Annotated in this window: 89 protein-coding genes, 1 tRNA gene and 1 riboswitch; of the genes, 56 read left to right on the top strand and 34 right to left on the bottom strand. The window is 72.4% G+C overall.

The window, feature by feature from the left end:
• Nucleotides 1-159 precede the first annotated feature (159 nt).
• Complete coding sequence (locus ACIBEC_RS26820; protein ID WP_360498167.1) at nucleotides 160-873, bottom strand: DUF5324 family protein; 714 nt, start codon at nucleotides 871-873, stop codon at nucleotides 160-162.
• 227 nt (nucleotides 874-1,100) lie between these two features.
• Here ACIBEC_RS26820 and ACIBEC_RS26815 point away from each other — a divergent pair, with 227 nt between their 5' ends.
• Nucleotides 1,101-1,994, top strand: a complete 894-nt coding sequence (locus tag ACIBEC_RS26815; RefSeq protein ID WP_360498165.1) for a rhomboid family intramembrane serine protease — start codon at nucleotides 1,101-1,103, stop codon at nucleotides 1,992-1,994.
• A 335-nt stretch (nucleotides 1,995-2,329) separates the two neighbouring features.
• On the opposite strand, the gene crgA is transcribed toward ACIBEC_RS26815, so the two are convergent.
• On the bottom strand, nucleotides 2,330-2,578 hold the full coding sequence (gene crgA / locus ACIBEC_RS26810) for a cell division protein CrgA (protein WP_360498163.1): 249 nt from the start codon (nucleotides 2,576-2,578) through the stop codon (nucleotides 2,330-2,332).
• A 173-nt stretch (nucleotides 2,579-2,751) separates the two neighbouring features.
• On the opposite strand from crgA, the gene ACIBEC_RS26805 reads away from it, so the two are divergent.
• The 5 genes from ACIBEC_RS26805 (at nucleotide 2,752) to ACIBEC_RS26785 (ending at nucleotide 6,472) form a co-directional block, all read left to right on the top strand.
• Nucleotides 2,752-3,507 (top strand): DUF881 domain-containing protein, encoded by a 756-nt coding sequence (locus ACIBEC_RS26805; RefSeq protein WP_360498189.1) that lies wholly within the window; start codon nucleotides 2,752-2,754, stop codon nucleotides 3,505-3,507.
• Between the two features lie 68 nt (nucleotides 3,508-3,575).
• Nucleotides 3,576-3,755: a hypothetical protein gene (locus ACIBEC_RS26800; protein ID WP_360498161.1), complete on the top strand. Its 180-nt coding sequence runs from the start codon at nucleotides 3,576-3,578 to the stop codon at nucleotides 3,753-3,755.
• A gap of 68 nt (nucleotides 3,756-3,823) precedes the next feature.
• Entirely contained in the window at nucleotides 3,824-4,486 is a 663-nt protein-coding gene (locus tag ACIBEC_RS26795; protein ID WP_360498159.1) for an aminodeoxychorismate/anthranilate synthase component II, read from the top strand.
• A gap of 5 nt (nucleotides 4,487-4,491) precedes the next feature.
• Nucleotides 4,492-5,598: a class E sortase gene (locus tag ACIBEC_RS26790; RefSeq protein ID WP_396289017.1), complete on the top strand. Its 1,107-nt coding sequence runs from the start codon at nucleotides 4,492-4,494 to the stop codon at nucleotides 5,596-5,598.
• Between the two features lie 37 nt (nucleotides 5,599-5,635).
• On the top strand, nucleotides 5,636-6,472 hold the full coding sequence (locus tag ACIBEC_RS26785) for a class E sortase (RefSeq protein WP_360498157.1): 837 nt from the start codon (nucleotides 5,636-5,638) through the stop codon (nucleotides 6,470-6,472).
• A 157-nt stretch (nucleotides 6,473-6,629) separates the two neighbouring features.
• Here ACIBEC_RS26785 and pknB read toward each other — a convergent pair whose 3' ends face one another.
• The 6 genes from pknB to ACIBEC_RS26755 form a co-directional block, all read right to left on the bottom strand.
• Nucleotides 6,630-8,732 (bottom strand): Stk1 family PASTA domain-containing Ser/Thr kinase, encoded by a 2,103-nt coding sequence (gene pknB, locus ACIBEC_RS26780; protein ID WP_360498155.1) that lies wholly within the window; start codon nucleotides 8,730-8,732, stop codon nucleotides 6,630-6,632.
• A 260-nt stretch (nucleotides 8,733-8,992) separates the two neighbouring features.
• Nucleotides 8,993-10,450 (bottom strand): penicillin-binding protein 2, encoded by a 1,458-nt coding sequence (locus ACIBEC_RS26775; RefSeq protein ID WP_360498153.1) that lies wholly within the window; start codon nucleotides 10,448-10,450, stop codon nucleotides 8,993-8,995.
• Nucleotides 10,447-11,823, bottom strand: coding sequence for an FtsW/RodA/SpoVE family cell cycle protein (locus tag ACIBEC_RS26770; RefSeq protein ID WP_360498185.1), 1,377 nt, complete (start codon nucleotides 11,821-11,823; stop codon nucleotides 10,447-10,449). Before ACIBEC_RS26770 ends, ACIBEC_RS26775 begins: the two co-directional genes overlap by 4 nt.
• 160 nt (nucleotides 11,824-11,983) lie before the next feature.
• Nucleotides 11,984-13,630 carry a protein phosphatase 2C domain-containing protein gene (locus ACIBEC_RS26765; protein ID WP_360498151.1) on the bottom strand — a complete coding sequence of 549 codons (1,647 nt, stop codon included), beginning with the start codon at nucleotides 13,628-13,630 and terminating at the stop codon, nucleotides 11,984-11,986.
• Nucleotides 13,631-13,683: 53 nt separating this feature from the next.
• Nucleotides 13,684-14,241, bottom strand: a complete 558-nt coding sequence (locus ACIBEC_RS26760; RefSeq protein ID WP_360498149.1) for an FHA domain-containing protein — start codon at nucleotides 14,239-14,241, stop codon at nucleotides 13,684-13,686.
• Nucleotides 14,242-14,287: 46 nt separating this feature from the next.
• Nucleotides 14,288-15,148: a DUF3662 and FHA domain-containing protein gene (locus ACIBEC_RS26755; protein WP_360498147.1), complete on the bottom strand. Its 861-nt coding sequence runs from the start codon at nucleotides 15,146-15,148 to the stop codon at nucleotides 14,288-14,290.
• Nucleotides 15,149-15,567: 419 nt separating this feature from the next.
• Between ACIBEC_RS26755 and ACIBEC_RS26750 the strand changes: the two genes are divergently transcribed.
• Nucleotides 15,568-15,651, top strand: a tRNA-Leu gene (locus ACIBEC_RS26750).
• A gap of 80 nt (nucleotides 15,652-15,731) precedes the next feature.
• Here ACIBEC_RS26750 and ACIBEC_RS26745 read toward each other — a convergent pair.
• Nucleotides 15,732-16,877, bottom strand: coding sequence for a histidine kinase (locus ACIBEC_RS26745; protein ID WP_360498145.1), 1,146 nt, complete (start codon nucleotides 16,875-16,877; stop codon nucleotides 15,732-15,734).
• Entirely contained in the window at nucleotides 16,874-17,524 is a 651-nt protein-coding gene (locus ACIBEC_RS26740) for a response regulator transcription factor (RefSeq protein WP_360498183.1), read from the bottom strand. The genes ACIBEC_RS26745 and ACIBEC_RS26740 overlap by 4 nt, the downstream gene beginning before the upstream one ends.
• 403 nt (nucleotides 17,525-17,927) lie before the next feature.
• Here ACIBEC_RS26740 and ACIBEC_RS26735 point away from each other — a divergent pair, with 403 nt between their 5' ends.
• Together ACIBEC_RS26735 and ACIBEC_RS26730 are read left to right on the top strand one after the other, a co-directional pair.
• Complete coding sequence (locus ACIBEC_RS26735) at nucleotides 17,928-19,697, top strand: phosphatidylglycerol lysyltransferase domain-containing protein (RefSeq protein WP_360498181.1); 1,770 nt, start codon at nucleotides 17,928-17,930, stop codon at nucleotides 19,695-19,697.
• A gap of 256 nt (nucleotides 19,698-19,953) precedes the next feature.
• Complete coding sequence (locus ACIBEC_RS26730; protein WP_360498143.1) at nucleotides 19,954-20,667, top strand: hypothetical protein; 714 nt, start codon at nucleotides 19,954-19,956, stop codon at nucleotides 20,665-20,667.
• Between the two features lie 257 nt (nucleotides 20,668-20,924).
• Here the strand turns inward: ACIBEC_RS26730 and ACIBEC_RS26725 are convergent, their stop codons facing one another.
• Entirely contained in the window at nucleotides 20,925-23,702 is a 2,778-nt protein-coding gene (locus ACIBEC_RS26725) for a SpoIIE family protein phosphatase (protein ID WP_360498141.1), read from the bottom strand.
• A 278-nt stretch (nucleotides 23,703-23,980) separates the two neighbouring features.
• On the opposite strand from ACIBEC_RS26725, the gene ACIBEC_RS26720 reads away from it, so the two are divergent.
• From ACIBEC_RS26720 to ACIBEC_RS26700, 5 genes are all read left to right on the top strand, one after another.
• Entirely contained in the window at nucleotides 23,981-25,243 is a 1,263-nt protein-coding gene (locus tag ACIBEC_RS26720) for a rhodanese-like domain-containing protein (RefSeq protein WP_360498139.1), read from the top strand.
• A 127-nt stretch (nucleotides 25,244-25,370) separates the two neighbouring features.
• Entirely contained in the window at nucleotides 25,371-26,033 is a 663-nt protein-coding gene (locus ACIBEC_RS26715) for a DUF5819 family protein (protein WP_360498137.1), read from the top strand.
• Nucleotides 26,030-27,337 carry an HTTM domain-containing protein gene (locus tag ACIBEC_RS26710; RefSeq protein ID WP_360498135.1) on the top strand — a complete coding sequence of 436 codons (1,308 nt, stop codon included), beginning with the start codon at nucleotides 26,030-26,032 and terminating at the stop codon, nucleotides 27,335-27,337. The genes ACIBEC_RS26715 and ACIBEC_RS26710 overlap by 4 nt, the downstream gene beginning before the upstream one ends.
• A 9-nt stretch (nucleotides 27,338-27,346) precedes the next feature.
• A complete protein-coding gene (locus ACIBEC_RS26705) occupies nucleotides 27,347-29,461 on the top strand; it encodes an FUSC family protein (RefSeq protein WP_360498133.1) in 2,115 nt (704 codons plus the stop codon).
• Nucleotides 29,462-29,496: 35 nt separating this feature from the next.
• Complete coding sequence (locus ACIBEC_RS26700; protein WP_360498131.1) at nucleotides 29,497-30,249, top strand: RNA methyltransferase; 753 nt, start codon at nucleotides 29,497-29,499, stop codon at nucleotides 30,247-30,249.
• 76 nt (nucleotides 30,250-30,325) lie between these two features.
• On the opposite strand, the gene ACIBEC_RS26695 is transcribed toward ACIBEC_RS26700, so the two are convergent.
• The 5 genes from ACIBEC_RS26695 to ACIBEC_RS26675 all read right to left on the bottom strand — a co-directional run bounded on the left by ACIBEC_RS26695 (nucleotide 30,326) and on the right by ACIBEC_RS26675 (nucleotide 36,795).
• Entirely contained in the window at nucleotides 30,326-31,381 is a 1,056-nt protein-coding gene (locus ACIBEC_RS26695) for a peptidoglycan-binding protein (RefSeq protein WP_360498130.1), read from the bottom strand.
• Nucleotides 31,382-31,604: 223 nt separating this feature from the next.
• Entirely contained in the window at nucleotides 31,605-32,516 is a 912-nt protein-coding gene (locus ACIBEC_RS26690; protein ID WP_360498128.1) for a pyridoxamine 5'-phosphate oxidase family protein, read from the bottom strand.
• Between the two features lie 48 nt (nucleotides 32,517-32,564).
• Nucleotides 32,565-33,035 carry a VOC family protein gene (locus tag ACIBEC_RS26685; RefSeq protein WP_360498126.1) on the bottom strand — a complete coding sequence of 157 codons (471 nt, stop codon included), beginning with the start codon at nucleotides 33,033-33,035 and terminating at the stop codon, nucleotides 32,565-32,567.
• Nucleotides 33,036-33,244: 209 nt separating this feature from the next.
• A complete protein-coding gene (locus ACIBEC_RS26680; protein ID WP_360498124.1) occupies nucleotides 33,245-34,297 on the bottom strand; it encodes an XRE family transcriptional regulator in 1,053 nt (350 codons plus the stop codon).
• Nucleotides 34,298-34,635: 338 nt separating this feature from the next.
• A complete protein-coding gene (locus ACIBEC_RS26675; protein WP_360498122.1) occupies nucleotides 34,636-36,795 on the bottom strand; it encodes a protease pro-enzyme activation domain-containing protein in 2,160 nt (719 codons plus the stop codon).
• A gap of 256 nt (nucleotides 36,796-37,051) precedes the next feature.
• Between ACIBEC_RS26675 and ACIBEC_RS26670 the strand changes: the two genes are divergently transcribed.
• Nucleotides 37,052-37,618: a CGNR zinc finger domain-containing protein gene (locus ACIBEC_RS26670; protein WP_360498120.1), complete on the top strand. Its 567-nt coding sequence runs from the start codon at nucleotides 37,052-37,054 to the stop codon at nucleotides 37,616-37,618.
• Nucleotides 37,619-37,734: 116 nt separating this feature from the next.
• On the opposite strand, the gene ACIBEC_RS26665 is transcribed toward ACIBEC_RS26670, so the two are convergent.
• From ACIBEC_RS26665 to ACIBEC_RS26655, 3 genes are all read right to left on the bottom strand, one after another.
• Nucleotides 37,735-39,225, bottom strand: coding sequence for an FAD-dependent monooxygenase (locus ACIBEC_RS26665; protein WP_360498118.1), 1,491 nt, complete (start codon nucleotides 39,223-39,225; stop codon nucleotides 37,735-37,737).
• Nucleotides 39,226-39,372: 147 nt separating this feature from the next.
• Entirely contained in the window at nucleotides 39,373-41,073 is a 1,701-nt protein-coding gene (gene paaN, locus ACIBEC_RS26660) for a phenylacetic acid degradation protein PaaN (RefSeq protein ID WP_360498116.1), read from the bottom strand.
• Nucleotides 41,074-41,241: 168 nt separating this feature from the next.
• Nucleotides 41,242-42,504: a hypothetical protein gene (locus ACIBEC_RS26655; protein ID WP_360498114.1), complete on the bottom strand. Its 1,263-nt coding sequence runs from the start codon at nucleotides 42,502-42,504 to the stop codon at nucleotides 41,242-41,244.
• Nucleotides 42,505-42,673: 169 nt separating this feature from the next.
• Here ACIBEC_RS26655 and ACIBEC_RS26650 point away from each other — a divergent pair, with 169 nt between their 5' ends.
• Nucleotides 42,674-43,258 (top strand): TetR/AcrR family transcriptional regulator, encoded by a 585-nt coding sequence (locus tag ACIBEC_RS26650; RefSeq protein ID WP_360498112.1) that lies wholly within the window; start codon nucleotides 42,674-42,676, stop codon nucleotides 43,256-43,258.
• Between the two features lie 295 nt (nucleotides 43,259-43,553).
• On the opposite strand, the gene ACIBEC_RS26645 is transcribed toward ACIBEC_RS26650, so the two are convergent.
• Entirely contained in the window at nucleotides 43,554-44,024 is a 471-nt protein-coding gene (locus ACIBEC_RS26645; RefSeq protein WP_360498110.1) for an Lrp/AsnC family transcriptional regulator, read from the bottom strand.
• A 148-nt stretch (nucleotides 44,025-44,172) separates the two neighbouring features.
• On the opposite strand from ACIBEC_RS26645, the gene pdhA reads away from it, so the two are divergent.
• The 4 genes from pdhA to ACIBEC_RS26625 all read left to right on the top strand — a co-directional run bounded on the left by pdhA (nucleotide 44,173) and on the right by ACIBEC_RS26625 (nucleotide 49,542).
• On the top strand, nucleotides 44,173-45,312 hold the full coding sequence (gene pdhA / locus ACIBEC_RS26640) for a pyruvate dehydrogenase (acetyl-transferring) E1 component subunit alpha (protein ID WP_360498108.1): 1,140 nt from the start codon (nucleotides 44,173-44,175) through the stop codon (nucleotides 45,310-45,312).
• Nucleotides 45,312-46,307, top strand: a complete 996-nt coding sequence (locus ACIBEC_RS26635; protein WP_360498106.1) for an alpha-ketoacid dehydrogenase subunit beta — start codon at nucleotides 45,312-45,314, stop codon at nucleotides 46,305-46,307. Before pdhA ends, ACIBEC_RS26635 begins: the two co-directional genes overlap by 1 nt.
• 5 nt (nucleotides 46,308-46,312) lie before the next feature.
• Complete coding sequence (locus tag ACIBEC_RS26630) at nucleotides 46,313-47,638, top strand: dihydrolipoamide acetyltransferase family protein (RefSeq protein ID WP_360498179.1); 1,326 nt, start codon at nucleotides 46,313-46,315, stop codon at nucleotides 47,636-47,638.
• Between the two features lie 233 nt (nucleotides 47,639-47,871).
• Nucleotides 47,872-49,542, top strand: a complete 1,671-nt coding sequence (locus ACIBEC_RS26625) for a globin domain-containing protein (protein ID WP_360498104.1) — start codon at nucleotides 47,872-47,874, stop codon at nucleotides 49,540-49,542.
• A 12-nt stretch (nucleotides 49,543-49,554) separates the two neighbouring features.
• Here the strand turns inward: ACIBEC_RS26625 and ACIBEC_RS26620 are convergent, their stop codons facing one another.
• On the bottom strand, nucleotides 49,555-50,097 hold the full coding sequence (locus tag ACIBEC_RS26620; RefSeq protein ID WP_360498102.1) for an NUDIX domain-containing protein: 543 nt from the start codon (nucleotides 50,095-50,097) through the stop codon (nucleotides 49,555-49,557).
• Nucleotides 50,098-50,272: 175 nt separating this feature from the next.
• Between ACIBEC_RS26620 and ACIBEC_RS26615 the strand changes: the two genes are divergently transcribed.
• Entirely contained in the window at nucleotides 50,273-50,698 is a 426-nt protein-coding gene (locus ACIBEC_RS26615) for an SsgA family sporulation/cell division regulator (RefSeq protein WP_360498100.1), read from the top strand.
• Between the two features lie 111 nt (nucleotides 50,699-50,809).
• Here the strand turns inward: ACIBEC_RS26615 and ACIBEC_RS26610 are convergent, their stop codons facing one another.
• Nucleotides 50,810-51,190, bottom strand: coding sequence for a phage holin family protein (locus ACIBEC_RS26610; protein WP_360498098.1), 381 nt, complete (start codon nucleotides 51,188-51,190; stop codon nucleotides 50,810-50,812).
• 108 nt (nucleotides 51,191-51,298) lie between these two features.
• Between ACIBEC_RS26610 and ACIBEC_RS26605 the strand changes: the two genes are divergently transcribed.
• The 4 genes from ACIBEC_RS26605 (at nucleotide 51,299) to thiC (ending at nucleotide 54,982) form a co-directional block, all read left to right on the top strand.
• On the top strand, nucleotides 51,299-51,616 hold the full coding sequence (locus ACIBEC_RS26605; protein ID WP_360498096.1) for a cupin domain-containing protein: 318 nt from the start codon (nucleotides 51,299-51,301) through the stop codon (nucleotides 51,614-51,616).
• A 97-nt stretch (nucleotides 51,617-51,713) separates the two neighbouring features.
• Nucleotides 51,714-52,382, top strand: a complete 669-nt coding sequence (tenA, locus tag ACIBEC_RS26600) for a thiaminase II (RefSeq protein ID WP_360498094.1) — start codon at nucleotides 51,714-51,716, stop codon at nucleotides 52,380-52,382.
• A gap of 265 nt (nucleotides 52,383-52,647) precedes the next feature.
• Nucleotides 52,648-52,848: a DUF5326 family protein gene (locus ACIBEC_RS26595; RefSeq protein ID WP_360498092.1), complete on the top strand. Its 201-nt coding sequence runs from the start codon at nucleotides 52,648-52,650 to the stop codon at nucleotides 52,846-52,848.
• A gap of 189 nt (nucleotides 52,849-53,037) precedes the next feature.
• Nucleotides 53,038-53,173, top strand: a riboswitch (TPP riboswitch).
• Nucleotides 53,168-54,982 carry a phosphomethylpyrimidine synthase ThiC gene (thiC, locus tag ACIBEC_RS26590; protein WP_360498090.1) on the top strand — a complete coding sequence of 605 codons (1,815 nt, stop codon included), beginning with the start codon at nucleotides 53,168-53,170 and terminating at the stop codon, nucleotides 54,980-54,982. Its footprint overlaps the riboswitch before it by 6 nt.
• Before the next feature lie 74 nt (nucleotides 54,983-55,056).
• Here thiC and ACIBEC_RS26585 read toward each other — a convergent pair whose 3' ends face one another.
• A complete protein-coding gene (locus ACIBEC_RS26585; protein ID WP_360498088.1) occupies nucleotides 55,057-55,221 on the bottom strand; it encodes a hypothetical protein in 165 nt (54 codons plus the stop codon).
• A 35-nt stretch (nucleotides 55,222-55,256) separates the two neighbouring features.
• Between ACIBEC_RS26585 and ACIBEC_RS26580 the strand changes: the two genes are divergently transcribed.
• Both ACIBEC_RS26580 and ACIBEC_RS26575 read left to right on the top strand, forming a co-directional pair.
• Nucleotides 55,257-55,703 carry a DUF5994 family protein gene (locus ACIBEC_RS26580; protein ID WP_360498086.1) on the top strand — a complete coding sequence of 149 codons (447 nt, stop codon included), beginning with the start codon at nucleotides 55,257-55,259 and terminating at the stop codon, nucleotides 55,701-55,703.
• Nucleotides 55,704-55,885: 182 nt separating this feature from the next.
• Nucleotides 55,886-56,683: a hypothetical protein gene (locus ACIBEC_RS26575; RefSeq protein ID WP_360498084.1), complete on the top strand. Its 798-nt coding sequence runs from the start codon at nucleotides 55,886-55,888 to the stop codon at nucleotides 56,681-56,683.
• Nucleotides 56,684-56,901: 218 nt separating this feature from the next.
• Here ACIBEC_RS26575 and ACIBEC_RS26570 read toward each other — a convergent pair whose 3' ends face one another.
• Both ACIBEC_RS26570 and ACIBEC_RS26565 read right to left on the bottom strand, forming a co-directional pair.
• Nucleotides 56,902-57,276 carry a VOC family protein gene (locus ACIBEC_RS26570; RefSeq protein WP_360498082.1) on the bottom strand — a complete coding sequence of 125 codons (375 nt, stop codon included), beginning with the start codon at nucleotides 57,274-57,276 and terminating at the stop codon, nucleotides 56,902-56,904.
• A gap of 41 nt (nucleotides 57,277-57,317) precedes the next feature.
• A complete protein-coding gene (locus tag ACIBEC_RS26565) occupies nucleotides 57,318-57,911 on the bottom strand; it encodes a dihydrofolate reductase family protein (protein ID WP_360498080.1) in 594 nt (197 codons plus the stop codon).
• Nucleotides 57,912-58,003: 92 nt separating this feature from the next.
• Here ACIBEC_RS26565 and ACIBEC_RS26560 point away from each other — a divergent pair, with 92 nt between their 5' ends.
• Complete coding sequence (locus ACIBEC_RS26560) at nucleotides 58,004-58,957, top strand: LysR family transcriptional regulator (protein WP_360498078.1); 954 nt, start codon at nucleotides 58,004-58,006, stop codon at nucleotides 58,955-58,957.
• A gap of 40 nt (nucleotides 58,958-58,997) precedes the next feature.
• Here the strand turns inward: ACIBEC_RS26560 and ACIBEC_RS26555 are convergent, their stop codons facing one another.
• The 4 genes from ACIBEC_RS26555 to ACIBEC_RS26540 form a co-directional block, all read right to left on the bottom strand.
• Complete coding sequence (locus ACIBEC_RS26555; RefSeq protein ID WP_360498076.1) at nucleotides 58,998-59,834, bottom strand: helix-turn-helix transcriptional regulator; 837 nt, start codon at nucleotides 59,832-59,834, stop codon at nucleotides 58,998-59,000.
• Between the two features lie 244 nt (nucleotides 59,835-60,078).
• Nucleotides 60,079-60,981, bottom strand: coding sequence for a hypothetical protein (locus ACIBEC_RS26550; RefSeq protein WP_360498075.1), 903 nt, complete (start codon nucleotides 60,979-60,981; stop codon nucleotides 60,079-60,081).
• Between the two features lie 228 nt (nucleotides 60,982-61,209).
• Nucleotides 61,210-62,346 (bottom strand): metallophosphoesterase, encoded by a 1,137-nt coding sequence (locus ACIBEC_RS26545; protein ID WP_396289028.1) that lies wholly within the window; start codon nucleotides 62,344-62,346, stop codon nucleotides 61,210-61,212.
• Between the two features lie 542 nt (nucleotides 62,347-62,888).
• Complete coding sequence (locus tag ACIBEC_RS26540) at nucleotides 62,889-64,046, bottom strand: LacI family DNA-binding transcriptional regulator (RefSeq protein ID WP_360498072.1); 1,158 nt, start codon at nucleotides 64,044-64,046, stop codon at nucleotides 62,889-62,891.
• 346 nt (nucleotides 64,047-64,392) lie between these two features.
• Here ACIBEC_RS26540 and hisC point away from each other — a divergent pair, with 346 nt between their 5' ends.
• The 5 genes from hisC (at nucleotide 64,393) to ACIBEC_RS26515 (ending at nucleotide 69,884) form a co-directional block, all read left to right on the top strand.
• Nucleotides 64,393-65,472: a histidinol-phosphate transaminase gene (gene hisC / locus ACIBEC_RS26535; RefSeq protein WP_360498070.1), complete on the top strand. Its 1,080-nt coding sequence runs from the start codon at nucleotides 64,393-64,395 to the stop codon at nucleotides 65,470-65,472.
• A gap of 300 nt (nucleotides 65,473-65,772) precedes the next feature.
• Nucleotides 65,773-67,164: a biotin/lipoyl-binding protein gene (locus ACIBEC_RS26530; protein WP_360498069.1), complete on the top strand. Its 1,392-nt coding sequence runs from the start codon at nucleotides 65,773-65,775 to the stop codon at nucleotides 67,162-67,164.
• A gap of 2 nt (nucleotides 67,165-67,166) precedes the next feature.
• Nucleotides 67,167-67,970 (top strand): ABC transporter ATP-binding protein, encoded by an 804-nt coding sequence (locus tag ACIBEC_RS26525; protein ID WP_360498067.1) that lies wholly within the window; start codon nucleotides 67,167-67,169, stop codon nucleotides 67,968-67,970.
• Nucleotides 67,967-69,181 carry an ABC transporter permease gene (locus ACIBEC_RS26520; protein WP_360498065.1) on the top strand — a complete coding sequence of 405 codons (1,215 nt, stop codon included), beginning with the start codon at nucleotides 67,967-67,969 and terminating at the stop codon, nucleotides 69,179-69,181. Before ACIBEC_RS26525 ends, ACIBEC_RS26520 begins: the two co-directional genes overlap by 4 nt.
• A 10-nt stretch (nucleotides 69,182-69,191) precedes the next feature.
• Nucleotides 69,192-69,884 (top strand): hypothetical protein, encoded by a 693-nt coding sequence (locus tag ACIBEC_RS26515; protein WP_360498063.1) that lies wholly within the window; start codon nucleotides 69,192-69,194, stop codon nucleotides 69,882-69,884.
• Nucleotides 69,885-70,065: 181 nt separating this feature from the next.
• On the opposite strand, the gene ACIBEC_RS26510 is transcribed toward ACIBEC_RS26515, so the two are convergent.
• Nucleotides 70,066-70,317: a hypothetical protein gene (locus ACIBEC_RS26510; RefSeq protein WP_360498061.1), complete on the bottom strand. Its 252-nt coding sequence runs from the start codon at nucleotides 70,315-70,317 to the stop codon at nucleotides 70,066-70,068.
• Nucleotides 70,314-70,676 (bottom strand): ATP-binding protein, encoded by a 363-nt coding sequence (locus tag ACIBEC_RS26505; protein ID WP_360498059.1) that lies wholly within the window; start codon nucleotides 70,674-70,676, stop codon nucleotides 70,314-70,316. Before ACIBEC_RS26505 ends, ACIBEC_RS26510 begins: the two co-directional genes overlap by 4 nt.
• A gap of 231 nt (nucleotides 70,677-70,907) precedes the next feature.
• Here ACIBEC_RS26505 and ACIBEC_RS26500 point away from each other — a divergent pair, with 231 nt between their 5' ends.
• From ACIBEC_RS26500 to ACIBEC_RS26490, 3 genes are all read left to right on the top strand, one after another.
• Nucleotides 70,908-71,774 (top strand): helix-turn-helix transcriptional regulator, encoded by an 867-nt coding sequence (locus tag ACIBEC_RS26500; RefSeq protein ID WP_360498058.1) that lies wholly within the window; start codon nucleotides 70,908-70,910, stop codon nucleotides 71,772-71,774.
• Nucleotides 71,767-71,967 (top strand): DUF397 domain-containing protein, encoded by a 201-nt coding sequence (locus ACIBEC_RS26495; RefSeq protein ID WP_360498056.1) that lies wholly within the window; start codon nucleotides 71,767-71,769, stop codon nucleotides 71,965-71,967. Before ACIBEC_RS26500 ends, ACIBEC_RS26495 begins: the two co-directional genes overlap by 8 nt.
• 138 nt (nucleotides 71,968-72,105) lie before the next feature.
• Nucleotides 72,106-72,633 carry a hypothetical protein gene (locus ACIBEC_RS26490; RefSeq protein WP_360498054.1) on the top strand — a complete coding sequence of 176 codons (528 nt, stop codon included), beginning with the start codon at nucleotides 72,106-72,108 and terminating at the stop codon, nucleotides 72,631-72,633.
• A 73-nt stretch (nucleotides 72,634-72,706) separates the two neighbouring features.
• Here the strand turns inward: ACIBEC_RS26490 and ACIBEC_RS26485 are convergent, their stop codons facing one another.
• Together ACIBEC_RS26485 and ACIBEC_RS26480 are read right to left on the bottom strand one after the other, a co-directional pair.
• Nucleotides 72,707-73,273 carry a DUF6529 family protein gene (locus ACIBEC_RS26485; RefSeq protein ID WP_360498052.1) on the bottom strand — a complete coding sequence of 189 codons (567 nt, stop codon included), beginning with the start codon at nucleotides 73,271-73,273 and terminating at the stop codon, nucleotides 72,707-72,709.
• Nucleotides 73,274-73,277: 4 nt separating this feature from the next.
• Nucleotides 73,278-73,847: a hypothetical protein gene (locus ACIBEC_RS26480; protein ID WP_360498050.1), complete on the bottom strand. Its 570-nt coding sequence runs from the start codon at nucleotides 73,845-73,847 to the stop codon at nucleotides 73,278-73,280.
• A 245-nt stretch (nucleotides 73,848-74,092) separates the two neighbouring features.
• Here ACIBEC_RS26480 and ACIBEC_RS26475 point away from each other — a divergent pair, with 245 nt between their 5' ends.
• The 7 genes from ACIBEC_RS26475 to ACIBEC_RS26445 all read left to right on the top strand — a co-directional run bounded on the left by ACIBEC_RS26475 (nucleotide 74,093) and on the right by ACIBEC_RS26445 (nucleotide 79,467).
• Entirely contained in the window at nucleotides 74,093-74,497 is a 405-nt protein-coding gene (locus tag ACIBEC_RS26475; RefSeq protein WP_360498048.1) for a hypothetical protein, read from the top strand.
• A 145-nt stretch (nucleotides 74,498-74,642) separates the two neighbouring features.
• Nucleotides 74,643-75,002, top strand: a complete 360-nt coding sequence (locus tag ACIBEC_RS26470; RefSeq protein ID WP_360498046.1) for a YciI family protein — start codon at nucleotides 74,643-74,645, stop codon at nucleotides 75,000-75,002.
• A gap of 66 nt (nucleotides 75,003-75,068) precedes the next feature.
• A complete protein-coding gene (locus ACIBEC_RS26465) occupies nucleotides 75,069-75,647 on the top strand; it encodes a GNAT family N-acetyltransferase (RefSeq protein ID WP_360498044.1) in 579 nt (192 codons plus the stop codon).
• 176 nt (nucleotides 75,648-75,823) lie between these two features.
• Nucleotides 75,824-77,131, top strand: a complete 1,308-nt coding sequence (gene aspS, locus ACIBEC_RS26460) for an aspartate--tRNA(Asn) ligase (protein WP_360498042.1) — start codon at nucleotides 75,824-75,826, stop codon at nucleotides 77,129-77,131.
• Nucleotides 77,132-77,319: 188 nt separating this feature from the next.
• Nucleotides 77,320-77,748, top strand: a complete 429-nt coding sequence (locus tag ACIBEC_RS26455; RefSeq protein ID WP_360498040.1) for a hypothetical protein — start codon at nucleotides 77,320-77,322, stop codon at nucleotides 77,746-77,748.
• A gap of 4 nt (nucleotides 77,749-77,752) precedes the next feature.
• Nucleotides 77,753-78,181: a hypothetical protein gene (locus ACIBEC_RS26450; RefSeq protein WP_396288993.1), complete on the top strand. Its 429-nt coding sequence runs from the start codon at nucleotides 77,753-77,755 to the stop codon at nucleotides 78,179-78,181.
• A gap of 47 nt (nucleotides 78,182-78,228) precedes the next feature.
• Nucleotides 78,229-79,467, top strand: coding sequence for a S1 family peptidase (locus ACIBEC_RS26445; protein WP_360498037.1), 1,239 nt, complete (start codon nucleotides 78,229-78,231; stop codon nucleotides 79,465-79,467).
• Nucleotides 79,468-79,558: 91 nt separating this feature from the next.
• On the opposite strand, the gene ACIBEC_RS26440 is transcribed toward ACIBEC_RS26445, so the two are convergent.
• Entirely contained in the window at nucleotides 79,559-80,611 is a 1,053-nt protein-coding gene (locus ACIBEC_RS26440) for a nuclear transport factor 2 family protein (RefSeq protein WP_360498035.1), read from the bottom strand.
• A 192-nt stretch (nucleotides 80,612-80,803) separates the two neighbouring features.
• Between ACIBEC_RS26440 and sigJ the strand changes: the two genes are divergently transcribed.
• The 13 genes from sigJ to ACIBEC_RS26375 all read left to right on the top strand — a co-directional run bounded on the left by sigJ (nucleotide 80,804) and on the right by ACIBEC_RS26375 (nucleotide 98,531).
• The gene (gene sigJ / locus ACIBEC_RS26435) at nucleotides 80,804-81,763 is read left to right on the top strand and encodes an RNA polymerase sigma factor SigJ (RefSeq protein WP_360498033.1); all 960 of its coding nucleotides are present in this window, start codon (nucleotides 80,804-80,806) and stop codon (nucleotides 81,761-81,763) included.
• 218 nt (nucleotides 81,764-81,981) lie between these two features.
• On the top strand, nucleotides 81,982-82,770 hold the full coding sequence (locus ACIBEC_RS26430; RefSeq protein WP_396288990.1) for a response regulator transcription factor: 789 nt from the start codon (nucleotides 81,982-81,984) through the stop codon (nucleotides 82,768-82,770).
• Between the two features lie 16 nt (nucleotides 82,771-82,786).
• Nucleotides 82,787-84,298, top strand: coding sequence for a HAMP domain-containing sensor histidine kinase (locus tag ACIBEC_RS26425; protein ID WP_360498031.1), 1,512 nt, complete (start codon nucleotides 82,787-82,789; stop codon nucleotides 84,296-84,298).
• Between the two features lie 187 nt (nucleotides 84,299-84,485).
• The gene (locus ACIBEC_RS26420; protein ID WP_360498029.1) at nucleotides 84,486-85,445 is read left to right on the top strand and encodes an LAETG motif-containing sortase-dependent surface protein; all 960 of its coding nucleotides are present in this window, start codon (nucleotides 84,486-84,488) and stop codon (nucleotides 85,443-85,445) included.
• Between the two features lie 238 nt (nucleotides 85,446-85,683).
• Complete coding sequence (locus ACIBEC_RS26415; protein ID WP_360498027.1) at nucleotides 85,684-86,295, top strand: Uma2 family endonuclease; 612 nt, start codon at nucleotides 85,684-85,686, stop codon at nucleotides 86,293-86,295.
• A complete protein-coding gene (locus ACIBEC_RS26410) occupies nucleotides 86,288-87,658 on the top strand; it encodes an EF-hand domain-containing protein (protein WP_360498025.1) in 1,371 nt (456 codons plus the stop codon). The genes ACIBEC_RS26415 and ACIBEC_RS26410 overlap by 8 nt, the downstream gene beginning before the upstream one ends.
• A gap of 375 nt (nucleotides 87,659-88,033) precedes the next feature.
• Nucleotides 88,034-89,578, top strand: a complete 1,545-nt coding sequence (locus tag ACIBEC_RS26405; RefSeq protein WP_360498023.1) for a cytochrome ubiquinol oxidase subunit I — start codon at nucleotides 88,034-88,036, stop codon at nucleotides 89,576-89,578.
• A gap of 43 nt (nucleotides 89,579-89,621) precedes the next feature.
• Nucleotides 89,622-90,656: a cytochrome d ubiquinol oxidase subunit II gene (gene cydB, locus ACIBEC_RS26400; protein WP_360498021.1), complete on the top strand. Its 1,035-nt coding sequence runs from the start codon at nucleotides 89,622-89,624 to the stop codon at nucleotides 90,654-90,656.
• Nucleotides 90,657-90,660: 4 nt separating this feature from the next.
• Complete coding sequence (cydD, locus tag ACIBEC_RS26395) at nucleotides 90,661-94,164, top strand: thiol reductant ABC exporter subunit CydD (protein ID WP_360498019.1); 3,504 nt, start codon at nucleotides 90,661-90,663, stop codon at nucleotides 94,162-94,164.
• 134 nt (nucleotides 94,165-94,298) lie between these two features.
• Nucleotides 94,299-96,107 carry a GAF domain-containing protein gene (locus tag ACIBEC_RS26390; RefSeq protein WP_396288986.1) on the top strand — a complete coding sequence of 603 codons (1,809 nt, stop codon included), beginning with the start codon at nucleotides 94,299-94,301 and terminating at the stop codon, nucleotides 96,105-96,107.
• 168 nt (nucleotides 96,108-96,275) lie between these two features.
• Nucleotides 96,276-96,689: a hypothetical protein gene (locus tag ACIBEC_RS26385; protein WP_360498017.1), complete on the top strand. Its 414-nt coding sequence runs from the start codon at nucleotides 96,276-96,278 to the stop codon at nucleotides 96,687-96,689.
• Nucleotides 96,679-97,083, top strand: coding sequence for a hypothetical protein (locus ACIBEC_RS26380; protein ID WP_360498015.1), 405 nt, complete (start codon nucleotides 96,679-96,681; stop codon nucleotides 97,081-97,083). Before ACIBEC_RS26385 ends, ACIBEC_RS26380 begins: the two co-directional genes overlap by 11 nt.
• A gap of 413 nt (nucleotides 97,084-97,496) precedes the next feature.
• Entirely contained in the window at nucleotides 97,497-98,531 is a 1,035-nt protein-coding gene (locus ACIBEC_RS26375) for a substrate-binding domain-containing protein (RefSeq protein ID WP_360498013.1), read from the top strand.
• The last annotated feature ends 128 nt before the right edge of the window (nucleotides 98,532-98,659 follow it).

The raw sequence follows: 98,659 nt of genomic DNA, 5'->3' as shown, positions 1-98,659 counted from the left end.
ATACCCCTCATGGCTCACCGCGCGGCTGTCAAATCTATTTTTAATGTTTTCGTCGCCAAATAACAACCACTTACAAACCCAGTCGCCGATCGGCCGCTGACCAGGATCCTGGTCAGCGGCCGATCGGCGTTTCCGGGCCTCGCCGCGTCTTCCGCACGGTCAGTCCGTCGTGGGGCCCTCGTCGTCGACGGGTTTGCCGGGCTCGACGGCTTCGGCCTCGGGACCGGAGCCGTTCACCGGGGCGGTGGCGGCGTGCGCGCCGGCCGGCCGGGACTCCTGCGCCGCCGGGGGCTCGACCAGCCACTCCGGGTTGCTGTGCCGGCGCCACCACTGCCAGGCCACCAGGCCGCTGCCGATCGCCACAAGGCCGGCCACGGCGAGGCCGGTGGCCCAGCCGTTGCACCGTTCCTTCCGGGCGTTCCGGGCGGCCAGCTCGCTGATCTCGGCCGAGCTGACGTGGCCGTGCAGGGCGGTCAGCGCGGCGGCTCCCCGGGTCTGGGCCTCCTGGGCGACCGGGACGACCGCGGCGCGGGCGTCGTCGACCGCCTGGGCCACCCTGGGGACGACCGTGGTGCGCGCCTGGTCCGCGGCCCGGGCGGCGGAGATGCGGGCCGCCAGGGCGGCCTCCTGGGCCCGGTGGAGGGCCTTCAGGGCTTGCTGCTGGGCCTCCGGCGGCAGGCTGGCGAAGGCATGGCCGAACTGTGGGGCGAGGTGCTTGTCGTACTGGACGCGGAGATTGTGGCCGGCCTGGGTGGCCATCGGTCCGAGGGCGTCCAGGGCGGGGCCGAGGCGTTGCTTGGCGCCCTCCGCGACCTGTGCGGCGGTGTCCCGGGTCCTGGCGGCCGTCTCACGGGCTGAGTCCGAAAAGCTCACGAGTCTCTCCTCCTGGGTGGCGTCCTTTATGCACATATCCACCTGAATGCTGATCATGCATCCTGATTTGTCCGATGGCACGTCGGGTGGGCCGTACGCGGTCTCCCGGGAGCTGTGGCTCGGTGGGGCGTTCGGGTGGGGCGGGATGCGGCGGAGCGGGCCGTGGGGCGGGGGTGCGGCAGTAGGCTGACTTTTTTGGAGGTCGTGAACCGGAAGGGGACCCGCTGATGCGCCCGGACGAGCCGCGGTCGTCGGCCGATCGGTCCCCGGAGGCCGGGTTGCCCGGCTGCCACCGGCACCCCCAGGTGCCCACCGGGGTCTCCTGCACCCGCTGCGAGCGGCCGATCTGCCCGCAGTGCATGGTGACCGCCGCGGTGGGCTTCCAGTGCCCCGAGTGCGTCGGCACGGGGCACGCCGGGACCCGGCGGGCGACCACCCGGTTCGGCGGGGCGCCGACCGTCGACGGCGGGCTGGTCACCAGGCTGCTGATCGGGACCAACGTGGTGGTCTGGCTGCTGGCCGCCTACGTGCTCACGCCACGGCTGGGCCAGACCTGGTCGCTGTTCAGCGCCGGACGGGACGTCCTCGGCGGTCCGGCCGGCCTCGCCGACGGCCCGGACCAGTGGTACCGGCTGCTGACCGCCACCTTCCTGCACCTGGAGTGGTGGCACATCGGGCTGAACATGCTGGTGCTGCTCCGGCTCGGTCCGCCGCTCGAGGAGGCGCTCGGCCGGCTCCGCTTCCTGGCCCTCTACCTGCTCTCCGGTCTGGGCGGCAGCACCTTCGGCTTCCTGGTGGCCGGCGACTTGATGAACTCGGTGGGGGCGTCCGGGGCGATCTTCGGGCTGATCGGCGCCACGATCGTGATGCAGCTGCGGAACAAGGGCCCGCTGGCCATGGTGATGGCTTTCCTGGTCTTCAACCTGGTCGTCACCTTCTCGCGTCCCGGCATCGACTGGCGGGCGCACCTGGGCGGCCTGGCGGTGGGCGCGCTGACCGCGGCCGGCCTGATGTACGCCCCGCGCGAGCGCCGCGGCCTGGTCCAGGGGCTGACGGTGGCGGGGGCGCTGGCCCTGGAGGCGGGGATGCTGCTGATCGGGATGTCGCTCTACGGCGCCTGAGGACTCGGGCGTTTGTCCACAGCGGGTGCGGGGTTGTGCACAGGCTGTGCGTCGCCCCGGGTGTGGACGGCTGTTCTACGCGTGTCCTGCTGTGCGATTTCCCCGGTTCCCGGGATGGTGCGCACGGCTGTGGGCGGTTCCCCCGGGAAAGTTATCCACAGGCTGGGGAGACTTTTCCCCAGTGTGGATAACCATGTGGATAAGCCTGACAGTCCGATGGTGGGGATAACCGACCGGATGCCCGACCGCGTCCGGGCACGCCTGACCGCCGCCCCGGGACGAGCGATCCGGAGCGGCGGGAATCGGCCCTTCCGGGCCTCAGGACGAGCGGGTCGTCACTTCCACTGGGTGGAGACGCCGAACCCCGCGGCGATGAAGCCGAAGCCGACCAGGATGTTCCAGTTCCGCCAGCTCTCGACCGGGTAGGTGCCGCTGGTCACGTAATAGGTGACGATCCACACCAGGCCGATCAGGAACAGTGCCAGCATCAGCGGCGCGACCCAACCGCGGCCCGAGCTGATCTTCACCGCGGCCGCGGTCGGCGGGGTGTAGTCGGACTTCTTGCGGAGTCGAGACTTCGGCACGAGGGGTTCTCCTGTCGATGCGCTGGAAGACCGCGCAGGGGTGCAGCGGGTGAGTCGGTCGGCGGTCGGCCGTGGGAACGCACTGAGGGACGCTCCGCACGTGCCACCGGCGTCCGTTAGCGTAGTGGCTCGGCGGGTCCTGAGGAGATAAGGGTACGGTGACTAATTTGTCGATTCCCCCTGAGCCGGTCCGTACCCGCCGCTCCGATATCCGAATTGTCGGACGTGCCCTGACCTGCGCGGTCTTCGCGCTCGCCGGACTGCTCTTCTACATCAGCGCGCAGACCGCCCGCGGCACCGACCTGCGGACCGACAACTCGCTGCTGAGCCTCGGCGACGTGATCCGCCAGCGCAGCGCGCAGAACCAGCAGGCGCAGTCCCAGCTCGCCGACCTCCAGGCCCGTGCCCAGGACCTCACCGAGCAGCAGGGCCACAGCCCCGCCGACGCGGCGCAGCTGGACGGCCTGCGGCTCGGCGCCGCCCTGGAGCCGCTGCAGGGCGGCGGACTGAGCGTCACCCTCAACGACGCCCCGCCGAACGCCACCGCGCGCATCCCCGGCGTCCCCGAGCCCGGCGTCAACGACCTGGTCATCCACCAGCAGGACATCCAGGCCGTGGTCAACGCGCTGTGGCGGGGCGGCGCGGAGGGCGTGCAGGTGATGGACCAGCGGCTGATCTCCACCAGCGCCGTCCGCTGCGTCGGCAACACCCTGCTGCTGCAGGGCCGGGTCTACTCCCCGCCGTACGTGGTCAAGGCGGTGGGCAAGACCGAGGCGCTGCGCTCGGCCGTCGACGCGGACCCGACGATCCGCAACTACCTGAAGTACGTCCAGGCGTACGGGCTGGGCTGGAAGCTCCAGGAGAGCGGCGACCTGACGCTGCCGGGCTACTCCGGCACCACCGAGCTGCGGTCGGCGGGCGGGCAGTAGCGGACCGGCCTCGCGGCCGTGGAAGCCGGGTCTACTCTTGACCCAGCCTGCTACGACGAGGGAGCACCATGTACGGCTTCATCTGGCGTCACCTCCCGGGGAACACCCTGATCAAGGCCGTCCTTTCGGTGCTCCTCATCCTGGGGATCGTCTACCTGCTCTTCACCTACGTCTTCCCGTGGGCGGAACCGTTGCTCCCCTTCGGTGACGTCACAGTGGACGGCGGCGACGGCGCCGCGGCCGGCTGAACCGGCGGCCCCGGCACCTCCATCCAGCACCGCCATCCGGCACCGCATCCCACGGAGACCACGCGCGCATGACCACCCAGTCGAACCCGCCCCGCATCCTGGTGGTGGACAACTACGACAGCTTCGTCTTCAACCTGGTCCAGTACCTGTACCAGCTCGGTGCCACCTGCGAGGTGGTGCGCAATGACGAGGTGACCGTCGAGCACGCCGTCCGCCGTGCCGGGGCCGAGGGCTTCGACGGGGTGCTGCTCTCCCCCGGGCCCGGCGCGCCGGAGGAGGCCGGGGTCTGCATCGAGATGGTGCACCACTGCGCGCGGATCGGGCTGCCGGTGTTCGGCGTCTGCCTGGGCCTGCAGTCGCTCGCGGTCGCGTACGGTGCGGTGGTCGGCCGGGCGCCTGAGCTGCTGCACGGCAAGACCTCGCTGGTCGAGCACGAGGACGGCGGGGTGTTCGAGGGCCTGCCCTCGCCGCTGACCGCGACCCGCTACCACTCGCTCGCGGTCGAACCGTCCACCGTTCCGGCGGAGTTGGTGGTCACCGCGCGGACCGAGAGCGGTGTGATCATGGGCCTGAGGCACCGTGAACTGCCGGTCGAGGGCGTGCAGTTCCACCCGGAGTCGGTGCTCACCGAGGGCGGGCACCGGATGCTCGCCAACTGGCTCGCCGAGTGCGGCTTCCCGCAGGCCGTGGACCGGTCGGCCGGGCTCGCCCCGGTGATCGGCCGGGGCTGAGCGGCGTGACCACGCTGCGTCCGGAGGGGCGTTACCAGCCGGAGGCGGACCCGTACGGCGGCGCGCGGCAGTTCGACGGCGCCCAGCCGTATGCGGGCCCGCAGTACGGCGACGGCACCGGCACCGCCCCGTACCAGCAGGCGTTCCCGGCCCAGACCGCGCCCGAGGACGCCTGGGGCGTCTACGAGCAGGCCGAGGAGCCCCTCGCGGGCGGGCCCGAGTACCCCTGGCTGCCCGACCAGACCCTCCAGCTGCGACTGCCCGCCGGGGTCGGCGCGTCGGCCGCCGAGCCGGCCCCGCCCACCGGCGGCCGGGCCGAGCGTCGACGGGCCGCCCAGGGCCGTCCGGCGATCCGGTCGGGCAACGGGCGGCGCCGGGCGGGCGGCCGGGCCGCCGGACGGGTGCGCCCCAAGGAGTCCGCGGTCGTCGTGGCCGCCCGAGCCGTCGGCGAGCTGTGCATAACGCTCGGCGTGGTGATGCTGCTCTTCGTCGCCTACCAGCTCTGGTGGACCAACGTGCAGGCCGACGCGGCCGCCAGCGGGGCCCGCAACCAGCTGGAGCAGCAGTTCGACGCGGCCCAGGCACCCGCGCAGCCGGGGCAGCCGGCTCCGGACCCGAACAAGCCCGAGGTGTTCGAGCCCGGCAAGGGCTTCGCCATCATCTACCTGCCCAAGCTGGGGCTGAAGTTCCCGATCGCCGAGGGCACCTCCAAGTCGGCGGTGCTCGACAAGGGCCTGGTCGGCCACTACCCCGGCACCGGGATGCCCGGCGACCAGGCGGGCAACTTCGCGCTGGCCGCCCACCGCAACACCCACGGCGAGCCGTTCCGGTACATCAACCAGCTCTCCAAGGGCGACAAGGTCGTGGTGGAGACCGCCGCCGGGTACTACACCTACGAGATCACCGGGGGCATCCCGGAGACCTCCCCCAGCAACGTGAGCGTGATCAAGCCGGTGCCGAACGGCGCCGGGTACGCCGGCCCCGGCCGCTACATCACGCTGACCACCTGCACCCCGGAGTTCACCTCCAAGTTCCGTCTCATCGTCTTTGGGAAGATGATCGAGGAACGGCCGCGCAGCCAAGGCAAGCCGGCGGCGATCACGGGTGGGTAGCCGCCCGGACGCCCGGCCCGGAGGGGGAGCACCGCACATGCAGGACGACGAGGCCGCGCAGTCGGCCGAACCGGGGCAGGACGCCTTCCCCCCGCCCGGGCAGCAGCCCGGGCAGCGGGCCGGGCAGCGGGCCGGGCGGGGGAGGCGCCGGGCGCTGGCCGCGCTCGGGGTGTTCGGCGAGCTGCTGATCACCCTGGGCCTGGTGCTCGGCCTGTTCGTGGCCTACTCGCTGTGGTGGACCAACGTGCAGGCCGACCGCTCGGCGTCGGAGGCCGCCGACCGGCTGCGCGGCGCTTGGGCCGCGGGCCCGACCGCCGCCCCCTCGGCCGCGCCCGGGACCACCCCCGCCCCCGGTGCCCCGCCCGGGCCGGCGCAGTTCGCGGCCGGGGACGACGTGGGCTTCCTCCACGTCCCGGCGATGGGCAGGGACTTCCAGGTGTTGATCCGGATGGGCACCTCCACCGAGGTCCTGGACGAGGGCGTGGCGGGCGTCTACGAGCAGCCGTACAAGGCCGCGCTGCCCTGGGACCAGGCGGGCAACTTCGCGCTGGCCGCCCACCGGGACGGCCACGGCGCCAAGTTCCACGACCTGGACGCCGTCCACAAGGGCGACGCGGTCGTCGTCGAGACCAAGGACAAGTGGTACGTCTACAAGGTCGACAGCACCCTGCCGGAGACGTCCAAGTTCGACACCGGCATCGTGGCGCCCGTCCCGGCCCGCTCCGGGTACGCCGCCCCCGGCCGCTACATCACCCTGACCACCTGCACGCCGGTCTACACCTCGCGCTACCGGATGGCGGTCTGGGGGAGCCTGGTGCGGGTGGACGACATGGACGCCAAGCGCACTCCGCCGCCGGAGCTGCGCCACTCCTGAGGCCTCGTGAGGTCTGGTGGGGCCTCGTGGGGCCTCATGGGGGTCGAGAACGCCCGAGGGCCCGCCGCATCCGCTGCGGCGGGCCCTCGGGCGTCGCTGTCCGGTCCTACCGGGCTCCGGGCCCCCGGTTCAGTTGAACCAGGGGAATATCGGAGGCCTAGTGGTCCCCTTTGGCGGGAGGGGTGGTGGGGTCGCCCCCTTTCGGGGGATCGGCCGGCTTGGTGAGCAGCTGCACCTGGGTGTTCGGGTCCAGCGGGGTGCCGGCCCCCGGGGTGCTCATCTGGACGATGGCGTTCGGGTCCTGCGGGCCGATCACGCTGTAGCCGAGGCCGGCCTTCGACAGCGCCGCGATGGCGTCCGACAGCTTGAGGTTCTGCACCGGCGGGACCTGGGCCTTGTCCGGGGCCTTGTAGATCGTCAGCGCGATCTTCGTGTTGGCCGCGGCCTTGGAGTTGGCCTGGACGGACTGCGCGGCGACGGTGTTGATCTTGGACGGGTCGGGCGCCGCCGCCGTCTTCGAGGAGTCGACCTGGAAGCCGAGGCCCGTCAGCGTGCTCTCCGCGGCCTCCTTCTGGGCGCCGACCACGTTCGGGACGTTGATCTTGGTCTTGCCCTGCGAGACCGTCAGCTTGATCGGGGCGGTCGGGTCCGCGGTCTGGTTGGCCGCCGGGTCCTGGCCGGTGACGGTGTCCTGCGGGGCGGTGTCGTCGTCCTTGTACTCGGGGGTGCCGACGTTGGTGAAGCCGGCCGCGGCCAGGGCCTGCAGCGCCTGGTCCTTGGGCTTGCCGACCACGTTCGGGACCTGCGCCTTGGCCGGGCCGGTGGAGACCTGCACCGTGATGGTCGCGGTCTCGGCGATCTGGCTGCCGGCCTGCGGGTTCTGGGTGCAGACCTGGTCCTTCTTGACGGCGGCGTCAGGACAGGCGATCTTCTCGCCCTCGGTCACCACGAGCTTGGCGCCGGCCGCCGCGGCGGCGGTCTTGGCCTCGGCCAGGCTCCTGCCGACCAGGTTCGGGGCGGTGACCTTCGCGGCGTCCTTGCCCTTGTCGTTGCCGAACATCGCCTGGGCCACGAAGAAGGTGCCGACCAGGACCAGTACGGCGGCCACCGCCAGCACGATCCAGGAGGTGTTGCTCTTCTTCGGCCGGTCATCGCCGCGTCGGCCGCCGCCCTGGCCGTAGCCGTCGTCGCCGCCCGCGCCGCCGCCGTGGGTCTGGCCGTAGCCGTCGTCCTGGTAGCCGCCCTGCCCGTAGCCGGGCTGCCCGCCGGCCTGCGGCAGGACGGTGGTCGGGCCGCCGCCGGGCTGCTGCGGCAGCATGTTGGTCTGGCCGTACGGGTCGTGCTGCTGCGGGTAGCCGTTCTGGTCGTAGCCGTAGCCGGCGCCCATGCCGTACGCGGCCTGCTGGGCGGCCGCCACCGGCAGGCCGTCGAGGAAGCGCTCGATGTCGTCGCGCATCTCGTCGGCGCTCTGGTAGCGGTAGTCGCGGTCCTTGGCGAGCGCCTTCAGCACGATCGCGTCGATCTCGGGGCGCACCTCGGGGTCGAAGACCGACGGCGGCTGCGGCTCCTCCCGGACGTGCTGGTAGGCCACCGCGACCGGCGAGTCGCCGACGAACGGCGGCCGGACGGTCAGCAGCTCGTAGAGCAGGCAGCCGGTGGAGTAGAGGTCGGAGCGGGCGTCGACCTGCTCGCCCTTGGCCTGCTCGGGGGAGAGGTACTGGGCGGTGCCGATGACGGCAGAGGTCTGCGTCATGGTCATCCCGGCGTCGCCCATCGCGCGGGCGATGCCGAAGTCCATCACCTTGACGTTGCCCTGCCGGGTCAGCATCACGTTGGCGGGCTTGATGTCGCGGTGCACGATGCCGGCCCGGTGCGAGTACTCCAGGGCCTGGAGGATGCCGATGGTCATCTCCAGCGCCCGCTCGGGCAGCAGCCGGCGGCCGGAGTGCAGCAGCTCGCGCAGCGTGGACCCCTCGACGTACTCCATCACGATGTACGGGATGGAGATGCCGTCGATGTAGTCCTCGCCCGTGTCGTACACGGCGACGATCGCGGGGTGGTTCAAGGACGCCGCCGACTGTGCCTCGCGGCGGAAGCGGGCCTGGAACGACGGATCCCGGGCCATGTCGGCCCGGAGCGTCTTCACTGCGACGGAACGGCCGAGCCGGGTGTCATGGGCGAGGTAAACCTCGGCCATGCCGCCGCGTCCGAGGACGCCGCCGAGCTCGTACCTGCCGCCTAGGCGACGAGGCTCTTCCATAGTTCCGACCCTCTCCCTCACCCGCCGGTGAGGTTGTGACGTAGGTGTCCCCGCACGCTCTGGGTGACGCCGCGCGGTCCGCTACCGGTTCTCCGGCCGGGCCGTTCGGTGCCTCGCGGGCGGCAACGGGCACACCCGCTGCTGGCGGATACGCTACCGGTCGCACCCCATCGGACCGGAGTCAGCCGTCGGCCGATATCAGACCGGTATCCGGACGGGGGTGCCGATCGTGACATTCCCCTCACCCGCGACCCGGCTCGCTACTTGCCGAGTGCGGCCTGCATCACCGCCTTGGCGATCGGGGCCGCGAGCCGCCCGCCGCTGATGCCGTCGCGGTTCTGGGAGCCGTCCTCGACGACCACCGCGACCGCGACCGACCGGCCGTCCGAGGCCTTGGCCCACGAGGTGAACCAGGCGAAGGGCAGTCCGGCGTTGTCCTCGCCGTGCTGCGCGGTGCCGGTCTTGCCGCCGACCTGCAGACCGGGGATCTTGGCGTTGGTGCCGGTGCCGCTCTCGACCACCGAGACCATCAGGTCCTGCATCTTCTGCGCGGTGGCCGGGCTCATCGCCTGGGAGAACTGCTTCTCGGTGTGCTTGGAGATGGTGGTCAGCGAGGCCGAGCGCTCCTGGTCGACCAGGTACGGCTGCATCAGGCTGCCGTTGTTGGCGATCGCGGCGGAGACCATGGCCATCTGCAGCGGGGTGGCGCGGGTGTCGTGCTGCCCGATCGAGTCCTGGGCGGTGCCGTCCAGGCTGGCGCTGTCCGGGAAGATGCTCTTCTCCGAGCGGACCGGGGTGTCGACGGTGCTGTTGAAGCCGAACTTCTCGGCCTGCGCCCGCATCTTCTCCTTGCCCAGGTCGGCGCCCATCTTGGCGAAGACCGTGTTGCAGGACTGGTCCATCCCGGACTTGACGGTGGCGTTCTCGCAGCGCTCGTTGGGGCTCTCGTTCTTCAGCTGCGTGGTGGTGTTGGGCAGCGTGTACGGCTCCGGGGTCGACGTGGTGTCGTCGACGTTCTGGTAGAGGCCGTTCTCGAACGCCGCGGTCGCGGTGACCAGCTTGAAGGTCGAGCCGGGCGGATAGGTCTCCTTCAGCGCCCGGTTGAGCATCGGCTTGTTCGGGTCCGCGTTGAGGTCCGTCCAGGCCTTGGAGTCGGCCGAGTCGCTGCCGGAGAAGGTCCCCGGGTCGTAGGACGGGGTGGAGACCAGCGCCAGGATCGCGCCGGTCTTCGGGTCGATCGCGACCGCCGCGCCCTTCTTGTTGCCCAGGCCGTCGTAGGCGGCCTTCTGGACCTTGGCGTCGATGGTGGTGAGGACATCGCCGCCGCGCTTCTGCTCACCGGTCAGCATGTCCAGGGTGTTGCGGAAGAACAGCCGGTCGTCGGTCCCGGAAAGGATGCCCTCCTCCAGGTTCTCCAGCTGGCTGGAGCCGAAGACCTGGGAGGAGTAGCCGGTCACCGGGGCGTACATCGGGGCGTCGACCCAGGAGCGCTTGTACTTGTAGCGCAGGCCGTTGACGAAGTCGGACTTCGTGACCGGCTGGCCGCTGACGATGATGTTGCCGCGCGGGTGGGCGTAGCGGTCGTACACCTGGCGCTTGTTGTTCTTGTCGTTCGCCCAGGACTCGGCCTGGACGCCCTGGACCCAGTTGGTGCGCACCATCAGGGCCAGGATCAGCACAAGGCAGAAGATCGAGACCCGGCGGATCGGCTTGTTCATCGGGCGGGTCCTCCCTGGCCCTCGGTGGCCGGGGCCGGTTCGGCCCCGGGTCGGCGGGCGCTGTCGCTGATCTTCAGCAGGATCGCGACCAGCGCCCAGTTGGCGACCACGGACGAACCGCCCTGAGCGAGGAACGGCATGGTCATACCGGTGAGCGGGATCAGCCCGGTGACACCGCCGGCCACCACGAACACCTGGATCGCCATCGCCGAGGCGAGGCCGACGGCGAACAGCTTGCCGAAGGGGTCGCGGGCGGCGATCGCGGTGCGCAGGCCGCGCTGGACCAGCAGGGCGTACAGCAGGAAGATCGCCATCAGGCCGGTGAGCCCGAGCTCCTCGCCGAAGGAACCCAGGATGAAGTCGCTCTTGGCGGCGAAGGCGATCAGCCAGGAGCGGCCCTGGCCCAGGCCCGAGCCGGTGACCCCGCCGGAGCCGAGCGCCATCAGCGACTGGCCGATCTGCTCGGTGGCGCCCTTCGGCGGGTGCGGGCCGAAGGCGGCCATCGGGTCGAGCCAGGCGTTGATGCGGACCTTCACGTGGTCGGCGGTCGAGGCGACCGCCACCGCGCCGCCGACCGACATCAGCAGGCCGAACAGGATCCAGCTGGTCCGCTCGGTGGCGACGTAGAGCATCACCACGAACAGGCCGAAGAACAGGAAGGACGTGCCCAGGTCGTTCTCGAAGATCAGGATCAGCAGGCTGAGCAGCCAGATCACGACGATCGGGCCGAGGTCGCGGCCGCGCGGCAGGTACAGGCCCATGAAGCGGCGGCTGGCCAGCGCCAGGGCGTCCCGCTTGACCATCAGGTAGCCGGCGAAGAACACCGTCAGGATGATCTTGGCGAACTCGCCGGGCTGGATGGAGAAGCTGCCCATCCGGATCCAGATCTTGGCGCCGAAGTCCTCGTCCCGGGACGGGAAGAAGGCCGGCGCGGCGAGCAGGACCAGGGCCACCACCATCGAGATGTAGGTGTAGCGCTGGAGCACCCGGTGGTCCTTCAGCAGGACCATCACCGCGATGAAGCCGGCGATCCCGAGGCCCGACCACATCAGCTGGTTCTCGGCCGCCGGATAGTTGCCCCTGAGCAGCTTCCCGGCCTTGTCCAGCCGCCAGATCATCACCACCCCGAGGCCGTTCAGCAGGGTGGCGATCGGCAGCATCAGCGGGTCCGCGTACGGCGCGAAGCGGCGCACCAGCAGGTGCGCGACCAGCGCCAGGGCGCCCATGCCGAGCCCGTAGCCGAGCATGCCCGCGGGCAGCTTGGAGTCCATCGCCAGGCCGACGTTGGCGTACGCGAGGACCGGCAGCAGTACCGCGAAGAGCAGCAGGGCCAGCTCGGTGTTGCGCCGGTTCGGCGCCTCCTGCGGGGAGATGGTGGTGTTGCCCCGTCGACGGGGGACGGCCCGCTCGGCCGACGCCCGGCGCCGACCGGACCGCTCGCTGTCTTCGCTCAGGTTGTAGCTGCTCACGTGGTGACCGCTCCCTGACGGCCGGCAAGCCCGCTCGGGGCGGTCCTATGTCGGATCACGGACGTCACTGCTTCGGGCAAGAGTTGGCCCGGCTGAGTTCGTCTTCGGTCAGCGGGTTCTGGTCGCCCTGCGCGCCGGCCGCCGGAGGAGTGGCGTTCGGTGCGGGCGCGGTCGCGCCCGGCGTGGGCGTGCTCGGGGGGGTCGTGCCCGGGGCCGTCGGGGTCGGCGTGGTCGAGGGCGCGGCGGTCGGGGCCGCCGCGGCCGGGCCGCGGTTCTTCTCGCCCGGGGTCGGCGTGGTCGCCAGGAACGCGGCATGGGTGGCCTGCGTCGCCTGGGTGCCCTGCGCCGGTGCCGCCGCCTTGGCGGCCCGCTGGCAGAGCTGGACCCAGCCGTCGAGCTCCTGGACGGTCGTCTGCGCGTCGTTCAGGCTGCTGACCGAGATGGTCTTGTTCACGTGGGCGCGCTGGTCCTGCGGCAGCCACTTGAGCTGGATGCCGCTGTACGAGTCGTGCACCGAGGACAGGCTCAGGCCGGCCAGGCTCTGGTTGATGCCCTGGTAGACCGCGACGTGGTCGCCGTCCTCGCCGATGTAGTACTGGTCCTGGGTCCACTGGTAGCCGAAGTAGCCGGCGCCGCCGAGCAGGCCGAGCGTGACCAGGGCGGCCACCGAGGCGGTCAGGCCCTTGCGCTTGCGCTTCGGGGGCTTCTCCTCGTCGAAGTCCTCGGTGCCGTACACCGAGGGCTCGGCGGAGCCGTACGCGCCCTGGTAGCCCTCGGCGGGGCCGAAGCCGGCCGACGGGTCGTGGCCGGCCTCGTAGCCCTCGGCCGGGCCGAAGGCGCCCTGCGGGCCGCGGCCGAGGCCCGCCGCGCGGCCGGCCGGGGTGTCCGCGATCGAGCGGTCGGCGGCGGCCGAGGACGGCGGGGCGTCGGCGACCGCGCCGACCACCACCGGGACGTCGTTGAACTGGCCGCTCATGGTGTCCGTGGCGCCGACGTCGATGACGTCCGCCACGATGCAGGTGATGTTGTCCGGACCGCCGCCGCGCAGCGCGAGCTGGATCAGCTCCTGCACGGTCTGCTCGGGCGAGTAGAAGCTGCCGAGGGTGTCCTGGAGGGTCTGGTGGCTGACCGGGCCGGAGAGGCCGTCGGAGCAGATCAGGTAGCGGTCGCCGGCCCGGACCTCGCGGATCGACAGGTCGGGCTCGACCTGGCCGCGGCCGTCCAGCGCCCGCATCAGCAGCGAGCGCTGCGGGTGGGTCTCGGCCTCCTCGGGCGTGATCCGGCCCTCGTCGACCAGGCGCTGCACCCAGGTGTGGTCCTGGGTGATCTGCACCAGCGAACCGTCGCGCAGCAGGTAGGCGCGGGAGTCGCCGACGTGCACCATGCCCATCCGCTGGCCCGTCCAGAGCATGGCGGTCAGCGTGCAGCCCATGCCCTCGAGCTGCGGGTCCTCCTCGACCATCTGCCGAAGCCGGTCGTTGGCGCCCTGGACGGCGTCGCCCAGCAGGGTCAGCAGGTCGGCGCCCGGCACGTCCTCGTCCAGCCGGACGATCGAGCCGAGCACCTCGGAGGAAGCGACCTCACCGGCCGCGGCGCCGCCCATGCCGTCGGCCACGGCCAGCAGCCGCGGCCCGGCGTAGCCGGAGTCCTCGTTCCCCTCCCGGATCAGTCCCTTGTGGGAGCCGGCGGCGAAGCGCAGCACCAGGGTCATGCGACCTGTGCCCCCCTCTGGGTCATGGACGGGATGCTGTCCCTCATGCGCTACTACTTCCGCAGTTCGATGACGGTCCTGCCGATACGGATCGGCGTGCCCGGCTGGAGCGGGGTGGGCGCGGTCAGGCGCTGCCGGTCCAGATAGGTGCCGTTGGTGGAGCCTAGATCCTCGACCGTCCACTGCCCAGTCTGATCCGGATAGATCCTGGCATGCCGGGAGGACGCGAAGTCGTCGTCCAGCACGATGGTGGAGTCGTGTGCGCGGCCGAGCGTGATGGTCTGGCCCTGCAGCGCCACGGTGGTGCCGGCCAGCGAGCCCTGCACCACGACGAGCTGGCTCGGGGCGCCGCGACGGCGTCCGCCGCCGGGCTGGGCCACGGTCGCCGCCGACGCGGCAGCGGCGGCAGCGGCCGGCGCAGGCGTGGGGCGACCCGCGGCCTGGGCGGGTGCACCGCCGCCTGCCGTGGCGGACGCGCCGCGACGGGAGGAGCGCGGGTTCACCTTGGTGCCGAAGAGGTCGCTGCGGATCACCTGGATAGCGACGATGACGAACAGCCACAGAACGGCCAGGAATCCCAGCCGCATGACCGTGAGGGTCAGTTCTGACATGACCGTCCCGCCAGTCGGTGAGCGAGGCGCGCGAACAATTCGGACACTACCCTTCGACCTGCCGGTAGACGATGGTGGTGGAGCCCACGACGATTCGCGAGCCGTCGCGGAGCGTAGCGCGCTGGGTGTGCTGTCCGTCCACCACGATGCCGTTGGTGGACCCCAGGTCGACCACCATCGAAGGGCTGCCGGGCCGGATCTCGGCGTGCTTGCGGGAGACCCCGGGGTCGTCGACCCGCACGTCGGCCTCGGTGGAGCGGCCGAGCACGCAGGCCGAGCCGGTGATCTGGTGGCGGGCGCCGTTCACCTCGACCCAGCGGCGGACCGAGGTGCCGCCGTGGCCGGCGCCGGGGAGGTTGCGGACGTTGCCGCCGGCGGGCGCGGGCGGGCCCGGGGGCATCGCGGGGGGCGTGGCCGGCGGCGGGGGCGCGCTGTACTGGCCGGCGCCGGGCTGCTGCCACGGTGCGCCGGGGGCCGGGGCGGCCGGCGGGCGGTCGTAGCCGGGCTGCGGCGGGGAGTACTGCTGGGGCTCCTCGGCGGCGAGGGTCCGACTGCGCACCCGGTACAGGCCGGTGTCGAGGTCGTCGGCCTTCTCCAGGTTCACCTGGAGCGGGCCGAGGAAGGTGTACCGCTGGGCCTCCGCGTACTCGCGGACCATGCCGGCCAGCTCGGTGCCGAGCTGCCCGGAGTAGGGGCTGAGGCGCTCGTGGTCGTGCGGGCTCAGCTCGACGATGAAGTCGTTCGGCACGACGGTGCGATCGCGGTTCCAGATGCTCGCGTTGTTGTCGCACTCGCGCTGCAGCGCACCGGCGATCTCCACGGGCTGGACCTCGGACTTGAACACCTTGGCGAAGGTGCCGTTGACGAGACCCTCAAGTCGCTGCTCGAACTTCTTCAGCACTCCCATGGGGCACCCCCTTCCAGGGTTCGTTCGCCTGCCTGCCGACCGGATCCCGCCCGCGAACCGGCCGTGCCTACTTGCGGTACTTCCGTACTGATCGTATCCACGCCGGGCCCTTCCGTACGGTTCCCGGACCGTGTGGTGCCCGGGGGTGGGCTCGGACACACAGGGTGACGCATTCCGGGTACGGCACGCCAGGTGTGCCCGTCGGAGCGGCCGCCCCTCCCTCGCGCACGCGTTCGGCGTACGTCCGTTCGGATGCGGTCGGTCTCGTCGGTGAACCGATTCGGAGCAGCCCCGCAGGTCGTGCTAATGTTTTCCACGTCGGAAGGGCCGCCCGGAAGGGAGGCCGGTCCAAGGAAGCGCGAAGGCCTCATGGTACCGAGCGGTTCGGAAGATCGGTCGGCAACGAGGACAACACCCATGCGCGGGTGGCGGAATAGGCAGACGCGCTGGATTCAGGTTCCAGTGCCCGAAAGGGCGTGGGGGTTCAACTCCCCCCTCGCGCACAGCGAAGCCCCGCAGATCTACGGATCTGCGGGGCTTTTTTGTCGTCCCACCGGTCCTTGTCGGAGCGGGGCACGGTGGCTCAGGAACGGGTGGCGGGCAGCTCGGCGCGGACCTCGAAACCGCCGTCCCGGGTGGGGCCGGCGGTGAGGGTACCGCCCAGCAGCTGGGCGCGCTCGCGCAGACCGACCAGGCCGTGGCCGCCGCCCGGGAGGGGCTCGGCCGGGTGGACCGGCGGGGCGTCGTTGCGCACCTCGACCCGCAGCAGGCTGCCCTTCGCCCGGACCTTCACGTGCACCCGCGCCTCCGGGGCGTACTTGGTGATGTTGGTCAGCGCCTCCTGCACGGTGCGGTAGGCGGCCCGCTGCACCGCCTCCGGCCACGAGCCGCCGGGGTTCAGCTCGGCGACGGCGGCCAGGCCGCTCTCCTCGATCAGCCGGGGCAGGTCGGCCAGCCGGGGCTGCGGGGCGAGCGGGGCGTCCGGCAGCCGGCCGCTCGTGCCGCGCAGCACCCCGACCATCTGGCGCAGCTCGTCCAGGGTCCGAACGGACAGTTCGCGGATGGTGCGGGCGGTGGTCACGGCGGCCGGGTCGGTGGAGCTGACCTGGAGCGCGCCGGCCTGGATGCTGATCAGGCTGACCTGGTGCGAAACCACGTCGTGCATCTCCCGGGCGAGCCGGCCGCGCTCGGTGATCAGCACCCGCTCGGCCAGCAGCCGGCTCTCCCGCTCCTGGCCGCGGGTCAGCTCGTCCAGGCGGGCGGCCAGCTCCCGCCGGGTGCGGGAGAGCAGGCCGGTGGCGGTCGGGCCGGCGGCCAGCATCACGGCCTGGATGGCGTCGAGGGCGGTGGCCCGGCTCAGGTTGAAGATGTTGTCGGGCAGCGGCCAGTGGAAGAACTCGACCAGGGTGAAGAGGACACCGCAGGGGATCACGAACCGCGGGCGGGGACGTTCGGCGGCCACCGTGTAGACGGCGGTGATCGGGGCCAGCCAGATCTCGTCCACCCAGCTGCCGGGCATGGTGAGCAGCAGCACCACGACCGGGAAGCGGCGGCGCCAGAACAGCGCGACGGCGGCCAGCGTGGAGAGGGTCACCTGCCACCAGGTGGCGTCCCGGGCGACCAGGGCGGCGTCCAGCAGGGAGTACAGGACGGGCAGCAGCAGCATCAGCCAGGGGGCGGTGCACCAGGCCGGCAGCCGTCCGGACGGCAGCTGGTCGGCGGTCGTCATGCTCCGTCGCCGGGCTTGGGCCGGACCAGGCCGGCCCGGTGGGCGAGGACCGCGGCCTGCACCCGGTTGGCGGCGCCGAGTTTGCCGAGGATCGCGCTGATGTGGTCCTTGACGGTGCCGGTGCCGAGGAAGAGGCGGTCGGCGATCTCGGCGTTGGACAGGCCCTCGCCGAGCAGCGCGAGCACGTCGAGCTCCCGGCTGGTGAGGGTGCGGGCCAGTGAGGTGGCCTCGGCGTCCGGGCCGCCGCCGTCCACGTAGCCTCCGATCACGGTGCGGGTGACGGTGGGGGAGAGGATGTTGCCGCCGGCCGCGAGCACCCGGACGGCGTGCACCAGCTGCTCGGGGGCGGTGTCCTTGAGCAGGAAGCCCACGGCGCCGGCCCGCAGCGCGGTGCCGATGTACTCGTCGGTGTCGAAGGTGGTGAGCATCGCCACAGCGGGCGGGTCGGGCAGGGCGCGCAGCCGGCGCAGCACCGAGATGCCGTCCAGGTCGGGCATCCGGATGTCGAGCAGCACCACGTGCGGGCGCAGGCGCTGGACGTGCTCCTCGGCCTGGCCGCCGGAGCAGTCGCCGACCACCTCCAGGTCGGGGGCGGAACCGACGATCAGACCGAGGCCGGAGCGGACCAGGATCTCGTCGTCGACGATCAGCACGCGGGTGGTGGTGATTGGTGCCTCCTCGGTTCGGGCGGCCGGGTGGGGGCGGTCCGCGTGGGTCGTTTCCGAGGGTAGGGGTAGCCGGGGCGGGGCGCCGAACGCCCGGGGGGTGGTGACCCCCGCCGTTCGGCGGGGGTGGGAATCCGCTACCCGGTTCACGTAATTCTCAGGCTTGGTGGGGAACCATGGAGTTGGCTGAGCCTTTCCGGCCCACTCCCTCACCTGGGCGGACGGTCGGACGGGTGTCGCCGGTCAGTCCGTCGGGCCCGTGCGGGCGCCCGCCGCCGGGCCGTACGCGGATGCGCCCCACCATCTGATCGTTTGGAATTGAGCTGTGTCGTCCACTGTGAAGTCGGAGCCGTCCGCCACGTCACCCGGGCCCCGGCCCGTCGGCGTGCTCGACCGCTGGCGCCCGCGGGCCGCCGTGGCCTCGGTCTGGTACCTGCGGCTGATCGCCCTGCTGAACGTCGCGACAGTGCTGCTGGTGCCCTTCCGCAACCAGGTCAGCGAGCACAACGAGGGTGAGTACTTCACCCCGTACCTGATGACCTCGGGCCTGGCCAGCGCGGTGCTGTCGATCTTCCTCGCCGTCGCGATGCGGCGGCGCAAGCGGGCCGCGTGGATCTTCAACGCGGCGCTCGGCGGCCTGTTCGCACTGCTCTACCTGGCGCTCATGGTGCTGCCGGACGAGCGGTTCCACGAGCACCCGCTCAACTACTTCTCCACCATCCTGACCTGCCTGTTCGTGCTGGCGCTGCTGATCGGGCGCAAGGAGTTCACGTCCAAGGGCGACAGCTCCAACCCGAAGACCGCGGCGGCCACCTTCGTCGGCGGGCTGGTGTTCGGCGGCGGGGTCGGCGCGCTGCTGGTCTGGCTGACCAACGAGCTGACCGGCGCGGGCTTCTGGGACCTCTTCCGGTACTCGGTCGGCCGGATGATCACCATCACCCCGTCCGAGCACCTGCGCTCGGTCATCGCCGCGCCGACCTGGGTGAACGCCGCGATCAACGCGATGGGCGGGGCGCTCTTCCTGCTGGTGCTGTACGTGGCCTTCCGCAGCCCGCGGGGCACCGAGCTGCTCAACCCGGAGGACGAGGCGAAGCTGCGCGGACTCCTGGAGAAGCAGGGCGAGCGGGACTCGCTCGGCTACTTCGCGCTGCGCCGGGACAAGGCGGTGATCTTCTCCCCCAGCGGCAAGGCGGCGGTCACCTACCGGGTGATCGGCGGCGTCTCGCTCGCCTCGGGCGACCCGATCGGCGACCCGGAGGCCTGGCCGGGCGCGATCGACGCCTGGCTGTCCGAAGCCCGCGAGCACGCCTGGGCGCCGGCCGTGATGGGCGCCTCCGAGGAGGCCGGAGTGATCTACGCCCGGCACGGGCTGGACGCGCTGGAGCTGGGCGACGAGGCGATCGTCGAGCTGGACGAGTTCTCGCTGGACGGCCGCGCGATGCGGGTGGTCCGGCAGGCGTACAACCGGGTCAAGCGGGCCGGGTACACGGTGCGGATCCGCCGCCACGAGGACATCTCGGAGACCGAGATGGCCGAGCTGGTGGCCAAGGCCGACGAGTGGCGCGACGGGGCGACCGAGCGCGGCTTCTCGATGGCGCTCGGCCGGCTCGGCGACCCCGGCGACGGCCGCTGCGTGATGCTGGAGTGCAGTGACGGCGAGGGCGAGCTGAAGGCGCTGCTGAGCTTCGTCCCGTGGGGCCCGGACGGGCTCTCGCTGGACCTGATGCGCCGGGCCCGCGACACCGAGAACGGCCTGATGGAGTTCATGGTGATCGAGCTGCTGCAGCGCGCCGAGGAGGTCGGGCTGAAGCGGGTGTCGTTGAACTTCGCGATGTTCCGGTCCGTTTTCGAGCGCGGTTCGCGCCTGGGCGCCGGACCGGTGTTGCGGCTGTGGCGCTCCACCCTGGGTTTCTTCTCGCGCTGGTGGCAGATCGAGTCGCTGTACCGGGCGAATGCCAAGTACCGGCCGATCTGGGAGCCGCGTTACCTGCTGTTCGAGAAGAGCAGCGAGATTCCGCGGATCGGCATCGCGAGCGCGCGCGCCGAGGGTTTCATCGTCGCGCCGAGCCTGCCCGCCCTGTTCCGACGCCGGCACGCCGGGGCACCCGTGGTGGCGCCCCGAGTCCCGGTGGCGGCCCGGGACGGGAAGGGGTAGCCCTCCGTCGGGGGGCGGAGGGGGCCGGTAGCCGGATGGGGGTCCGGAGGGGGGATCGCTCTCCCCCCTGAGGATGACCCTTATCCCCATCCCTGCCGATGTGCCCATTGTTAACAGGCTTCTAATGTTGGAGTAGTAGAAGGTTCGGGGATTCGGAGAAACGGTTGTGATTCACAGGACCCACGCGGGGGGCGTGCGAAAGGGGCCGCTGGCGCTAGCCAGAACGGCCGCTGTCGCCGAGTGGGGAACGTTGTTCGTGACGGTTCGGAACACGGTGGCGCGAAAGAAGTTCGCCGCTGTTCCGCTGGCCACGCTGGCGACGTTTCTGATCCTGCTGTTCAGCATCGTCCAGCACCTGCCGGGCGGTGAGCACTTCGTCAGCCACATCGGGGTGGTGCGGGCGGCGTTGCCGCTGGAGGTCTCGCTGCTGCGGACCCCGCTGTCGCTGTACGTTCCGGCGCTGGACCTGCCGGTCTGGGGGGCGCTGGCCCAGGTGTTCGTGGTCTTCGCGATCGCCGAGATCGTGCTCGGCCGGCGGATGACCCTGGTGGTCGCCTACGCCTGCACCCTGGCGGGCACGTTGTTCGCCCGGGTCGGCGTGGCGGTCGGGCCGGGCCACCTGTTCGGCTTCCCGAAGTGGGTCGCCTACGTGCGGGACACCGGGCCGTCGGCCGCGGTGGTGGCGCTGGCGATCTGCATCGCCTTCCGGTGCCGGGCCTGGTTCACGGCCGGCCTGGTGGTGGCCGTGATGGTCGGCGAGGCGGTCATACTGCCGAACCTGGCGGGCCTGGAGCACGTGGTCGCGGTGATCACCGCGCTGCTGATCGCCGTCGCGGTCGAGGTCTTCGGGGACTTCTGGCCTCGGGTACTGGCCGGGGTCGGCGCCGCCACCTCGGTGGCCGCGGCCGCCTCGCGGGAGGTCGCCGTGGAAGCCCGGCGGCGCCGGTCGGCCGGGGCCGTTATTCCCTGATTCGCCCGCTCGCCTCCGGGGCGCCCAGTTACTCGCCCGCTCGCCTCCGGGGCGCCCAGTTACTCGCCCGCTCGCCTCCGGGGCGCTCTGACCCGGTGCCGACGGTCGGCGCTCCAAGGCCCTCGTTCCTCGGGCCTCCTCGCTTCTCCCTTTCGGCACCGGCGCGCCCCTTCGGTTCGGGGCGGGGACTCGCCCGCTCGCCTCAAGGGTGTCTGGGGACGGGGACTCGCCCGCTCGCCTCAAGGGTGGGGAGGCCGTCAGGCGTGTGGGAGGGCCAGTTCGAACCAGACCACCTTGCCCACCGCCTTGCGGGCGGTGCCCCAGCGTTCGGCGAGCTTGGTGACCAGGGTGAGGCCGCGGCCGGTCTCGCCGAGCTGTTCGGCCGGCTCCAGCGAGGGCAGGTTGTGGTTGTCGTCGCTGACCTCGACCAGCAGCTTGTCCACCCGGATCAGCTGGAGCTGGACCCGGTCCCGGGCGACCCGGACGGCGTTCGTCACCAGCTCGCTGACCAGCAGCTCGGTGGTGTCGCTGAGGGCCTCCAAGTGCCAGGCGGCCAGCTGCTCGCGGACCAGTGACCGGGCCCGGCGCACCTCACGGTGGTCCACCGTGAGGTCCCAGGTGGCGACCTCGGACGGGGCGACCCCGTCGAAGCGGGCCACCAGCAGGGCGACGTCGTCCTTGCGGTCGTCGGTGTGCAGTCGGCGCAGCACCTCGTCGCAGGCCTGCTCGGGGCTCTGCTGCGGGTCGATCAGGTTGCCGCAGAGCGCGGCGAGGCCCGCCCCTATGTCCCCGCCCCGGACCTCGACCAGGCCGTCGGTGCACAGCACCAGCATCGAGCCGTCCGAGACGTCGATGGTCTTGGCGACGAACGGCACCCCGCCGACGCCGATCGGCGCGCCCGCCGGGATCTCCAACAGTTCGCCGGTGCCGTCCGGGTGCACCAGGACGGGCGGGACGTGGCCGGCGCTGGCCAGCTCGCAGGTCCGGTTGATCGGGTCGTAGACCGCGTACAGGCAGGTCGCGAGGTGGTCGTCGCCGAGCTTGTGGGCCAGGTTGTCCAGGTGGCGCAGCAGCTGGCCGGGCGGCAGGTCCAGGGCGGCGAGGGTCTGCATGGCGGTGCGGAAGCGGCCCATCGCGGCGGCCGAGTGGATGCCGTGGCCCATCACGTCGCCGACCACCAGGGCGACCCGGCTGCCGGGCAGCTGGATCGCGTCGAACCAGTCCCCGCCGACCTCGGCCTTGGGGTCGCCCGGCAGGTAGCGGTGGGCGATCTGCACGCCGGGGATCTGAGGCGGGCGGGTCGGGATCATCGAGCGCTGCAGGGTGGTGGCGACCCTCGCCTCGGCGCGGTGCAGCCGGGCGTTGTCCAGCGACAGTGCGGCGCGGACGGCCAGTTCCTTGAGGGTCGCGGCGTCGCTCTCGTCGAAGGGGGCGCGGTCGGGCAGCCGGAGCAGCTTGAGGATGCCCAGCACGGTGCCCCGGGCGGAGAGCGGGACGACCAGCATCGAACGGCCGGAGACCACCGGGGCCAGCCGGGCGCCGCCGAGCGCGATCGCGTAGTCGACCGCGACGTCCGCGCTGATCACCGGGACCAGCACCGGCTGGTTCAGCTGCAGGGCCATCCCGGGCGGGGTGCGGCGGGGCATGCTGACCAGCGAGCCCTCGGTGAGCACGTGGTCCCAGGCGCCGCCGGTCTCGTTGTAGACCAGGGCGACCCGGCGCAGCATGGTGGCGTCGTCCGGGCGGCCGACCGGCAGCTCGGAGTCCGAGATCAGCCCGTCGACCAGGTCCACGCAGGCGAAGTCGGCGACCCGGGGGACCAGCACGTGGCACAGCTCGTGGGCGGTGAAGCCGAGGTCCAGGGTGGTGCCGACCTTGCCGCCGACCTCGTTCAGCAGGGCCAGCTGCTCGCCGGCCTGCCCGTTGGTGAGGAAGGGGCTGAGCCGGCCGGGCGGCGGGACCTCGGGGCTCGCGGGGGCGGGGACCGGGACGGGCACGGCGGCGGGCGGGGCCTGGTCGGCGCGGAGCGGCGGGTGGCCCTTGGCGGACGACTCGACGGCGGCTCGGTCGATGGCGGCTCCTCCTCCGGTGGGTGGGGGTACCTCCCGGCCGGAGGCTGGGGGAGGGACGGACGGGCCGCCGCCCGCCGGGGCGCCGCTGACGGCGGCGACGGGCTGGGGGACGGGGAGCTCGGTGGCCTCGCGCTGCGCTGCCTCGCGCTGGACGGGCAGCGGGGCGGGCGAACGGCGGCCGGGCGCGGTCTGCTCGGGCTGCGGCGGCGGGCCGACCCGGGAGACGCGCTGCTGCGGCGTCGGGTAGCGGCGGCCGAGACCGGCGGCCGCGTGCGCCGTCCCGGTCTGCGCGTCGGCGGGCAGCACCGGCAGCACGGTGACCGCGTCCAGCCGCAGGGCGGGCAGTCCACCGAGTCCGATCGCGGTCGCCATCGCCGTGCGGTGGCCGGCGGGCAGCAGCCGGGCCAGCGGCTCGGGCACCCGGTCGCCGGGTGGGGTGAGCGCTGCGGTCAGCCCGTGGAAGCCGCCCCGGGCGGCGGGCGTGGCGGCGAACGGCAGTAGCCGCTCGCCGAGCGCGAGCCGGGGGCCGGTGGTGCGCAGCGGGCGGGCGTCGGCGGCCAGCGCGAGCAGCCCGCCGGACGGGCCGGGCAGCGGGTAGGCCCACCAGAGCACGTCGCGCTGGTGCTCCTCGCGGTCGGTGACGGTCAGCCGGCCGGCCCAGGGACGGCCGGCGGCGGTCAGCTCGGCGAGGGTGTCGAACGCGTCGCAGGCGCGGCGGACGGAGCACCGGCCGAGCGCCCGGGACTCCACAGCGGGCAGCAGTCCGGAGGCGGGGCGGTCGTGGGCGACCTCGGCGCGGTGTCCGAACAGCTCCTCGGCGGCCCGGCCCCACTGCGCGATCCGGCCGGACCGGTCGACCAGCACGAGGGCGAGCCGGACCAGGGCGGCCACGCCCGTCGGGTGGTCGCCCGGTTCGGTCCCGTCGGCCGCCGGACGCGGTGTGGAGTTGGACTCGGCCACCATGGATTCGCTCTGCTCCCGCCTGGCCGCCACGCCTGGAGGCGGCCGTCTCTCCGGAGGAAGGCTCGCTGTGCGGATAACAGCGAAGCACGGACCGGGCCGGGCTTGATACCGAAACGGGGAGATTCATCAGTATCGGTTGCGTGTCGTGCGGCGCGCGCCGGTCCGTACCTCCGGTTCACCCGGACGGGGCTTTCGCGCGCGGCGGTAGGGTGGCAGGCCGGACCGCCCGTGCGGCGGACCCGCAGGACGCAGCCGGCCGGACGAGACAGAGGCGAGAAGTGAGCGCGCAGAGCCCCGCCCGCTGGACGGACCCGGAGCAGCAGGAGCTGGAGGAGCGGGTCGCCGCCGCCGAGCTCGCCTGGCTCAGCATGGACGTGGACGTCCAGACGCTGCGGGTCGAGATCGACAACTTCGCCCTGATCCACCACCAGCTGCTCGGCCCGCTCTACGCCCGGCTGGACGAGCTGGACGCGCTGGTCGCCGAGGCCATCGCGGCCCGCACCGGACTGCCCGAGGACCGGCGCCGGGCCGCCGAGGCACGGCAGCAGGTCGAGGAACTGCCGGACCTGGACGCGCTGTTCGACTCCGTGCAGGAGCAGCGGGAGCAGTCCGGCCAGGGGGAGGAGGCGGCCCCGCCGCCGCCCGCCGCGCCGAGCCGGGTGCGGCCCGGCAAGGACGCCCAGCGGATCTACCGCGAGCTGGTCCGCCGCGCCCACCCCGACCTCACCACCGACCCGGCCGAGCAGCAGCGCCGGGCCGCCTTCCTGGCCCGGGTCAACGAGGCCTACGCGTTCGGGGACGCCGCCGCGCTGGAGGGCCTGGCCGCCGAGTGGTCCACCGCGCCGGAGGCCGCGCCCGCCCTCGACTCCGCCGACCGGTCGGACTGGCTGCGCCGCCGGCTGGACTGGCTGACCGCCAAGATCGCCGAGACCGCCACCGAGCAGGTCCGGCTGGAGCAGACCCCGATGGGCGAGCTGCTCGCCCTCGCCCCGCAGGACCCGGACCGGCTGCTCGAGCAGCTCGCCGAGGAACTGCTGGCCAAGGCCGCCGACCGGCAGGCCGAGCTGGAGCGGCTGCTCGGCGGCCACGGCCCGGCGGCGGAGGACCACGGCCCGGTGGAGAGCCACGGCCCGGCGCCGGTGGGCGACAATGGCACGGACCCGACCGTCCCCCAGCCTTCGGCCGGGAGGTACCCCCCTCAGGAGAGCCACACGATGTTCGCGCAGATCCCCACCGCCGAAGCCGCCGCCGTGCCCGCCGACGCCGTCCTGCTGGACGTCCGCGAGCAGGACGAGTGGGACGCCGGCCACGTGGACGGCGCACTGCACATCCCGCTGGGCCAGGTGATCGGCCGGCTCGACGAGCTGCCCGACGGGAAGCTGTACGTGCTCTGCCGGGTCGGCGGCCGCTCCGCGCAGGTCGTCCAGTACCTGGTGCAGCAGGGCCGTGACGCGGTGAACGTGGACGGCGGGATGTACGCCTGGGAGGGCGCCGGCCGTCCGATGGTGAGCAGCACCGGCCAGGACGCCTTCGTCCTCTGAGGCGCCGGAGCTTCCGAGGAGGCCTCACCTCCCGTCCTCCTGGGCCGGTCGCCCGGTAGGGCAGGATGGGCGCGCGAGTGCGCCGGTACCGGACCGGGCGCCGCCCGCCGACCGGGCTGGGGAGGCCATGACGGAGACGACGGACCGGCCGGCCCGGGGGCGGGCCTGGTCGAGGCCCGCGCAGCTCGTCCTCGGCCTCGCCGGGGTGGCACTGATCGGCGGCACCGGGCTGTTCCTCGCCGCGGTGTTCCTGCACGTCGCGCCCGCCAACTCGCTGTCCCGGCAGTACCGGAACGCGGTCGACGGCGTGGTGTACCCGGAGTTCGAGCAGAACTGGAAGCTCTTCGCGCCCAACCCCCTGCAGCAGAACGTCAGCCTGGACGCCCAGGTACGGACCGTCGCGGCCGGCGGGACGACCACCACCCGCGACTGGACCGGGCTGACCGCGCGGGACATCGCCGCGATACGGGGCAACCCGGCGCCCAGCCACGTCGACCAGAACCTGCTGCGCCGGGCCTGGGACTTCTACGACAGCTCGCACAACCCGCAGGACGAGGCGCCGACCAACGCGCGCGGCAAGCTCGCCGAGCAGTACCTGAAGCGGATCGCGCTGCAGCGGATCGGCCGGGAGGCGGACGGCGAGCGGATCCTGGAGATCCGGTTCCGGGTGACCACCGCCACCGTCCCGCCGCCGGCCTGGAACGGTGAGGCCGCGCCGCCGGCGCCCAAGGTACGGGAGCTGCCGTGGTGGCCGGTGGCGGACGAGGACTACCGGGGGCTGCTCGGATGAACGAGGTGTCGGCGCGGGATCCCCGGCCGGACGCGGCGGCGCCGTCGGAGCGGGAGGCGCCGTCGGACGGAGTCGTACCGGCCGACGGTATCCCCCGACAGGCCGGTGCCGGGCAGCCGCACGCGCCGGCGCCGCGCGGGCCGGGGGCGGCCGAGCTGCTCGGACGGGCCGTCGAGGCCTTCACCGGACGGGTGCTCGGACGGCATCAGGCCGCGGTCGTGCGGATCGGGTTCGGACTGGTCTGGCTCGCCTACCTGCTGCGCGAGTGGCCCAACCGGCGGGTGCTGTACGGCGACCGCTCCCCCTGGTCGATGGAGCTGGCCGAGCGGTTGCTGGGCGATGACGGTGCGTTCACCGTGCTGCCCTGGTTCGGCGGCCGGCCCTGGTTCGAACTGGTCTACCACCTGGCGGTGCTGGCGGCCCTCGCCGTGCTGCTGGGCTGGCGCACCAGGGCGAGCACCGTGCTGTTCCTGGTCACCGTGCTGTCGCTGCAGAACCGCGACGTCTTCCTCGGCGACGGCGGCGACAACGTCGTCCACCTGATGGCGGTCTACCTGGTCTTCACCCGCTGCGCCGAGGTCTGGTCGCTGGACGCCCGGCGGGCGCGGACCGGGCGGTCCGGCGGGTGGTCCGGGTGGTCCGGGGTGGCGCTCTGGGCCGTCCTCGGGGCGGCCCTGGCGGCCTGTCAGTTCGGCGATTTCTCCGGCGAGAGCCTGACCTGGACCAGCCGGACCTTCCCCCACCTCGGATGGTCGCCGCTGTTCTGGGGACTCTGGGCGGTCGCCGGGACCTGGTGGACGCTCGGGCGGCTGCGGCCGGACGGCGAGCCGCGGGCCCTGCTCGACGCGCTGGCCACCATGGTGCACAACTGCGCGATGCTGGTGATCGCCGTCGAGGTGGTGCTGATCTACGCCACGGCCGGCTGGTACAAGGTGCAGGGCACGCGCTGGCAGGACGGCACCGCGCTCTACTACCCGCTGCACCTGGACTACTTCGCCCCCTGGCCCGGGCTGTCCGCGCTGGTCGGCTCGGCGCTGCTGCCGGTCTTCCTGATCTCGTACGGCACCGTGATCGTGCAGGTCGCCTTCCCGTTCACGCTGCTCAACCGGCGGGTCAAGAACGTGCTGCTGGCCGTCATGATGCTGGAGCACGCGGGGATCGCGGTGGTGCTCGGGCTGCCGGTGTTCTCGCTCGCGATGATCGCGGCGGACGCGGTGTTCCTGCCGACCGGCGCACTGCTGTGGACGGCGGCGCGAGTGAGCCGGATCCGGACCCGTCGGATCCGGCGGGAGCCCGCACCCTAGGATGTCGGTATGTCCTGGTTCGCTGCGCTTCGTGACACCGCGCGGACCGGACTCACCCTGGACCGGGCGCTCACCGACCCCAAGCGGGCCGTGCGCGGGGCGGTCGCCGTGGCGCTGGTGCTCTTCCCGACGCTCGCACTCGGCGGAGTCGCCCTCGCCACCTCGGCCGCGATGGGCGCGTTCATCGCCGGCTCGGCCACCTTCCAGCGCAGCTTCCGCCCCCGGGCCAGCCTCGCCGTCGCTGCCGGAGCCGGACTCGGGATCAGCACCTTCCTCGGCTACCTGGCCGCCGGGGTCCCCGGCCTGTTCCCCGTCCTGCTCGCGGTGTGGGCCTTCGGCGCCGGGCTCGCCTGGGCGATCGGACCCACCGCCGGGGTGGTCGCGACCAACACCGTCTCGGTGATGCTGATCGTCGTGCAGCTGCCCGTCAGCGCCACCGCCGCGCTCGGCCACGGGCTGGTCGCCGCCCTCGGCGGAGTCGCCCAGGCCGCCGTCATCACCCTCTGGCCGATCGGCAGTTGGACCGCCCAACGCGACGCCCTCGCCGACACCTACGCCGAACTCGCGGACTACGCGCGCCGATTGCGGCAGGACCCCACCGCGCACGTGGACCCGGAGCCGTTCATGACCGCCCGGCACGCGGCCGCCCTCACCCCCTGGCAGGACCGCCACCGGCCGCCCGAACTGCGCGGCCTGCGCGGCATCGCCGAACGGATCCGGCCCACCCTCGCCGCGCTCGCCGACCCCAAGGTCGGCGCCCCCGAAGAAGGACCGGAACGCGACCGGGCCCGGGAGGTGCTGGCCGCCTCCGCCGACGCCATGGACGCCCTCGCGCGGGCGATCCGCACCGGCGACCCGGTCCGGCTCCCCCGGTCCGCGCCCTCGCTCACCCTGTTCCGGCCCGACGACGACGGACCTCGGCTGCAGGGCGCCGCCCGGCGCTCCGCCCGACGGCTCGGCGGGCTGCTGCGCAAGGCCGCGGACACCCTCGACCGCAGCGACGAGGACACCATCACCACGCCCGTGGTCGGGGCCGGCGGGGCGCTGCACAAGCCGTCGATCGTCCGGATGCTGCCGGTCGCGCTGCGGGCCGTCCGCCGCCAGCTGCAGCCCCGCTCGGCGATCTTCCAGCACGCCGTCCGGCTCACCGGGGTGGTCACCGTCGCCTACCTGCTGGCCCGGCTCGCCGGGTTCCACCACGGGTACTGGGCGCCGATGACCGCCGCGATGGTGATGCGGCCGGACTTCGCGCAGACCTACAGCCGGGGCGTCGCCCGGCTCGCCGGGACGGTCGTCGGGGTCGCCGTCTCCACCCTGGTGGTGCAGCTCGCCCACCCCGGCGAATGGGTGCTGGCCGCGCTCGCCGTGCTCTGCATCGGCGGGGCGTACCTCGCCTTCCGGACCGGGTACGCGCTGACCACGGTCGGCATCTCGACCTACGTGGTGTTCCTGCTCGGACTGCAGGCGGGCGACCCGCTGGTGACCGCCGTCGAACGGGTCGGGCTCACCCTGCTCGGCGGGTCCCTCGCACTCCTCACGTACGCGCTGTTCCCGACCTGGCAGACCGCCCGCCTCGGGGAACGGCTCGCCGAATGGCTGGCCGGGGCCGGGCGCTACGCGGGGGCGGTGATCGCCTGCTACGAGAAGCCGTCCGCGCCGCGCGGACGGGCCGTACGGAGCGCGCTGCTGGACTCGCGGGAAGCCCGGTCCGAACTGGTCCAGGCGATGCAGCGGGCCGACGCCGAACCGGGGCGCCACGAGTCCGGGCTGACCGGGGTGAGCCGGCGCCAGATCGACCGGGCCCGGGCGGCGGTCGGCCACCTCGGGCGGGCGGCGGTGCTGCTGGAGGCCCACCTGCCGGCGGCGGACGCCGAACCGGTCGCGGGGACGGGGGACTACGCGGAGGAGCTGCGGCTGGCCACGGCGCTCGCGGCGGGGGCGCTGCTCACGGGGCGACCGGTGGAGTTCGGGGCGATGCGGGACGCCCAGGAGCGGTTGGAGGAACGGCTGGCGGAGGCGCCGGCGGGGGTGCAACGGGATGTGGTGCGGGCGGGGACACGGCTGGTGGGGCAGGCGCTGCGGGATCTGGAACGGGCCCTGCGGGGGAGCGCGGAGGCTCGTTAGACGGAGGCTCTCGGGAGGGTGGGAGAGTGGGCGGTATGGGTGACGACGAGCTGGTGCGGGCGTGGCGGGTGGCCGAGCGGGAGCCGGGGGCGGTGCTGCTGGACGGGTTCCACGCCTTGAAGCACGCGCTGCGCTTCGGCGGTGACGTCCGGCGGGTGGTGACCGCCGACCGGGTCGCGTTGCTGGCGCTGGCCGCCGAGCTGGCCGGGGACGTGGTTCCGGCGCTGGACGGGCTCGCGGTGGAGCTGCCGGAGGCGGTGCTGCGGACGCTCGCGCCCCGGCCGCACCCGACCGGGGTGATCGCGCTGGCCGTGCGGCCCTCCCCCGAGGCCAACCTGGCGGCCCTGGCCGAGCGGCCGCGCCGGGCGCCGGTGGTGCTGCTGGAGAACCCGCGCAACCTGGGCAACGTCGGGGCGGTGATCCGGCTGGCGGCCGGGTTCGGCGCCACCGGGGTGGTGACCACCGGTGACCTGGACCCGTGGCACCCGACGGTGCTGCGCGGCAGCGCGGGCCTGCACTTCGCCACCGCCGTCGAGCGGCTGACCCTGCCGCAGCTGCCCGCCGGGCCGCTGTACGTCCTGGACCCGGAGGGCGCGGACATCCGGGACCTGCCGTTCCCGGACGACGCGCTGCTCGCCTTCGGCACCGAGCGGCACGGCGTGTCGGCGGAGCTCAAGGCGCGCGCCGACCAGCTGGTGGCGGTGCCGATGCAGCCGGGGGTGTCCAGCTTCAACCTGGCGACCAGCGTCGCGATGGGGCTGTTCCACTGGATGTCCGGGAAGCGCTGAGGCGCGGCGCCGGGTCGGGCACCGCGCGTCGGCGGGACGGTCAGGGGTGCTCAGGACGATCAGGGCGATCGGGGCGTCAGGAGAAGAGCCGGCGCCAGGTGTCCGGGCCCGGGTAGCCGTCGGCCTCGGCGCCGCGCCAGCCCTGGGCGAGCTGGAAGGCCTGGGTGGCCTTGCGGTCGGCCTCGCCCCAGCGCGGGCCGGGGCCCTCGGTGTAGAAGCGGGCGCCGCCGCGCTGCACCAGCAGCCGGCCGAGCTCGGTGACGTACGCGTTGTCGGCGCCGGGGCCGAACTTGTCGGCGCCGGGGAAGGCGGTCGCGGAGGTGCCGTCGTTGCTGCCGCCGTCGGTGCTGCCGCCGGACGGGCCGGTGTAGCGGTACGGGACGTAGGAGCCGGAGTTGTTCCAGTACGCGTACGGGGTGGAGCGCTTCCTGGTGCCGGGGGAGGTCTGCTCGTAGGCGACGTACTTGGTGCGGGAGGAGTCCGTCCAGCCGCCGAATATCGTCACGTGTGAGCCGGCCTGCGGGTTGGCCGGGTTGTTGTAGATCAGGACGTCGCCGGGCCGGAGGTCGTTCTTGCCGATCCGTTCGGCGACGTCCGGCAGGGTCCAGGTGGTCTGGCTGCTGCCGAGGCCCCAGGCCATCGAGACGAAGCCGGAGCAGTCCTGGCGGTAGCCGTCCGACCAGTAGCGGCTCATGCTGTACGGCACGCGCTGGTCGACCCAGCTCTGCGCGCGCTGGATGATCTGGGCCCGGGTGAGCGGCTGGGCGGTGCCGGGGGTGGCGTAGGCGCGGTCGTCGGTGTCGGCGGCCTGGCCGTAGGGGCCGGTGACCTCGCCCTGGGGGGTCTGCGGGGGCTGGGCGGTGCTGCTGCCGCCCGGGGTGGGGCTGGGGGCGGGGGCCGCGGCGGCCGAGCCGGCGGCGGCCGTTCCGCCGCCGATCGCGGTGCCGACGGCGGCCATCAGCACGGCGGCCCGGCGGCGGATGCTGCGGGCCGCGGCGTGTCCGCCCTCGTGGACCGGCGCCGCGTGCAGCCGGGCGCGGCGGCGGGCACGGCAGCCCCCGCATATGCAGTCCTCCTCCGGTTCGACCTCGTCGAACTCGATGAGCGGGGACAGGGGGTCGGTAACGGTCATGCTCCGCCTCTTTCCCGCGGTCCTTCCCGGTCACGGCCTGACGGACTGATGGCGTGACAGGACTGGCCTTCCCGGGCCGGCTCCGCGTGTTATCGGGACCAAAGTCCCAAAACAGACGGAGTGCGGCGCGGCGGATTGAGCTGCGCGGGTGACAGCCGTTCGGCTCCCGGGCGTGGCGCGGAGGGGCGGCAGCCGGTAGTGCCGGTGGGAACCTGAGGCGGGATCAGCGCGGGATGGCGGGCGAGTACTCGGGGTCGGTCCAGATCAGCGGGGTGGCGTCGGCGAGTTCGACCACGCCGGTGACGGCCAGCTCGACCATCCGCTCGGCGCCCGGGGCGGCCTGCCGGGCCTCCTGCGACCAGTCGGTGCGGGCCTCACCGGTGACCAGCAGTGCCCCGCCGGTCTCCCAGTCGGGCAGCAGCAGGCCGGCCCGCGGGTCCAGCTCCAGGTTGCCGAGGGTCATGAACATGCTGTTGCCGGGGTACTCCGGCCAGCGCAGCCGGTCCGGGGCCACCGCCTCCAGGAAGCCGGGGAAGCCGCCGCGGTGGGAGGCGTCGACGCTGCCGTCCGGCCCGGTGGTGGCGATGAAGAAGGTGTCCGAGGTGGCCGCGAGGAGGCGCTGTGCGGTGGTCAGCCGCGGGCCCGCGGCGACCGTCCGGGGCGGGCCGGCGGCCGGGCGGTCCAGCGGGGTGCGGCGCTGGATGTACTTCGGGCAGTTGGAGACCACCTCGTCGGCGCCGACCAGCAGCCCGCCCCGGCCGTCCGGGACGGAGCCGCCGTTGAGCCGCATCCGGCGCCGCCCGGCCGGGTCCAGGGCGATGGTGCCGACCCGGGCCGGGCGGTCCAGGGCCTCGGCCAGCGGGTCGGCCTCGGCCGGACGGGCGGCGACCGACATCGTCCGCTCGTCCGCCGCCCGCAGGAAGCCGGCCGGGCCGGCCAGCTGGGTGGCCCAGATCCGGCCCTCCGGGTCGGCGGCGCCGACGACCAGCATCCGCCGCTCGGTCAGGAAGCGGGCGGCGACCGCCGGGATGGTGCTGCGGATCGACCGGCCGGCGTGGTCGGCCCGCTCGGTCCGGCCCGCCCGGGCCTGGGCGGCCCGCTCGCCGGCGTGGTACGGCGTGCTGATGGTGGTCATGGTCGGCTCCTCCCGGGGGCTGGTCGGACTCGGTCGGACAGTGGTGGTCTAGAAGAAGCCGCAGGTCGGGGCGCCGGTGGTGGGTGCGGCGGCCTCGGTCTCGTCCACGCCGGTGCGGGTGTAGACCTCCAGCCGGATGCCGTCCGGGTCGGTGAAGAAGATGCCGCCGGAGGCCGAGCCCTCGTTGTGCGGGACGACGCCGTCGTAGGCGAACTCGGCGCCGAGTTCGCGCAGCAGCCGTTCGGTGGCGCGGACCTCGTCGAGGCTCTCGACCTCGAAGGAGAGGTGGTGCAGGCCGGGGTTCGCGGTGGCGAAGGTGCCGGCGCTCTGCTGCCAGAGGGTCACCACCAGGCGGCCGTCACGGCCGAGCAGGGCGAAGCGGCGCTCGGGGTCGGTGCCCTCGTGGGTGACCTGGAGGCCGAGGACCGCGCGGTAGAAGTCGATCGAGCGGGCCAGGTCGGTGACGTTCAGGCCCACGTGGCCGGTCTGCAGGGTGCGGAGCAGGGTGGTGCTGGACATGCCTGGTCACTCCCGGAGGCTGGGGCTTCCGGTGGGGCTCATGCCTAACCGGTACTCATGAGAGTAGAAGTTAGGTGATGATCCGTCAACCAGTACGTGGTGTTGAAGGGGTTAGGCCTGTGGGGGTGGGAAGGCGAAAAGCCCGCCGGACCTGACGGTCCGACGGGGCTCGGGAAGGCGGAAGGTGGGGGGCTTGGAAGTGGGCCGGGCTACGCCCACTCCCACCGGATGCCGATGTGGCCCGGCTGCTGGTCCGGGGCCAGGACGTGGGCGCTCGCCGAGGCGCCGATCCACAGCTGCTCGCGGCGGTGGTCGACGTCGGCGCCCGGCTCGCGGTCGTAGCGCTCGCAGTGCGCCGGGACGGCGGCCGGGTCGAAGTGCACCTGGAGCACGTACTCGCGCACCTGGGTGGCGAAGCGGCGGCTGTACTCCAGCGTCGGGCCGCCGGGCGGGATCTCCACCTCGTACTCGAAGACCGTGCTGTCGCCGAGGCCGAGCGGGCGGTCCAGCATCAGCTCGGCGACGGTCAGCCCGACCTCCGGGCGGCGGCGGACCCGGCCCAGCCGGCCGTGCCGCACCGAGGTGATCTCCGGGCAGCCGGTGGCCTCCTCGTCGGCCTTGTGCACGACCAGGCAGCGGCCGACGCCGCCGACGGTGGCGCGCACCACCTGGCGCATCCGCAGCAGGTTGGCGCGCCGCTCGGCGTCCACGTAGTACGAGTCGTGGATGCTCAGGCGCTCCAGCTCGCCGGCCGGCGGGGCGTCCAGCTCGGCGAAGATCGAGGAGATCTCCTGCTCGCCCGGCCAGACGTCCTCCAGTCCGAGGTGCAGGGTGTTGGCCGTGGCGGCCCAGCGGCCGCGCGGGCGGGGCGGGCCGAGCAGCGAGGAGAGCGCGCTGTGCGGCAGGCCGAGCAGCTCTTCCAGCAGGTGGACGGCGCGCAGCGAGCTGGCCCGCTCGGGCTGGCTGCGGCCGCGTCGCCAGTAACTCAGCGTCGTGACGCTGACTCTGACGCCGCGTTGGGCGAGGGCTGCGCGGATCCGGTCCAGGCTGAGGCCGCTGGCCTCGATGGCCAGGTGCAGGGTGTCCGCGAAGCCGCCGACCGGGGCGAGCCGGCCGGGGGACGGCGTCGGCGGCACGGCCGGCGTCGGCGTGGTGGCCGGCGTCGGTGGCGCGGTCGGCGCGGGTGCGGGCGGCTCGGGGCGCTCTGCGTGCGACCCGACCAGCCGCAGCCGCGCGGCGTCCTGAGGTTGCTGTGCGGCCATACGGTGACCCTCCCCACCAGGTGAGTTCGGTGGGACCGGACCGACGCCGGGGCGCGCCGCCAGCGACTTCACCGAGCTTTGGGGAACCCTATGCACGGTCGAGAGGCTACGTCATCAGTCGTGCGTATGACAGTGGTCACGGCAGGTCGACCGGATGGTTATCGATCTTGAAACAGTCCGGAAACACGGCGCTTACCGGGGCCCGGCCCCGGGGCCGGGGCGGGGCCTGCCGGCCGGACGTGACACCGCCGGGGCGGGCCCTCTCGGCGCCGCCCCGGCGGGGGTATCGATGTGGTGCTCGGCGCGACCCGGGGTTACCGAGCGCTACCGGTGGGTGATCAGCTGATGTTCAGCGCGACGTCGTCGAGCACGAAGCTGGTCTGCTGGGAGGAGTCCTCGGTGCCGGTGAACGTGATGGTCACGGTCTGGCCGGCGAAGGAGGTCAGGTCCAGGGTGCGCTGCACGTAGCCGGCGGCGGCGTTCGCGTTGGAGTACGTCGCCAGCGTGGTGCTGTTGGCCTGGACGGTCAGCTTGTCGTACGCGGTGGAGCCGGTCTCCGCGGTGTCGATGTGCAGCCAGAAGGTCAGCTTCGCGGAGGCGCAGCCGGCCGGGATCGAGACGGTCTGCGACACGGTGTCGGTGTGGGACGAGCCGTAGCCGTCCATCCAGGCCTTCCAGCTGCCCGCGTGGGCGGCCTGGGAGGAGCTGTTGTCGACCACGCCGCTGGAGGTGGTCCACGGGGCGGCGGTGCCGGTCTCGAAGCCGCCGTTGCCGACCAGCTGGGTGGCGGTGCAGCCGCCGGGCGGGGTGGTGGTGCCGCCGCCGCCGAGCAGGGCGGTGGTCAGCGCGTCGGCGACCGGGGAGCCCCAGCCGGTGACCTGGTCGTAGCCGGCCTTGGCGGGGAAGTCCTGGTTGGATCCGGTGGACACGTCGTGGAAGACGCTGCCGGCGCTGCTGCTGTTCGCGACCGTGTACAGCCGCGGGCTCGCCTCGCCGAGGGCCGGCTGCCCGGCGGCCTTGGCCTTCTGGTTGAACTGGGCCGCGTAGCCCGACCAGAGCGGCGCGGCCGCGCTGGTGCCGCCGTAGACCTGCCAGCCGCCGGCCGTGTAGATCGCGAAGCCGCTCTGCGGGTCGGCGTTGGACGCGACGTCCGGGACGGTGCGCATGGTGCCGCTGACGCCGGTGCCGGTCTGCCAGCTCGGCTTGCTGAACACGGTGGAGACGCCGCCGCCGGCGGTGCTCCAGGCGCTCTCCGAGGAGTAGGTGTTGCTGCTGCTCACCTTGAGGTTGGTGCCGCCGACACCGGTCTGGTGCGGGCTGGACGCCGGGAAGTCGACCGCCTTGACGGTCGAGCCGCTGGTGGAGCGGGTGCAGTCGCGCGAGCCGTCGTCACCGGAGGCGGAGAAGATCGAGATGCCCTGGGCGGCGGCCTGCTTGAAGGCGTTGTCGACGGCCGTCATCGAGGCGGCGGTGGTGTCCGGCTCGCAGGAGCCCCAGGAGATCGAGATGACCGAGGCGCGGTTGTCGGCCACGATCTTGTTGGCCATGTCGATCTCGCCCTGGTCGCTGTTCGGGGCCTCGTAGACCAGCTGGGTGGCCTTGGGCGCCGCGCCGCGGACGATCTCGCTGTCCAGCTCGACCTCGCCCTGGCCCTGGCCGGGCTTCGAGTCGTAGTTGGCGCCGTCGACCGAGACCGTGGAGACGGCCGGGCCGGTCAGGCCGTACTGCGAGTCGTAGGTGGTCAGGTTGGTCTTGCTGTAGCCGTCGAACTCCCAGAGGGCGACGGTCGTGCCGGTGCCGTCGGCGCCGGTCTTGTTCAGGTTGTACGCGCCGGTGTACTGCGCCGGGGCCATGCCGTTCGGGGTGGCGGTGGCGGCGTTCGGGGCGATCGCGTTCGGCGTGGCCAGGCGGTTCTTGCGCACCGCGTGGTTGTCCAGGCCGCTGACGCCCTGCACCACGCCGGCCAGGTCGGCCGGGATCGAGGCGGCGGCGTCGTTGGCGAAGAAGGCGCGCTGCAGCTGCGGGTCGACGTAGGAGCTCTCGTGCGTGCCGAAGGCCTGCGAGACCTGCGCGGCGGTGCCGTGGGCGTTGACGACCTGGCGGTTGGCGCTCACGTCGGAGACGGTCAGGCCCTGGGCGGCCAGGTAGGTCTTGACCTGGGCGACGTCGGCCTGGGTCGGGCCGAACCGGGCGGTGAACTGCTCCGGCGTCAGGTACTTGCCGAACTCCGGGGTTCCCGGGGTGGCAACCGCGGTGAGGAAGCGGTCCAGGGCGTCGGCGTTGCGCAGCTTCAGGCTGACGGCCACCGAGATCTGCTGCTCGGCCGGGACGTCGCCCTTCTTGTCCGAGTGGGCCACCGCCGGGTTGACGGTGTTCGGCAGGGCGACGCGCGGGGCGGCGTTGGGGGTGGCGGCCTGCGCGGCGGAGACGCCGAGCGAGACGGCGGTCAGCGGAAGCACGGCTATCGCGGCGGCGAGAGCAAGGGAACGGGGGCGCAACGGATCCTCCTCTGGCCGGCTGTGGGGGCCGGCAAGGGGCCAGGCGTTCCGGGGTCGAGAACGCTGGCTCGAACATGACAGAACCGGTGTGCGAAGTGGTTCATGATCAAGCAATTCGTTGCTAAAAAACAGTCAAGTGTGGAGGGCGGGAAACTCCGGGAGTCCATACAGTGAATGACCGGAATTCACGGGACGGTCCATACCAATTCCCGGTGCGCGGCACGGACGTAGAATCGGGTGGAGCCGAGGGAGAACGATGACTGACGTGATGGCAGACCCGAGGGACCCGCGACCGCTGATCGGCGAGCCGCTCGCGCTCGACCTGCTCAACACGCGCTGGGCCGGGACACCCGTCAACGACCTGCTCGCCGGGGTCGAAGGGTACGGGATCTGGCTCTCCTCCGCCGGACTGGGCGACCGCTGCGAGGCCGACGACGCGGGCCTGGCGGCGATCCGGCAGGCTCGCGAGGCGATCCTGGTGGCAGCCCAGGACGCCCGTGAGCAAGGCGAGTTGAGCACCGGGGCGCGGGACGGGCTGGACGCGGTGCTGGCGCACGGGCGGATCCGGCGGACGGCCGGACCGGGCGGGGCCGAGGACCGGGTCGAGGCCGACCGGCCGGAGTGGCTGGCGCCCTGGCTGGCCGCGGACGACTTCCTCGCGGTGCTCGGGCAGGGGGCGCCGCGGGTGAAGCAGTGCGCGCACGAGGCGTGCATTCTGCATTTCTTCGACGCCTCGCAGAACGGGCGTCGGCGGTGGTGCCGGATGGCGGTGTGCGGGAATCGCGCGAAGGCGGCGCGGCACTATGTGAAGGCCCGGGGTTAACGGACGACCGAACGAATGGTCGGGGCGGCGGGGTTCGGGCGGCGGGGCCCCGGCGTTCGAACGGCGTGGTCCGGGCGGGCGCGCGGAGGAAGGTGCGCGCCCGCCCGGACCGGGGGTCAGGCCGGGGTGCCGAGCCAGGTGGTGAGGGCGGCGCGCAGTTCGCCCTGGCCGGGGTCGACGGCGCCCCAGGCGACGTAGCCGTCCGGGCGGATCAGCAGGACGGTGTCGCGCAGCTTGCCGTGCGGGTCGGCGGGGGCGGCGGAGACCATGCGGTCGGCCCAGGGCTCGGCGGCGGCCAGCTCGTCGTTGCTGACCAGGACGAACCTTCCGGCGCGCAGCGCCTCGTAGAGCCGCTCGGGCGCGGCCGGGCCGCCCTCGACGGGCTGGCTGAGGGCGGTCAGCCGCAGGTCCGGGACGCGCTTGCCGACCTGCGGGTGGGCATCCTTGGGCGCGGGGTAGGAGATGCCGATGCCGGAGACCAGCCGGGCGCCGCGCTCGGTGACCAGGTCGAGGTGGCCGCCCAGCGCGGTGAGCGCCCCGCGCAGGGCGCGGGTGGGGGCGGACTCGGCGAGGGCGAGCCGGATCAGCGCGCCGGAGGTGCGCAGGACCGTCTTGCCGACCGGGTGCCGCTCGGTCTGGTAGGTGTCCAGCAGGGCGTCGGTGGCCTGCCCGCGCAGGGCGGCGGCGAGCTTCCAGGAGAGGTTGGCGGCGTCCTGGAGGCCGGTGTTCATGCCCTGGCCGCCGGCCGGGGAGTGGCAGTGGGCGGCGTCGCCGGCCAGGAAGACCCGGCCGGAGCGGTAGTTGGGGGCCTGGCGCTCGTCGCTGTGGAAGGTCGAGCTCCAGCGCACGTCGTGCAGGCCGTAGTCCTCGCCGAGGATGGCCCGGGCGAGGGCGGTGAGCTGCTCGGACGTGGGGGCGGTGCCGTCCGGGAAGCGCTCGTTGCGGTCCCAGGCGATCATCCGGAACCAGCCGTCGCCGAACGGGGCGAGGAAGGCGAATCCGGTCTCGTTGGCGCCGACGGTGATCGCCTCGGCGGGTTCGCGGTCCAGCCGGACGTCGGCCAGCACCACGGAGTCGACCACCGATTCGCCGGGGAACGGGATGCCGAGCAGGTCGCGGACGCCGGAGTGGACGCCGTCGGTGCCGACCGCGTACGCGGCGCGGTGGGTCCGGCCGTCGGCGGTCTCCAGGGTCACGCCGTCGGCGTCCTGGCGCAGCCCGGTGACCTCGGCGCCGCGCAGCAGGGTGGCGCCGGCCTTCTCCGCGCGCTCCAGGAGCAGCCGTTCGACGTTGTACTGCGGGGTGATCAGGACGAACGGGAAGCGGGTCTGCAGCGAGCCGAGGTCGACGGTGAAGCGGTCGAACATCTTCAGCGAGCCGAGCGGACGGCCGGTGGCGATGAGGTCCTCGGCGAGGCCCCGGGCGTCCAGCAGCTCCAGGCTGCGGGCGTGCACGGCGAAGGCCCGGGTGAGGTTGGACTCGGCGGCCCGCTTCTCCAGCACGGTGACGCCGACGCCGGCGGCGGCGAGGTCGCCGGCGAGCAGCAGCCCGGTGGGTCCGGCACCGACGATCAGGACGTCGGTTTCGGTCGTCGGCTTCACGGCCATGTATCAGCTCCCGTTGTTCGGAGGGCGGTTGGACGCCGTTCCCGGCGTTCTCCCAGCCTCCATCATCGCTGGCCCGGCGGGAGCTGTGAACCGCCGGGCCCCGGCGGTGGGTGACCGCCGGGGCCCGGAGGGTGCCGGTGCGAACGCTCAGCTGTGCCGGCGGATCTCCACCGTGCGGAACCGGTTGGCGACGAACGCGCCGTCGCAGTAGGCGGAGTTGGCGGCCGGGTTGGCGCCGGTGCCGTGCAGGTCGGAGAAGGCGGCGGTCTGGTTGGGGTAGACGCCGCCGGTCAGGTTGAGGGAGAGCGAGACGCCGGAGTCCAGCGCGGCCTCGACCAGCAGCGCCTCCACCTCGGGGGAGGTGGTGTAGCCGGAGGCCGTCATGGCGCCCTTCTCGCGGACGGTGGTGCGCAGCAGTTCGATGCCGGCGGCGGTGGACTCGACGGCGACGGCGAAGGAGACCGGGCCGAAGCACTCGCTGCGGAAGACCGAGCGGTCGTCCGGCTTGTCGGCGTTCAGCTTGACCAGGGCGGGGGTGCGGACGGTCGCGCCGGGGAACTCCGGCGAGGTCACCGCGCGCGGGGCGAGGGCGAGCTCGCCGTACTCGCCGCCGGCCGCGGCGGCCGAGCGCTGCAGCACGCCCGGGTTGACCACGGCGCCGAGGATGGCGGCGGCGCGGGCGTCGTCGGAGAGCAGGCCCTCGATCGCGCCGGCCAGGTCGGCGACCACCTCGTCGTAGGTCTTGTCGCCCTGGTCGGTGCCGATACCGCCGCGCGGGATCAGGACGTTCTGCGGGGTGGTGCACATCTGGCCGCTGTAGAGCGAGAGCGCGAAGGCCAGGTTGCCCAGCATGCCCTTGTAGTCGTCGGTGGAGTCGATGATGACCGCGTTGACGCCGGCCTTCTCGGTGTACACCTGGGCCTGCTTGGCGTTCTCCTCCAGCCAGTCGCCGAAGGTGGTCGAGCCGGTGTAGTCGATCATCTTGATCTCGGGGCGGACCGCGAGGGTCGCGGCGACGGTGCCGCCCTCGTGCTCGGCGGCCAGGCAGACCAGGTTGGGGTCGAAGCCGGCCTCGGCGAGCACCTCGCGGGCGGTCCGGACGGTCAGCGCGAGCGGCAGCACGGCCCGCGGGTGCGGCTTGACCAGCACCGGGTTGCCGGTGGCCAGCGAGGCGAACAGGCCGGGGTAGCCGTTCCAGGTGGGGAAGGTGTTGCAGCCGATCAGCAGCGCGAGGCCGCGCGGGACGACGGTGAACTCCTTGGTCATCACCAGCGGCTCGCGCTTGCCCTGGGGCTTGGTCCAGCCGGCCTGCCGGGGCAGCCGGGTCTGCTCGGCGTACGCGTAGGTGACGGCCTCCAGACCGCGGTCCTGGGCGTGCGGGCCCCCGGCCTGGAAGGCCATGCCGTAGGCCTGGCCGGTGGTGTGCATGACGGCCTGGGCGAACTCGTGGGAGCGGGCGTTGATCCGGTGCAGGATCTCCAGGCAGACGGCGGCGCGCTCGAGCGGGGAGGCGGCGGCCCAGCCGGGGCGGGCCGCGGAGAGCGCGGCGATCAGCCCGTCCGGGTCGGCGTGCGGGTAGGTGATGCCCAGCTCGACGCCGTACGGGGAGGCCTCGCCGCCGACCTGGTCGCCGTCGGTGGGGTGGCCCTCGAGGGCGAAGGGCTTGCCGAGCAGGGCGTCGAAGGCGGCCTTGCCGTCCGCCGGGCCGCTCTCGCCGTACGCCTTCGGGAACTCGGGGTAGGGCGACCAGTAGTCGCGCTTGGCGGCGGCGGTGAGCGCGGCGTCCAGGGTGGCCTGGTGGCGCTCGACCAGCTCGCTGACGAGGGGGTGGGTGACCGCTGCGGACATCTGTGCGCTCCTCAGAGGGGAGGACGGGACACGTCACAGAGTAACCGAACGATCGGTCGGCTCAAGAGGGTGCAGCGGTGGGAATCCGCCGGAACGGACGGAGGGCGCGTCCGTGGCGGACGCGCCCTCCGTGGGCCCGGACGAACCGGCCTGTCGGTCGGGGCCGGTTTACGGCACACCCAGCTCGAACAGCACGTACCCCCCGTACCAGCCCGAAGCCATCGCGCCGGTGCCCAGCACGGCGGCCAGCACCGGCCAGCTCAGCTTGCGCATCCCGATCGCCAGCGCGACGAACAGCGGGAACGCGGGCAGCAGGTAGCGCGAGGTGTTGCCGAAGATGCCGAGGCTGCCCAGCACCGAGACGATCGTGGCCAGCGTGTAGGCGGTCACCACCAGCGGCGGGCGCAGCCGGATCATCAACACGATCAGCACCGGCAGGCTGAGCACGATCAGGGTCGCCAGTAGATCCGGCACCGGGAACGCGAACGGGTAGTCGCCGCGGCCCAGCAGCACGCCGCGGATCGCGTGCCAGGTGCCCTGGCCCCCGTCGAAGTAGTGCAGCCAGGCGTCGTGCTGCAGCCGGAAGTACCCGCCCCACTCGCCCATCCGCCAGCCCACCCAGCCGACGTAGCCGAGCAGGCCGAGCGGGGCCAGCAGCATCGCGGTCAGCGGACGCAGCACACCGCTCTCCCGCCGGTACAGCTCGACCAGCGCGGCCAGGCCCACCGCGCCGATCAGCGCCGCCGCGGTCGGCCGGTTCAGCCCCGCGACCAGGGTGACCACCCCGGCCGTGACCCACTGCTTGGTCATCACGAAGTAGCAGGCCCAGGCGGCCAGCGCGACGAACGTGGAGTCCGAGTACACCGCCCACTCGGCCCCCGAGCCCGGGGCGATCGCCCAGATCCCGGCCGCGATCACGCCCGCCCGGACGTCCCCGGACAGCTTCTCCACCACGGCGTAGATCCCGGCGGCGGCGAACAGCGACGCCACCACCGACACCAGCATCCCGGCGCCGTACAGGCCGAGGCCGGTGACGTCCGAGGTCAGCCGCATCAGGCCCGGGTAGAGCGGGAAGAAGGCGGCCGAGTTCTGCTCGACGTTGAAGCCCTCGGGCCCCGGGATCGCGACCAGCGCCGGGTGGTAGCCGAACTGGGCCACCTGCTGGTACCACCAGCCGTCCCAGCTGGCCAGCACGTCCCACGGGTTGGCGCCGCCGCCGAACCGGGCGGGCTTCTTGGCGTAGTCACCGGCGAAGGAGAGCAGCTTCATGAACACGGTGAAGCCGATCAGCTTCAGCACCGCGTAGCACCACACGGCCGGGCCGAAGCGGATCACCAGGGCGCGGCCGCGCTCCTGCCAGGTGCGCGGGTCCTCCGGCTCCCCGCTGCGCTGCTCGGGCACGTCGGAGGCGACTGCCGGTATTACGTTCATCAGCCGTGGACCCCAGCCTGCTGGACGTGGACGGATCGTCCGCAGAGTCTAGGGCCTGCCTTCGAACCCCCGCCTGCGTGGCGATGCTCCCCGAGCCTTCGGCCAGGGCGGGTGCGGAGCGGGACGACCCGATCGCGTACCGCGTGGGGCGGCCGGGGATACTCGGAGGATGGCCGATCACACCACGCGCACCGCCTACACCGTGGAGTCACTGCTCGCGGTGACCGTCGACGTCTTCAACGAGCGCGGTTACGACGGCACCTCGATGGAGGACCTGTCCCGGGCGGCCGGGATCTCCAAGTCCTCCATCTACCACCACGTCCGCGGCAAGGAGGAGCTGCTGCGGCTGGCCGTCGGGCGGGCGCTGGACGGGCTGTTCGCGATCCTCGCCGAGCCGGCGGCGGTCGAGGGCCCGGCGGTGGAGCGGCTGGAGCACGTGGTGCGGCGCACCGCCGAGGTGCTGCTGGCGGAGCTGCCGTACGTGACGCTGCTGCTGCGGGTGCGCGGCAACACGGCCACCGAGCTGTGGGCGCTGGAGCGGCGGCGGGACTTCGACCACCAGGTCGCGGAGCTGCTGCGGGCGGCGGTCGCGGACGGCTCGCTGCGCGCGGACGTGGAGCCGCGGCTGGCCACCCGGCTGCTGTTCGGGATGATCAACTCGATCGTGGAGTGGTACCGGCCGGGGCTGAAGTCCGCCGACGGGGTCGCGGACGCGGTGGTGCACCTGGCCTTCGACGGGCTGCGGGCGCGGTAGCCCTGCCCCCCGACCTCGGCCCCCCATACCCAGGACCCACCCCCCGCCCCGAGCCGAAGGGGCGCGCCGGTGCCGAAAGGGAGAAGCGAGGAGGACCGAGGAACGAGGGCCTTGGAGCGCCGACCGTCGGCACCGGGTCAGAGCGCCCCGGAGGCGAGCGGGCGAGTAACTGGGCGCCCCGGAGGCGAGCGGGCGAGCAACTGAGCGCCCCGGAGGCGAGCGGGCGAGTAACTGAGCGCCCCGGAGGCGAGCGGGCGAGCAACTGAGCGCCCCGGAGGCGAGTGGGCCCAGAAAATCAGAGCGCCGGATCCGGGGGGACCTGGTCGGTCTCCTCGAAGACCAGCATGGTGCGGGTGCCGAGCACCTGGGGGATGGACTGGATGCGGTTGAGCACGAGCTCCCGCAGGGCCCGGTTGTCGGCGGTGTGCACCAGCAGCAGGACGTCGAAGTCCCCGCCGACCAGCGCGATGTGCGCCACCCCGGGCAGCTCCAGCAGCTGCTCGCGGACCGTGCGCCAGGAGTTCTGGACGATCTTCAGGGTGAGGTACGCGGACGCCGCCTGGCCGGCCCGTTCGTGGTCCACCCTGGCCGTGAAGCCGCGAATGATGCCGTCCTCGACCATCCTGGAGATCCGGGCGTACGCATTGGCCCGGGACACATGCACCCGCTCGGCCACCGAGCGGATCGAGGCGCGACCGTCCTGCTGCAGTAGCCGCAGGATCGACCGGTCGACCCGGTCGAGTCTGGACATCTGTTCAGCCGACATGACCCCCCACCCTCACCGTTTGGACGTACTGCCACCAGTCGACCGCTGCTCAGGCCGAATGTCCACCACCTTGTCACGCTTCTGGTCAAGATGAACAGACGACCGAACAATCGGTAGGGAGCCCCGCAACCCCTGGAGGTGCCCCGAGATGACCGTTCTCGACCACAGACACCACACAGGCGTGCCCGGCTGGTCGCCCGGGGCCACCGCCCCGCGCACCGACCCGGCCCCCCTACTCCCGGACCTCTCCCCCGTCCGGGTGCTCGGCACCCCCGCGCTGGAGAAGTACGAGCCGGCGCTGCTGCGCGAGCTCTACCGACGCCTGGTCGTCGGCCGCCGCTACAACCAGCAGGCGACCACCCTGACCAAGCAGGGCCGTCTCGCCGTCTACCCGGCGTCCACCGGCCAGGAGGCCTGCCAGGTCGCCGCCGCGCTGGTGCTCGGCGAGCGCGACTGGCTGTTCCCCAGCTACCGCGACACCCTCGCCGTGGTCTCCCGGGGCGTCGACCCGCTGGAGGCGCTGACCCTGCTGCGCGGCAACGCCCACACCGGCTACGACCCGCGCGCCACCCGCACCGCCCCGCTCTGCACCCCACTCGCCACCCAGGCCCCGCACGCCGTCGGGCTGGCGCACGCCGCCCGGCTGAGTGGCGAGCCGGCCGTCGCGCTGGCGATGCTCGGCGACGGCGGCACCAGCGAGGGCGACTTCCACGAGGCGCTGAACTTCGCGGCCGTGCTCAACGCGCCGGTGGTCTTCCTGGTGCAGAACAACGGCTACGCGATCTCCGTCCCGCTCAGCGCGCAGTCCGCCGCGCCCAGCCTGGCCCACAAGGCCGTCGGCTACGGCATGCCGGGCCGGCTGGTGGACGGCAACGACGCCCCCGCCGTGCACTCCGTGCTGGCCGAGGCCGTCGAGCGGGCCCGCACCGGCGGCGGCCCGACCCTGGTCGAGGCGCTGACCTACCGGATCGAGGCGCACACCAACGCCGACGACGCCACCCGCTACCGCACCGAGCCCGAGGTCGCCGCCTGGCGGGAGCACGACCCGATCCTGCTGATGGAGCGCGCGCTGCGCGAACTCGGCGCACTGGACGACCGGCTGGTGCAGGACGCGGCGGACGAGGCGGAGGCCCTGGCGGCCCGGATGCGGGCCGAGTTCCACGCGGACCCGGAACTCGACCCGATGTCGCTGTTCGCCCACGTCTACGCCGAGCCGACCCCGCAGCTGCGGGAGCAGGCCGCCCAGTTGTCCGCCGAGCTGGCCGCCGAGGCCGAGGTGCAGCACTGATGTCCACAGCCGTCTCTTCCCGTACCGCCTCCATGGCGCAGGCGCTCAACTCCGCGCTGCGGGACGCCATGCGCGAGGACCCGGCGGTGCACGTCCTCGGCGAGGACGTCGGCGCGCTCGGCGGCGTCTTCCGGATCACCGACGGTCTGACCGCCGAGTTCGGCCCGGACCGCTGCCTGGACACCCCGCTGGCCGAGGCCGGCATCCTCGGCACCGCGATCGGCATGGCGATGTACGGGCTGCGCCCGGTGGTGGAGATGCAGTTCGACGCCTTCGCCTACCCGGCGCTGGAGCAGCTGTTCTCGCACGTCGCCAAGATGCGCAACCGCACGGCGGGCCGGCTCCCGCTGCCGATCACCGTCCGCGTCCCGTACGGCGGCGGCATCGGCGGGGTCGAGCACCACAGCGACGCCTCCGAGGCGTACTACACCAGCACCCCCGGCCTGCACGTGGTCACGCCCGCGACGGTGGCCGACGCGTACGGGCTGCTGCGCGCCTCGATCGCCTCCGACGACCCGGTGATCTTCCTGGAGCCCAAGCGGCTCTACTGGGGCAAGACCGAGTTCGACCCGGCGGCGCCGGTCGAACCGGTCGGCCGAGCAGTGCTGCGGCGCACCGGGACGTCCGCCGTGCTGATCACCTACGGCCCCTCGCTGCCGGTCTGCCTGGAGGCGGCTGAGACGGCGAAGGCCGAGGGCTGGGACCTCGCGGTGCTCGACCTGCGCACCCTGGTGCCGTTCGACGACGAGACGGTCTGCCGGGTGGTGCGCTCGATCGGCCGGGCCGTGGTGGTGCACGAGGCGAGCGGCTTCGGCGGCACCGGCGCGGAGATCGCCGCGCGGGTCACCGAGCGCTGCTTCCACCACCTGGCCGCGCCCGTGCTGCGGGTCACCGGCTTCGACATCCCGTACCCGCCGCCGATGCTGGAGCACCACCACCTGCCCGGGGTGGACCGGATCCTGGACGCGGTCGCCCGGCTGCAGTGGGAGGACTGAGCATGATGCCCGTCGTGCGGGAGTTCCGGTTGCCCGACCTCGGTGAGGGACTCACCGGGGCCGAGGTGGTGCGCTGGATGGTCGAGGTCGGCGAGGTCATCGCGGTCGACCAGCCGGTGGTGGAGGTGGAGACCGCCAAGGCCGTGGTGGAGGTGCCCTGCCCGTACGGCGGGGTGGTCACCGCGCGGTACGGCGAGGAGGGCGAGGAGATCGCCGTGGGCGCGCCGCTGGTGACGGTCGCGGTGGCGTCGGCGGGCGGGGACTCGGAGGTGCCTGCTGTCGAGTCGCCTGCCGGGTCCTCAGCCGGGCTTTCCGCCGAGGTCGAGCGGCCGCTGGTCGGGTACGGCGTCGCGGAGACCGGGAAGGGCGGTCGGCGGCGCCGGGTCGGCGTGGGTTCGGCGGTAGCCGCTCCGGCTGCTCCGGCTGCTCCGGTCGTGGTCGCGGCGGTCTCCGCCGGTCCGGTCGTGGTGCCGGTGATCTCGCCGCTGGTGCGGCGGCTGGCCCGGGAGCAGGGGGTCGACCTGGCCGCGCTCACCGGGAGCGGGCCGGACGGGCTGATCATGCGGGCGGACGTCGAACGGGCGGTCGCCGCCAAGGTGGCCGCGCCGGCGGCTCCCGCTGCGGTGCTCCCGGCGGCCGTCCAGGAGGGTGTCGTCCCCCTGCGCGGGCTGCGCAAGGCGGTGGCCGAGAAGCTCAGCCGCAGCCACCGGGAGATCCCGGCCGCGACCTGCTGGGTGGACGCCGATGCCACCGAACTGATGGCACTCCGGCGGCAGTTGAACGCGACGCCGGGACCGAAGGTGAGCGTGCTGGCGCTGCTGGCGCGGATCTGCACGGTCGCGCTGGCGCGCTTCCCCGAACTCAACTCCTCGGTGACCGAGGACGGTTCGGGGATCATCCGACACTCGGCGGTGCACCTGGGCTTTGCCGCGCAGGGCGAGCGCGGCCTGGTCGTCCCGGTGGTGCGGGACGCGCAGGCCCGCAGCACCGAGCAACTCGGCGAGGAGCTGGGGCGGTTGACCGAGGCGGCGCGCAGTGGCTCGGCCACGCTGGCCGAACTGACCGGCGGTACCTTCACGTTGAACAACTACGGGGTGTTCGGCGTGGACGGCTCCACCCCGATCCTCAACCACCCCGAGGCGGCGATGCTCGGGGTCGGCCGGATCGTCGCCAAGCCCTGGGTCCACAACGGGGAGTTGGCGGTGCGCGAGGTGACGCAGCTGTCGTTCACCTTCGATCACCGGGTCTGCGACGGCGGAACGGCGGGCGGCTTCCTGCGGTTCGTCGCGGACTGCGTGGAGCAGCCGGGGATGCTGCTGCGGCAGCTCTGAGGGCGCCAGCCGCGAGCAGATGGCGGTTGCCCAGGGTGGACGGGGGGCCACCCAGGGCAACCGCGATCGAGTGAGAGTAGCGCGTTCCCGGACCGGGTGTCCGGGCTTCGCGTGATTTGTCGGATGAGCAGTTCGGGCGTGCCACGCTGCCTAGGCGTCAGCAGAGACAAGCCAGGTGGTGGCGCAGGCCGGCCGGAGGCGAAACGATTCTCTTGGGTACTCGAAACGTAGCGGTGAAGTCCCGCAGAACACTTCTGGTCCGCACCGGGCACGGCTCGGCGGGGGTCGCCTCCGTCCCGGGCCTGCCGGAGCTCCCGCCCGAGGGAGTGATGGTGACGGAGGCGCCGTCGACGGAGGGGACCGTACGGCCGCCGATGCCGCTGGACCCGCCGGACCTGCCGCCGGCGGCGGAACCGGTGGGAAACCTGGAGCCCGTCTGCCCGGTGAACCCGGCGATCCCGGCCATGCCCTCCGTGCCGCCGGCCGTCCCGTTCGAACCGCAGGCCGTCCCGTTCCAGCATTCGGCCGTGCCGTTCGAACCGTCGGCCGTCCCGGCGCCGACCTACCCGGAGGCGGTCTCGACCATCGGGACCTCGCCCGCCTTCCGTCCGCTGTTCGCCGATGCGCCCGGGCTCAACTGGTCTGGCCCGGGCGACAGTTGGAGCGACGCCTGGGGGGCGGTGCCGGTGTCCGCCGAGCCCCGCCCGCCCGCGGTCCCTACCCTTGAGTACTCCGTCCCCGCCGTGGAAGTCCCCGCCGTCGAACTGCCGCTCACCGCCCGGGACATCGAGCTGATCAGGGCCAGCCTCGCCGCCGTCGAGCCGGTCGCCGACCGGGCCACCGCCCACTTCTATGCGCTGCTCTTCCTGCACCACCCCGAGGTCCGCTCGCTCTTCCCCGCCGCCATGGACGTCCAGCGCGACCGGTTGTTCCGTGCCCTGCTGGCCGCCGCGCGCGGCGCCGAGGACCCGGCGGCCCTGCGCGCCAGGCTGGGCGGGCTCGGCCGTGGCCACCGCCGGTACGGCACGCTGACCGGCCACTACGCCCCGGTGGGGGAGTGCCTGGTGCAGGCTCTGGCCCGGTACGCGGCCGGCCGCTGGGACGCCGACACCGAGCTGGCCTGGCGCCGCGCCTACCGGCTGATCTCCTCGATCATGATCGAGGCCGCCGAGGAGGACGCCCGCACCTCGCCGCCTTGGTGGCAGGGCGAGGTGGTCCGGCACGAGCGCCGCACCCGGGACGTCGCGGTGATCACCGTCCGCCCGGACCAGGCGTACCCGTTCCGCGCCGGGCAGTACACCAGCCTGGAGACGCCCTGGTGGCCCCGGGTCTGGCGGCACTACTCCTTCGCCTCCGCCCCCCGCCCGGACGGGCTGCTGACCTTCCACGTCAAGGCCGTCCAGGCGGGCTGGGTGAGCAACGCGCTGGTCCACCGGGCCGCGCCCGGGGACGTCCTGCGGCTGGGACCGGCGGCCGGCTCGATGACCGTCGACCACACCGCCGGCGCGGACCTGCTCTGCCTCGGCGGCGGCACCGGCATCGCGCCGATCCGCGCACTGGTCGAGGAGGTCGCCGAGCGCGGCGCGCCCGGCCGCCGGGTCGAGGTGTTCTACGGCGCCCGCCGCGCCGCCGAGCTGTACGAGCTGGACGGGCTGCGCGAGCTGGCCCGGGCCCACCCCTGGCTGACGGTGCGCCCGGTGTTGTCCGGAACCGGCCCGGCCGAGGGCGCGCTGACCGGTGAACTGCCCGAGGTGGTGAGCCGGTTCGGCCCGTGGACGGGCCGGGACGCGCTGCTCAGCGGCCCGCCCGCGATGGTGCGCCGGGGTGTCGGGGTGCTGCTGCGGTCGGGCGTGCCGGCCGAGCGGATCCGGCACGACCTGGTCGGCGACCTGGCGGCGGGCTGAGGACCCGGGTGATCACCCGAGATCGGGTGCGAGGAGCGCGCGGATGCCCTCGATGTTGGCCGCCAGGTACGACCGCAGCCGGGGTGGGACGACGTTGACCGAGGTGACCCCCTCGCGGGTGAACGGCAGCCGGACCACCTCGTACTCGCCGTTCGGCTCCGTCACCTCCGGCCCGTGCCGCCGGCTGAGGTCCATCGAGGCGAGCCGGCAGACGAAGAAGTGCTGCACCTTGACCCCGTGCGGGTGCAGGAGCGTGCCGTCGTCGTGGTGGGTGTGGCTGATGGTGTCGACGAAGGCGGGCACCACGTCCACGATCTTGCCGCCGAGTTCCTCGTCCACCTCGCGGTGCAGCGCCTCGACCACCGTCCGGTCGTCGCGCTCGACCCCGCCGCCGGGGGTGATCCAGTACGGGTGCGGCGCGCCCGGCCGGACCCGCCGGATCAGCACGATCGAGGCCGGGCCGTACGGATCGTCCGGGTCCAGCTCCAGCAGGATCGCCCGCGCGGTGCGCTTCACGACCGGGCGCGGTGGCGGGGTGCGGTTCTCGGGGTCCATGGCCACCTCCGGGGCAGGAGCGTTGTGCGGAAGTCTCCCGCGCCGGGAATGCGTCGAAACCCGGGGAATGGGTCGAAACGCCGTCGCGAAACCGTCGTAAAACCGTCGAACCGTGTCCGGCCGCCATCGGACCCGGCGTACCGGCCGTCCGGGCAGAACGAGAGGTACTGGCGCCATGCAGCACAGCACAGTCCAGGGTCACCTGGTGATGAACCTCGTGGTCTCGCACGAGCTCTCCGTCCGCATCCCGGCGGAGGTGACGTACCGGGCCGACGATCCGTACGCGGTCCGGTTCGCCTTCCACCTGCCCGGTGACGCGCCGGTCACCTGGTTCTTCGCGCGGGAGCTGCTGCTCGACGGGATCGGCGGCCCGGCGGGCGAGGGCGACGTGCACGTCCACCCGGTCGGCGGGGAGTTCTCGGAGGTCCGCATCGTGCTGAGCTCCCCCCACGGCGAGGCGGTGCTGCGGACCCCGTCGGCGCCGCTGACCGCCTTCCTGGCGCGCACCGACCGGCTGGTGCCGATGGGGCAGGAGCTCACCGGACGGGAGCTCGACGCCGAGCTCGCGGAGATCCTCAGAGGGCGCGAGAACGCGGGGTGAGCGGCCGGGGGGCGTGAGCGGCCGAGGCTGCGGTCGCCGGAACGACGGAGGGGCCCGTACCCGGTCGGTCCACCGGGTGCGGGCCCCTCGCGCGTACGCGCACGGCGGCGGTCAGTCGTCGTCCAGGGCCAGGTGCAGGCCCCAGGCCACCAGGCTGATGATCAGCGAACCGATCAGTGCGGCCCCGAAGTTGGTCACATGGAAGTCCAGCTCCAGCCGCCCTGACGCCCACGAGGTCAGCATCAGCATCAGAGCGTTGATCACGAAGGTGATCAGGCCCAGCGTGAGGATGAACAGCGGGAACGAGAACAGCTTGACCACCGGCTTGATCAGCCAGTTGACGACGCCGAAAACGACGGCGACGCCGAGCACCGTGAGTGCCTTGTGCTGCCAGTCGGCCTTGCCCTGGGCGAGTTGGATGCCGCTGACGATCCAGGCGGCGACCCAGATGGCCGCCGCGTTGATCAGTGTCTTGATGACGAAACCCTTCATGCCGCCCAAGCCTGGCAGGCACCACCCTCCCGGGGGAACCACCCCACGGCGGGTTGGTGTTGAATGCCCCTGGTTCCGGAGGTGGACGAACGAGGAAGGACGGCGCCGGTGAAGCTGTTCCGGCTGGACGAACTGGACGCCGAACGGGCGGCCAACGACGGCGCGTACCTGCGGTTCCTGCGCGAACCACGGATGTCCGCCGGGCTGTACGCGCTCTCCCCCGGCGACACCGACCCGCAGACCGCGCACGACCAGGACGAGATCTACCAGGTGATCAGCGGCCGGGCCGAGCTGACCGTCGGCACCGAGACCGCGACCGTCGCGCGCGGCACCGTGGCGTACGTCCCGGCCGGCACCCCGCACCGGTTCCACCACATCACCGAGGAACTGCGGGTCCTGGTCGTGTTCTCGCCGCCCGAGGCCTGAACGCCGGGGCCGAACGCCGGGACCGAACGTCGGGGCCTGCACGCCGGGCCTGAACGTCTGGGCCTGGGCCCCGGCCCGGCCGTCTAGGGTCGTTCGTATGACCCGCAGCCTCACCGAAGAACTCTGGGCGGCCATCGAGCCGGTCTACGCCGAGATCCTGGCCCACCCCTTCCTCGCCGGCCTCACCGACGGCACCCTGCCGCGCGAGGCCTTCCGCCACTTCGTCGTCCAGGACTCGCACTACCTGCGCGACTACGCCCGCGCCCTCGCCGTCTGCGCCGCCAAGGCGCCCGGTGAGGAGGACGTCCGGGCCTTCGCCGACGACGCGGTCGGCGCGCTGGCCGCCGAGCAGGGCATGCACGCCGAGTTCCTGACCGCCTTCGGCGGCACCGCCGCGCAGGCCGCCGCCGAACCGGTGCTGCCCACCACCCGGGCCTACACCAGCTACCTGCTGGCCACCGTCTACGGCGGCTCCTTCGCCGAGGCCGTCGGCGCGGTACTGCCCTGCTACTGGATCTATGCCCGGGTCGGCGAGGCGCTGCTCGCCCAGGGCTCCCCCGACCCGCTCTACGCCAAGTGGATCGCCACCTACGGCGACGAGGCGTTCCAGTCGGTGGTCCGCCGGGTGCTGGCGCTCACCGACCGGCTCGGCGAGGAGCTCTCCCCGGTCGAACGCCGCAAGGTGGTCGAGCACTTCGTGACCACCTCGCGCTACGAGTGGATGTTCTGGGACGCCGCCTGGCGCGGCGAGCGCTGGCCGGTCTGACCGGCGGTGGACCGGCGGCGGACCGGCGTCTGCCCCGCGCGGTTCCCGGGCGGTGCGGCGCGGTCCTTCTCGGGGGCCGTCTAGGGGATCTCCCCGGAGGTCGGCGGAGGGTCTCCCCGGGGGTCGGGGTCGGGGTGATCTCGGGGTTCTCTCCGGGCCGTTGGGCCTCGTTCCGGCACTCGGACCCCCGTACGATCGAAGTATCGAAAGCAAGCGGGATGCGGCACCGGACGGCGGCCGACCCGAGGGGAGAAGAGGAACGGACATGGCTGAGCTCTGGAAGTCGCTGCCCTCGTGGGTGCGCAACATCGTCATCCCGGTGCTGGTCCTGGTGCTGGCCTGGAACGTCGTCGCCTTCGTCTTCGGCGTCGTCGGGGCGCTGCTGAGCATCGCGATCAAGCTGCTGGTGGTGGTCGGCATCGCGGCCGCCGTGGTGATCCTGGTGAAGAAGGCCGCCAAGAGCTGACCCCGCTCCTCCACCGCCGCCCTGAGGCCCGGTCCCCGTCACGGGGAGCCGGGCCTCGGGCGTTCCCCGAGCCGAGGGGATCCGCCGGTGAGCCTGCCCGTCGCTCCGCCCGTGGCGTCACCCGTGGACCCCCTCTGGACCTGCGGCAATCGGCTCGCTACGGTGTTGGGCGTCATGTGCAGGCAACACCGCCTGCGACGCGGGAGCTCGGAGCACCGGGCTGAGAGGACGCTGACCGGACCGTCGACGGACGGACCGACGGCTGCGTCGACCGCAGGAACCTGGACCGGGTAATGCCGGCGTAGGGAGTAGAGGTCAGATGACCACGTTCGAAGCACAGCCGCAGCCTGCCCAGAGCACCCCCAGCAGTGAGCGCACCGGCTACCCGACCCCGGCCTGGCGCAAGGCCTACCGCGAGGGATCCCGCCCCGACCTGCGGGTCCCCTACCGCGAGGTGCGGCTCACCAACGGCAAGGCCGTCCCGCTGTACGACACCTCCGGCCCGTACACCGACGCGTCGTACGAGCCCGACGTCCGGCGCGGCCTGCCCGCGCTGCGCGACGCCTGGATCCGCCAGCGCGGCGACGTCGAGGAGTACGACGGCCGCGAGGCGCGCCCCGAGGACGACGGGATCAAGCACACCGCGCCGCGCGGCGGAAACCTGCGCAACCTGGACGCCGTCTTCCCCGGCCGCCCGCGCCGCCCGCTGCGTGGCCGCGGCGGTGCCGCCGTCACCCAACTCGCCTACGCCAAGCGGGGCGTGGTGACCCCCGAGATGGAATACGTGGCACTGCGCGAGGGCCTGGCGCCCGAGTTCGTGCGGGCCGAGGTGGCCCGCGGCCGGGCCGTCATCCCGGTCAACGTGAACCACCCGGAGGTGGAGCCGGCCATCATCGGCACCAACTTCCTGGTGAAGATCAACGCCAACATCGGCAACTCCGCCGTCACCTCCTCGATCGAGGAGGAGGTGGAGAAGATGACCTGGGCCACCCGCTGGGGTGCCGACACCGTCATGGACCTCTCCACCGGCCGCAACATCCACACCACCCGCGAGTGGATCCTGCGCAACTCCCCTGTGCCGATCGGCACCGTGCCGCTCTACCAGGCCCTGGAGAAGGTGGACGGCAAGGCCGAGGAGCTGAGCTGGGAGGTCTACCGGGACACCATCATCGAGCAGTGCGAGCAGGGCGTCGACTACATGACCGTCCACGCCGGCGTGCTGCTGCGCTACGTCCCCCTCACCGCCCGCCGCAAGACCGGCATCGTCTCCCGCGGCGGCTCGATCATGGCCGCCTGGTGCCTGGCGCACCACCAGGAGAACTTCCTCTACACCAACTTCGAGGAACTCTGCGACATCCTGGCCACCTACGACGTCACCTTCTCGCTCGGTGACGGCCTGCGCCCCGGCTCGATCGCCGACGCCAACGACGAGGCGCAGTTCGCCGAGCTGCAGACCCTCGGCGAGCTCGGCCGGATCGCCCGCGAGCGCGACGTCCAGGTCATGATCGAGGGCCCGGGCCACGTCCCGATGCACAAGATCAAGGAGAACATGGATCTCCAGAAGGAGATCTGCGACGAGGCGCCGTTCTACACCCTCGGCCCGCTCACCACCGACGTCGCCCCCGGCTACGACCACATCACCTCCGGCATCGGCGCCGCGATGATCGCCTGGTGGGGCACCGCCATGCTCTGCTACGTCACGCCCAAGGAGCACCTGGGCCTGCCCAACCGGGACGACGTCAAGACCGGCGTGATCACCTACAAGATCGCCGCCCACGCCGCCGACCTGGCCAAGGGCCACCCCGGCGCCCAGGAATGGGACGACGCCCTCTCCGACGCCCGCTTCGAATTCCGCTGGGAGGACCAGTTCAACCTGGCCCTCGACCCGGAGACCGCCCGCGCCTTCCACGACGAGACCCTCCCAGCCGAACCCGCCAAGACGGCCCACTTCTGCTCCATGTGCGGCCCGAAGTTCTGCTCGATGAAGATCTCCCAGAAGATCCGCGACGAACACGGCGACGGCGCGACGGCCGTGGCATCCGGCTACGACGCCGAAGCCGAAGCCGGCATGCAGGCCATGTCCGAGGAGTTCAAGGCCCAGGGCAACCGGGTCTACCTCCCGCTGGCCGACTGACGCTGATGCCTGGTTGACGGCGTGCTCCGGGAGGCCGACAGGTCTCCCGGGGCGGCGCCCCGGCGGCGCGACGTTCAGGCGGGCCCGGCGGCGAGCAGGCGGTTGTCGTCGGCTGTCCGGTCGTCGCAGGGGTCCACGGCGTCGGCGACCGTGACCTGGGAGACCGCTGCGGAGTACCGTGGGAGACAACCGAGGACATTCCGAATATCGGCATTCGCGCTGGTGTCGCCCTGGGTCATGATTGGTCCCTCGTGGACCAGACGGGCGGCCTCACATGATGCCGGTCCCCCTTCCCACGCCTTCCTCCTCCGGGCCGTGGTCCGTGCCCGGTGTTCCGCTCCTGCCACGCCTGGTGCTGGAGCCGACGATGACTCGGGAGGGGATCTTCGACGGCGCGTGGTGGCCCCGCTCGAACCACATCCTGGCCGAGCTGCCGGACCTGATCACCGCGCTCGGCGCCCACCTCGGGCCGATCGTTCGGGTCGGCCTCGACACCTTGGCCTGGGGCGAGGTGCCCCGGTCCCTCATGGTGAACGGCCTCCTGGTCAAGATCAACTGGTTCGCCGGCAGTGACGCGACGATCAGTGTCACCCGGGGCTTCCAGGACCACTTCCTCCTCCTGGTGGTACCGCCCCGCACCGATCCGAAGAGCGCTTCCTCGGCGATGGCAGGTGCCTCGGCAACCGGAAACCACACCCCGGCGGCCGAACTCCTGCGTTGAGCCGGCTGCCGGTGGCTTCCCCTGCGCTGGTTCAAGGCCCAGGGCAACCGGATCTGCCTCCCGCCGGCGGACTGACGACGCACCGACCCGGGCGCTGCTCCGGGAGGACTTCCTGGAGCAGCGCTTCGGCTGCGCAGAAATCTGCTCGGTGACATGGGGCCGTGCCTGGGATGATCCATGCCATGCAGCCTTGGAACGCCTTGAGCCCGGCCGAGCAGACGCTGATGCGCCGCGGTCTGTGGCAGTCCGCCCTGGCCGGAACGGTCCAGCAGTACGGAATTGATCTCCGGTGGGCCGGGGAACAGGGCGCTCCGCCGCCGCGCAGCTACACCCGGGACGAACAGCGCGCGCTGGTACCGCAGTTGGCCGCGGTTGCCCTGGACCTCGTCGAGCGCGGCCTGCTCACCGTCCGGATACGGCAGGGTCTCGGCGCTGCCCCGACCGATCCGGTCGTGACCGGCTCGCAACTGCAGGACGTCCTGGCCGAACCGGCCAACTGGCTCTGGAGTCCGAAGACCGCAGCGACGTTCGACCTGCACGCCACCGAGTCCGCGCGCGAGTCGTGGGACATGAGCGAGCTTCCGGCCGCGACCGGTGACGGGCTGCCCGACTGGGACGAGCTCACCCGCGAGCAACAGAAGGTGCTGGTCTGCGCCGCCGAGTCCAGCGGGATGCTCACCGGGCCGTTCGGCATCTGGGAAGATCTGCCGACCGAGCTGACCGGCGTGGAGCTCTCCGAGTGGGTCGATCGCCAGCTCGTTCCCCTGTTCCCGTACGTGCGTGAGGGCTGGATCGAGGTCCGCCACTTCCCCGTGGAGAGCGATGCTTTCACGGTGATACCGCTCGACGACCTCCGAACCGCCTTCGCGGACCGCTCCCTCCGCTACGACGACGACGGCGACGACTGGGGGGTGGGTCTCGGCTGCGTCTTCACGTACACGGGACTGGCCGTCATGCGCAGTGACGGGAGCGTGGCCTGAGGCAGCCGACTGACGTTCGACCGAGGTTCGACCGACGTGAAGCGTCTCCATGGGCGCGCATGCCGCTGTCCGGGGCTGCCGCCTGCTCGCCCGGGATGCCGCCACGCGCTACCGCACCCACTTCCCGACCGTTCAGCTGTTTCCACTGACGGCTGTTCGGCTCGTGGCGGGTTGAAGTGCCGCCCCGGCCCTCCCCTGTGAGGTCGGGGCGGCACCCGTCAGCGGGGGTACCAGCGGAGTTCGACGGTGTTGCCGTCGGGGTCCTGGACGTAGACGGAGGTGGCCGTGCCGCGGGCGCCGTAGCGGGAGACCGGGCCCTCGAGGACGGTGAAGGTGCCGGAGTCGATGACCTCCTGCCAGTCGAGGGGCTCGACGGTGAGGCAGATGTGGTCGACGTTGGACTCGTTCCGGGGGCGGCTGGTCAGGTCGATGATGGTCTCGGCGGTGACCCGGACGGACGGGAAGGGCGCCTTCCCGGCGCGCCATTCGTCGACGCGGACGGGCTCCAGGCCCAGGAGGCCCGAGTAGAAGGCCAGGGAGCGTTCGACGTCCGAGACGTTGAGGACGAGGTGGTCGAAGGCGACGACGCGCATGGGTGGGTTCCTTCGGTGGGTGGGGGAGGGGAGGGTGGGGGTCAGGCCTGCTGGTAGTGCAGGTGGACCACGCCGGTGCTGAAGGTGACCGAGTGGGCGAGTCGCAGGGGGATCCGGTCCTGCTCGGTGAACAGGCGGATGCCGGGGCCCAGGACGATCGGGTGGACGAGCAGGTGGAGGTCGTCGATCAGCCCGGCGCGCAGCAGGGTGCGGGTGAGCATGATGCTGCCGGAGAGGCTGATGTTACGGCCCGGCTGCCGCTTGAGCTCGGTCAGTTCGGCGACGAGGTCGCCGCCGAGGACGGTGGAGTTGTTCCACTCGGCCTTGTCGAGCGTGGTGGAGGCGACCAGCTTGGGGATCGCGTTGAGGGCGTCCGCCATGTCGCCGCTCTGGAGCGGCCAGGTGGCGGCGAAGGCCTCGTAGGTGCGGCGGCCGAGCAGCAGGGTGTCGGCCGCGGCGGCGAGGCCGCCGACGACGGCGCCCATCTCCTCGTTGAGATAGGGGAAGTGCCAGGTCTCGGGGGCCTCGACGACGCCGTCGAGGGACATGAAGAGGCCTGCGGTGATCCGACGGCCGGTGGCGGCGGCGGTGTCGGCGGGGGTGCTGGGGGCGGTGCCGGTGGCGGCGCTGGTCATGGGGGCCTTCGGGTTCGGCGGTGGTACTGCCGCGGGCGGTTCGGCGCGGCTGGTGACGGGCTCTACGATCCTCCGGGCCAGACCTTCCATCAATGTCCGATGAACGTACGATCGTTGAGCTGAATTCAACGATCGAGGGGTGGCGCGGGATGCTGGAGCGGTTGGAGATCGAGGTCCTCCTCGCGCTCGCCGAGGAGCTGCACTTCGGCCGGACCGCCGAGCGCCTGCACCTGACCACCGGGCGGGTCAGTCAGGTGGTGAAGAAGCTGGAGCGCCGGATCGGCGGCCCGCTGTTCGAGCGCACCAGCCGGTCGGTCCGACTCACCGCCGTGGGGCGGCAGTTGGTCGATGACCTGGTCCCGGTGGTGGAGGCGACGGCGGCGGCCCTGCGTCGGGCGGAGGACGCCAGCCGGGGGGTCACCGGGCGGCTGCGGGTGGCGTTCCTCGGCGAGTGGACGGCGCCGCTGCTGCTCAAGGCGGCCGCGCTGTTCGGCGAGCGGCACCCCGACTGCCGGGTCGACGTCTGCGAGGTCCAGCTCTCCAACTCCCGGGCGAGCTTGGTGGACGGCTCGGTGGACGTGCTGATCGCCTCCTACCCGTTCGACGGCATGGCCCGCGGCCCGGTCCTGTTGACCGAGCAGCGGGTCCTCGCGGTGGCCGCCGGGCATCCGCTGGCCGGGGAACGGTCGGTGTCGATCGAGGTGCTCGCCGACCACCCCGTGGTGCAGTACCCGGCGGTCACCTCGGTGGGCTTCAAGCGGGACCGCACCCCCGGCCACACCCCGGCCGGCCGCCCGGTGCCCAAGGGCCCGTCCGGCGGCACGTTCTCCGAGATGCTCAGCCTGGTCGCCATGGGCCGCGGCGTGCTGCCGGTCGGCGAGCACTCGCGCCGCTACTACCCCCGCCCGGACGTCGCCTATGTGCCGATCCACGACGCGCCCCCGATCGAGCGCGGCCCGGTGTGGCGGGAGGGGAACACGACGGCGCGGGTGCTGGCGTTCGTGCGGGCGGCGGCGGACGCCGCCGGGGTGGCGGGGGCCGGGTGACGGAGGTGGGGGTGCGCCGGTCCTCACGAGATCCCGGTCCTCACGAGATGGCGCGCAGGCGGGGCGGGGCCGGGGTGAGGAGGCGGTCGAGGTGGGCGGCGGTCTCGTCGTCGGCGGGGAGGAGGACCAGGAGCTGCTGGGAGTCGGCGGGCAGGTCCAGGGTCTCGCGGTGGAGGCGGAGTTCGGGGCCGGCGGGGTGGTGGAGGCGGAGCGGGCCGCGGCGGGGGACGAGGTGGTTGCCGAGACGGCGGGTGAACTCGGGGCCGGCGACGGGGGCGAGTTCGGTGCTGAGCCATTCGGAGGCCTCGGCGGAGGGGCCGAGCCAGAGGTCGAAGGCCTGCTCGTCGGCGATGTCGTGCCAGTCGGCGAAGAGGTCGTGGGCGCGCGGGTCGGTGAAGACGTAGCGGGTGAGGTTGGGGGCCGGGTTGTCGAGCAGGCCGGCCGCGCCGAGGACGGCCGCGTAGCCGCTGGTGTGGGCGAGGACGTCGCCGAGCCGGTTGGTGACGGCGGCGATGCCGGGTTCGAGCAGCCGCAGGGTTTCGCGGACGGTGGAGCGGATCTCGCGGGGCGCCGGGGCGGGCCGGGTGCGTCCGGCGCACGCGCCGCCGGTGATCTTCGTGAGGTAGCGCAGGTGGTTGCGTTCGGCGGGGTCGAGGCTGAGGGCGTCGGCCAGCGCGTTGACGACGGCGGTGGAGGGGTTGCGGTCGCGGCCCTGTTCCAGCCTCGTCAGGTACTCGACGCTGATGCCGGCGCGGACGGCGAGGTCGGAGCGGCGCAGCCCGGGTGAGCGGCGGCGGCCGTGGTCGGGCAGGCCCAGTGTCTCCGGCTGGATGCTGTCGCGTTTGGCGCGGATGAAGTCCCCCAGTGGTGTGCCCATATGACGAGCGTAGGTCGGGTGGCGGCGCGGAGCCTGGCCCTGCTGGGACCAGCCTGAGCGCGGCCTGCAGAGCCGTCGGTCCGGTGTGCGGTGGTCGGGTCCGTCCGGTGCTCATCGCTGTCCCCCCACGCCGGTGTTCTCTTGTGCGTCCAGCCTGGCGGAGTGACGACGTGCGGGGGAGTCCCCGTGGGTTGAGCTCGAACTCGGATTCGGATTCGGCAGGGGGAGTTCGGCGGCCGACGGCTCAGGTGACGTCGTCGGGGCCGGTGAAGGCGGGCGGGGTGTAGCCGGGGCCGGTGAAGTCGGGGGTGGTGAACGCGGCGGGGCGGGACGTGCGGCCCTCGGGGTCGGTGAGGCCGTCGGGGCCGGGGCTGGTGAAGGCGGGGGAGGTGTAGCCCGGGCTGCTGAAGTCGGGGCTGCTGAAGTCGGGTCCTTCGGCGGTGCCGGGATCAGGAGCGGGTTCGGAGGCGGGTTCGGAGGCGGGTTCGGAGGCGGGTTCGCGCCCGGGTACCGGCGGGAGTGCGGCGTGCAGGTAGGGCAGGAGGCCGCGCTCGCGCAGGGCGGTGCGCCATTCGGTGCGGGCGTCGGCGAGTTCGGCGGCGAGTTCCGGGTCGGTGCCGGCCGGGGCGGCGGTGCCGTCGCGTATGGCGGTGAGGAGGAGTCCGACGATGCCGATGGCCATCGCGGCGACCCCGGCGGCGAGGGCGACCCAGCCGGCGGTGACGAGGGACCGGGCGAGGGCGAGGTCCGGCTCGGCGGCGCGCAGCAGGTAGCCGACCAGCAGCAGGAAGAGGGCGGCGGCCCAGGCGAGGATCGGGGTGAGCACGGTGAGGACGGGGAAGAGTCCGGCGCCGCCGTTCGCGGAGCGCAGTTGGGTGAGCAGGCCGGGGGCGGTGGGTTCGGTGCCGGGTGGGGGTGGGGGTGTGGCGCGCAGGCTGTCGCGCAGCCGGGTGTAGTGCGCGTATTCGGTGGCGGCTGCGGCGTTGATGCCGTCGGCGTCGCGCAGCGCGCGGATGCGCAGCTGGTCGGTGGTGTGCGCGCCGGGCGCGCGCAGGGCGGTGAGGACGGTGCGGTCGCGCAGGGCTTCGGCGAGGAGGCGCTCGTACTCCGGGCGGTCCTCGGCGAGCAGCGGCGGGGGGTTGGACATGGGGACCCCGTTCGTGCGGACTCCGGTTCGCTCCGCCCCGGGGGCGCGGGCGCCCTCAGGACGCCGAAACGGGCGCGGAGGCGGGCCGCCGGACGGGCGGCCGGGTGTGGTGTGCCTCATGGTAGGGGCGGGTGTGCCCGGGCTGACAGTCGGTTTCCGGAATTTCGCGCCCCGGGCCGCGCGCGTGCGACGGCCCGAGCGCTGGGAACAACTGTTCGATGACGGCTGTCAGTTGATGGGCAGTCGGGCGACCAGCAGGCGCCCCTCCATGGTGACGCCGCCGTCCATCGCCACCGCGAGGTCGTCCGCGTACACGTACGGTCCGGGGATGTGCGGGGGCTGGCCGTCGTCCGCGTGCACCGCGCCGGTGAGGTACGGGATGGGGCTGTGCCCGTGCACGATCCGGGTGCCGCCGTAGGTGTCCAGCAGTTCGTGGACGGCCGTGGGCCCGGCGTCGCCGCGGAAGGCGAAGCGCTTGGTGAAGCGGCGGAAGCAGTCCCACCACTCGTCGACGCTGCCGTCGGCGAGCAGGCTGTGCACGGCGTCGTTGACGTCGGGGATGGACTCGCCGTACTCCAGGTACGCGGTGGTGTCGGAGTGCAGCAGCAGGTGGTCGTCCTCCAGCGCGACGGCGGGGAGCCGGGACAGCCAGCTGATGTGGTGCGCCTCCAGGCGCTCCAGGTCGTTCTGCTGGCCGCCGTTGAGCCGCCAGGCGGCCAGGAAGGAGGCGGTGCCGGCGGTGGACTGGACCGGCTCGTCGCCGTACTTGGCGGCGCCGAGGAAGAGCAGTTCGTGATTGCCCATCAGGGCGCGGCAGTAGCCGCCGGCCGCGGCGGCCTCGGCGGCGAGCTGCATGACCAGGTCGATGACGCCGATGCCGTCGGGGCCGCGGTCGGTGAAGTCGCCGAGGAACCAGATCCGGGCGCGGCCGGCCGACCAGTGGCCGTCGGCGTCGATCAGGCCCTGGTGGTGCAGCTCGGCACGCAGCTCCTCGAGGTAGCCGTGCACGTCGCCGACGACGTACACCGGGCCGGGGGGCTCGCCGGGGCCGGGGGCCGGGTACGGGTAGGTCGGGGCGGCGGGGTCGGGCAGCGGCGGGCCGAGTTCGATGGTCGGCGGGTCGTCGCGGCCGGCGAGCTGGAGGGCCGGGGAGGGCTGGTCGGGGAGGGTCGGCTCGTAGCCTGCGCGGTCGTCGTAGCCGCTGTTGTCCTGGCCGTCGTACGCGGCGTGTTCCTGGCCTTCGTACGCCGCGTGCTCCTGGCCGTCGTAGGCCGGGCGCTCCTCGTATCCGGTTCGTTCCTCGTATCCGGGCCGGTCGTCGTAGCCCGCGTGGTCCTGGTGCGAGAACGCCGCGGACTGGTCCACCGCGTTGCCCTGGGCGTCCACCGCGTTGCCCTGGGCGTGCACGGTGTGGCCCTGGCCGTCGGTGGTCCAGTGCTGTTCGAGGTAGCGGGCGCCGCCGTAGCCGCTGCAGGTCTCGGCGTCGTACGGGGTGCTCGGGTAGCCCTGGGCGGGGTCGGGTTCGTAATAGGTGCCGTACGGCAGCACGTCGAGGTCCGGCTGGTGGCGGGGGCCCGAGTGGGGGTACTCGGGCCCGGGGAAGCGGTCCTCGGGTGTCATTCGCCCATCATAGGAAGACCACTCTCCCGCCGTCGTCACCTGGTGGGCATCCAATCCTCCGGAGCGTCAGCCGGGCGGCCCCTGGGGGTCCGTTTTGTCCTGGCTCGGTACGGTCTCGTCAGCTCTGGCCGGGCTTCCTTCGTGCTCGCCCGGCTCCGGTCGGTACCCGTTCGGGGGCTGTTCGGCGTGCCGGGGCGGCGTCTTGTGGACGCCCCGACCGAGGCCCTGATCGACGCCCCGACGGACACCCCGATCGACGCCCCGCCGACGTCGATCGTGTCGGCGGTCTAGACCTCGCCCGGGGGTCGGGGCGGGCTGACGGTGGTGCGCGGACTCCGGCGTTGGGAGGACGCGCGGACGATCAGTTCGGTCGGCATCAGGGTGCCCGGCGGCGGTCCGGTGCCGGCGGTGCGGAACCGGGGCGGGAAGAGCCGGGCGATGTCGACGCCCGTGCCGGAGTCCACGCCCTCGATGGCGTCGATGAGCAGGTTGACGACGGTGGTGCCGATCTTGCGCGGTTTGAGCGAGAGGGTGGTGATCGGCGGCTCGGTGGTCGCGTAGACGTCGCTCTCGCTGCAGCAGACCAGCAGCAGGTCGTCCGGGACCCGCAGGCCGTAGCGGCGGGCGGCGGCGAGCAGGTCGGTCCCGTTGGGGTCGAACAGTCCGTAGACGGCGTCCGGCCGGTCGGGGCGGGCGAGCAGCCGGTCGGCGGCGACCGCGCCGGCTGCCGGGTCGTGCGCCGGGTAGGTCTCGTACACCGGTTCCTGTCCGACCTTGGCGCACCAGTCGAGGTAGGCCTCGGTGGAGAGCCGGGTGTAGGTGTCGGTGCTGGTGCCGGTGAGCAGGCCGATCCGGCGGGCGCCGGCTTCGGAGAGGTGGTCGAGGATGCCGAGCACGGCGGCCTCGTGGTCGTTGTCGACCCAGGCGGTGACCGGGCAGTTGCCCGGTTTGCCGTCGCTGACCACCGGGACACCGGACCGGTACAGCTCGCTGACCAGGGGGTCCTGGTCGGGCGGGTCGATCACCACGGTGCCGTCCAGGGCGATGTTGCCCCAGACGTCGTGGCGTGAGGAAGCGGGCAGGACCACCAGCGCGTAGCCGCGGCCGAGGGCGGCGCTGGTGGCGGCCCGGGCCATCTCGGCGAAGTACGCGAACTCGGTGAAGGTGAAGGGTTCTTCGCCGTAGGTCGTGACGGTCAGCCCGATCAGGCCGGAGCGTCCGGTCCGTAGGGTGCGGGCGGCCGCCGAGGGGCGGTAGCCGAGGCGCTCGGCGACTTCGCGCACCCGGCTGCGGGTCTCGTCGGGCAGGCGGCCCTTACCGTTCAGCGCGTCGGAGACGGTGGTGATCGACACTCCGGCGGCTGCCGCCACGTCCCGGATGCCGGCCCGCTCCAAGCGACGTGAGGTGGTGGGGCGCCGACCGCTCTGGTTGGCTGCTGCTGTCATGGCGGACCGATCGTATGGCTCCTGACAAGGTGCTGTGACCGGCGCATCGGGAGCCTTCGGAGATACGTTTCTCCAAGAGTGAGCCGGGGTGCGCCCCTTCGATACCCGCCCGAAACCCGGCTTCTTACCTCTGACATGTGCCAAAGGAACCGGGCAGAATGGCTGATCTGCGCCTGTAACCCGACCGGGCATCTCACTCCTACGGGTGAGAGGCGGTCGGTATCGTGCAAGGCACCCGACCGGGGTGGTCCGGGCGCGTCAGGAGATCCCGGGCACGGCGGCGAACCCGTCCGTGGCGGGCGAGCGCACCGGACAGTGTTGCAACTTCTGGAAACGGAGTACGACCGTGAGCAGTGGTACGTCAGCGCAGGGCCCGCGGCTGCGGCCGACCCTGGACGGCATCCCCACCTACAAGCCCGGCAAGCCGGCCGGCGCCGACGCCTACAAGCTGTCCTCGAACGAGAACCCCTACGACCCGCTGCCCGGCGTGCTGGAGGCGGCGGTCCAGGCGGCCGGCTCGCTCAACCGCTACCCCGACATGGGGGTCAGCGAGCTGACCGAGGTGCTCGCCGAGCGCTTCGGCGTGCCCGCCGAGCACATCGCCACCGGCACCGGCTCGGTCGGCGTCGCCCAGTCGCTGATCCTCGCCACGGCCGGCCCGGGCGACGAGGTGATCTTCGCCTGGCGCTCCTTCGAGGCCTACCCGATCATCACCCAGATCGCCGGCGCCACGCCCGTCCCGGTGCCGATCACCGCGACCGGCGACCACGACCTGGACGCGATGCTCGCCGCGATCACCCCGAACACCCGGCTGATCTTCGTCTGCAACCCCAACAACCCCACCGGCAACGTGATCCACCGCGCCGAGCTGGAGCGCTTCCTGGACGCCGTCCCCGCCGACGTCCTGGTGGTCGTCGACGAGGCCTACATCGAGTTCATCCGCGACGCCGAGGTGCCCAACGGCATCGACCTCTACCGCGACCGCCCCAACGTCTGCGTGCTGCGCACCTTCTCCAAGGCGTACGGCCTGGCTGGCATGCGGGTCGGCTTCGCGATCGCGCACGAGCCGGTCGCGGCCGCGCTGCGCAAGACCGCCGTCCCGTTCGGTGTGAACCAGCTCGCCCAGAACGCCGCCGTCGCCTCCCTGCGCGCCGAGGAGGCGCTGCTGGAGCGGGTCGACGCGCTGGTCGAGGAGCGCAACCGGGTGGTGGCCGGGCTGCGCGCCCAGGGCTGGGAGATCCCGGACTCGCAGGCCAACTTCGTCTGGCTGTGGCTCGGCGAGCGCTCGGCGGAGTTCGCCGCGGCCTGCACCGAGGCGGGCGTGATCGTCCGGCCGTTCCCGGAGGGCGTGCGGGTGTCGATCGGGGAGGCCGAGGGCAACTCGATCTTCTTGGCGGTGGCGGAGGCGTTCCGCAAGTCGCTCTGACGTTCCGACGCTCTGCCTTCACCGCAGTCGCAGGGGCGCGCCGGTCGTCGGCGGGCCCCTGCGGCGTTCCGGGCCGGCCTCCGTCAGTTCCCGCCCTGTTCGCGGCCCGTTCCCGGCTCGCTCCCGGATGGCTGTGGATCGCTGGGAGTGCGCTGGGAGTTCGGCCAACGATTGGCCACGGACCGGCCAAGCAGGACGCGCAGGTCGGCTGTTCTGTCCGCAATGCCCGGATCCGACCGGTCAGGCTTCTCCCAGCGGGCGCTCAGGGCTCCGCAAGAGCTCCCCGCGAAGCTGTCCGGCATGAAGGTGCTACCACGGCGGCGCGGTGCCGTCCTCCTCAACTCCGCGCTCGGTGTGGCCCTGCTGGGCGGCGTGGCCCTGGTGTACACCACGGTCAGTGGCAGCTCCGGCCCGGCCGCGGCCAAGCCGGCGGCCCGGACCGCGACGGTCGCCAAGGGCACGGTCCTGGCCACCGTGTCCGGAACCGGCACGCTGGTGTCTCCCACCGACGCGGCCCAGGATTTCACCACGGGCGGCCGACTCACCGCGGTCAAGGTCGCGGTCGGGGACGCCGTGAAGAAGGGCCAGGTGCTCGCCACCGTCGACACCACGGCGGCCCAGCAGCAGGTGGACGCGGCCCGGGTGGCCCTCACCACGGCCAACGCCAACCTCACCAAGGCGCAGGCCGGGGTCACCACCACGACCACCGAGCCGCTGCCCGGTGCGACCGCCGGGGGGTCCGGCGGAGGTACCGGTAGCGGCAGTGGTGGACGCGGGGCGGGCGAGAGCAGTACGCCCGCCCCGCAGACCACCACCATCACCACCACCAAGGTCGACGACGCGGCCGTGGCCCAGGCCCAGCAGCAGGTCTCCACCGCGCAGACCACCCTCTCCAACGCCCAGGCGGCGCTGGCCGGGACCACCCTGACCGCCTCGGTGGACGGGACGGTCGCCTCGATCACGGGCAAGGTCGGCGACACCGTGGGGGCGAGCGCCGCGGGCTCCTCGACCTCCTCCTCGGCCGGCAAGACCTCCGGCACGAGCGCGAGTTCGGGCACCCCGAGCGGCTTTATCGTGCTCACCAACCCGTCCGGCATGCAGGTCACCGCGAACTTCTCCGAGCTCGACTCGCTCAAGCTGAAGAAGGGCGAGGCGGCCACCGTCACGCTGAACGCGCAGTCCGACACCAAGCTCAACGCGACCGTCCTGTCGGTCAGTTCGCTGCCCAGCAGCAGCGGCTCCGGTGGTGCGGCCGGCTCCTCCGCCGTCCAGTACGCGGCCACGCTGCAGCTGTCCGGCGACACCAGCACGCTGCGCACCGGCCTGAGCGCCACCGTCCAGGTGATCACCGGCGAGGCCGACAACGCGCTCTCGCTGCCCACCTCCGCCCTGTCGGGCACCGGCACCTCCCGGACCGCGTCCGTGGTGCACGAGGACGGTGCCACCGAGCGGGTCACCGTCGGGGTCGGCGTCGAGGGCGACAGCACGGTGCAGGTCGTCTCCGGGCTGAAGGAGGGCGACAAGGTCGAACTCCCCACCACCAGCGGCAGCAACGGCTTCCCGAACGGCTCATTCCCGGGCGCGGGCGGCGGCCGGGGCGGCAGCGGCGGCGCGGGCGGTGCGGTCTTCCCGGGCGGCGGTGCCGGCGGTGCCGGTGGCGGCAGTGGCGGCGGCCGCGGCGGCAGGGGCTGATCGTGCGTCACGTCATCGACAAGCGCGTCCCCGCGACGCCCGTGCCGGTGATCCGGATCCGCCGGCTCACCAAGGCGTACGGGCACGGCGACGCCACCGTGCACGCGCTGCGCGGCCCGGACGACCCGGAGACCGGCGAACCGCAGGGCGTCAGCCTGGACATCGAGCAGGGCGACTTCGTCGCCGTGATGGGCAGCTCGGGCTCCGGCAAGTCCACCCTGATGAACATCCTCGGCTGCCTCGACGTCCCGACCGCCGGCCGCTACCTGCTGGACGGCGTCGACGTCGGCCACCTGGACGAGGGGCAGCTCTCGCTGGTGCGCAACCGCAAGATCGGCTTCGTCTTCCAGTCCTTCAACCTGATCCCGCGCACCACCGCCCTCGCCCAGGTCGAGCTGCCGCTCGCCTACGCGGGTGTCGGGGCGGCGGAGCGGCGGCGCCGGGCGCTGGCCGCGCTCTCCCTGGTCGGCCTCGGCGAGCGGTCCGGGCACAAGCCCAACCAGCTCTCCGGCGGTCAGCAGCAGCGCGTCGCGGTGGCGCGGGCGCTGGTCACCGCACCGGCGATGCTGCTCGCCGACGAGCCGACCGGGAACCTGGACAGCCGGTCGACGGAGGAGGTGCTGGCCCTGATCGACGGGCTCAACGCCACCGGCCGCACGGTCGTGCTGATCACCCACGAGGACGAGGTCGCCCGGCACGCCAAGCGGGTGCTGCGGCTGGTCGACGGCCAGATCGTGAGCGACGTCCGGCAGGCCCCGGTCGACGGACCGCCGCCGGCCCTGCGAGACCTCGAGGTACTGGCATGATCCTCTGGCAGACGCTCCGCTTCGCGGTCGGCGGCCTCGCCGCCAACAAGGTGCGCTCGGCGCTGACCATGCTCGGCGTGCTGATCGGTGTCGCCTCGGTGATCCTGCTGCTGGCGGTCGGCAACGGCTCGTCGGTCGCGGTCAAGGACTCGATCACCTCGCTCGGCACCAACTCGCTCACCGTCAGCGCCGGTTCGGCGGCCGGTGGCGCGCGGGCGGCCTCCTCGGTGAAGAAGCTGACGGTGGCGGACGCCAAGGCGCTCGCGAGCGACGCCGGCGCCTCCGCCGTGATCAAGTCGGTGGCCCCGATCGTCACGACCAGCGGCACGGCGCTGTACGGGAACATCTCGTACAGCCCGGGCTCGGTCGTCGGCACCTACCCGGCGTACTTCGAGACCTCCAACCAGAAGGTCGCGCACGGCGAGTACTTCACCAACGACGACGTGCTCGGCTCGCGCAAGGTCGTGGTGCTCGGCGCCACGACGGCGAAGCAGCTGTTCGACACGGTGGACCCGGTCGGCAAGCAGATCGTCCTGGGCGGCACGCCGTTCACGGTGGCCGGTGTGCTGCAGGCCAAGGGCGGCACCGGCTTCACCGACCCGGACGACGTCGTGATCGCCCCGCTGCCGACGGTGCAGAACGCCTTCACGGGATTCGGCCCCGTCAACCAGATCCTGGTGCAGGCCGCCTCGGCGGACACCACCACGGAGGCCCAGGCCGAGATCACCCGGGTGCTGCTCGGTACCCACGCGATCGCCGACCCGACCAAGGCCGACTTCCGGATCACCAACCAGGCCTCGCTGCTCACGGCGAGGGAGAGCACGACGAAGACCTTCACGGTGCTGCTCGGCGCGGTGGCGGCGATCTCGCTGCTGGTCGGCGGGATCGGGATCACCAACATCATGCTGGTGACGGTCACCGAGCGAACCCGGGAGATCGGCATCCGCAAGGCGCTCGGCGCGCCGCGTGCGGTGATCCTCGGGCAGTTCCTGACCGAGTCGACGCTGCTGTCGGTGATCGGCGCGGGGTTGGGCGTCGCGGCCGGGATGGCCGGCTCGCACTTCAGCATCGTCGGCATCAAGCCGGTGGTGATCCCCGAATCGGTGCTCGGCGCGTTCGGCATCGCCGTCGCCATCGGGCTGTTCTTCGGCAGCTACCCCGCCAACCGGGCCGCCTCGCTGCGGCCGATCGACGCCCTCCGCCACGAGTAGGACTCCACCCATGAGCAAAGAGATCGCCACGGTCAGCAGTACCCCGGCCGAGCAGGTCGCCCTGCTCTCCACCCCGCCGGACGCCCGCGACGTTTCGGCCGAGCTGGCCGCGCCGCCGCGTCGGAAGCTGCCCTGGATCAGCCTGGTGCTGGCGGGTGGCGTGATCGCCACCGGTGCCTTCGCGGGCGGGATCTGGTACCAGCAGAACAACGGCTCCTCCAACGGCAAGTCCGCCCGGCCTGCGGCCGCTGCGGGTGCCGCCGCCGGTCAGCAGCGTGGCGCCGGTGGCGCCGGTGGCTACGGGCAGAACGGCGGCGGCCAGGGCGGGGGCGGCCAGAACGGCTCCCGCCGTGGGGGCCAGGGGGCCGGCCAGGGCGCTGGTCAGGGGCAGGGCGGCCAGGGCGGCGGGCAGGGCGGACAGCCCGGTTTCGCCCGTGGCACCGTAAAGGCCGTGGACGGCAACGTCGTGTACCTGACAGACTCCAATGGCAACACGGTCAAGGTCACCACCGGCGACGCGACGAAGGTCCAGCTCAACAAGGAGGGCAAGGTCACCGACCTGCAGCCCGGCCAGAGCGTGACCGTCGTCGGCACCCCCGACGCCAACGGTGGCTACACCGCGAACCAGCTCGTCGAAGGAGCCGCAGCAGGCGGCTTCGGCGGCGGAGCCGGCGGCGGTAACCGGAACCCGTCCGGCGGCTGACCCGGCACGAGTCGGACGACCGCGAGGCCCTCGCCCCTTCCCTGGGCGAGGGCCTTCGCGTGTGCTCAGCACGGTTCGCGGTCGTCGGGACGCGGCATCCTCAGGGTCGCGACGACGCCGAGGGCCACGGTGGCGAGCGCGAGGGCCAGAAGGGCGACGAGCACGGCGCCGACGAAGAACCTCACCGCTCCCACGCCTCGTTCCGGTCCAGATCGCGGAGGAGGTGGAGGAGGTTGAGCAGGGTGCTGACCGGCGCGTTGCCGAAGTCGACCAGGAGGCGCCCGTCGAGGGTGGCCTCTCCCGCCGAGGCGGAACCCCAGAGGAGCCCGTACGGCAGCCCCCGCCGGTGCAACTCGCCGAGGAGCGCCGTGATCTGCGGCGCGGTGTAGTCGAGCATCCGGGGGTCGTCCGGGGCGACGGGCGGGCGGGTCATGCGGCGGAGTCCAGCTCGTACCAGACCGTTTTGCCGCGCTTCTGCGGGTCGACACCCCACCGGTGGGTGAGACCGGAGACCAGCTGCAGACCGCGCCCGCTCTCGGCGAGACGGTCGAGGGACTGCTCGTGGGGGAGCGCGTCGCTCTCGTCCGAGACGCAGACCCGGAGGGTGCAGTTCAGGAGGGAGAACCAGACGACGGGCGCGGCGGTCGCGCCGTGCCGCCAGGCGTTGACGATCAGCTCGGCGAGGGCGAGTTCGGCGTTGAAGATGGTCTCCGGGTCCCAGTCGGACCGGGTCAGGGCGTCCCGGAGAGCCTGCCGGCTGAGGGTGAGCGAGGGGGTGTTACGGGTGCACACGGGAACCTCCGCGAGGCTGTGGTGTGGGGAGGGGGAAAGCCGTGAGCCAGGCCGGTTGCCGGTTGCTCTTCGGCGTACGGGCAGCAGGCGCCTACTGCCTGGAACGAAGGCATTGCTGACGATCCGTAGGATTCATCTGAGAGTGACCATAGCGCGGCCTGCCACAGATTTGTGGCAGACGGCGAGAAGTTCCCCCGAACGTGGTGGCAGCACTGAGGCAGACTGGTCCCCATGGCTCTTCGATCGAACCCAACTCTCCGCCAGCTGCGGTTGGGTGCCGAACTGCGCAGGATGCGGGAGCAGGCCGGCCTCGGCGGCAGCCAGCTCGCCCGTGCGCTGGGCATCAACCCCGCCCACGTGACCCAGATGGAGAGCGGGAAGACCGGCATCAGCGTCGAACGCCTCCGCACGATCGCCGCGCTGTGCATGTGCGTCAACGAGCCCCTGATCGATGCGCTGGCGGACATCATCACGGATCGAGACAAGGGCGGCTGGTGGGAGGAGTATCGCGGACGTCTCTCGCAGGACTTCCTTGAGGTCGCCGAGATCGAAGGTCACGCACGAGGGCTCTCGGTTTACACGATGGCCTTCATCCACGGGCTGCTTCAGACGAACGCCTATGCCTCGGCCATCTTTGCTCGTTCCTATCCGCGTCTTCCGGGTCACGAGGTCGATCTGAGAGCGACCTTTCGCTTGCAGCGTCAGCACATCATCCGATCCGAATCGACTCCATACACCGCGTACATCCACGAAGCAGCGCTGCGCATGCAGTTCAGCGGAGCCAAGGTCCAAGCCGATCAACTTGGTGCCCTTGTCGAAGCCTCCGAGCAGCCGAACATTCTGATTCGAGTCGTGCCGTTCGACGTTGAGACGATCCCGCTTCCCAACGAGAACTTCACGTATGTCGAAGGGCCGATTCAGGAGCTCGACACGGTGCAAGCGGACTCGGGTGTCGGCAACCTGCTCTTCGATGCACCAGCCCACACAGCTCGGTTCCGGTCGCTGCTAGCCCAAATCGGTTCGGCTGCCCTCTCGGAAGCGGAGTCCCGAGAGTTTATTCGATCCATCAAGAAGGACATGGAAAGCAAAAATGCGTAACTCCAACTGGCAGAAGTCAAGTTACTCCGGATCGAACGCTGACTGCGTTGAGGTCCGTACGGTCGATGAGGCGATCGAACTCCGTGAGTCCGACGAGGGCGACGTCATCGTCCGCACCACGTCCCTCAAGTTCGCAGCCTTCCTCCAGGGCGCGAAGGCCGGCGAGTTCGACCACCTCGTCACCTCTGTCTAGCGGTTCGTTCCGGCGGCCTCTTGCTCCCAGCAAGAGGCCGCCGGTACCTAGACAGTGAGTTCTCCTTCGATTGCCTCACCACCACCCCCTAGCGCACCCGCTTTGCTGGGCGGTCGTCATGCTGTACATCTGACGATCATGAAAAAAGACCAGGTCGGCAGACTCATCGGCGCCAGCTTCGGGCTCGTCTTCGTCCAGGCGAATGCCGGGGCCTTGCCGACCGCCCTCGGTGCTCCTCTGCGGGTGCTCGCCCTCCTCGCGTTCCTCCGGGTCCTGTTCGCCGGTCGAGGGGCCGCCGCTCCCGCGACCGCCGGCACGGCCGCGCCGAGCAGCATGGGCTTCGGGCGGGGCTACTGGTACGTGGTGGCAGCCGAAGTGGTCGCGGTCGCGGTCGGCCTGATGGTGATCAACAAGGTGCTGCACACCGGGACCGTCGCCTGGATCACCTTCGTGGTCGGCGTGCACTTCTTCGGTCTCGCAGTCGTGTGGAAGCGGCCCGACCTGCACATCCTCGCCGGGTCGATGGCGGCCTGCGGTGTGGCCGGCCTGGTGCTGGCCGCCCTCGGTGCCTCCACCGCCGTGATCGCGGTGGTCGCCGGAATCGTTCCCGGCGCGCTCCTGCTCGGTTCGGTGCTGTGGTCCGGCCGGGCAGTCGCCGCACACTGAGCAATCGCTTGCAGACAGGCAGACGGCCCCTTGCAGACACGCAAGGGGCCGTCGGCGTTGCCCGGTCAGAAGCTCACAGGCCGGGCACGTGGTAGTCGTTGAGGCGCCAGAGCGCGGCGCTGTACCAGAGCAGGGCGATCAGGACGATCAGTGCTCCCCCGGCGGCGGGCAGGGCCCAGCCGGGCAGCCGTCGGTGCCGGACCACGATGACCTTGGCGACGAACGCGCCGTAGAGGAAGCACCCGGCGAGCGAGTGCAGCGCGATCCGACTGTCCGTCAGCTGCACGCCGTAGGCGGTGAGGCAGTGGTAGGCGATCGGGAGGGAGAGCAGGAACGCGCCCAGGCCGACCAGCCGGTGCCCGGTCCGGACCGACCGGGGTGCGGCGCGCAGACCGGGCAGCCGGCCGTACATCCACAGCGCCAGCAGGAGCTGGACCAGCGCGAGGCCCAGCAGGGCGGTGCCGAGCTGGGCCTTGAGCTGATTGGCGTCGTCGAAGCGGCGGCCGAAGAGGCTGCTCGCGTAGTCGGGGGTGTGTGCCCGGCCGTACCAGAAGAGGCCGGCCGTCACCGCCACCGGCAGGAGTGCCCACAGGAGGCCGGTGGCCCGCCGAGGGCGGGGCGGCCGTTCGACGGCGTGCATCGGATCAGCTGCCCTCGACCTTGTCCCCTGCGGCGTTGACCACGTACCACTTGGCACCGAAGGCGCTGGACTCCTCGCCGTTGGTGTCGCCCTGCGCCTTGTCGCCCTCGAAGTAGTAGAGCGGGTGGCCGTTGTAGACGATCTGGGTCTTGCCGTCCTTGCGGGTGGCGGTGGTGATCTTGGCCTGGTCGGCGCCGTTCGCGGCGGTGGGGGCGCCGGTGGTCAGGACGGGCGGCCAGGCGGCGGCGCACGCGTCGTAGCAGGTCGGGGTGGGCGAGGTGTCCGCCTCGAACAGGTAGAGCGTCTTGCCCTGGGAGTCGACCAGGATGTTCTGGTACTTGCCGATGGTGGCCGCCGCGACCACGGTGCCGCCGCCGGTGGCTCCGGCGGAAGGGCTCGCGCTCTCCGTCGACGTCGCCGCAGCGGTCGGGCTTCCGGAGGAGCCCGCCATGGTCGTCGCCGCAGGTGAGGAGCCGGCGGCGGACGTCGTGCTCTTGCTGCTGGAGCAGCCGCTGCACAGCACGGTGATCAGGGCGGCGGCGGCCAGGGCGGTCATCGTGCGGGAAGTTCTCATGGGATGTCTCTCCGGCCAGGGTGGGAATGGGTGCCACCACTTCAGCCTGAAGGGGCCTGCCGCCTCACCAGGCACGCCAGCGGGTGGGCAAGGCGGGACGGCCGTTAACCCTGATGGCCGACAGCAACACGCCGTCCCGGCGGCGAGGGTGGGCCCAGACCCACCCACCTGTACGGCTGGACCCGTAGGTGGCCCGGCTCGCGCTCCGTAGCGTCGTTTCCACCACGACACGGAGGAGAAGGACCATGGCGACCACGACCACCCAGGACGGCTTCACCACGGTGAAGACGTGCATCACGCTCTTCGGCGTCGTCAGCGCGATCGTTCTCGGCACGGTCGCCGTGATGGCGTTCACCGGCCACGAGACGACCCCGTTCATGTGGATCCGTGGCGCCGTCCTCCTCGGGGCCGCCCCGCTGATCCACCGGCTGGTGAGCCGGGCCGCCGCCGGCTCGGCCAAGGCCTTCGACCGCGTCCGCACCCTCGTCACGATCACGCCGATCGCCATCGTCGGCGTGGATCTGATCCCGGGCCTCTGCCCCGCCTGGTACGCCGTCCTCCAGGGCCTCTCCGCCCTCGCCCTGGTTTCTGCCGCCGTCCTCGCCGCCCGCACCTCCCCGCTGAGCGCCGCCTTCCCCGAGGAGGGGTGACCAGAGCCGGCTTGACCACAATCGCCCCCGCCGGGAGTGGTTCACCATCGACGCAGGCCCGGAAGCCCAACGCATCAGCTACACCCGTCCGACTTCCTGCGCGGCAATCACCGACGGCCACCGGGTTCCGGGGCAGGATCGCGGCATGAAGTACATGGTGCTGATGTACGCCGATCCCGCAGCGACCGCGGCGATGTCCGACGAGCAGCGCGCCGACGTGTTCCGCCGGCACGAAGCACTCCACCAGGACCTCGAAGGCACCGGCGAGATGCTCAACGGAGCCGGGCTGGCCTACCCGAAGGACACGACCACCCTCCGGTGGCACAGCGACGGACCAACCACGGCGGACGGGCCGCTCAAGGAGGCGGCCGAACACCTGACCGCCTACTACGTGATCGACTGCGCGACCCCGGAACGGGCCCGGGAGATCGCCGCACGCGTCCTCGACTTCCACGTCGTAGCGGTCGAGGTGCGGCCGGTCCACGACTGGTTCGGTATGGGCTGAGACCCGTCGGCGGGCCGCCCCGGATATTCGATGGCGGGCCCGGCGGCGCCTGGTGAGGATCGCAGGATGCATCCCTTCCCGGATCCCTTCTTGCAGACCGAACGGCTCGTGCTGCGCCCGTTCACCGAGGCCGACGCCGACCACCTGTTCGCGCTGGACAACGACCCCGAGGTCATGCGCTTCATCAACGGCGGCAAGCCGGCCGACCCCGAGGCGATCCGGACGCGGACCCTTCCCCGGCTCCTCCACGACCACCCGTGTTCGGGGACCCGGGGCTTCTGGGCCACCGAGGAGAAGGCCACCGGAACCTTCCTGGGCTGGTTCGAACTCCGCCCCCTCGACGACCACGACCCCACCGTGGTCGAACTCGGCTACCGCCTGAACCGGGCGGCCTGGGGCAAGGGCTACGCCACCGAGGGATCGCGCGCCCTGATCGGCAAGGGATTCACCGACCTGGCGGTCCGGCGGATCACCGCGAACACCATGGCCGTGAACACCCCCTCCCGGCGCGTGATGGAGAAGTGTGGCCTGTCCTTCCTCCGGAGCTTCCACGGCGACTGGCCGGAGTCCATCCTGGGATCGGAACACGGCGAGGTCGAGTACGAACTCCTCAAGTCGGTCTGGGAACAGCAGCAGCCTCGGTAGCTCCCCCCCGGAGCGATCGGCTCGGTCGGCTCCTTGCTCCCCGCAAGGAGCCGACGGGGGGAAATGTGCGCGACGCGGTGGAGCGTGATCCTCTACGGTGAGCGCGTCCCCCGGGCGGCCGTTTACCGCCCGTCGTCGGCGCGACCAACGCGCCCGCAACCCAGGGAGTTGCCGCCATGACGCGCACCCTTGTCGCAGACCTCCACGCACGGATCGGCGAGACGGTCACCGTCTACGGCTGGGTGAACACGCTCCGGCTGCAGCGGCGCCTCCAGTTCGTCCTGGTCCGGGACCACACCGGCCTCGTCCAGGTCACCCATCCGCGCGGTGGTGAGGACGACGTCATCGAGGCCTCCTTCGAACGGGTGACGGTCGAGTCCGCCGTGAAGGTCACCGGCAAGGTGGTCGCGAACCCGCAGGTCAAGCTGGGTGGTCTGGAGATCGTCCCGTCGCAGGTGGAGATCGTCTCGCTCGCCGAGCCGAAGCTGCCGATCGACGAGAAGACCGGCATCGACCAGCGCCTGGACTGGCGCTTCCTCGACATCCGGCGCCCCGCCCAGCACCTCGTCTTCGACGTCCAGACCACCGTCGAGCGGGCGATGCGCGAGCTGACCGCCGAGGAGGGGTTCACCGAGCTGCACACGCCCAAGCTCATGGGGACCGCGTCGGAGTCCGGCGCGGAGGTGTTCGAGGTCGGCTACTTCGGCCGCACCGCCTACCTCGCCCAATCGCCGCAGTTCTACAAGCAGATGGCGATCGCCGGCGGCATCGACCGGGTCTTCGAGATCGGGCCGGTGTTCCGGGCCGAGCCGTCCTTCACCTCCCGGCACGCCACCGAGTTCACCGGCGTCGACGTCGAGATCGCCTGGATCGACGGCGTCGAGGACGTGATGGCCTTCGAGGAACGGATGCTGCACCGCGTCCTCGCCGCCGTGGCCGAGCGCCACGGCGAGGCGATCGCCGAGCACTTCGGGACGCCGGTCGTCGTCCCGGAGCTGCCGTTCCCCCGCATCACGATGGCCGACGCCCTGGCCCGGCTGCGCGCCACCGGCTGGGACCCGGAGGGCGTGAAGGACGACCTCGACCCCGAGGGCGAGCGTGCGCTGTGCGCGCTGATCGAACAGGAGACCGGGCACGAGTTCGTCTTCGTCACCCGATTCCCGGCCTCCGTAAGGCCGTTCTACCACCTGCGGCCGGAGGACGACCCGACCGTCACCGAGTCCTTCGACCTGCTGTGGAAGGGCGTGGAGATCACCACCGGCGCCCAGCGCGAGCACCGGTACGACCGGCTGGTCGCCCAGGCCCGCGAGAAGGGCATGGACACCGGGCCCCTCTCCGGCTACCTGGACTGCTTCCGCTACGGCACCCCGCCGCACGGCGGCCTGGGCCTCGGGCTCGGCCGGCTGCTGATGCTCGCGCTCGGGCTGCCCTCGATCCGCGAGGCGACCTTCCTGTTCCGGGGGCCGCACCGCCTGGAGCCGTAAGGGGCACGGGGGTTCTCCGGGCCGGTGTTCATCGGCCGTCTGCTTCGATGCCGTCCCGGGCGCAAATCTCCCTTCCGACATGGGTGTTGACCGGGCGTCTACCGGCGTCCGTGACCGTTGTTCGTGTCCGGTCACGGACCCGGCGCCCACCGGATGGCGGCGTCGGCAGACTCCGCAGGAGGATTCCCATGTCCCGTATCCCCTTCCGCACCCGCGCCGCGGCCGTCGCGGCCCTGGTGACGGCCTTCGCGCTGCCCCTCGCCGACTCGGCCACCGCGTCAGCGGCGGTGCCGACCGGCGTGCAGCAGGCGCAGAGCTCGGCGCTGGCCAGCGACATGCCCTCGACCTGGGCGAGCAAGAACGGCGGCTACGTCCAGATCAACTGGACCCCGCCGAACAACGTCGGTAAGTACGACTGGATCGGCCTGTACAAGCAGGACCCGGGCGCCATCGGCATCAACAGCTACGTGGACTGGCAGTGGGCGTACAACCACGGCACGTCGTACGTGACCAGCGCGGCGGCGGTCAGCGGGGACTACTGGACCGCCTATGTCTCCTACGACTACGCCTCGGGCCAGTACCGCATCATCGAGTCCCACAAGTCCACGATCAGCTGAGTCCGTGGCCGTGTCGATGAGGAGGGTGGCGCTGGCCCTCGCGCTGTTCTGCGCGCTGCCGGTCCAGGCGGCCTCGGCTGCCGGTCCGGCCCCGGCGGTGGCCGCTGGGGCTGTCGCCCGGTCCGCGCCGGGTACCTGGGCCTCCGCCATCCACGTGAAGGAGACCCAGGTCGTCACGATCGGCTGGGACTACGGCGGCAACCCGGTCGGCAAGTACGACTGGGTCGGCCTGTACTCCTGCGACCCGCAGGAGTGCGGAGTGAACTCCTACATCTCGGGCGCCTGGCAGTGGGCCTCGTACGGCACCTCGTACATCTTCACCCGAGCGCTCACCGACTCGCTGGTCGGCACGTACTGGACGGGCTACGTCTCCTACGACTACGCGTCCGGCCAGTACCGACTGATGTCCTCGCACATGAACCTCCTCGCCTGAGTGGGAGCCCGCTCCCCCGCACGTGAAACACATCCAAGGAGATGACCATGAAGGTCCCCAGGAAGGCCCTCGCCAAGAGCGCGGTGGGGGTCCTGCTCGCCGGGCTCGCCACGGTGCCCGGCATGACGCCGAGTTCCGCGGCCGGCCGTGTCGGGTTAGCGTCCCCGCTCGGTCCGCAGAGCGCCGCGAGTGCGGTGGCGGCCGAAGTCGGCCTCCCGGAGCAGGAGGTGGCGCAGCGCCTGGCCGCCAAGGACGGGCTGTCGATGACCGCCAAGGCATTCCGCGCCGGCCAGGGCGCGAAGGCCGCGGGCGTCTGGCTCGACGTGATGCGCGGCGAAGTGCACGCGAATGTGGTGGACGACGAGGGGGAACACGCGGCCGAGAAGGCCGGAATCATCCCGCACCGTGCCTCGTACACCACCGCCGACCTCAAGGACGTCTACGAGCGGCTCAACGCGGTCGGGCACAAGGGCCTGATGCCACAGGACAGTTCGTGGGAAGTGGACACCAGCGCCGACCGCGTCGTCCTGGACCTGCAGGCCGGAAGGGATGCCGAGGCGGTACTGCGCGCGGCCGGTGTCACCGGAGCCGACCGAGCGAAGGTCAACGTCACCACCCACCAGGGGGCCGCCGTCGCCCGGACCGGCCTGACCGGGGGCGACGGTTTGCAGGGTGACGGCAAGAGGGGCACCTGCTCGGCCGGGATCATGCTCAAGCAGGCCGGTCAGACCTACCTGATGACCGCAGGCCACTGCTGGGATCAGGGCACGGTGATCCGGCGCGACGACAACTGGCCCGACCAGTGGGGCAACACCCGCATCGGAGTCGTGACCGACCGGCAGTTTCCCGCCTCGGACTACGAGATGATCATGGTGGACAACCCGCGAGCGTGGCACCCCACCGGAAAGATGATCAAGACGGACGTCCCCAACACGTACAACTACTACAACGGTTACGTCGCCGACCCGCAGTCCCAGATGGAGGTGAACGACTGGGTCTGTGCCTCGGGCGTGGCGACCGGCTGGAAGTGTGGCGAGTTCGGCACCGCCGACGCCAGCATCACCACCGGCGAAGGTACGACGGAGCACCTGATCAGGATCAACAAAATGAGGTCGATGGGCGGCGACAGCGGGGGAGCGGTCATCTACGGCGACAAGGCCGTCGGCACCGTGGTCGGGGGCTCGACCAGCGACTTCGCCCCCTACTACACCTACGTCCAGCCGCTCGCCACGGTCGCCAGGGACTACGGCTACACCATCTCCACGGTCGACTGGGCACAGTGGTGACCGCCTCGAACCGTAGCTGAGAACGCGGAGCACCCGAGGTGCCCTCGGCGCAGGAAGTCGGCCCGGTCGACTTCCTGCGCCGAGGCGTTCCTCAGTAGCCGACGGCCTCGCGCAGCAGCAGGACGGTTCCCGGGGTCATCCGGGCCGGGGCGGTCAGGACCAGCAACTGGTTGACGGCGCTGGGCTGCCCGTAGGCGGCCTCGGAGCGGACCGTCTCCAAGGGGAGCGCGTGCTCCTCCACCCGCCGCAGGGCGGTGGGCAGATCGGGGACCACCTTCTGCGCGCCGACCACCCAGATCGCCCGGCCGGCGCCCCCGACGAAGGACGGCAGCTGGCTGCCGCTGGCGGAGGCGACCACGAGCGAGCCGGTCTCGGTGACGGCGGTGACGCTGCCCACCACGACGTCCGGAACGGCGATCATCCGCCGGAGGTCGTCGGCCTCGGTGACCCGGTCCATGGTCGACACACGCGGCTTGACCGCCCGGTAGCGGTCCCCGCCGTTGACGGCCTCCTCGATGCCGGACAGCCGCAGGGTCTCGCTGGCCGAGGTGAAGACGGTGGCGTCCGCCGGGATCAGCTCCTCGACCCGGGCGCGCGCGGCGGCGGTGCCGTCGAGGATCTCGACGGTGAAGCCGTTCGCCGTCAGGGCGGTGGCCACCCGCTCCAGGCACTCGGCGGGCGCCGGGACGGTGAACGAGGCCCGGGCCGACCGGGGCGCGGAGCCCGTCAGCGGGGTGGTGTCGAGGTACAGCAGCTCGTAGACCCGCTCGGTGAACCGCCAGCCGTCCGCCGTACGCCGGTAACTGTCGTGGTACATGGCGTGGTTGAAGCCCTGGAAACCGTTCTTCAGGCGCGCCAGCTCGTACATGTGGGCGCGGCCGGTGGCGGTGTCGCCGTCGATTCGGATCGCTCCGGGGTGGGTGTTCTGGATGAAGAAGTCCCACTGCTCCTGCAGCTTCTGGCGACCCGCCCGGATCTGCTCCGGGCCGACCAGCTCGATGGGGACGTTGGGCATCCGCAGCGCGCCGTCCGGAGTGAACAGCCCGGCGAGGCGGTCGCCGTCGCGCATGGTCACGGCGTCGGTGAACTCGCTCTGCAGGGCCTGGATCTCGACCCGGTCGGCGATCGTCTGGAAGTCGTTCATCAGGTTCCTCGATCTCTGGTGTGTTCCTGGTTTCCCTCTGACCGGTACGACAAAGCGGCGGGTCGGAATGTGAGGCGCCGGGTCGGAACGCGAGACGGCGGGTCGAACGTCACATCCATCGGCCGTCACAATCCGCTGTCCTGTGCTGTCGTAAGAGTGAGTGGGACCGACGATCCGAAGGGGCGGGGACGGATGCGAGACGACGAAGCGGTGGAGCGGCCCGATCCGGGGCCGGGCGCGATCATGGGCGAGCGGCGCCAGTTGATCAATCTGGCGTACCGGCTGCTCGGTTCGCTGGCGGACGCCGAGGACGTGGTGCAGGAGACCTACGCCCGCTGGTACGCGATGCCCCGGCGGGAACGGGAGACGATCGGCTCGCCCGGCGGCTGGCTGACGACGGTCGCCAGCCGCATCTGCCTCAACGTCCTCGGCTCGGCCCGGATGCGGCGGGAGCGCTACGTGGGCGAGTGGATTCCCGAGCCGCTGCCCGAGCACCGGGAGTGGTCGTCCTCCGCGACGGCGACGGCGGCGGACCCGGCGGACCGGATCACCCTGGACGAGTCGGTCAGCATGGCCTTCCTGGTCGTCCTGGAGGCCATGACGCCGGCCGAGCGGGTCGCGTTCATCCTGCACGACGTGTTCCGGTACCCGTTCGCCGAGGTGGCCGCGATCGTCGGCCGGTCGCCGGCGGCCTGCCGGCAGTTGGCCTCCTCCGCCCGCCGCCGGGTCCGTGCCGCGCAGGCCCCGGTGGCGCCGACGAGCGCGCAGGCGGGTGTGGTCCGGGAGTTCAAGCGGGCCTGGGAGGCGCGGGACCTCAAGTCGCTGATGGGCGTGCTCGATCCCGATGCCATCGTGGTCGCCGACGGCGGCGGCCTGGCGGGCGCCCTGCTGAAGCCGCTGACCGGGCGCGAGCGGATCGCCCGCGCCTACCTGGACTCCTCCCGCGTCGCGCCGGAGACGACGCTGCTGGAGTGCACCGTCAACGGCCGGCCCGGACTGGTCGCCCAGCGGGGCGGCGTCACCGACACCGTGATCGCGTTCCGGATCGTCGAGGCCCGGATCACCCACATCTGGGTGGTGCGCAACCCGGAGAAGCTCCGGCCGTGGACGGATCCGCACCGGGTGGACGGAGTCCCGTCCGTGCGGAAGTGAGGTGGGTCATACCGGTGGTGGCGCGGGAGCGTGCACTGTTTGCCGGGGGCGCACTGGGCGTGTTCACGCCCGTGCGCACACCACCGAGCGCCCGTCTATGGGCTTGTCGTCGTAAAACCGACCGATAAGGTGTTAATCCAACATTCATCCATGCCGCGTAGCCTCCGGGGGCTAGCCTCATGCTGAACGTCATCGTCCGACCGGGAGGCGAAAGCCCCGTGCAAGGCACTGTCACCACACCAGGCGGCCCCACGGCGGCCGGGAGCCAGGGCGAGGCGTTCCTGCTCGTCGTGGACGACGAGCCCAACATCCGCGAACTGCTCGCCGCCTCGCTGCGCTTCTCCGGCTTCCGGGTCGCCTCGGCCGCGAGCGGCACCGAAGCGCTCGACCTCATCGCCGCCGAGCGCCCCGACCTCGTCGTGCTCGACGTGATGCTCCCCGACCTCGACGGCTTCACCGTCGTCGAGAAGCTGCGCGAGCGCACCAGCCGCGGCCAGATAGCCGGACCGGCCCACGGGCACCCCGGCGACCACCTGCCGGTGCTCTTCCTCACCGCCAAGGACGGCGTCGGCGACAAGGTCCAGGGCCTCGCCGCGGGCGCGGACGACTACGTCACCAAGCCCTTCAGCCTGGAGGAGCTGATCGCCCGGATCCGCGCCATCCTGCGCCGGGCCGGCGGACCCGCCGAGGACGGCCGGCTGGTCGTCGCCGACCTCAGCCTCGACCCGGTCGCCCACGAGGTCACCCGCGCCGGCACCCCGGTCGCGCTCTCCCCGACCGAGTTCAAACTGCTCCACTACCTGATGGCCAACGTCGGTCGGGTGGTCTCCAAGGCGCAGATCCTCGACCACGTCTGGGCCTACGACTTCGGCGGCGACCTCTCCATCGTCGAGTCGTACATCTCCTACCTGCGCCGCAAACTCGACTCCGGCCCCGCGCACGGCCCCAAGCTGATCCACACCGTGCGCGGCATCGGCTACGCCCTGCGCCGCCCCCCGCAGGGCTGACCCGGTACCGACGAACGTGTTCGCCCGCTTCTCCTCCCGGCTGTCGCTGCGCGCCCGGCTCCTGGTCCTCGCCCTCGTCCTGGTCACCACCGGCCTCGCGGTCAGCGACACCTTCGTGCTCGGCACCGTCCGGGCCCAGTTGGTGGAGCAACTCGACGAACAGCTCCAGCGGTACGGGCTGCCGCTGTCCCGCAAGCCCCCGGCCCAGGTGACCGCGCCGACGCCCGGCCGGCCCGCCCCCACCGGCCGACGCACCAGCCTGCCCAGCCAGTACCTGGTCCAGTTCCTGTCCTCGGACGGCAAGGTCCAGGCGGTCATGCGCCAGCCCGTCTCCGACACCGACCCGGCGCCCCAACTCGTCGGCCTGGACCCGGCCCGGACCGCCCCCGACACCCCCTTCGACCTGCCCGACCAGCGCGGCCACCACCGCTGGCGGGTCCTCGTGCTGCCGCTCCAGACCCCCCGCGGGCAGGCCGCCGGCCCCAGCACCTTCGCCTCGCCGGCCGTCACCCCGACCCACGTCATGGTGGCCGTCTCCCGCGAGGACACCGACGCCACCCTCGGCAAACTGCGCACCTCCTTCCTGGCCATCGGCGGCGCCGTCCTGCTCCTGATCGCCGCCCTCGGCTTCTTCGCGGTACGGGCCGGACTGCGGCCGCTGCAGCGGATCGAAGCCGGCGCCGAACTGATCGCGGCCGGCGAACTGTCCCACCGGATGCCCGAACTCTCCCCGGGCACCGAAGTCGGACGACTGTCGATCGCCCTCAACGGGATGCTCACCCAGATCGAGGCGGCCTTCGCCGCCCGCGCCGAGTCCGAGGCCCGCATGCGGCGCTTCGTCGCCGACGCCTCGCACGAACTGCGCACCCCGCTCGCCGGAATCCGCGGTTTCGCCGAGCTGTACCGGATGGGCGCCCTGCCCACCGAGGCCGACGTCAAACGCACCATGACCCGCATCGAGAGCGAAGCCGACCGAATGGGCGCCCTGGTCGAGGACCTGCTGGTGCTGGCCCGGCTGGACGAGGAACGCCCCCTCGACCTCGCCCCGATGGACCTGCGCACCCTCGCCGCCGACGCCCTGCACGACCTCACCGCGCTCGACCCCAGCCGCCCCGTCGCACTCACCGGTCCCGCCGGCACGGGCGCGCCCGGCGCCGCGCCCGTCCTCGGCGACGAGGCACGGCTGCGACAGGTGGTGACCAACCTCGTCGGCAACGCGGTCAAGCACACCCCGGCCGGCACCCCGGTACGGATCGGCGTGGGCGCCAGGCCCGACGGGACCTGCCTGCTCGAGGTCGCCGACGCGGGCCCCGGCCTCACCGCGGAGCAAGCCCAGCGGGTCTTCGACCGCTTCTTCCGCGTCGACGCCTCCCGCAGCCGCGACAACGGCGGTGGCGCCGGACTCGGCCTCGCCATCGCCACCGCCCTCACCCACGCCCACGGCGGAACCCTCAGCCTGGAGACCGCGCCGGGCGCGGGCGCGACATTCCGGGTCGAACTGCCCGACAACGGCGACCGGGCCTTCTGAGCCCGGATTTCGGGTTCTTTGTCGACACGTCAATTCTCCGGTGGACCAGGCAATTCGGAGGCGCGCTCATTGCCGGAAACCGGCATGGAGCGTAAAGAAAGCGTGTGCCTATGATCAGCCCTGCCTGGCCGTCACAACCTGTCCGGACCAAGGCTTTTGCTTTCTTTCCGACCCGAAAGAGGTCATTGTGAAACTCCGCCGTTCGCTGGTCTCGGCCGCCGTCATCGCCGCCGTGATCTCGCCCGCAGCCATGCTCTCCGCGGCACCCGCCTTCGCGGAGTCGGCTCCGACGGCGCAGTCCCAGAACGACAGCGGCTCCATCGCCGAACTGGAGAAGGCCGCCGCCGACGCCGCCAAGGCCTACGAGGCGGCGAAGGCCCACGAGGCCGACCTCAAGGCCAAGTTCGACGCCTACACCTTCCCGGAGGCCCTCCGCGCCGACTACGAGAAGGCCAAGGCCGCCGCCGCTAAGGCCACCGCGACCAGGGAGGCCCTCGACAAGGCTGCCGGGGAAGCCGCCGACGCGTACGGCCGCGCCAAGGAAGAGGACCTGGCCAAGGCCCGGGAGACGATGCTGAAGGCGTTCGACGCCGCCAACGCCTCCCACACCGCGGAGACCGAGGCCAAGGCCGCCGTGGAGGCGGCCAAGAGGGCACTGGACGACGACCGCATCGCCGAGCTCCGCAAGGTCATCGCCGCCCAGGACGCCACCGAGGCCGCGGCCACCGCCAAGGCCGCCGCCGACAAGGCGCTCGCGGACGCGAAGGCGGCTGCCGAGAAGCCGGTGGAGAAGCCCGTCGAGAAGCCCGTCGAGAAGCCGGTGGAGAAGCCGGTGGAGCAGCCCGTCGAGAAGCCGGTCGAGCAGCCGACCACCGTCACCCCGGCCGCGGACACCACCAAGGCCTCGACCGCCACCACCGTCTCGACCGGGTCGACCACATCGACCACCGAGCTCGCCGCGACCACCTCGCAGGCCGCGACCACGTCGCAGGCGGTCACCACCACCGGCTCGACCGCCGAGCTCGCCGCGACCGGCTCCAACCCGGCCACCCCGTACCTCGCCCTGGGCTCGGGCCTCGCCATCAGCCTCGGCGCCGCCGCCCTCTACGTCTCCCGCCGCAAGCCGGCCGCCCGCTCGACCTCCTGACCCACCCGGTTCGCGCTCGTTCGGGAGGAGGCCGCGAACCACCACAGCACCCCACCCGAACCGCAGGGACAGGCCCCGGGCCCGCCCTGCGGTTCGGCGTTTCCGGCCCCGAAACTCCTCGATCGAGTGAACCCGCCCCATTCACCCGGTCAGCCCCCCGGTCGTATGCGACCGTGCAGCCGTTGCTTGTGCGGACTCGCACGGGCTGATCAGACTGGACGGGAAAAGAGGTGTCTCAATGAGCGCGCTCGTTGCTGAGGGGACCATCGTGAACCTGGACCAGGTGCTGTGGGACATGTGGAAGTCCTCGGACGTTCCCGAGGGCTATCGCGTGGAGATCATCGAGGAAAACCTCACGGTGTCACCCACCGGCGGCAGCCGCCATTTCACCATCAATCGGGCTGTGCTCGGGGCTCTGTACGACCACCTCCGGGGAAGCGGTTGGGCACCGGGGAACGCCTGCAACGTCATCCACGGACTCAAGGTACTCATCCCGGACGCATTCGTGGCTCCCACGGAAATCGAGGAGGTCGAGCATCCCGAGGGTTTGGGCCTGGTCGCCTCTGGAGTCTCCCTGGTCATCGAGACCGTCTCCCCCGGCGCCGAGAACCGTCGTCGTGACCACGTCCTCAAGCGTCGCGCCTACGCTGCCGCCGGCATCCCGGTGTACGTGATCATCGACGATCACGACGACGGCGGAGCAGTGACCATCCTCACCGGCCCCGACTCGGAATGCCGTGAGTACACCTCCTCGACTCGTATCCCCTACGGCAAGGAGGCCGTGATTCCGGAGGGCCCTGCCAAGGGGTTCGTGATCGGCCCCGGGATCACCGGTGAGCGTCGTGGCTGATCGGGGGGTGTCGTTCAAGCGGGACCTGTCCGAGTGGCGGATCGGGCTGGTGGCGTGGCGGTTGTTGGCGTTGCAGGCGGCGGATCCGGTGGTGGGGGCCGGGATGGCGGAGCACTCGACGTACCGGGCGCATCCGTGGCGGCGGGTGGAGCACACGCTGGAGAGCGGGCGGCGGCTGTTCTACCAGGACGCGGAGGCGCTGCGGCGGGAGATCGCGCGGCTGGACCGGGCGCACAAGCGGATCCGGGGGACGACGCCGGACGGGCGGTCGTACGACGCGCGGGACGCGGCGACCAGGGCGTGGGTGCTGCTGACGCTCTTCGAGTGCGTGGTGGCGATGCGGCGCCTCGGTGGCGATCCGTACGACGCGGCCCAACTGGAGGAGGTGTACGGCGAGTTCCGGGAGGCGGTCGCCGCCTTCGACCTGCCGGAGGGCGAACTGCCCGCCACGGCCAAGGACTTGCCCGCCTACTTCGCTCGGTACGCCCGGGAGGAGCTGGAGTTCACCGAGGCGGCCCGCTACTTGATGGGCGACCTGCTGCGGGAGGCGCCCCGGCCGCGCCGACTGTGGTTCCTCGGGGATGCCGGCTGGCGGGTGGTGCGCCGTCTCGTGGCCCGGGCGATCACCGAGCTGACGGTGGCGGACCTGCCGCCGGTAGTGCGGGAGCGGTTCGGGCTGGCCGCGACCCGGCGCGGCGCGGTGCTGTCCGTCGTGCTGCACCGCGGTGTCGGGGCGCTGGTGCCGCGCCTGCCGGACCGGCTGCGCTACCGCTCCCCGGAGCCGGAGCGGGCCGACCCGGGCAAGCGCCGTTACCGTCCGCGGCGCGACGCCCGTGGGCCCCGGGTGGACCGGTTCTTCCGGGAGGTGCTGGACCAGACCGGCGACGGCTTCATCACCGCGCACGACCTGCGGGCGATGGCGCACAACGTTTGCTGGCAGCTGGAGTTGGACGAGGCGGCCGAGGCCCGGGTGTACGAGGCCTTCGAGGGCTGGTGGGAGCAGCTGCGCGCAGTGATGGACGCCAACGGCGACGGGAAGGTCAGCCGGGAGGAGTTCGTGGCCGCCACGGTGGCCGGTTGCGACCGGGACGGGACGTACCTGGAGGAGGGGCTGCTGCCGGCGCTGCGGGCGGTGTTCACCGCGGCCGACACGGACGGCAGCGGGTTCCTGGAGTTCGACGAGTACCGCGTGGTGTTCGGTAGCGAGCGGGTGCATCCGGCCGAGCTGTCGCACGGTTTCCGCCAGCTGGACACGGACGGGGACGGGCGGATCACCCGGGAGGAGTTCCTGCACGGCTTCACCGAGTTCTTCACGGCCCGCGCCGACTCCACCTCGGGCGCCCAGCTCCTCGGCCGCGCCTGACCGCAGCCGCAGGTGGGACGGCCTCGAACGACCCGTCCGTAGCACGCCCCGGTCGCTGTGGCGAGCGGGGCGTCGGCCTGTCAAGCGCCGGTTCGGCCAAGAACCCGGCGTCATCCGCCCGGTCGTTCGTTGCCCGTGGCCCGGCGGATCCGCAGACTGTGCGGACCGCACCGCAAACCGTGACGCATCGCACAGGACTGTCAACCCCACCCCACCTGCAGTTCCCCCGTAAAGATGGTGGATACTGGTGCTTGTGAACGTGTTCACGTTCACAAGCGGACAAGCCTGCGTGGTCCGGCAATGGTCCACGGCTGGAGAAGAAGTCTGTCCGGAATGCGCCCGTCATCACACGGGCAGGTTGGGAGAGAGGGCGACGTGGAACTGGCAATCGCTCACGAGACCATCGCGCGATGGCAATTCGGCATCACCACCGTCTACCACTTCCTCTTCGTTCCGCTCACGATCAGCCTGGCCGCGGTCGTGGCCGGCCTGGAGACCGCCTGGGTGCGGACGAAGAAGGAGAAGTACTTCCACGCGACGAAGTTCTGGGGAAAGCTCTTCCTCATCAACATCGCGATGGGCGTGGTCACCGGAATCGTCCAGGAATTCCAGTTCGGGATGAACTGGTCCGACTACTCCCGCTTCGTCGGAGACGTCTTCGGCGCCCCGCTCGCGATGGAGGCGCTGATCGCCTTCTTCTTCGAGTCCACCTTCATCGGCCTGTGGATCTTCGGCTGGGACAAGCTGCCGAGGAAGATCCACTGCGCCTGCATGTGGATGGTCGCGCTGGGCACCGTGCTCTCCTCCTACTTCATCCTGGCCGCCAACTCCTGGATGCAGCACCCGGTCGGCTACGCGATCGACCCGGCCACCGGCAAGGCCCAGCTGACCGACATCACCAAGGTGCTGTTCCAGAACACCACCCTCACGGTCGTCGCCCACACCCTGACCGCCGCCTTCCTCACCGGCGCCGCCTTCATGGTCGGCATCTCCTCCTTCCACCTCTGGAAGGCCAAGCGCAGGCCGGAGACCGCCGACGCCAAGAAGACCGCCACGATGCGCACCTCGCTGCGGCTCGGCCTGGTGCTCGCGGTCGTCTTCGGCGCCGGCACCGCGCTCAGCGGCGACGAGCTGGGCAAGGTCATGTTCGAGCAGCAGCCGATGAAGATGGCCGCCGCCGAGGCGCTGTGGGACACCCAGTCGCCCGCGCCGTTCTCGATCTTCGCGGTCGGCGACGTCAGCAAGGGCCACAACTCGGTGGCGCTCGAAGTCCCCGGGGTGCTGTCCTTCCTCGCCCACAGCGACTTCAGCTCCTCCGTCCCCGGCATCAACGACACCGCCGCCGCCGAGGCCGCCCAGCATGGCGGCAACCCCAAGGACTACATCCCGAGCATCTTCGTCACCTACTGGGGCTTCCGCCTCATGATCGGCTTCGGGATGACCTCCTTCCTGGCCGGCCTGATCGGCCTCTGGACCACCCGGAAGAAGCTGTTCCTGCGGCCCGAGTTCCGCACCGGCGAGACCGAGGTGCCGCGGCTGATGCTCACCCCCAAGCGCGAGCTCAGCCCGCAGCTGACCAAGTGGAGCTGGCGGATCGGCATCCTGACCATGGGCTTCCCGCTGATCGCCAACAGCTTCGGCTGGGTCTTCACCGAGATGGGCCGTCAGCCCTGGGCCGTCTTCGGCCTGATGACCACCTCCAGCGCGGTCTCCCCCAACGTCGGCGTCGGCACCCAGATCGGCGCGCTGGCCACCTTCACCACGCTGTACGCGATCCTCGCGGTCGTGGAGGTCCGGCTGCTGGTCAAGTACGCCAAGGCCGGCCCGGTGGTGACCGAGCAGCCGCCCACCAAGGACCCCTCGCTGCGCGGACCGTCCTCGGACGAGGACGCCGACAAGCCGCTCGCCTTCGCGTACTGAGGCACCGGACGACTGAGGACCACTGCGGAACTGAGGATCTGACATGCAACTCCACGACGTCTGGTTCGTGCTGATCGCGGTCCTGTGGATCGGCTACTTCTTCCTGGAGGGCTTCGACTTCGGGATCGGCATCCTGACCAAGCCGCTGGCCCGCGACACCGCCGAGCGGCGGGTGCTGATCAACACCATCGGCCCGGTCTGGGACGGCAACGAGGTCTGGCTGCTGACCGCCGCCGGCGCCACCTTCGCCGCCTTCCCGGACTGGTACGCGACGCTCTTCAGCGGCTTCTACATCCCGCTGCTGGTGATCCTGGTCTGCCTGATCATCCGCGGCGTGGCCTTCGAGTACCGGGCCAAGCGCGACGGCGCCCGCTGGCAGCGGAACTGGGAGGAGGCCATCTTCTGGACCTCGCTCCTCCCGGCCTTCCTCTGGGGCGTGGTCTTCGCCGACATGGTGCGCGGCGTGGACATCGACGCGCAGAAGAACTACGTCGGCGGCCTCGCGGACCTGCTGAACCCGTACGCGCTGCTCGGCGGGCTGGTGACGCTCGCCCTGTTCACCTTCCACGGCTCGGTGTTCGCCGCGCTCAAGACCGTCGGCGAGATCCGCGAGCGGGCCCGCGGGGCCGCCCTGCGGGCCGGACTGGCCACCGCCGTCCTGGCCCTGGTCTTCCTGGTCTGGACCCAGCAGGACAGCGGCAACGGCCGCAGCCTCGCAGCCCTGGTGATCGCCGTGGCCACCCTGGCCGCCGCCCTGGTCGCCAACCAGCTCGGCCGCGAGGGCTGGGCGTTCGTCTTCTCCGGGGCGACCGTCGTGGCCGCCGTCGCGATGCTCTTCCTGGCGCTCTTCCCGGACGTCATGCCGTCCACCCTGAACGCCGGCTGGAGCCTGACCGTCAGCAACGCGGCCTCCTCGCCGTACACGCTGAAGCTGATGACCATCGTGGCGGCGGTGTTCACCCCGCTGGTGCTGCTCTACCAGGGCTGGACGTACTGGGTGTTCCGCAAGCGGATCGGCGTCCAGCACATCCCCGGGCACGCCCCCGCCGCCCCGGCCGCCCCGCTCGACCGGGCCTGACGCGATGAAGCCGGTCGACCCCCGCCTCCTCGGGTACGCCCGCACCACCCGGGTCTTCCTCGCCGGATCCGTGCTCCTCGGCGCGGCCGGCGCGGCCCTGGTGGTCGCCCAGGCGAGTCTGATCGCCGAGATCGTCGTCCGCGCCTTCCAGCGCGGGGCGACGCTCGGCGAGCTGACCACGCCGCTGCTGCTGCTCGCCCTGACCGCCGTCGGGCGGGGGCTGGTCGGCTGGCTCACCGAACTCACCGCACACCGGTCCGTCGCCCGGGTGAAGTCCACCCTGCGACGCCGGCTGCTCGACCACGCCACCGCGCTCGGCCCGGCCTACCTGGCGGGCCGGCGCACCGGCGAACTCACCACCCTCGCCACCCGCGGCGTCGACGCGCTGGACGACTACTTCGCCCGGTACCTGCCGCAGCTGGCGCTGGCCGTGGTCGTCCCGGTGATCGTGCTGCTGCGGATCGTCGGCACGGACTTCACCTCGGCCGCGATCATCGCCGGGACGCTGCCGCTGATCCCGCTGTTCATGGCGCTGGTCGGGATGGCCACCCAGTCCCGGATGGACCGGCAGTGGGACACCCTCGCCCGGCTCTCGCACCACTTCCTCGACGTGGTCGCCGGCCTGCCCACCCTCAAGGTGTTCAACCGGGCCCGCGCCCAGGCCGCCACCATCGCCCGGATCACCGCCGACTACCGCCGGGCCACCCTGCGCACCCTGCGGATCGCCTTCGTCTCCTCCTTCACCCTGGAACTGCTCTCCACCCTCTCCGTCGCGCTGGTCGCGGTCACCGTCGGCTTCCGGCTGGTGGACGGCACCCTCGACCTGGAGACCGGGCTGCTGATCCTGGTCCTCGCCCCCGAGGTGTACGCCCCGATCCGCCAGGTCGGCGCGCTCTACCACTCCAGCGTCGAGGGACTGACCGCCGCCGACGAACTCTTCCGGGTCCTGGAGACCCCGCTGCCCGCCGCCGGGACCGTCCCCGCCCCCGCCCTGACCGGCGCCGTGATCTCCGTCGAGGGCCTGACCGTACGGCACCCCGGCCGCGCCGTACCCGCGCTGGACGACGCCGCGCTGACCCTGCGCCCGGGCACCACCACCGCCCTCACCGGCCCGAGCGGCGCCGGGAAGTCCACCCTGCTGGCCGTCCTGCTCGGCCTCACCACCCCCGAGACCGGTACCGTCCGGATCACCGCCGCCGACGGCCGGTCGTACGACCCGGCCGAGCTGGAGCCGGCGAGCCTGCGGCGGCAGATCGCCTGGGTGCCGCAGCACCCGCACCTGTTCGCCGGGACGGTCGCCGACAACCTGCGGCTCTACCGGCCCGACGCCACCGACGAGCAGCTGTGGACGGCCCTGCGGGCCGCGCACGCGCTCGACTTCGTCACCGACCTGGCCGCGCCGCTCGGCGAGGACGGCGCCGGGCTCTCCGCCGGACAGCGCCAGCGCCTCGCCCTCGCCCGGGTGCTGCTCGCCGACGACCGGCCGCTGGTGCTGTTGGACGAGCCGACCGCGAACCTGGACGGCGCCTCCGAGGCCGCCGTCGTGGACGCCGTGCGGACGCTCGCCGAGGACTCGGCGCGCACCGTGCTGATCGTCGCGCACCGGCCCGCGCTGCTCGCCGTCGCGGACCAGCGGGTCCGGCTCGCCCCGCCCCTTTCCGTCGTGGCCACCGGCCCGGTGGCACCGCTCGCCCACAGCGGCAAGCCGACGCCCGCCCCCGCCCCGGCCGTGTCCCAGGAGGCCGAGGAGCCCGGGGCCGAGACCGGCAGCACGCCCCGGCTGGCCCTGTCCATCCTGCTCGGCGCCCTCGCCCTGGGCTGCGCCGTCGCGCTGATGGCCACCTCCGGCTACCTCATCTCCCGGGCCTCCCAGATGCCGCCGGTGCTCTACCTGATGATGGCCGTCACCTCGGTGCGGGCCTTCGGCATCGGCCGCAGCGTCTTCCGCTACGCCGAACGGCTGGTCTCGCACGACGCGGTGCTGCGCACCCTCGGCACCCTGCGGGCCGCCGTCTACCGGCGGCTGAGCGTGCTCGCCCCGGCCGGACTGCCCGCCTTCCGGCGCGGAGACCTGCTCTCCCGGCTGGTCGCCGACGTGGACGCGATCCAGGACCACTACCTGCGCTGGCGGCTGCCCGCCGCCGTCGCGGGCGTGGTCGCGCTGGCCTCGACGGTGGTACTGGGCGCCTTCCTGCCCGCCGCCGGCGCGGTGCTCGGCCTCGGGCTGCTGCTCGCGGGCGTGGTGGTGCCCGCGCTGGCCGCCCGCTGGTCGGCCGGGGCCGAGCGGCGGCAGGCCCCGGCGCGCGGACGCCTGGCCACCGCCGTGGTGGACGCCTTCACCGGCACCGCCGAACTCACCGTGGCCGGCGCGCTGCCCGGCCGGCTGGCCGCCGTCCGCGCCGCCGATGCCGCGCTGACCCGCCTGGCCGCCCGTTCGGCCGCCACCACGGCGCTCGGCACCGGGCTGATCGCGCTGCTCACCGGGCTGACCGTGACGGCGGCGGCGGCCGTCGGCGTCCAGGGAGTGCGCGCCGGGGTGCTGGCGCCGGTCTGCCTGGCCGTCGTGGTGCTGACCCCGCTGGCCGCCTTCGAGGCCGTCACCGGGATGCCGCTCGCCGTCCAGGCCCGCCAGCGCAGCCGCGCCGCGCAGGCCCGGCTGGACGAGGTGCTGAACGCCCCGGCGCCCGTCGCCGAGCCCGCGGAACCGGTGGAGCTGCCCGAGCAGCCGCTGCCCGTCGCCGTGCGCGGGCTGACCGTACGGCACCCCGGGCAGGCGGGGGACGCGCTCGCCGGGGTGGACCTCGACCTCGCCCCCGGGCGCCGGATCGCGGTGGTCGGCCCGTCCGGTTCCGGCAAGACCACCCTCGCCCAGGCGCTGCTGCGCTTCCTGGAGCCGAGCGCCGGCGCCGTCACCTTCGCCGACGGCCGTCCACAGGCTGTGGACAGCCGCGCGCTCGCGGGCGAGGACGTCCGGCGGGTGATCGGGCTCTGCGCGCAGGACGCGCACGTCTTCGACAGCTCGCTGCGGGAGAACCTGCGCCTCGCCCGGCCCGGCGCGGCGGAGGACGAGCTGCGCGCCGCACTGGCCGCTGCCCGGCTGCTGGACTGGACCGAGGGCCTGCCGGACGGCCTGGACACCATGGTCGGCGAGCACGGCGCCCGGCTCTCCGGCGGCCAGCGCCAGCGGCTCGCGCTCGCCCGGGCGCTGCTCGCGGACTTCCCCGTCCTGGTCCTGGACGAGCCCGCCGAACACCTCGACCTGCCCACCGCCGACGCCCTCACCGCCGACCTGCTGGCCGCCACCGAGGGCCGCACCACCGTGCTGATCACCCACCGGCTGGCCGGGCTGGACGACGCCACGGTGGACGAGGTGCTGGTGCTGGACGGCGGCCGGGTGGCCGAGCGGGGCCGCTGGTCGGAGCTGGCCGCCGACCCGGACGGACGGCTGCACGCGATGTGGCGGCGGGAGCGGGAGGCGGACGGGCTGCTGGAGCCGGTGGGGCGCTGAGCGGCGTGCCGGTGCCCGACGTGCCGGTGCCCGTCGTACTGGCGCCCGTGGTGCCGGTGCCCGTCGTGCCGGTCCCGTCGCGTCGCCGGTCGTGCCGCCCTTCGTCCGAAAACCGTACAAACTAGGCTTTCTTCATGGACCCCACGCCGGACTTCCCCGAGGCCGCCCCCGAGCCGACACCCCATCGGGTGCCCGAGATCGCCTCGCTCGGCCTGGACACCCTGGTCACCGAGGTCGCCGAGCGCCTGCAGTCGGCCGCCGCCGTCACCGACCGGATGCAGCGGCTGTTGGAGGCGGTGGTCTCCATCGGCGCCGGACTGGACCTGCACGCCACCCTGCACCGGATCGCCACCGGCGCCGCCGAACTGGTCGACGCCCGCTACGCGGCGCTCGGCGTGATCGCCCCCGGCGGCACCGGCCTGGCCGACTTCATCCACGTCGGCGTCGACGACGGGACCGCCGCCGCGATCGGCGAACTGCCCGCCGGGCGCGGCATCCTCGGCGCACTCATCGACCGGCCCGAACCACTGCGGCTCGCCGACCTCGGCGCCGACCCGCGCTCCTCCGGCTTCCCGTCGCACCACCCGCAGATGAAGACCTTCCTGGGCGTGCCGATCCGGGTCCGCGAAGAGGTGTTCGGCAACCTCTACCTCACCGAGAAGAAGGGCGGCGGCGCCTTCACCCCCGAGGACGAACAGGTCGTGCACGCGCTCGCCGCGGCGGCCGGCGTGGCGATCGAGAACTCCCGGCTGTACGAGGAGGGCCGCCGCCGCGAACGCTGGATCGCCGGCGCCGCCGCCGTCACCACCGCGCTGCTCTCCGCCGAGCAGGCCGAGACGGCGCTGACCGTCGCGGCCGAGCAGGTAAGGGAGTTGGCGAACGCCGCGCTCGGCATGATCCTGCTGCCGACCGGTCCGGAGGGCGAGGGGGACGGGCAGATGCGGGTCGCCCACGCCTCCGGCGAGGTGGCCGAGTTCGTCCGCGGCGAGCTGCTGCCCAAGGAGAGCTTCGCGGCCCGGCTGCTGGCGGGGGAGAGCGTCTACCTGGACGACATGTCCAGCGACCCGACCGTGGTGATGCGCCTCGCCCGCCGCTTCGGCCCGTCCATGGCCGTGCCGATGGTCGCCGCCGGGCGGGTGCTCGGCGGGCTCTGCGTCTGGCGGCCGTGCGGCGCGCTGCCGTTCACCGACAGCGAGAAGCAGCTTGCCGAGACCTTCGCCTCGCAGGCCGCCCTCGCCCTGCGGCTCGCCGAGGGCCAGCGCGATCAGCAGCGGCTGGCCGTCTTCCAGGACCGCGACCGGATCGCCCGCGACCTCCACGACCTGGTGATCCAACGGCTGTTCGCCACCGGGATGATGCTGGAGAGCGCGGCCCGCCGGGCGGTCGTCCCCGAGGTGAGGACCGGCATCGGCAAGGCGGTCGACGAACTGGACGCCACCATCCAGGAGGTCCGCACCACCATCTACGCCCTGCAGCACGACAACCACGGCGACGCGCCCGACACCCTGCGCACCCGGGTGCTGCGGGAGGCCAGCCAGGCCGCGGCGGCACTCGGCTTCAAGCCCTCGGTGAGCTTCGTCGGGCCGGTGGAGAGCCTGGTCGGCGAGCAGACCGGCCGTCAACTGCTGGCGTCACTGCGGGAGATGCTCTCCAACACGGCGCGGCACGCCCGGGCCTCCCGGGTCGGCGTCGAGGTCGAGGCGACCGTCCACCTGGGCGACGACGGCCGTCCGGTCGGCGGCGACCCGGAGTCGCTGGACCGGACCGGACGGCCCGGCGTGCTGCTCACCGTGACCGACGACGGCGTGGGCATCCCCAGGGGCGGCCGGCGCAGCGGACTGCTCAACCTCACCCGGCGCGCCGAGGCGCTCGGCGGCGCCGCCTGGCACGAGAGCGGGCCCCATCGGAAGGGCGCCAGGGTGCGCTGGACGGCCCGGCTCTGAACGCGTCTTCCAGGCCGTTCGGCAAAGACAAGTGAAAACTAAACGAGAGAGAACTTCCCGACCAACAGCGCAAGTTGTGAACGTTCTGGGCTTTCGGCGGCTCTGTGTGCACACATAGCTTTGCTCCGTCTCGGAGGGGAAACCGGAAGGTAACCGGACGGAGGGGCAGTGGACGCTTCCGGCCGCGGTCACACCGCAGCAGGGGCAATTCGAGGGGGGTTCCGCGCCGAACGGGCCGCGGACGGGCGCTACCGCTGGCAACTGAAGGCGCCCAACGGCCGGGTGGTCGCGATCACCCCTGCCGCGTTCGAGACGGCCGGCGAGGCCGAGCGCGGGTTCGACGGCCTGCGGGTCGGGGCGGCCGAACTGACCGCCCGCATCACCCACGTCCGGGACGGCATCGGCTGGGTCTGGGTCATCCCCGGCTCGCGCAACCTCCCCGAGGTGCGCTCCAGCCGCGCGTACGAGCGGTACGCGACCTGCCAGAACGCCTTCCGGCGGTTCGTGGTGCTGCTCGCCAAGCAGCCACCGCGCGACCTTCCCGAGCGTGCAGTGCCGCCGAGACGCACCGATGGCCGCTGAGCGGCGCGGTCCGCGGCTGCTGATCGTGCCGGCGGCCGACCGCTGCGTCGGCTGGGTGCTGCGCGCCGCCAACGGCAGACCGCTCGGCGTCGGCGTGCGGACCTACCGGACCGAGGAAGAACTCGCCGAAGCCGTCCGGGAGTTGCTGATCGAGCGGGCCGCCCTGCGGTGCTCGGTCGGCCAGTCGGAGGGGCGCCAGTGGGTCTGGGCCGCCCACCTGCCGGTGCGCAGCACCCGGCCGGGGGCGGCCTCGGCCGTTCCGGTCGCCCGCAGCGCGCGCGGGTACCTGCGGCGCGACCAGTGCCAGGCGGGAATCGACGGGTTCCTGGCCGGACTTCAGTGGGTGGGGCAGGAGTCGCGCCGGTCCGGGCGCGACGGCCGTCGGCCGCTGTAGTCGGTCGACCGCCGTCGTTCGACGGCCGCCGTGGTCGGCCGGCCATCGTCGTTCGCCGCCGGAACGCCGCAGTTCGCCGTCCATGGATCGTCGGCGTCGTTCCGTTCATGCGTTTCCGGTGAAGCCCAGGTTTCCGGCAACACCCCGAGCAGCCTCCTGGAGAAGAACGTCGACCGGGTTCGGAGACCCGGCCGCGCCCCTGTCGCGTCCACGCTGACCAGTGCCTAAACCTCGCCGAACCGATGAGTCGACATTCCCCGGCCGGACTCGGCCTCCCTTCCGGCGGAACCGGCCCCCCGGACAGGATCTGCACTGCCGGACGGGCCGCAGCGGACGCGGCCACCGGCCCCGAACTCCCGACCGGAGTACGGGTTTCACGCGATGGACGTCTCTCCCACCGGAGGAAGAGAAACATGCGTAAGACCGCTGCCAACCTGCTTGCCGCCGCCGCGCTGGCGACCTCGATCGCCACCGTCTTCGCCGGCACCGCCGTCGCCGACCCGGCCGGCCTGCCGAACGCCCAGGACATCGTGGGCGTCGGCTCGGACACCACGCAGGCCGTGCTGAACCAGCTCGCCGCCGACTACAACGTGACCGTGACCAACCCGAGCGCCCCCCACCTGTACAGCTGGGACGCGATCCCCGCGGGCACCATCACCACCAAGTCGGGTGCCACCCCGATCACCCGCCCGAACGGCTCCGGCGCCGGCATCACCGCGCTGAACGCCAACACCAGCGCCACCGTGGACTTCGCCCGCTCCTCGCGCGCCCCGCAGCCGACCGACCCGACCACCGACGACTTCGTCGCGCTGGCCAAGGACGCCGTCGCCTGGGCCGCCCCGTCCGCCGGCAACGCCCCGGCGAACCTGACCACGCAGAACCTGAAGGACATCTACACCTGCACGGTCACCAACTGGACCCAGATCAACGCGTCGCTCCCCAACGCCACGATCAAGCCCTTCCTGCCGCAGGCCAACTCCGGTACCCGCTCGTTCTTCCTCACGGCCATCGGTGGCGGCACCGCCGTCAACCCGGGCACCTGCGTCACCAGCGGTGTCCAGGAGAACCAGGGCAGCGACCCGGCCCTGGCCGACGTCAACGCGCTGGTCCCCTACTCCGTGGCCCACTACATCGGCCAGGTCTACTTCGGCAAGGGCAGCGGCGCCGACGTCCAGGGCCCGCTGACCATCCGCTCCGTCGACGGCACCGCGCCGGTCGACACCGTGAACAAGACGATCAGCTCGGCCTTCGCGGCCACCCCGTACTCCCGCGTGGTCTACAACGTCTTCCGGGACGCCGAGTGGACCGCGACCGACGTCCACGGCACCACCCTGCGCGCCATCTTCGGCCGGGGTGGCTGGATCTGCGCCAACGGTGCCGCCGACCTGAAGAGCTTCGGCTTCCTGCCGCTGTCCTCCTTCGCCTGCGGCAGCGTCACCCACTCCTGAGCCACCCGCACCACGCCGGCGGGGGGGGGGGGCCCCCCCCCCGCCGCCGGGGCCCCCCCCCCCGGGGGGCCCCCCCCCCCCCCCCCCCGGGGACCACAAAGGCCCAATGAGCGCCCCCCCCGGCGGCG

This window comes from Kitasatospora sp. NPDC051164 (assembly GCF_044455625.1).
GTDB lineage: Bacteria > Actinomycetota > Actinomycetes > Streptomycetales > Streptomycetaceae > Kitasatospora.
Note: the sequence above shows the minus strand (reverse complement) of the source record. Positions and strands in the feature narration are given on the sequence as shown.

What these genes read in the sequence shown, in the direction of transcription:
- ACIBEC_RS26815 (WP_360498165.1), top strand. Translation starts at nt 1,101, where the DNA reads ATGCGCCCGGACGAGCCGCGGTCGTCGGCCGATCGGTCCCCGGAGGCC.
- ACIBEC_RS26800 (WP_360498161.1), top strand. Translation starts at nt 3,576, where the DNA reads ATGTACGGCTTCATCTGGCGTCACCTCCCGGGGAACACCCTGATCAAG.
- ACIBEC_RS26795 (WP_360498159.1), top strand. Translation starts at nt 3,824, where the DNA reads ATGACCACCCAGTCGAACCCGCCCCGCATCCTGGTGGTGGACAACTAC.
- ACIBEC_RS26785 (WP_360498157.1), top strand. Translation starts at nt 5,636, where the DNA reads ATGCAGGACGACGAGGCCGCGCAGTCGGCCGAACCGGGGCAGGACGCC.
- pknB (WP_360498155.1), bottom strand. Translation starts at nt 8,732, where the DNA reads ATGGAAGAGCCTCGTCGCCTAGGCGGCAGGTACGAGCTCGGCGGCGTC.
- ACIBEC_RS26775 (WP_360498153.1), bottom strand. Translation starts at nt 10,450, where the DNA reads ATGAACAAGCCGATCCGCCGGGTCTCGATCTTCTGCCTTGTGCTGATC.
- ACIBEC_RS26765 (WP_360498151.1), bottom strand. Translation starts at nt 13,630, where the DNA reads ATGACCCTGGTGCTGCGCTTCGCCGCCGGCTCCCACAAGGGACTGATC.
- ACIBEC_RS26760 (WP_360498149.1), bottom strand. Translation starts at nt 14,241, where the DNA reads ATGTCAGAACTGACCCTCACGGTCATGCGGCTGGGATTCCTGGCCGTT.
- ACIBEC_RS26755 (WP_360498147.1), bottom strand. Translation starts at nt 15,148, where the DNA reads ATGGGAGTGCTGAAGAAGTTCGAGCAGCGACTTGAGGGTCTCGTCAAC.
- ACIBEC_RS26745 (WP_360498145.1), bottom strand. Translation starts at nt 16,877, where the DNA reads ATGACGACCGCCGACCAGCTGCCGTCCGGACGGCTGCCGGCCTGGTGC.
- ACIBEC_RS26725 (WP_360498141.1), bottom strand. Translation starts at nt 23,702, where the DNA reads ATGGTGGCCGAGTCCAACTCCACACCGCGTCCGGCGGCCGACGGGACC.
- ACIBEC_RS26715 (WP_360498137.1), top strand. Translation starts at nt 25,371, where the DNA reads ATGACGGAGACGACGGACCGGCCGGCCCGGGGGCGGGCCTGGTCGAGG.
- ACIBEC_RS26710 (WP_360498135.1), top strand. Translation starts at nt 26,030, where the DNA reads ATGAACGAGGTGTCGGCGCGGGATCCCCGGCCGGACGCGGCGGCGCCG.
- ACIBEC_RS26705 (WP_360498133.1), top strand. Translation starts at nt 27,347, where the DNA reads ATGTCCTGGTTCGCTGCGCTTCGTGACACCGCGCGGACCGGACTCACC.
- ACIBEC_RS26700 (WP_360498131.1), top strand. Translation starts at nt 29,497, where the DNA reads ATGGGTGACGACGAGCTGGTGCGGGCGTGGCGGGTGGCCGAGCGGGAG.
- ACIBEC_RS26695 (WP_360498130.1), bottom strand. Translation starts at nt 31,381, where the DNA reads ATGACCGTTACCGACCCCCTGTCCCCGCTCATCGAGTTCGACGAGGTC.
- ACIBEC_RS26690 (WP_360498128.1), bottom strand. Translation starts at nt 32,516, where the DNA reads ATGACCACCATCAGCACGCCGTACCACGCCGGCGAGCGGGCCGCCCAG.
- ACIBEC_RS26685 (WP_360498126.1), bottom strand. Translation starts at nt 33,035, where the DNA reads ATGTCCAGCACCACCCTGCTCCGCACCCTGCAGACCGGCCACGTGGGC.
- ACIBEC_RS26680 (WP_360498124.1), bottom strand. Translation starts at nt 34,297, where the DNA reads ATGGCCGCACAGCAACCTCAGGACGCCGCGCGGCTGCGGCTGGTCGGG.
- ACIBEC_RS26670 (WP_360498120.1), top strand. Translation starts at nt 37,052, where the DNA reads ATGACTGACGTGATGGCAGACCCGAGGGACCCGCGACCGCTGATCGGC.
- ACIBEC_RS26665 (WP_360498118.1), bottom strand. Translation starts at nt 39,225, where the DNA reads ATGGCCGTGAAGCCGACGACCGAAACCGACGTCCTGATCGTCGGTGCC.
- paaN (WP_360498116.1), bottom strand. Translation starts at nt 41,073, where the DNA reads ATGTCCGCAGCGGTCACCCACCCCCTCGTCAGCGAGCTGGTCGAGCGC.
- ACIBEC_RS26655 (WP_360498114.1), bottom strand. Translation starts at nt 42,504, where the DNA reads ATGAACGTAATACCGGCAGTCGCCTCCGACGTGCCCGAGCAGCGCAGC.
- ACIBEC_RS26650 (WP_360498112.1), top strand. Translation starts at nt 42,674, where the DNA reads ATGGCCGATCACACCACGCGCACCGCCTACACCGTGGAGTCACTGCTC.
- ACIBEC_RS26645 (WP_360498110.1), bottom strand. Translation starts at nt 44,024, where the DNA reads ATGTCGGCTGAACAGATGTCCAGACTCGACCGGGTCGACCGGTCGATC.
- pdhA (WP_360498108.1), top strand. Translation starts at nt 44,173, where the DNA reads ATGACCGTTCTCGACCACAGACACCACACAGGCGTGCCCGGCTGGTCG.
- ACIBEC_RS26635 (WP_360498106.1), top strand. Translation starts at nt 45,312, where the DNA reads ATGTCCACAGCCGTCTCTTCCCGTACCGCCTCCATGGCGCAGGCGCTC.
- ACIBEC_RS26630 (WP_360498179.1), top strand. Translation starts at nt 46,313, where the DNA reads ATGCCCGTCGTGCGGGAGTTCCGGTTGCCCGACCTCGGTGAGGGACTC.
- ACIBEC_RS26620 (WP_360498102.1), bottom strand. Translation starts at nt 50,097, where the DNA reads ATGGACCCCGAGAACCGCACCCCGCCACCGCGCCCGGTCGTGAAGCGC.
- ACIBEC_RS26615 (WP_360498100.1), top strand. Translation starts at nt 50,273, where the DNA reads ATGCAGCACAGCACAGTCCAGGGTCACCTGGTGATGAACCTCGTGGTC.
- ACIBEC_RS26610 (WP_360498098.1), bottom strand. Translation starts at nt 51,190, where the DNA reads ATGAAGGGTTTCGTCATCAAGACACTGATCAACGCGGCGGCCATCTGG.
- tenA (WP_360498094.1), top strand. Translation starts at nt 51,714, where the DNA reads ATGACCCGCAGCCTCACCGAAGAACTCTGGGCGGCCATCGAGCCGGTC.
- ACIBEC_RS26595 (WP_360498092.1), top strand. Translation starts at nt 52,648, where the DNA reads ATGGCTGAGCTCTGGAAGTCGCTGCCCTCGTGGGTGCGCAACATCGTC.
- thiC (WP_360498090.1), top strand. Translation starts at nt 53,168, where the DNA reads ATGACCACGTTCGAAGCACAGCCGCAGCCTGCCCAGAGCACCCCCAGC.
- ACIBEC_RS26585 (WP_360498088.1), bottom strand. Translation starts at nt 55,221, where the DNA reads ATGACCCAGGGCGACACCAGCGCGAATGCCGATATTCGGAATGTCCTC.
- ACIBEC_RS26580 (WP_360498086.1), top strand. Translation starts at nt 55,257, where the DNA reads ATGATGCCGGTCCCCCTTCCCACGCCTTCCTCCTCCGGGCCGTGGTCC.
- ACIBEC_RS26575 (WP_360498084.1), top strand. Translation starts at nt 55,886, where the DNA reads ATGCAGCCTTGGAACGCCTTGAGCCCGGCCGAGCAGACGCTGATGCGC.
- ACIBEC_RS26570 (WP_360498082.1), bottom strand. Translation starts at nt 57,276, where the DNA reads ATGCGCGTCGTCGCCTTCGACCACCTCGTCCTCAACGTCTCGGACGTC.
- ACIBEC_RS26565 (WP_360498080.1), bottom strand. Translation starts at nt 57,911, where the DNA reads ATGACCAGCGCCGCCACCGGCACCGCCCCCAGCACCCCCGCCGACACC.
- ACIBEC_RS26560 (WP_360498078.1), top strand. Translation starts at nt 58,004, where the DNA reads ATGTCCGATGAACGTACGATCGTTGAGCTGAATTCAACGATCGAGGGG.
- ACIBEC_RS26555 (WP_360498076.1), bottom strand. Translation starts at nt 59,834, where the DNA reads ATGGGCACACCACTGGGGGACTTCATCCGCGCCAAACGCGACAGCATC.
- ACIBEC_RS26550 (WP_360498075.1), bottom strand. Translation starts at nt 60,981, where the DNA reads ATGTCCAACCCCCCGCCGCTGCTCGCCGAGGACCGCCCGGAGTACGAG.
- ACIBEC_RS26540 (WP_360498072.1), bottom strand. Translation starts at nt 64,046, where the DNA reads ATGACAGCAGCAGCCAACCAGAGCGGTCGGCGCCCCACCACCTCACGT.
- ACIBEC_RS26530 (WP_360498069.1), top strand. Translation starts at nt 65,773, where the DNA reads ATGAAGGTGCTACCACGGCGGCGCGGTGCCGTCCTCCTCAACTCCGCG.
- ACIBEC_RS26520 (WP_360498065.1), top strand. Translation starts at nt 67,967, where the DNA reads ATGATCCTCTGGCAGACGCTCCGCTTCGCGGTCGGCGGCCTCGCCGCC.
- ACIBEC_RS26515 (WP_360498063.1), top strand. Translation starts at nt 69,192, where the DNA reads ATGAGCAAAGAGATCGCCACGGTCAGCAGTACCCCGGCCGAGCAGGTC.
- ACIBEC_RS26510 (WP_360498061.1), bottom strand. Translation starts at nt 70,317, where the DNA reads ATGACCCGCCCGCCCGTCGCCCCGGACGACCCCCGGATGCTCGACTAC.
- ACIBEC_RS26500 (WP_360498058.1), top strand. Translation starts at nt 70,908, where the DNA reads ATGGCTCTTCGATCGAACCCAACTCTCCGCCAGCTGCGGTTGGGTGCC.
- ACIBEC_RS26495 (WP_360498056.1), top strand. Translation starts at nt 71,767, where the DNA reads ATGCGTAACTCCAACTGGCAGAAGTCAAGTTACTCCGGATCGAACGCT.
- ACIBEC_RS26490 (WP_360498054.1), top strand. Translation starts at nt 72,106, where the DNA reads ATGAAAAAAGACCAGGTCGGCAGACTCATCGGCGCCAGCTTCGGGCTC.
- ACIBEC_RS26485 (WP_360498052.1), bottom strand. Translation starts at nt 73,273, where the DNA reads ATGCACGCCGTCGAACGGCCGCCCCGCCCTCGGCGGGCCACCGGCCTC.
- ACIBEC_RS26480 (WP_360498050.1), bottom strand. Translation starts at nt 73,847, where the DNA reads ATGAGAACTTCCCGCACGATGACCGCCCTGGCCGCCGCCGCCCTGATC.
- ACIBEC_RS26475 (WP_360498048.1), top strand. Translation starts at nt 74,093, where the DNA reads ATGGCGACCACGACCACCCAGGACGGCTTCACCACGGTGAAGACGTGC.
- ACIBEC_RS26470 (WP_360498046.1), top strand. Translation starts at nt 74,643, where the DNA reads ATGAAGTACATGGTGCTGATGTACGCCGATCCCGCAGCGACCGCGGCG.
- ACIBEC_RS26465 (WP_360498044.1), top strand. Translation starts at nt 75,069, where the DNA reads ATGCATCCCTTCCCGGATCCCTTCTTGCAGACCGAACGGCTCGTGCTG.
- aspS (WP_360498042.1), top strand. Translation starts at nt 75,824, where the DNA reads ATGACGCGCACCCTTGTCGCAGACCTCCACGCACGGATCGGCGAGACG.
- ACIBEC_RS26455 (WP_360498040.1), top strand. Translation starts at nt 77,320, where the DNA reads ATGTCCCGTATCCCCTTCCGCACCCGCGCCGCGGCCGTCGCGGCCCTG.
- ACIBEC_RS26445 (WP_360498037.1), top strand. Translation starts at nt 78,229, where the DNA reads ATGAAGGTCCCCAGGAAGGCCCTCGCCAAGAGCGCGGTGGGGGTCCTG.
- ACIBEC_RS26440 (WP_360498035.1), bottom strand. Translation starts at nt 80,611, where the DNA reads ATGAACGACTTCCAGACGATCGCCGACCGGGTCGAGATCCAGGCCCTG.
- sigJ (WP_360498033.1), top strand. Translation starts at nt 80,804, where the DNA reads ATGCGAGACGACGAAGCGGTGGAGCGGCCCGATCCGGGGCCGGGCGCG.
- ACIBEC_RS26415 (WP_360498027.1), top strand. Translation starts at nt 85,684, where the DNA reads ATGAGCGCGCTCGTTGCTGAGGGGACCATCGTGAACCTGGACCAGGTG.
- cydB (WP_360498021.1), top strand. Translation starts at nt 89,622, where the DNA reads ATGCAACTCCACGACGTCTGGTTCGTGCTGATCGCGGTCCTGTGGATC.
- cydD (WP_360498019.1), top strand. Translation starts at nt 90,661, where the DNA reads ATGAAGCCGGTCGACCCCCGCCTCCTCGGGTACGCCCGCACCACCCGG.
- ACIBEC_RS26390 (WP_396288986.1), top strand. Translation starts at nt 94,299, where the DNA reads ATGGACCCCACGCCGGACTTCCCCGAGGCCGCCCCCGAGCCGACACCC.
- ACIBEC_RS26380 (WP_360498015.1), top strand. Translation starts at nt 96,679, where the DNA reads ATGGCCGCTGAGCGGCGCGGTCCGCGGCTGCTGATCGTGCCGGCGGCC.
- ACIBEC_RS26375 (WP_360498013.1), top strand. Translation starts at nt 97,497, where the DNA reads ATGCGTAAGACCGCTGCCAACCTGCTTGCCGCCGCCGCGCTGGCGACC.